Source organism: Phycisphaerales bacterium AB-hyl4, from assembly GCA_041821185.1.
Classification (GTDB): domain Bacteria; phylum Planctomycetota; class Phycisphaerae; order Phycisphaerales; family Phycisphaeraceae; genus Natronomicrosphaera; species Natronomicrosphaera hydrolytica.
Genome location: JBGUBD010000002.1, coordinates 170,562 through 285,904 on the forward strand (window position 1 = coordinate 170,562; position 115,343 = coordinate 285,904).

Sequence of the window (115,343 nt, forward strand, 5' to 3'; positions counted from 1 at the left end):
CCGGCTCGCTCATCCTGCAACCAGGCGCCCGCCTCCAACGCGGCGAGGCTCAACACCGGGTCCTCATCTTCATAATAATTTCGCAGCACGGGCAGGATCGTCCGCCCCAGCGAACGCCACGCCAACACAACACGTTCCTGTCGATCGGAGTCTTCGCGTAGCCGACGTGCCAGCCGCTCGGCCTGCTCAGTTTCGAAGTTGGGGCCGCGCTGGATGTACAGATGAGCGACCAGCTCCATCAACACATCCGGCCGGGTGGCGTAATCCCGCGGCACGTTTATGTGGATGACCATCGCCGTCTGCGGCACGGCCGTCTGCTGCCGCGAGCCGGGGCCGGCGGGGAATCGCTCGTTGATCCGGTCCGCGATCGCCCGGCTGCGGTTCCAGCTGGATTGGTTCAACACCAGCTCGATCTGCTGCGGCAGCGTCACTTTGCCGCCGGCGACCACCATGGCCTGGCGGAGAAACCGGCGTTGGTCGTCCTCGTCGCTTTCCTCGTCGAACGGGTTGATGTAGATCGGCCCGTTGGCTTCGGCGCGGGTTCGGCTGAAACCCACTGCCGGGTTCGTGCCGTCGAGACTCAGGTCGGTGGTCCACAGCGTGCCGCCGGCGAGACTGGTGGTCTGCGTCTGCGGCAGGGCGGAAACGAGCACGTCGAAACGCGCACCGCGCACCGCCCCGGCGGGGATGAAGCCCTGCACGGCAACAATGGCGGTGCTCGGGTCGGCCAGCAGTTGCTCGGGGCTCATGCGGGCGAAGGGCTGGAAGGCTTCGGGCATCTCGCGTCGGATGCGCGTCGAGCCAACGCCCATCTGCCGCAGGCGATTGAGCATCCGCTGGCGGAGGAAGGCGGGCACTTCCTGCGAGCCCGTGCCGTCGAGCCCGACGACCAGGCCGAAGCCGGAGACGAGCATGGGCTCGTAGTTTCGCAAATTGGCCATCGACCCCACGCTGCCACGGAGGTATTCCGGGCCGGTGTAGGTGGCGGTGGGCGGTGGGTTGTCAGGTCGGCTGACGGTACGCGGCTCGCAGCCGACGATGCCGAGCGTCAGCCCGGCCAGCGCGAGGCACAGCCCCACCAGGCTGGCGATCGACGGGCGGTGGCGATGGCGGGCGAGCAGGCGGTGTGCGTGTGCGGGCCTGTTCAGTGTATGAGCCATGCGGAATCCATGGATCGAGCAGGGGAGGGTGGGGGAAGGTCCGATATAGCCCGCCATTGTCGGCCGAGGGCGCGTCGAGGTCAAGTGCCCGCGGTGAGACCGCAGCAGGGGCTATTTCCACCCCCGATCAGTCCGCGAGCGTCAGCGGACGCGGATTCGGCAGCAGGCCCAGCGGGTTGGCCATCTCGGCCAGGCGGCGGACGGCGGCCAGCTCGCGCTCGCTCACGCTGTAACGCAGGATGTTCGCCAGATAATCGTAGGCCAGGTCGCTCGGCCACCCCCGGCCAGGCGCGTGCCGCCGGGCGATGGCGTCGATGTCCCGGGCATTGATCTGCCGCTGCCGATCGAGGTGGGCGGGCAACTCGCCCAGATCCGTGCCTTTGCGAGCCATCCACACAGCAAAGAGAAAAGGCAGGTCGGTCAACTCATGCCACGCCTCGCCGAGGTCAAGCTGGTAGGGGTATTCGATGGCGCGCGGTGAGTCGGTGACAACCTTGTCGCCGATCAGCAGCATCGCCTCGGGCGACTCGGCCAGCCGATGCCCCGCCACATGCTCGCGAGCGTGGTAGTCGATCAGCGTCGGCCGACGCCCGTGTATCGCGTGTAAGAGCACTTGCAGCAGCACGACGCTTGTGTGGCTGTCCGTGTCCGCGTGCACCACGTCGACCTGATCAATGGGCGTCTTGCTGAAAAGTCGAACCGTCAGTGTACGCCCTTCGCTGGCAATCCCGCCGACGGGCACGATCACCAACGGCTCTGCCGACCGGAAATAGTCCACCACCGGGCACAGCGCCAGGTCCACCTGTCCTGTCTCCAGATCGTGCAACAACCCGGCGGGCACATCAAACCGCACCTGCAACGTCGGGTCGCCGTCCAAACCCTCGATCAACGGCCGGGCGTTGAGATAGCTCACACACCCCAGTCGATGCACAACCGTCGAACCGTGGGAGGGTTTCTCGTTTCTGGTTTCTCGTTCCTCGTTGTTCATGATGTCACCGCAGCGTCAAAACCAGAAACCAGCGAACTAGGAACCGGCAGCGGCCGCCTCGGCATCATCGGCCCCCATTCCCACAATTGGTATTTTCGCCGCGTCTGCCGCCGCGATCACCGCTGGCTTGTCCGCCAGGATCACCTTCCCCGCCGACACCACGATGCATCGCCCGCCAGCCCGCTTGACGTTTTCAATCGTCTGCACGCCCAGCGTCGGCACGTCAAAGCGCAGGTCCTTCGTCGGCAGCGCACCCTTGGCCAGCACCCATCCGCCCGATCGACACAACTTGCCCGCGCGCTCAATCATCTCGTCCGTGCCTTCGAACGCTTCCACCGCGATCACGTCGCGCTCCTTCACCGCCAGCGACTGGCCGATGTCCAGCTCGTTCAGCCGCATCAAGATCGGCCAGGCGAAGCGGAGGTCCGCCCACTGCCCGCTCGTCGGTTGGCAACGCGTCAATACGCCTTCGCCTGCCATGTGCTCCGCGATGTATCGTGTCGTGTCGATCAGTTCGATCCCATTTCGGCCCAGCTCGTCTGCCAGCACGCCAAGTATCTTCTGGTCGCGCTTGTCGTGTCGCAGCACACGGTACCACAACCATGCTGCCCGCCAATCGGGAACCTGCCGCCACAGCCGCATCGGCTCGTACATGTGCGCCTTGCGGACGTAGCCGACCATGACCGCCTGTTTCACCCCCCATCGTCGCAACAGGCGAATCCACTTGCCCAGCCGGACGAGCCCGGCCTCGCTGAACGCGTCGCAATACGTTGGCAGGTCATCGTCAAACTGATCCGCCAGCCCGACGCACATCACCCGCCGACCGGCCGCGCGTATCCCCTCCGCCTCCAGCACGGGCAGTCGGCCGCCCCCTGCAATCAGACCAATCGGTTCCGCTTCGTTCGCCATGCGCCAATCATACCTTCCCGCTCCAACATAAGGGACCGTCGCCACAAGCCGAGGGGTGAGTGCAACGAAGCCCCGGATCACCGCCACCGACCATCGAACACCAGCAATCCTCCATTCCTATTTCACCATGCCCCGCGCTGTCCTATACTGCAACCGCCAGGGTTCTTCTGGTCACTCTTTAATCCGAGGAGGCGTTTCGCCATGCCCACCTACTCCACCCAAGCCATCCGCAATATCGCATTCGTCGGCCAGCACGGCAGCGGCAAGACCACGCTCGTCGAGGCCCTGCTCCACAAGGCCGGCGTCATCGGTGCCATGGGCTCAATCGAAAACCGCGACACCACCGCCGACTATATGGAAGAGGAAAAAGAGCACGGCCACAGCCTCGCCGATGCCATCGTTCACTGCGACTACAAAGACACTCACATCAATCTCATCGACACCCCCGGCGCCGCCGACTTCCTTGGCCAGACCATCACCGCCCTCGCCGCCATCGAAACCGCCGCCCTGGTTATCGACGCCTCGGCCGGCATCGACGCCGTCTCCCGGCGGATCATGCAGGAAGCCAAAGACCTCAACCTCTGCCGTATGATCATCGTCAACAAGATCGACAGCAACAGCGCCGACTTCGCCGCCATGCTCCAACGTCTGCAGGACGCCTTCGGCACCGAATGCCTGCCCGTCAACCTTCCCGCAGACGGCGGCAAGCGCGTCGTTGACTGCTTCTTCAATCCCGACGGCCAAAGCGACCTCGGCTCCGTAGCAGACGCCCATTCCGCGCTCATCGACCAGGTCGTCGAAGTCGACGAGGAACTCATGGCCCTCTACCTCGAACAGGGCGAAGAACTCCAGCCCGAACAGCTTCACGAGCCATTCGAGAAAGCCCTCCGCGAAGGCCACCTCGTCCCCGTCTGCTTCACCGCCGCCCGTCCGCACGATACGCCCGACAAGCCCGTAGGCATCAGTGAACTGCTCGACATCTTCGTCAAGCTTGCCCCCAACCCCACCGAGGGCAACCCCCGCCCGTTCGTGCGCGGCGACGACAACTCGAATCAGATCCATCCGCGGCCCGATGCCGACGCTCACGTGCTCGCCCATGTGTTTAACGTCCGCGTCGACCCGTTCGTCGGCAAGCTCTCGATGTTCCGCGTCCATCAGGGCACGATCACACGCGATACGCAGCTTTACATCGGCGACCCGCGCAACGGCGACAGCAAACGCCCGTTCAAGGTCGGCCACCTGTTCAAGCTTCAGGGCAAAGACCACGTCGAGGTCGAGCGAGCCGTGCCCGGCGATATCGTCGCTGTGGCGAAGGTGGAGGAAGTGCACCGCGACGCCGTGCTGCACGATCATCACGATGAAGACCGCATCCACCTCGCCCCCATGCCCCTGCCTGAGCCGATGCAGGGCCTCGCCATCACCCCCAAACGTCGCGGCGACGAACAGAAAATCGCCGATGCGCTTAGCAAACTCGTCGAGGAAGACCCCAGCTTCCGCGTCACCCGCGACCCCGCCACGAAGGAAACGGTCATCCAGGGTCTCGGCGACCTGCACCTGCGCGTCGTGCTCGAAAAGCTCAAGACCCGCTACAACGTCGAGGTCGACACCAAACCGCCCAAGATCGCCTACCGCGAAACCATCACCGCCAAAGCGGAGGGCCATCACCGCCACAAGAAGCAGACCGGCGGTGCGGGGCAGTTCGGCGAAGTGTTCCTCCGCGTCGAACCACTCGATCGTGGCGCGGGTTTTGAGTACTCCAACGACGTGTTCGGCGGAGCCATCCCCAACTCGTTCATCCCCGCCATCGAGAAGGGCGTCCGCCAGGCGATGGAAGAGGGCGCACTCGGCGGCTACCCGGTTCAGGACGTCAAAGTTAGCGTCTACGACGGCAAGCATCACCCCGTCGACTCGAAGGAGGTGGCTTTTGTTACCGCAGGCAAACGCGCCTTCATTGACGCGTTTAACAAGGCCAAACCCGTCCTGCTCGAACCGATGGTGAACCTGGAAGTTACCGTCCCGCAGAACGCGATGGGCGATATCACCGGCGACCTCTCCGGCCGACGCGGGCGCATCGTCGGCACAGACATCGAAGGCGATCAAGCCATGATCAAAGCCCTCGTCCCGATGGCCGAGATCACCACCTACCAGAGCCAGCTAAAGAGCATCACCGGCGGCCAGGGCAGCTACACCATGCAGTTCAGCCACTACGACCCCGTGCCCGGCAACGTGCAGCAGCAGATCGTCGCCCAGTACCAGCCGCGCGAGGAGGAGGACTGACGTCCCTGGGCGTTGCGGCGAGCACGTTGCCTGCAAGACTGCTGTGATCTGCCTAGAATCTCGCCCGATGGATCAGCCCCCGCCGCAAGCCGATGCAACGCCCTCACCGCCGCCGTCGCGTGATACGCCGCCGCGCCTGCGTGCAGGGCGGTCGTGGTCTGCGATCATCGTCTTCGCCGTTGTCGCGATGGCGATTCTCGTCGGCGATCTTGCGCTGAAGTATGTCTCGTTCCGCACCGTGGCCGGCGTGCCCGTGCAGCTTGATCCGGCTCACCCCGGTGCGGGCATCCCGCTGCACGATCCGGTCGAGGTCGTGCCTTACATCCTCAGCCTCCGCCTCACCGCCAACACCGGCGCGGTGTTCGGCTCGATGGCAGGCTGGCGATGGGTGTTCGTTGTCATCACCTTCATCGCCGTCGCTGTCATCTTCCGCGTGTTCTGGCGCAGCCGGGCTGACGCGTGGGTGTTTCACCTGGGTCTGGCGCTGATCCTCGGCGGTGCGCTGGGCAACCTCTACGATCGCCTGCGCTACTCGGCCGTGCGCGACATGCTCTGGCTGTTTCCTGAAACGCGCCTCTGGCCTTGGTTGTTCAACCTCGCCGACGCGGCGCTGATGGTCGGCGTCGGCCTGGTCATCCTCATGATGTGGCTGAACGAGATGCGTCCACGAAACGCCGAAGCAACTCCGCATTGAGCGCCGGGTGTTCCGGCCCGGCCCGCTCCGGATGCCACTGCACGCCCACGTAAAACGGCCGACCAAGGTCCGCGATCGCCTCGATCGTGCCGTCACGCGTCTGCGCAATGACCGACAACGAACCCGCCGCCGCCACCGCCTGCCGATGGCTCGACACGACATAGTTCACCCCATCGCCCCGGCCGGCCACGCACGCCCGTAGCGGATTCTGAGCCTCGCGCGCAAGACTCACTTCGTGCAGGTGATTGTCCTGATGCGCCTTCGCGTTCTCCGGCGAGAGCGTGTCCGGCAGGTACTGGTTCAACCGTCCACCCGCGTGCAACGCCATCAACTGCATCCCCAGGCAAACGCCCAGCACCGCCCGGTCCCGCCGACTGGCCGCCGCGTCGAGCATCGCCAGTTCAAACGCCTGCCTTGTCGGGTCGATCACGCGGGCCCGCGGGTCCGTCGTTTCGCCGAACGGCTCCATGGCCGGGTCGTCTCCGCCGGTCAGCAGCAACCCGTCGCAGGAAACGACGTATTCCCGTGCCATTGCCGGGTCGTGTGGCAGCAGCAACGGCAGCCCGCCGGCCCGCGTCACCGCCTTGCTGTAGGCGATCGCCGAGCAGTACTGCCCGCTGGCAGCGCTGCGCTGGATATTGTCCACCGTGATGCCGATTCTGGGTCGAGCCATCGCGGCATTGTAGGGTTCCTCGCCTGAACCAGAAACGAGATTCCAGCAACCTCCTCACACCTCTCCACACCTCGCCATCTGGCACACCGTCCCCATCCCCACTACAATTCCATCCTTACTCATGGTTCACCCGACCATACGCTGAACAGACGCTATGCCTTACGATCTGAAACCTATTGACGTGGACGTCGAAACGACGCCTTACCTCAAGCCGGAGCAGCAGCGCGGCGACCGCTGGACGCTCAACTTCGGCCCGCAGCACCCGTCGACCCACACCACGCTTCGGCTGGTGATGGAACTCGACGGCGAACGCGTCGCGCGCGTCGTGCCGCACATCGGCTACCTCCACTCCGGCTTCGAGAAACTCGGCGAGTCGCTCGACTACAACCAGTACGTCACCATCGTCAGCCGAATGGACTACATCTCCCCGATCGCCAACGACATCGCGTGGCACGGGGCGGTGGAGAAGCTCTTTGGCATCGACCTCACTCCGCGATGCAAGGTGGTTCGTACGATCCTCGCCGAGCTCGGCCGAATACAGAACCACCTGCTGTGCATCGGCGCCGCCGCCATCGACCTCGGCGCGATCACCAGTTTCCTCTACGGCTTCAACCAGCGCGAATTTATCTACGACATCATGGACTACGTGTCCGGCCAGCGCTTCCACCCCGACTACACCCGCGTTGGCGGCACGATGATGGATCTGCCCGACGAGGAAACGTTCAAGACGATGGTCAAGAACTTCCTCTACGAACAGCTACAACCCGCGGTTGACGATATTGCCGGCCTGCTGACCAAGAATCGCATCTTCCGCGACCGTACCGAAGACATCGGCACGATCACCCGCGAGGACGCCATCGCCTGGTCGCTCACCGGCCCGCTCGCCCGCGCCGCCGGCGTGAAACGCGACCTCCGCAAAGATGAGCCTTACCTCTGCTACGCCGACAACTGGGACGGCCAGGGGGCTGAAGCCGTCAAGTTCAAAGTACCCATCGCCACCACCGGCGACGTCTATGCCCGCTACCTCATCCGTCTCGAAGAGGTCAAGCAGTCGATCAGCATCATCGAACAGCTCATCGACAACATCCCCGGTGGCCCGATGAACGTCGACAGCGAAGGCAAGATGGTCAAGCCCACCAAGGACCAGGTCTACGGCTCGATCGAAGGGCTCATCCAGCACTTCGAACTGATCATGACCAATCGCGGCTGGGAAGCCCCCGTCGCCGAGGTCTACAGCGCACAGGAATCCGCCAATGGTGAGCTGGGCTACCACATCGTCTCCGACGGCGGCCCGCGAGCCTGGCGTGTCCACACCCGTCCGCCGAGCTTCATCCACTTCGGCGTCTTTTCACAGATGATGGAAGGCCATCTTCTCGCCGACGCCGTGGCGATTCTGGGCAGCCTGAACATCATCGCCGCCGAACTCGACCGTTAACACCTTCCAAGGCAGTGCACCTTAAAGTGCACTGCCTGCATGCGTTTTTTGATCCCCTTAGAGCGACCCGACAATGGCTTGGATTACCAAAAACTCAGCCGAAACGCAGATCGAGCGGCGCACGGAGCCCTGGCTCGACGATGAACTCAAGGCGATGCTTGAAAAGGAAGTGCTCCCGCGCTTCCCCGACAAGCGGGCCGCGTCGCTGCCGACGATGCACGCCATTCAGGACAAGCACGGCTACTTGCCTTACCAGGCGATCGAAGAGGCCGCAGCCTTCCTTGAGATCAAGGCGGCCGACCTGCTCGACACCGCCACGTTTTACGAAGAGTACTGGCTCAAGCCGCATGGCAAGTACGTCATCTGGGTATGTCAGAGCCTGAGTTGCGAGATCATGGGCGAGCCTTCGCTGACCGACCGCCTCAAGCGGAAGCTCGGCATTGACGTCGGCGAAACCACCGACGACGGGAAGTTCACCTTGATGAAGGTCGAATGCCTCGGCTCATGCGGCACCGCACCGTGCGCCCTGGTCAATCACAAACTGCACGAAAACATCACCCCGCACAACTTCGAGCAGGTGCTCGACTCGCTGGAGTAAGCGCAACCTAAAGCCCAGGCATGGCCATGCCTGGGCTTTGCAGCCAAGACTTATGACCTGGTTCACCCGCCTATGTCGACAGACTGGCCTGACGATCCACCACATCGTCAAACCTGTCAAAGACGACAATCGCAAGCGTGAGCTAAACCGCAAGGTTGAAGAAAAGAAGGTCAACGACAGCGTCACACTACGACGCACGACCATCGACGAGATTGAAATCCGCCAAGACGGCGAAAAAACCCGATAACCGTTCAGCGGCCGACCCGCAGGGTCGCCCCCGGATGACAAACCCGGAACGACGATATGCCCCTTAAAGAACCCGTCCTCACCAAGCGAATCCCCACGCCCCCGTTCGGCGACATGGCCGACCGCAAGCTCATCACGTATGACGAATACGTGAAGACCGGCGGCTACACGTCGCTGGAAAAAGCCGTCGGCATGGAGCCGAGCGAAGTCGTCGACATCGTCAAGGCCGCCGAACTGCGCGGCCGAGGCGGCGCGGGTTTCCCGGCCGGCATGAAGTGGTCGTTCCTCCCGCCGCTGGACGACGGCCAGCGCTTCCTCGCTATCAACGCTGACGAGTCCGAGCCCGCGACATTCAAAGACCGCTTGCTGATCGACTTCGATCCGCACATGACCATCGAAGGCATCGCGATCTGCATGTACGCATGCCAGCTCGACACGGCCTACTTCTACATCCGCGGTGAGTACCACCACCAGCGCGAAGTCTTCGAAAACGCCATCAAGGAAGCCTACGCCAACAACATCTTCGGCCCCAACTCGCGCATGGGCAAGGTCAACGGCCGAGCCCCCAACCTCTACCTCCACCGCGGGGCCGGTGCCTACATCTGCGGTGAAGAGACCGGCTTGCTCGAATCGCTGGAAGGCAAGCGCGGTTGGCCGCGCATCAAGCCGCCGTTCCCCGCCGTCGCCGGCGCGTTCGGTCGGCCGACGATCATCAACAACGTCGAAACCCTCGCGCTCGTGACGCCGATCATCGAACACGGCGCCGACTGGTTTAAGAGCATGGGCAAGGGGCGTCCCGAAGGCGCTCCGCCCCAAGTGCCCGCCAGCTTCGGCCCCAAGCTCTACGGCGTGTCGGGCCATGTCGAACGCCCCGGTGTCTATGAGGATCACCTCGGCATCAAGATGTCCGACCTTATCGAGGGCGTCTGCGGCGGCATGCGCGGCGGCAAGAAGTTCAAGGCCGCCATCCCCGGCGGCATCTCCATGGGCATCCTGTCGACCGACCAGTACGAAGCCGAGCTCGACTTCGACATCGGCAAGAAATACGCCTGCCTCGGCCTCGGCACGGCCGGCGTCATCGTCATGGACGAAGACACGGACATGGTCGCCGTCGCCCGCAACGTCGCCCGCTTCTTCGCCCACGAATCCTGCGGCCAGTGCACGCCTTGTCGCGAAGGCACGGGCTGGATGTACCAGATCCTCAAGCGCATCGAAGCCGGCGACGGCACGACCAAGGACCTGGACATGCTGCTGGAGTTGTCCGGATCGATGGGCTCGATGCCCGGCACGACCATCTGCGGTCTGGCCGACGGCGCGAACTGGGCGGTGCGCACCATCGTCAACAAGTTCTGGGACGAGTTCGAGGCCCGCGTGCGTAAAGAGAAGTACGTCAGCCTCGCGGTGATCGGGCAGTAAGGCAGCGTTCCTTCGGGGCGGCCGCTAAACGTTATGACGGTGAATCACACATTGCCTGCGGCCGTGGAGGCGATAGAACACGGCATCGACGTCGGCGTGCATATCGGTGCGCAGCTTTACGTCTCGCAGCGCGGCGAAATCATCGCCGACCTCGCGGTCGGTGAGGCCCGCGCAGGCGTGCCCATGACCCCCGAACATCTCGTGCTCTGGATGAGCTCCACGAAGCCCATCACCGCGATCGCCATCGCTCAGCAGATCGAACGCGGCAAGCTCGATCTCGACGCTCGCGTGGCCCGCTATATGCCCGACTTCGGCCAGCATGGCAAGGACCGCATCACCCTCCGCCATCTGCTCACGCACACCGCCGGCTTCCGACCGCCACGCTTCGACTTCCCTCAGGACGACTGGCAAACCATCATTGCCAAAATCTGCGCGACTCCCATCGAGCGAGATTGGGAACCCGGCGAAAAGGCCGGCTACCACACGCACACCAGCTGGTTCATCCTCGCTGAGCTTGTCCAGCAAGTCACCGGCGAACGATATTCCGACTACGTCCGCTCGCACATCTTCGAACCCATCGGCATGAACGATTCGCACATCGGCATGCCTGTCGAGCAGTATGACAACTACGGCGACCGCATTGCCATCATGATGAATACCGCCAAAGGCGAGCGCAAGCCCTTTATCGAACCTGCCGTGCACAAGGCGTGGGCCACCCAAGCCCGGCCCGGCGGCAACGGCTACGGCCCGACACGCGAACTCGCCCGTTTCTATGAAATGCTCCTCGCAGGCGGCGAATACAACGGCCAGCGTATCGTCAGTCACGACACGGTCCGCCTCTTCACCGCTCGCCATCGCGTGAGCCTCTACGACCACACCTTCCGCCACACCATGGACTGGGGCCTCGGCTTCATGGTCGACTCTAAACGCTATGGCCGCGATACCGTGCCCTACGGCTTCGGGGATCATGCCTCCCAACGCGCCTTCGGCCACAGCGGCAGTCAGTCATCCACCGCCTTCGTCGACCCTGCCCACAGCCTCGTCGTCGCCCTGGTCTGCAACGGCATGCCCGGCGAAGCAAAGCACCAACGCCGCATGCGCGACATCCTCGCCGCTGCCTACGAAGACCTGAATCTGGCATGAGCGGGTTTCGCGGCCGTCCCGCAGGGACGCTCTCAAGATGACCCCTGTGTCGCGTCGATGTACCATGGCAATCATGCGCAACCTTGCTGACGAAATACGGGTCGCCGAGCTGACCACCGCGCTCGCGGATCGCTTGAAGCAGCGCATCGCTGACGACCCGGATGCGCCCTGGGCCCTGGTGGGCATTCGCAGTCGCGGCGACGACCTTGCCCGGCGGCTGGCTGAGCGTTTGAACCTTGAGCAAGTCGGCACGCTGGACATCACGCTCTACCGCGACGATCTTTCGGAGGTCGGCCCGCAGCCGGTGGTGCGAACGACCGAAGTGCCCTTCGATATCGACGGGGTGAATATCATCCTCGTCGATGATGTGCTGATGACCGGCCGATCGGTTCGCGCTGCGTTGCAGTCGCTGATGGACCTCGGTCGGCCGCGCCGCGTCTGGCTGACTGTGCTGGTCGACCGTGGCGGGCGCGAGCTGCCCATCGCCGCCGACGAAGCCGGGCTGACGATTGACTCGCTCGGCCCGCGCGATCGGGTGAAGGTGCAGCTCAAGCCGACCGACGAAGCCGACGCGATCAACATCGTCGGCGACCGTGCCATCGACGAGGAGGGCCCGCGTTGAACCAGTCCGACGCCTACCCCTGGACGCATCGCCACCTGCTCGGCCTCGAAGCGCTCCCGCCCGAGGACATCCGCCACCTGCTCGCCACCGCCCGCGGCTTCGAGCAGGTCTCCACCCGCAGCGTCAAGAAAGTGCCCGCCCTGCGCGGCAAGGTTGTCGTCAATCTCTTCTTCGAAGACTCCACCCGCACGCGCGCCAGTTTCCACCTTGCCGCCAGCCGACTCAGCGCCGACGTGCTCGACTTCTCCGGCAAGGGATCAAGCACGAGCAAGGGCGAAACCCTCCGCGACACCGGCCGAACCATCGAAGCCATGGGCGTCGACGCCATCGTCGTCCGCCATCACCTCTCCGGCGCCGCCGCCCAGCTTGCCCGATCCGTCGACTGTTCTGTCATCAACGGCGGCGATGGCCAGCACGAACACCCCACGCAAGGCCTGCTCGATGCATACACCATCGCCAAACGATTCGACCGCCTCGACACGTTCGACCTCACTGGCCTGACGGTCGCCATCGTCGGCGACATCGCCCACTCTCGCGTCGCCCGCTCTAACGTGCATTGCCTGACCAAACTCGGTGCGGAAGTGATACTCGTCGGCCCGCCCACGCTGCTGCCGACGAGCTTCCGCGAAATGGGCTGCGAAATCAGCCACAGCCTCGACGACGTGCTGCCGCGGATCAACGTCGTCAACATGCTGCGCGTTCAGTTCGAACGCTTGAAGAGCCCGGCCTTCCCATCGGTGCGCGAATATGCCGCCACCTTCGGCCTGTCGCAGCGCCGCCTCGCCAAAGCCCGCGACGACATTCTCGTTATGCACCCGGGCCCGATGAATCGCGGTTTGGAGATCGAGTCCGCCGTCGCCGACGGCCCCAACTCCGCGATCCTGCAACAGGTCACCCACGGCCTCGCTGTGCGGATGGCGGTGCTGTTCCTTGTTACCGCTGTTTGAGAATTGCTGATTTCTGATTTCTAATTGCTGATTTGAAGATGCCTGTCGAGCGTCATCGCCCGGAGCTTTCCCAAATCCGATATTCGAAATCCCAAGTCCGAAATCCATCACCACCCTGCACACCCCGTTCCAATTTCGTATAACGGTCCAATGACCGATCAACCCACGAACGCACCTACCCCGACCGGCATGCTCCTTATCATCTCCGGGCCCTCTGGCGTTGGTAAGACTACGATCACCCGAGCCGTCGAACGCCAGCTCGACACCGTCTTCAGCGTCTCCAACACCACCCGCCCCAAGACCGCCGACGATGTGGATGGCGTTGACTACCATTTTGTGACCCGCGAGGAATTCGAACGCGAACGCGAGGCCGGCGAGCTGCTCGAATGGGCCGAGGTGTTCGGCAACTGCTACGGCACGCCGCGTAAGCCGGTGGAAGAAAACCTTGCCAAGGGGCGGGTCGTGCTGCTGGAGATTGATGTGCAGGGGGCCATTCAGGTGAAAGACAACCTGCCCGAAGCGTTTGCGATGTTCGTGCTGCCGCCGAGCGAGGAGGTACTGCTGAATCGGCTGCGTAGCCGAAAGCGGGAGGATGAATCGGCCATCCAGCGCCGCTTCGCCAAGGCCCGCCACGAAATTCGCACGGCCCGCGAGAGCGGTGCGTACGACACTTTCCTCGTAAACGATGATCTGGAAAAAGCCGTCGCCGAGGCGGTGCGGACCATTCGCGATGAGCTGGCCCGCCGGGCATCTTCCTGATTTCGTGATACCCTGTAGACATCATGAAACCCGCCATTTTCCTCGATCGCGACAACACGATCATCCACAATGATGGCGACCTCGGCGACCCGGATCAGGTCCGCCTCATCCAGGGCGCAAGCTCGGCCATCGCCTCGCTCTGCGGGCTCGGGTACCGCATCGTCGTCATCACCAACCAGGGCGGCGTTGCCCGCGGCAAATATGGCGAAGACGACGTCGCACGCGTGCACGACCGCCTGCATGACATGATCGTCCACGCCGCCAACGGGGCACGCATCGATGCGTTTTACTATTGCCCTTACCACCCCGAGGGCACGGTCCGCCGATATACGCAGGAACATCCCTGGCGAAAGCCGCAGCCCGGCATGCTCTTCCAGGCGGCGGAGGATCACAGCATCGACCTGTCGCGAAGTTGGACGATTGGCGATCAACTTCGCGATGTTGAAGCGGGCAAAGCCGCAGGCACGCGTACGATTCTGCTCAACGCCGACGGACGCGCACCTGGCGAAGACGTGCCTGACGCGCAGCAGCCCGACTTCGTCGTGCGCAATCTTGTCGAGGCGGTGCGGATTGTGGCGCAGAAGCGTCATCAGTCGGAGCTATCACAGGACACGGCCCGCCGGTCGGCGGAAGCGCCCGGCCGCGACAAATGGAACGCCGCAGCAGTGGCCCGCCTTCAGCAATCAAGCAAGCCCATCGCTCCGGAGAAGGCGGATGCTCCCAGCGACTCGGCCAACGACCACGCGGGCAAGGCGGAGGCCGACCCGCCCGCGCCGCCTGAGGACAAGGCCCGGCCGGTGCTTTTTGAAGACAAGCCGAAGGTTGCCACACCGCCAAGTCCGGCGCCTGCCGGTGATACGCAAGTGAAGCCGACCGCGCCCAAACCGGCCGGCCCCAGACGCGCTGCGCCGGAACCCGTCGAGCCGAAGCCCCCATCGCCGCCGCCCGCGCCAGCCCCGTCGCCGCCCACGTCGACTTCGCCTGCGACGGCGAAGCGTCACGTTGTTGAAGATGATGAACCCGCCAGTCTCGGTACGTCGAAGGTGCCCGCCGAGACGACCCTTCGGCAAATCCTTCACGAACTCCGCCACCAGCGCGGCGAGGGCCAAACCTTCTCCTACCCCATCGTGCTGGCGATCATCCTGCAGATGGTTGCTGGCGTATGTCTGCTCGGCGGACTGTGGATGGGTGCGGGCGACAACGACCTGTTCCAGCGCTGGATTGCAGCGGCCCTCATCTTCCAGGGCGCGACCATCGCCACGCTACTGTTTCCGCGATGATGCAAGAGCATCATGGCAGCCGGGCACGCTCGCAATACTGCATCGCTTTGATCCGGTCGCCTCGCGGAACACTCGGCAACGGTAAGGCATGGCTTGGAGGGAAATGAAAAGAGCCCGCGCAGGTCCATACCGTGCGCGGGCTAGCGTGGGTGGTTTGATTGTGAAAGGCTATGCCGCGCGTCGAGTCGTGCGTACGCTGTTGGCGGCGAATGTGCGGGCAGTCAGGTAGTCGCGCAAGCGGCGCTGGTCGATCATGCTGGTGAAGCGGTCGAACTGCATGCCCATCCGCACGGGCCCTTCGGTCGCGTCCGGTTCGTGAAGGCGCACCACTCGGCCGACGGCGCGGAACATGACCTGGCTCTGGCCTGGCAGCATTGCGCGGAACTCGATCTCAGTGCCAGGCTCGACGAGCTCGTCGAGCTCGAATCGCATTCCGCCCATGCTGATGTCGTATATGTGTCCGGTCCAGCGGTAGCGATCATCTCCCACGAGGCGTGCACGCATGAGTGTGTACATGGCGGGCACCTTCAGCCGCGGGTGAAGTCGCTGCTCGGCCATGCGAGGTGTACCGGCGGGGGGCAAAGTGATTGTTGCAGTCGTCATCATGCACTCCTTGTCGGGCCTCGCGATCCCTCTGATCCGCATGGCCAACACGGCAAACATCGACTCGATTGCCCAGTCGGTTTAGATGGAAGAGACGTAAAAATTCACCCAGTTCACATGGTCGGCTTATGCGGCATGACCGATAACGTCTGGAACCTCGTTGTCAGTCTCGTCAACACGCGTAACATTGCTGCTTGTGGGGCAACGTCACGCGAAAAAAACCGCAAACACAGGTTTCGCCTGAATCACACCGGCCCGAGGGTGATTTCGCTGCGAGTGATGGTGACGTGCATGGCTTGGGTGAGATCGAAGTGTCGCGTACCGCCCGTGCGGTCACGGATGGCGCGGACGATCGGGCTGAGCGTGCGTTTGCCCAGGCGGTCGCGTGGTACGCCGAGCTCGTTGAGCAGTCGGCGAAGCAGTGCGACAAGGACGACGCGCGGCATTAGCCTTGCTTCACCGCGGTCGAGCGTTGCCGAGATGCTGTTGCGATCGACACGCTCGTGGTGTCGGCTCACCTCGGCCTCGATCAGCCGATGCACGTCGCGTGCATGGTCAGCCAGCGACACCGCCATGGTCGATGCATTGCCGCGCATTTCTCGCAGCACGGGAAGCACATCCTGCCGTAGCCGGGCGCGCCATCGCGAGGTGTCCGCATTCGTGTGATCTTCCCGCCATGGTTGGCCGAGCTGCTTGAGAAAGTCGAGCGTGTTCTCGCGTGTGGCGGCCAGCATCGGACGGATCAGGGCGCAGCTTCGAGTTGGCGATGATGCTGGCGATTCAGCTAAATCATGAGTTGAACCTCGCAACTCGAAACGAACATTTCTTCGCCAGGCGATGCCGCGTAAGCCGACGACGCCTGCGCCGCGAAGCAGCCGCATAAGCAGCGTTTCGAGTTGATCGTCGCTATGGTGGGCGGTGGCGATGAGGTCGGTTTCAAACGCCTCGGCCATGGTGAGCAGGGCGGTGTACCGCTCGCGGCGGGCGCGGGCTTCGAGGTTTGTGGGTATCGCAGGTTGATTGGCGCCGAAGTTGGCAGAGCTTAGTTGCAGATCCGCGCGGAAGTAGGGCAGGTCGAGTGTGCCTGCAAGCGACTCAACGAAGACGGCATCTTCCTCGCTGGCCGGGTCGCGGAGGTGATGCTGGACGTGGCCCACGCCGAGTTGGAGGCCAAACCCGCGACGTTCGCTGAGCAGGGCGAGGGCGCGCAGGAGCGCGACGGAATCCGCCCCGCCGCTGACCGCGACGAGCACGCGGGCTGGCGGTCGAACGCGGCATCGCCGCCGCAGTGCACGGGCCACTGCCTGTACGAGTGGGTGGCCGATGAGGTTGGGGGGGTCGGCAGGCATTCGGGCGATCATATTCCGTCCCGCCCCCCGGTGCAGGAAGCGTTGGCGGCGGTTTATGGTTTTTCGTTTGTGGTTTCCGGTTGGCAGGGCAAACCCTGCCCTACAGTCAGATGCGATCGTCCTGCGGTTCATGCCATGCTCGCCAATGCGGTAAACTGGCGGCGCATGGGCGACTTCGCACATAACACGGCCGACCGGCACGCTGTCGCACTTATGCGGCGGGGGGGTGGTCGATGTTGATGACGATTTTGGCAGACAGCGCCCGACTGCTGGAGATCCTGCTGCCTGCGGCAGGGGTGACGCTGATCCTCGCGGGCGTGGTCATGTGGGGCCGAAAGCGTCGCCAGCAGGCGAAGCAGAGCAACCTCAGCCCGCGCGAGCAACTGCACCGCATGAAGGAAGAGCGAGCGGTCCGAGGCGACCTCGAGCAGATCATGGTCGAAATCGAGCAGCTCGCCAAGCGGATGGGCGCGCAGCTGGACGCGAAATCGATGCGGCTGGAGCGATTGCTCCGCGAGGCCGATGCGAAGATCGCCGAGTTGGAACGGCAGCCGGTCGGGCAGCCCGCACCGGGTGAGGCCGAGCCCGCCCCGCCGCCGGCGTCGCCCGGCGTGGTTGATGATGAGCCAACGGAGTCACCGGCGCAGGCACCGTTTGGCACGGTAAATGATGACCGCGAACTGACCGACTCTGTCTATCGTCTGTCCGACGCGGGGCTGACGCCGTTGGAGATCGCCCGCCAACTCAATGAGCACCAGGGCAAGATCGAACTCGTGCTGGCGTTGCGGCAATCGTAGGCGGGGTTGCGTCGGCGACTCGAAACTCGCGACGGAAAACGGTACAGTGACCCGCTCGATCGATTTCAAGCGGAGATGAACCGATGTTGCAAGGCGCTTTTACTGCGATGGTCACCCCTTTTCGCGACGGTGGGCTCGACGAGAGTCAACTGGCGAAGAATGTGGCGTTCCAGATCGAGCAGGGCATCGACGGCCTCGTGCCTGTTGGCACGACCGGCGAGTCGCCTACGCTCAGTCACGACGAACACCGCCGCGTGGTGGAAAGGACGGTTGAGGCCGCAGCCGGCAAGGTCAAGGTTGTGGCCGGCACGGGTTCGAACGCGACACAGGAAGCGCTTGAGCTGACCCGCCATGCGAAGCAGGCCGGCGTTGATGCGGCGCTGATGGTCAACCCGTACTACAACAAGCCGTCGCAGGAAGGGCTTTACCGTCATTTCATGACGGTTGCCGACCAGGTCGATCTGCCCATCGTGCTGTACAACATTCCCGGCCGAACGGCGATCCAACTTACCGCCGAAACGGTCGCCCGCCTCGCACGCCACGACAACATCGTTGCAATCAAGGAAGCGACCGGCTCGATGGATATGGCCTCGGAAATCGCCATGCGCTGCGAAGGTCAGCAGATGACCATTCTCTCCGGCGACGATTCGCTCACGCTGCCGCTGATGAGCATCGGCGCCAAGGGCGTCATCAGCGTCGTGAGCAACATCCTCCCGGCCAAGGTCAAGGCCATGGTCGACGCGGCCCTGAAGGGCAACTTCGTCGAAGCACGGCAGCAGCACGCGAAGCTGTTCCCCCTGTTCCGCGGCATGCTGTCGCTGGACGTCAACCCCGTGCCGATCAAGACCGCCATGCGATTGCTCAGCCAGGACACGGGCGAACTCCGCCTGCCGCTTTGCGAGATGAGCGACGACGCGTCCGCTGCACTGGAAAAAGTGCTCCGAGAGGCAGCGTTGCTGTAGTCGTCTGGTCGTGAAGTTTGTTGGAATCGAAAGTTATTGGCAGAAAAGTGTTCCGTCATGACAACTTCGCCGTGCATGAAGGCGAGCTTGTCCGCGCGGTGATAGTGATGTGGCCGAGCGCGAGATGATCATGGCTGCCCTCAGCGAAAACATCATCATGCGAGATTGTCGAGCATGTCATGTGCCTCGGCCACGGCGTGGTTCGCCAGCTTGCCGTCGCGCATGTTCAGTGCATCGGCGAACGGTTGTTCGGCGCGGAGCAACTTGTCGACGCCGTGCTTCGCCAGCCGCAAGATGTAAGGCTGTGTGGCGTGGCATAGCGCTTGCGTGCTCGTTCGTCCGACCGCGCCGGGCATGTTGGTGACGCAATAGTGCACGACGCCGTCGATGACATAGGTTGGCTCGCGATGCGTCGTCGGCCGAGTGGTTTCGACGCACCCGCCTTGGTCGACGCCGACGTCGACAATCACGGCTCCGTTTTTCATCTGCTTGAGCAGGTCACGGCGAATGAGCATCGGGGCGCGAGCGCCGGGGATGAGCACCGCGCCGATAACCAGGTCGGCCTGCACCGCGTGCTCGGCAATGGTGTGCGGGTCGGAGTAGGCCGTATACACGTTGGCCGGCATGACCTCGCTGAGATAGCGCAGTCGGTCGAGGTTGACGTCCATGATGGTGACATGAGCGCCAAGGCCGGCCGCGGCGCGCGCCGCGTTCGTGCCCACCACGCCGCCGCCGAGCACGACCACGTTGCCCGGCTCGACGCCCGGCACGCCGCCGAGCAGGATGCCGCGCCCCATCTGCGGCTTCTCCAGATATTTCGCGCCCTCCTGCACCGCCATGCGACCCGCCACCTCGCTCATCGGCGTCAGCAGCGGCAGTCGACCCTGCGCATCGGTGAGCGTTTCATAGGCCAACGCCGTGATGCCCGCTTCCAGGCATGCCTCGGTCAACGTCTTGCTCGCTGCGAAATGGAAGTACGTAAACACCACCTGCCCGCGGCGGAGCATGTTCGGCTCATCGCCGACCGGCTCTTTGACCTTCACGATCAACTCGCCTCGTTCGAGCACCTCGCCTGCTTCGTCGACAAGGCGAGCGCCAGCCGCTTCGTACGCATCGTCTTCATACCCGCTGCCCACGCCCGCGCCGCGCTGCACGAGCACTTCATGCCCCTGCTGAACGAGCAGTTCCACTCCGACGGGCAACATCGACACCCGATACTCGTCCGGCTTCGTCTCTTTCGGAATGCCGATGATCATGTTGCGCCCTCAAGCGGGGCCGAAGCATTGTGCAGCTTCGGGTGAGTTACTGGCCATCGCGCTGTTGCCGTCAAACGCCCGCCGTCGCCGGCTCGGCCGGCTGCTTCCGCCCCGGTCGCTGCTGTTTGATCCAGTCGCGGATCGCCTGCCGATCGTTTGCCCACCCGCCGCCGACACGACGTAACAAAAACGCCTGGTACAACGAATCGAGCGTATCCGCCAGCGAACGCACCAACTCCAGCCGAGCCTCCGTAATCTCGCGCGGGCTTTCCGCCTCCGCGATCTCAGGCAGCGCCGCCGAGCTGACCTGCCAGCGGTCGGCCTGCAACGACAGCTCCCACTGATGTTCGCCGTCGCTGATGATCAGTCCCGCTTTGCGCGGCCACTTGCCGGTCGCCAACGCTTCGTTCGCTTCACCGAGTCGTTGCGGCGCATGCCCGCGCAGGCTCTGCTTGCCGCGCACGTCCCAGGCGCAGTCCATGTCCAGCGTCTTGTCCATGGCCGCGAATACTTCGCCCGTGCGTCCGCCGGGAAACGTGACGCTCACCATGCCCTCGGCCGTCTCGCATTTCCACCAAAGCCAAAGCAGAAATTCGTTGCCAAGGAAGTCTTTGAGGTCGATTGCCTGCGCCCGCCAGGGGATGCTGGGGATGGTCACATCGCCGACGCCGTCCGCGTCTTCGTGGTCCGCGTGTGCCTCGGCGGGCGGGGGGGTGAACGGCGATGGATGCAAGTCTTCCCAGTCGCGAGATCGCCCTTCACTGCGCATCACATGGCCGGCCAACGTGCCGGAACTCATCACCTCCAGCTCAACCGCGAAGCTTCGCCGGAACAGCGAGGCAAGTTCTTCAACCACCGCATTGCCCGTTGCACCGGCGTACACGACATTCCGCTTCAGGTCCCAGAGCACGGGCACTTGCTTGGACCGCCGAAACTTGCCTGCCGCGAGGTCTTCCTGCACCTGGCGGGTGGACAGGTCTTTCGCGTCGCGTTTGTCCGCCTTGCTCGCGAAACCGGAGGGGTTGTCCGATGCGGCGGCCTGCTCGTTGATCTTGCGGTAGGCCTGCTTCACGTCGGCGGGCACTTTGTGCGTATCCATCCGCATGGCCAGCAGCAGCATCGGCTCCGCCGGGCTGCCGTAGCCGTTCTTCTCATAGGTGAACTGCGTGTCGAGCAGGTGTTCGCCGGTGATCCAGCCGACTTCGACCTCGTCGGGCGCGCCGATCTCCGTCTCCTGGAACTTGTGCTCCTTGAGAATCGAAAGGGCGGTTTCATCTACCGCAGGCGGGGCATCGCCTGTCACGTGGAAACGACAGAAACTCACACGGCCGGAGTGGAATGACATAGGCGGGCATCGGGTTTAGGGTTCGCGGGTCAGGGTGCCAGATCCGGGGGGCAGGTCCGGGGGCCAGAGTTGGCGATTGTACCGTCGCGGGGCAAGGCACGCGCCGTGTCGGTTGCAGGGGGCAGTGGGGGGTGTTGCAGGCCGTGGCGGTTGCGAACACGCTCCGCTGCGCTTCACGGCTAACCTTGCTAAACTTCCACCCATGCAACGGCTGATCGTCACCCTCGATGGCCCGGCAGGGTCGGGCAAGTCTACTGTCGCCCGCATGTTGGCCGACCGACTCGGCGTCGAATTTCTCGATACCGGGGCGATGTATCGCGGCCTGACCGCGAAGGCCCTGGACCGCGGCATCAACCCCGCGGAAGAGGGGTACGCAGTGGTGGGATTGGCGCGTAACTGCGACATACGCTTTGACTTCGGGCACAGCCCGCCGCGGCTTTTCATCGGCTCGCAGGACATGACCGAGCGGTTGCGCGATCAGCACGTTACGGCACACGTCAGCGATGTGGCCGCGCTGGCGGGCGTACGGCAGGTGCTCGTCGACGCCCAGCGGAAGGTGGGGGCGGAACACCCGCGGCTGGTGACGGAAGGGCGGGACCAGGGCTCGGTCGTGTTCCCGAACGCGGATGTGAAGTTTTACCTCGACGCGCGAGCGGCGGTGCGGGCTCAACGGCGGGCGGACCAAATTCGTGCTTCGGGACGGCATGCCGACCTTGAGGCGATTCGCGATGCGATCGTGGCCCGTGATCACAAGGATTCAACGCGAGCTGACGGACCGTTGATCTGTCCGGAAGATGCGCAGCGGATCGATACATCGGAGATGACGCTCGATGAGGTGGTCGATCTGCTGGAGCGACGCGTCCGCGAAGCGGTGGAGGCGACAGCATGATTCGTGGATTGCGTGCCCGTCAGCCGGGCTCACCACTATGGCGGATTTTTGCCTGGTACGCGATGATGTCGCTGTGCTATGTGTGGTTTTTCTGCTGCTATCGATTCCGCGCGTGGGGCGTTCGCAACATTCCCGCGACCGGGCCGGTGATGTTCGTCTCGAACCATCAGTCGTTTTACGACCCGATCCTTGTGGGGCTTGGGGCACACCGTCGGCAGTTTTATGCCTTGGCGCGAGCGAGCCTGTTTCGTAATCGCTTTTTCGCAGTGCTGATCCGCCTGCTCAATGCGATCCCCGTCGAGCAGGGGGCCGGCGACACGAAGGCGATGCGGCGGTGCATTGAGGTGCTCAAGCAAGGCCACGCGCTGCTGATCTTTCCCGAAGGCGCACGCACGCTCTCCGGCAAGACCGAGTCGTTTGAGACAGGGACGATGCTGCTGATCAAGCGGGCGAAGCCGACGATCGTGCCGGTCGCGTTGGATGGGGCGTACCACGTCTGGCCGCGGTCGCAGAAGCGGCCCCGCCTGTTCGGGCGGATGGGGGTCATGTACGGCGAGCCGATCCCCGCGGACGAACTGCTGGCAATGAAGCCTGAGGAGGCGCTGGCCCACCTCCAGCAGACGGTGGAGACCATGCGCCAAGACCTCGCTGGACGCATCGGCACTGCATCGACGGACGAGTAAATTCTCAAGCAGGCCATTGCCCCCAAGCTGAGCGATGCCCGCCCCAAGCCGAGCCCTGAGCGAGTCCGCGAGCGAAGGGCCGGATCATTCGGAATTTCAAATTGCTGATTTCTAATCGCTGATTGGATCGGCGTCGGGGCCACAATCAGCAATTAGCGATTAGAAATTAGCGATTCACCTGACCCGGGGCTTCGTCGCTGCGCTTCTCAGCCCTCGGCTTGACTCGATGTTTCTGTCTGCCCTGCCTCGTGCCGTGGGGCCGCAATATGCTACAATCACGCGTTTGGGATCCGATGCATTTGTCTTCTTGGAGAACGCATGAGCAAGGCTGCTGACGCGACTGCCGGGCCCGGTTCCGCTGTCACCGCTGCGGCGGATGGTGGGGCCGTCCTCAACAAGCTTGGCCTTGAGGCCGGCCACACAGCGATCGTGGGCCTGCAGTGGGGCGACGAGGGCAAAGGCAAGGTCGTCGACCTCATCGCCGGCGCTACAGCCGCTCAGGGCGGCGGTGGCTTTGATTGCGTCGTCCGCTACAACGGTGGCGCCAACGCCGGGCACAGCCTGCAGGTGGGCGATCAGCGTTACGCTCTGCACCTCGTGCCCTCAGGCATTCTCTACCCGGAAAAGATCAACGTGCTGGGCAACGGCGTGGTGATCGACCCGGCTCAGCTCGTCAAAGAGATTACCGAACTGAAGTCGCGCGGCATCGCTGTGGGTGAAAACCTCCGCATCAGCGACCGGGCGCACGTGGTCTTTGAGTACCACAAGGTGCAGGATGTGCTTTACGATCAGGCGGTTGCGAAAGCGTGGGGCTCGGATAAGCCTATCGGCACGACCGGCCGAGGCATCGGGCCCTGCTATGCGGACAAGGCGTTGCGCTCGACCGCGATCCGTGTGGCCGACATGCTCGACACGCCGCGGCTGCGTGACATGCTGCCGCGTATCGTCAGCGTGAAAAACGGCATGCTCAAATCGCTCGCAGACCTGTGTGGCCAATCGTTCGAGCCGCTTGACGCCGACGCGCTGCTCGCCACGGCGATAGAGCACGCCGAGGCGCTTCGCCCGCACGTTTGTGACACTGCCACGCTGTTGCACGATGCGATGAGCGGCGGCCGTCGGCTGCTGTTCGAAGGTGCGAATGCGACGTTGCTGGATATCGACCATGGGACCTACCCCTACGTCACGTCGAGCAACTGCTCGTCGTTGGGCGTGCACACCGGCACGGGCGTACCGGGGCATCGCGTGACCAACGTGGTGGGCATCGTCAAGGCGTATCAGACACGCGTCGGCGGCGGACCGATGCCGACGCAACTGGATGATGAAATCGGCGACCGCATCCGCGAGAAGGGCCGTGAATACGGCACGACCACCGGCAGGCCTCGTCGCTGCGGCTGGCTGGACCTGGTCGCACTGAAATACACCGCCGCGGTCAGCGGCGCGACCGGGATCGCGCTGATGCTGCTGGATGTTCTGGCAGGTCTTGAAGAATTGAAGGTGTGTGTCGGCTATCGTCACCAGGGCCGGGTGCTGAAGACGTTCCCGGCCGACGCGGACGTACTCGCTGCGGTGGAGCCGGTCTACGAAACGCTGCCGGGCTTCGCCGCCGAGATCGAGGATTGTCGCAGCTACAACGATCTGCCCGAAGAGGCGAAGGCCTACATCCGCCGTATCGAGCAGTTCATTGACGTGCCCGTGGTCATGGCCAGCGTCGGCCCGCGACGCGATCAAAGTGTGTTTCGATAAAGGCAGGGTTTCTGGTTTCTTGTTTCCGGTTCCTCGTTATGGCAAATGTTGCCTGGCACTAAACCAGAAACCAAAAACCAGAAACCAGAAACGCTTATGCCCTCCACAACCGCCAACCAGCAGGACGCGACCGGGACGCCTCAGCCCGGCGATACGCCGCGCCTGGAACTGCCGTCGGCCGAGTTGCCCCGGCACGTAGCGGTCATCATGGATGGCAACGGCCGATGGGCGCAGCAGCGCGGACAGGATCGAACGTTCGGCCATCGCAAAGGCGCTGAGGCCGTCCGCGCCGTCGTCACCGAATCCGCCAAGCTCGGCCTCGACGTGCTCACGCTCTACAGCTTCTCTACGGAGAACTGGACCCGCTCGCAGAGCGAAGTCGCGTTTCTCATGAATCTCTACGTCGAATACCTCGTTCGCGAACGCGAAACGCTCGCCGAGAACAACGTCCGCTTCATCCAGATCGGCCGACGCGAAGGCCTGCCCACCCCCGTGCTCCACGAGATGGACCAGGTCATCGAAGCCACCTCCAAGAACACCGGCCTAACCCTCGCGCTTGCGTTGAACTATGGCAGCCGGGCCGAGATCACCGACGCGGTTCGTGCGATTGCCCGCAAGGTTGCCGCCGGCGAACTGTCGCCCGACGCGATCGAAGACACGACCATCAGCAACCATCTCTACACCGCCGGCCTGCCCGATCCGGACCTGCTCATCCGTACCGCCGGCGAAATGCGACTGAGCAACTACCTGCTCTGGCAGATCAGCTACGCCGAGTTTTACGTCGCCGATGTATGCTGGCCTGACTTCCAGGTCGAGGCCTACCACAAAGCGCTTCGCGCCTATGCCAAGCGGCAACGCAAATTCGGCGCGGTGGTGTGACGACGCGGTGTGCCGTTGCCCGCCCTTTATTCCGGCCGCCCCCAACCCAACAGTCGGCCGATGTTGAAACGACTGGCAGGCTGCTCCGGCTTTGCCGATCGCGTCGCCTGCTCCTGCTTGATGCGTTGCAGGTCGTCTTGATGACGCGACAGGGCTTTCCGCAGGAACTGGCGCGACTCGCCCTGGTCTTCGAAGTCATGCTCCGTGAAGATCAGCACGGTGTAGCCCAGTCGGATGCGGTCTTCTTCCGCCAGGGTTTTGTAATGTGAAATGCGATGGCCGTTGACGAACACACCGTTACGGCTGGCCTTGTCTGCCACGACGTAGCCGTTCTCGTAGGGCATGAAGCGCACTTCAAGATGGTGCCGCGAAGTTTTGACATCCGGCAGCGTTGCCAGCAGTGACCGGTCGCGGCCGACCACCAGCGGCCGATCGATCGGCACGGGAAACCACCGCCCCTCGCAAGGGCCGTTCATCACCAGAATCGTCGCCACCGCGTTTCCCCCTTCACTGGACAAGCAAAACCAACCGACCACGCCCCGGTCGATGCGCGACGGTACTGTTCATATATTAACAGACGCCCCCAATGCCATCCGCGGAACTGGACGCGGGGGCTTCCCGATTTTGTCATCGTGCGATTGCTTTCACGGCTTCAGGCCCGCATGGCTATCCGCTGAACAGTACGGAGAAGTCCGCGAAGGAAACATAAATCAACAGAACGAGAACGACCAACACCGCTGCAGCGGGCACGCGGAATCGCCAGGGCGTCATCTCGACATCGCCCGTGGCAGTCTGCGCCCAAGGTGTGGGCAGCGGGCGCAGCCAGCCGATCAGCAGCATGATCAGCACCAGCAGCACGAACGCGCCGCCGAGGAAGTGAAACTCACCCATCGCCGCAACGCCCTGGTTGAACGGCGGCACGAAGTAGCCGACAGCGATGCCGCCGCAGCCGAGCAGCAGCGCGACCTTGGCTGCGAGTGGCGGCACGCGCGGCGCGAGGATGGCGACGACCACGACGGCGAAAATCGGGATGAAGTAAATGCCGTTCATCTGCTGAAGGTAGGTGAAAATACCCTCTTGCCCGATCAGCAGCGGCGCGATGATCATCGCGCCGATCGCGACGACCCAGCCGAACCGCTTGCTCACGCGGACCACCTGCTGGTCGCTTGCCTGTTTGTTGAGCACGGCTTTGTAAATGCCCGTGCCGAAGAGCGTCGTGGTGGCGTTGAGCGCGGAGTTGAAGGAACTGAGGATGGCCCCGGCCATGACGGCGGCGAAGAAGCCGGTCAGCGGTGCGGGCAGTACATCGAACACAAGCATGCCGTAGGCATGGTCGGGATGAATGTCGCGCTCGGCGTAAAGGTGAAAGGCGATGATGCCCGGCAGCACGAGATAGAGCGGGCCCAGCAGTTTGAACAAGCCGGTGAGCAGGACGCCCTTTTGCCCCTCCGCGAGGCTGGAAGCGCCGAAGGTTCGCTGGATGATCTGCTGATTGGTGCACCAGTAAAACAGATTCAGCAGCAGCACACCGGTGAAGAGGGTGAAGAAGGGGACTTCGGTTTCGGGGCCGCCAACGGAGTTGAATCGCTCGGGGTTGGTGTCCTGGAGGATGCGCCAGCCTTCGAAGACGCCGTCGCCGCCGCTGACTGCTTGAAGGCCGAAGTAGGTGATGAGGAATCCGCCGATGAGCAGGCCGATGCCGTTGAGCATGTCGGATACGGCAATGCTGTTGAGTCCGCCAAACAGGGCGTAGCAAGCGCCGATGATGCCGACGAACCAGACGGTGAGCCAGACGAGCAGCCTGGTGTTTTCAATGCCGGTCAGGGCGCTGAGGTCGAGCATGCCCATGAGGCCGGCGGCGCCGGTGTAGAGGATGATGGGCAGGAGGATGGCGGTGTACGCGCCGAGAAAGATGAGGTTGGCGATGATCTGCGTGCCGCCGTCGAACCGGAGGCCGAGGAACTGCGGCAGCGTGGCGATGCCGCTTTTGAGAAACCGCGGCAGGAAGAACAACGCCATGGCCACCAACGCGAGCACTGCCACGACTTCCCACGCCATGACGCTGAGCCCATAGCGAAACGCCGAGCCGTTGAGCCCGACCATCTGCTCGGTGGAGAGATTGGTCAGCAGCAGCGAGCCGGCGATGAAGGGGAAGGTCAGCGATCGGCCGGCGAGGAAGTAGCCGGTGGAGGTTTGATGGTCGGCCTTCCGCGTCGTCCACCAGGTGATCAGCCCCACGGCCCCGGTGAAGGCGAAAAACGAAAAGAGCGTGATTGCGTATGGCATGGTGCGCTCCCGTGACGTGAAGATGATATGCCGACCCGGACGCGAGGCACCTACAATTTAACATGGAAACGGGAATGGACTGCAAAGATTTGTCGAGATCAAGGTAAGGCGGAGTCACACCATACGGCGGCGTAACCGGCCGACGGGCAGAACTTGCCGTGAGGTGGAAGCCGACGATTCGATACGGCCGACGTGTTAACGCGTGTCGGCGCTGCGCGAGGTGGCGTCATTCTCACAGCAGGATGCAATGAGACAGCAGGTCGCCGGGGCGGATGTTGCGGCGGCGCTGCTGATTGATGGCTGTTGCGGTTGCGACTGTTGCAGGACGTAGGGCGACTCGGCCTCGCGTTCGTCTGCGGACTGGGCGGCGCCGGTGGGGCGGTCGTCGACTTCCACGGCCTGCTCGGTAGTGGGCGTGATGATTGTCGAGGCGTGGGCGAAGTCGACCAGTTGCATGCCGGCGACGCCGAGCACGACTGCGAGCACCGCGGCGACCCCCGAGGCAAGGCCGCGAGCCGGCGCTTTGGAGAATGTCACATGCGGCGAAGGCTTGCCGAAGAAGGCGGCGTTGGCGATGGCGAGGTAGTACGCGGCGGAGATGGCCGAGTTGATCACGAGGACAATGATCAGCCAGATGTAGCCGCCTGTGTAGGCCGCGCCGATGAGGTAGAGCTTGCCGAGGAAGCCGACCAGCGGCGGCAGGCCCAGCAGTGAGATAACGCTGAGCACGAGCACGCCGGCGAGGGCGGGCGAGCGTTGCCAGAGGCCGGCGATGTCGTCGTAGGTTTCGGCTTCGTCGCCGCGAGCGCGAAGGCAGCCGAGCACGCCGAAGCTGGCGATGGTCGCCAGGCCGTAAGCGACGAGATAGAACAGCAACGCGGCGATGCCGTTGTTCAGTGACGAACCGCCGACCACCGCCGGGCCGGCGAGCAGGCCGACGAGCATGTAGCCGGAGTGTGCGATTGAACTGTAGGCGAGCACGCGCTTAACGTTGGTCTGGAGCAGGGCGAGCACGTTGCCGACGGTCATGGTGATGGCGGCGAGGCCCCACAGCAGGCCGACGATCACCGGCGGCAGCGGGTCCCACCCGACGAGGCTGACGATGTAGATCAGTGCAATGAAGCCGGCTGTCTTGGGCACGAACGCGAGCAGGGTGGTGACGGCAGTCGTGGCGCCCTGGTACACGTCGGCGGCGTAAAAGTGCATCGGGAACGCGGCGATCTTGAAGCAGATGCCCAGGATCGACAGCACGAGGCCGGCGGTCAGCAGCGGGCTGAGCTGGCCTGCTGCGGCCTGCTCCTGCGCGATGGCGGCGATCTCGACGAAGTTGGTGAAGCCGGTTGCGCCGTAGATGAGCGTGAAGCCGTAGAGGAACACGGCCGCGGACATTGCGCCGAGGAAGAAGTACTTGACCGCCGACTCCTGCGCGGTGATGCGGTCGCGAGCGGTGGCGACCATGACGTAGGTGGGCAGGCTGGTGAGTTCGAGTGCGAGGAACAGCCAGACGAGGTCGTCCGCGCCGGCGGTGATCATGACGCCGACGATAGTCATGAGGAAGAAGGCGTAGAACTCGCCGCGCGTGCTGTTGCCGGGGTCGAAGGATTTGGCGGACTCGGCGAGGCGGTTCTGGCGGACCTGCTCCGGCACGCCGGCGGAGACCATCAGCAGCAACAGGCCGATGACGACGGCGGCGTACTTGATGTAAACGGTCATCGCGCCGAAGCCGAACTCGCTGTAGGGCACGCCGGTGATGGCGATCAGTATGCCGGCGACCACCAGCGACGCGGCTGCGACCCAGACGGTCGCTTGCCGTACCGCGGGGTTGCGGTGCAGGCCGGTGATCAGGCAAAGGCCTGCACCGACCAGCAGGGCGATCTCAGGCCAGAGCGAAGCGAATTTGGCGAGCATTTCTTCCATGGCGAAAATCGGTTTCTTGTTCCAGGTATCTCGTTTCTGGTTGGGCCTCGTTCAGGCTCGCTTCTGGTGATTTGCAACCAGAAACCAGAAACGAAAAACCAGAAACCTACTTTATTCAATCTCCAGGCGAAGCGTCATGCGGTCGCCTGTGGTGGTTTCTTCGATCAGTTCGTTGGCTTCGACGAGTTCGGTTTCGGTCAGTCGTTCGACCTCGGCCTTGGCGGCGGCGGTCATGTTGCCGACGCTCGGCTCGAGCGATTGCAGGATCGGGAACGGCAGGATGCCGAAGACCAGACAAGCCACCGCCAGCGGCGCGAGGGTTGCGATCTCGCGCGTGTTGAGGTCTTTCACCGGGGCGTGATGATCGTCGTGGTCATCGTGTGGCGGGATGCGCGTCGGGCCAAAGACGACCTTACCCATCATGTAGAGCAGGTAGATCGCGGCGAGGATCATGCCCGCACCGGCAGCGAAGGCGTAGGGGATGCCCAACACACCTGTGGGCGAGAGGAACGTGCCGGCGAGGGTGAGGAACTCGCTGACGAAGCCGTTCAAGCCCGGGAGGCCGACGCTGGCCATCACAAAGAAGCCCATGAAGGTCGCCCATACGGGCATGACGCGGGCGAGGCCGGACATCAGCGCCATCTCGCGTGTGTGGAAGCGTTCGTAGATCATGCCGACGCAGAGGAACAGCGCGCCGGTGGAGAGGCCGTGGTTGATCATGTACATCACCGCGCCGACCGCGCCGATGTCGTTGGCGTCGAGAGCGAACAGGCCCAGCACGCAAAAGCCAAGGTGACTCACCGACGAGTAGGCGATGAGCTTCTTGATGTCCTTCTGCACCCAGCAGACCAGGGCGGTGTAGAGGATGCCGATGACCGCGAGGACGCCGATGTAGGGAGCGAACACCACCACGGCTTCGGGGGTCATGGGCAGCGCGAAACGCAGCAGGGCGTAGGTGCCCAGCTTCAACAGCACGCCTGCCAGCACGACGGAGCCAGCGGTCGGGGCCTCGGTGTGCGCCAGCGGCAGCCAGGTGTGCACCGGCCAGAGCGGGACTTTCACGGCGAAGCCGGCGAGCATGGCACCGAGCACGAAGGCCTGCTGCGTGAAGTTCATGCCCTGCGCGGTTTCGTACAGGTCGGCAATGGCGAACGACCACGCGCCGGTCGCGTCGGCGTGCAGGAAGGCGACGTACAGCAGGCCGGCGAGCGTGAGCATCGAGCCGGTAAAGGTGTAGAGGAAGAACATCTTCGCCGCCGCGAGGCGCTGCCGCGAGCCGAACACGCCGATGAGGAAGTAGAGCGGGATGAGCGTGAATTCGAAGCAGATGTAGAAGAAGATGATGTCGGTGGCGAGGAACACGCCGGTCATGGCGGCCTGGAGCACGAGCAGCCAGAAGTAGAACTCGCGGGCGCGATGTTCGACGGCCGTGAGCGAGCCGAGGATCACGATCGGCATGAGGAATGTGGTCAGCAGCACCAGCCAGAGCGAGATCGTGTCGAGCCCGAAGCCGAACGTCAGGCCCCACTCGGGAATCCAGCGGATTTCGCTGGCCATCTGAATGCCGGCTTCGCTCCAGTCAAACTGAAACGCGACGACCAGCGAGAGCACGAACGTGACGACCGTGCTGACGAGTGTCCACGCCCAGGCGTTGCGGCGGTCGTCGAACCAGGGGTTCGGCACGAGCATGCCCAACGCCGTGATGAGCGGCACGAGCAGAAGCAGCGGGATGAGCCAGTTGGAGGTTTCCATGAGCGAATTTCTGATTGCGGAGTTCTAATGGCTGATTTTCGACCGTCTCTCGCCGCTTCGCGGGCCGCTTTACACCATCGCCCACAAGACGAGGGCGGTGATGATGGCGACGCCGGCGGCCATGCCCAGGCCGTAGCCTTGCAGTCGACCGTTTTGCGACGGCCGCAGGCCCAGGCCCAGCAGCCGTGGCACCCACGCCAAGCCGTACACGATGCCGTTGATCAGGAACTGGTCGAGGATGTAGAAGACCCAGCCCATCAGCCGCAGCGGGCGACGGATCAGGACGTCGTAAATCTCATCGACGTAGTACTTGTTGTTCAGCAGCGTCACGATGGGTCGTGTCGCGTCGGCGAGCTTCGCGACGGCGTCGCGGTTCTTCACGTGCAGGTACCACGCCAGGGCGATGGCGACGATGGCGATCGCACCGCTGATGAAGAACATCGCGATGTGCGGGTCCATGCCCAGCAGCGGTCGGCCGTGCGGGATGCTGGTGTGCGTGCGGGCGGTGGAGTCGTAGACCATGCTGCCGATCCAGCCGTAGCTGTGGCCGCCGAACGCACCGACATAGCCGAGCAGTCCGCCGAACAGCGAGCCGATGGCGAGAATGACCAGCGGGATGTTCATGGGCCACCACGGCATTTCGTGCGGCTCGTGGTGATGGCCGTGGGCATGATCGGCGCCATGCTCGTCGTGGTGAGCTTCGTGGCCGTGGTCTGCGTCGGCGTGGCTGTGATCAGGCGATTGCGGCTCGGGGGCGCCGTGATCGTCGTCGCCCATCTCCCACTTTTCAGGGCCCCAGAAGACGCGGAACCAGGCGCGGAAGCCGTAGCTGGCGGTGATGAAGGCCGTGACCAGCGCGAGGATGCCGAGCGTGAAGTACCACGCGCTGGCGCCCTCTTCGGCTCGACCCCAGTCGAGCGTGTAGGCGATGATCATGTCCTTGGAGAAGAAGCCGGTGGTCAGCGGGAAGCCGGCAAGCGCGAGGCAGGCCGCGAACATCAGCCAGCAGGTTACGGGCATTTTGTGCCGAAGGCCGGACATCTTGCGGATGTCGAGCTGGCCCGCCATGGCATGCATGACAGAGCCGGCGGTGAGGAACAGCAGGCCCTTGAAGAATGCATGGCTGATCAGGTGCCACATCCCCGCGGTGGGCGCAAGCACGCCCACGCCGAGGAACATGTAGCCCAGTTGTGAGACGGTGGAGTAGGCGAAGATCTTTTTAATGTCGTACTGACATAGGGCGATCGTCGCGGCGAAGATCGCGGTCAGGCCGCCGATGGTCGCGACGGTGGGCAGGGCGTAAGGGCTGAACTCGAACAGCGGCATCAGCCGGGCGACCATGTAGACGCCGGAGGTGACCATGGTGGCGGCGTGGATGAGGGCGGAGACGGGCGACGGGCCTTCCATCGCGTCCGGCAGCCAGACGTAGAACGGAATCTGCGCCGACTTGCCCAGAGCACCGAGCAGCAGCAGCAGGGGGGCTGCCATCACCCAGGTGGTGTTCTCCGGCAGGCTGGCGGACTCATAAGCGGCAAGGGCGCCTTCGGTGAGGCTGGAGACGTCGACCTGCCCGATGAGCGCCTGCGCCGCGGGGAGGATGTCGGCGTAGTGCACCGACCCGAAGGTCATGTACACGGTGAGGATGCCCATCGCGAAGCCGAGGTCGCCGATGCGGTTGACGATGAACGCCTTTTTCGCCGCCTCGACCGCCGCGGGCTTGTGGTAGTAGTAGCCGATCAGCAGGTAGCTGGCCAAGCCGACCATTTCCCAGCCGAGGTAGAGCATGATGAGGTTGGAGCCCATCACCATGCTGGTCATCGCAAAGATGAATAGCGCCACGGCCGCGAAGAAGCGGGCGTACCCGCGATCGCCCGCCATGTAGCCGGTGGCGTAGAGCGCCACCAGCGAGCCGATGCCCGTGACCACGAACAGCATGACCATGGTCAGCGTGTCCATGTAGTAGGCGAAGTCGGCGGTGAAGTCGCCTACATGGATCCATCGGAAGAACGTGACCGTTTCGCCGACGTCGAGCCCGCGCACCTGGCCATAGACCGAAATGGCCATGAGGAAGGGAATCGCGATCGACGCGACGCAGATGGCCCCGGCCGCCTTGCGCCACTGCGGCTTGATGCAGCAGATCATGCAAAGCACCGCACCGAGCAGCGGAATCCAGGGCAGAAATTTGATCAGGTCGAGGTCCATGGTTCGTCCGAATTTCTAATTTTTAATCGCTGATTGCTGATTGAAAGGCCATCGCGTCATGCAGTGACAATTCGCAATTAGAAATCAGCAATCAGCAATTCCCTCTAGCCTCGCATCAATGCCCACGCCTGCGCGTCCAGCGTGCGTCGGCGTCGGAACAGCAATACCACCAGGCCCAGCGCCAGCGCCGCCTCGGCCGCCGCGATGGTCAGCACGAAAATCACAAACGTCTGGCCGGTCACATTCACATGGAACCGACTGAACGCGACAAGCGACACGACAATGCCCTGAAACATCAACTCGGTACAGAGGAACATGATGATCAGGTTCCGCCGTGCGATAAAGCCGATCATTCCGAGCGAAAAAAGAATCGCTCCGAGCACCAGGAAGTGCGACAGCAGCAGGTTATCGATGGGTTCAGGCATCAGTTTGATTTCTAATTTTTAATTTCTGATTTCTAATCTGATGAACGGTACTGTTGCCGTGGCAAAATCAGCAATTAGAAATCAGCAATCAGCAATTCCCTCAGGTTCCCACTCGTCCCCCGCTCGCGCCGCGGGCTTCGGAGTCATGCGGGCCCGGTTCGTCGTGCGGGTGTGTCGTTGCGCCCGTTTCGTCCGGCACGGGCGGGGTCGGTTTCTCTTCTTCTTCAATGCGCGTCTTGGCGATCACCACCGCGCCGATCAGGGCGATCAGCAGGATGATGCCCGCGAGTTCGAGCCCCAGCGGGTGAGAGCGGAACAGGTCCAGGCCGACGCGTTCGGTGTTGGAAATGCCCTGCGTGCCGCCGAGTGCGACGGCGTATTCGGTTTCGGTACCCAGTTCGGGGTTCAGTTGTGCCTGGATACGCTCGGTCAACCGCATGCTCGGGCGATTGGTGAGCACCTCGGCCATGAGTTGCTCGTCTGACTCCATCCACGCGGCTTCATTGCTCGTGATGCCCGGGTCGGTCGTCACCTGCAACAGCACCGCTAGCAGCAAAAAGCCGGCGACAATCGCGCCGACTGGCTCGCGGGCGACGCGGTCATAGTCGGGCGAAACGTCCGGCTCGTTGGCGGGCGAATCTTCACCCACCGCCGGGGCGGATTGCGTTGCGAGCATGATCACGAACATGTAGGTGACCAGAATCGCGCCGCCGTAGATGATGATCATGGCAAAGGCCATGAACTCCGCCGCGAGGATGAGCAGCAGGCCCGCCGAGGAAAGCACGACCATCACGAACCACAATGCCGAGTAGACCGGCCGTGTGTGCGTGATGACGCGGACGGCCCCGACGATGGAGATCGCCGCGAACAGGTAGTAGTAGCCGAACGTCTCCCAGGGGATGCCAGCCAGTTCGCTCGGCAGGCTCGCCGCGAGGAACAGCCAGAGGCCGCCCAAGGCCGCCGCACCGATAACCGCCCCGACAAGGCCGAGGTTGAACCGCCGTTTGGGCATGATCAGCAGCAGCGCGACTGCGCCGAGGATCGAAGCCAGATAGATCGCAAGTGGCGTTTGCATGCCGCCTTGTGTCCAGTTTCAGCACACTGTAAATCTGCCAACGCTCGCGCGCCAGACCACGAAGCGAACAGGATAGGACCGTTGCGCAAGCTTTGCAACAAACGGCCCCATGCCGATGCAATCAGCGATGAGCGATCAGCAATTAGAAATTCCCACCGATCCGGCCCTTCGCTCGCCAACTCGCTCAGGGCTCGGCTGAAGGATGGGTCATTCCTCGCTCGCGGCTTCCAACTCGGCGAGCTTCGCCTCCAGCTTTTCGATACGCTTTCGCATCTTGCGGGAGTCGGCGACAAGGTCGGGCAGTCGTGTCATCGCCAAGATCTGCCGCTTCGCGTCGGCGAACGGCTGTGCGGGGGCACCGCCGAACTGCACCTTGTCGGGTACATCGCTGGCCACGCCGGATTTGGCTGCGATTTGTGTCTGATCGCCCACCTTCAAGTGGCCCGCCACGCCGACCTGCCCGCCCATCGCGACGTACGCTCCGGTCGTCACCGAGCCTGCCAACCCCACCTGGGCGACGAGCAGGTTGAACGGGCCCACCTTTGAGCCGTGGCCGATGGTGACGCCGTTGGAGAATTTGCTGCCCCGGCCGACAACGGTCGAGCCCATGGTGGCCCGGTCGACCGAGCAGTGGGCGCCCATCTCTACATCGTCCTCGATGACGACGTTGCCGGCGGGCGGAATTTTGTGATGCACCGGGGGTTGGCCCGGCTCGCCATGGGTCGCATAGCCGAAGCCGTCCTGTCCGATGGAGCAGCCGGCGTGGAGGGTGACGCGACTCCCCAGCCGACATGCATCGTACACCGTGACGCCGGGGTGCAAGGTGCATTGATCGCCCACCGTCGCCCCTCGTCCGACGTAGCTGTGCGGGTAGAGCACGCAGCCATCGCCGACGACCGCCCCCTCACTCACCACGGCGAAAGGCCCGATGTAGCAATCGCGGCCGATCGTGGCGGACGACGCGATCGACGCCTGCTCGGAGATGCCGGGCGCGGGCGGCGAGCGAAAGCCGACCAACTCGACCATCGCCTGGCGAAAGGCGAAGTACGGGTCGTCGGCGATTAGCAGCAGTCGATCGTCCGCCATCCGTACATCGTCGGCCGACACCACCACCGCCCCGGCCTGCGTCGTGCCGAGCAGCTTCGCGTACTTGCGATTCGCCAGAAAACTCACATCACTCGGCTGCGCCTGCTCAAGCGTGGCGCAGCCGGTCAGTTCGACATCACCGTTGCCCTGCACGGTCGCGCCGATGCGTCGGGCCAGATCGTTGGCAGTCATGCTCATAACTGCGACAGCATAGCAGCGCCGGCACTGTGATTTCGAATCATCGACATCACACGCCTGAGCGGCGTCGCGATGTGGGGACAAAAAAAAGCCCCCCCGAGCCAAACGGGCCTCGAGGGGGCGGGGGGCGTGTGGGCAACAAATCAGGTGTGGGCGCCCCCATGGTGTTCAAGTTGTGGCCGAGCCGATCAATCGATCGGGTTCACCACGATGTTGATCTGGTCGCGGATCACGCGGCCATCGCTTTGCAACTCGGCGGTGACCACAGCCGTGCCGGCCTGATCGCTGGTGAACCGAGCCATACGGCCCTCTTCGGTCGGTTCGATCTCGCCGACCGACGTGCTCCAGTCGATTTCCACGTCACGGCCGAGCAGGTTAGCCGTCTGCGCCATCACCGTGGTGGTTTCGCCGACGAGGATGTTCGTGTCGCTCGCCGAGAGACTTACGGTCGGTTCCTGAGCATCCATCGCAGTGGGGCCTTGCTCACACGCCCCAAGCATCGCGATCGCCGCCACCAGACTGAACATTCCACCAATACGCATTCGCTTACTTCTCATCATGATCCACTTTCCTTTCACAACCGCCCGGTATCGTTCACACGCACGCCCCGCCCGGGCAGCGGAGGCTACCGATCTCAGCACGAAAATGCAGCGAAAACCGCTTCATCGTCGCACTACATCGGCCAGAGGCACACGCCTCTTCAACAAGAGGTACGGGGGTGCTTCGACGAATGGATGATGTTTATTTGGGAATTATCGAACGCAACGCTTGCAACGAAATGACAGATCTCAACGCCATGGTCTGTGCGGGATCGCAACGACGGTGGCGGACAACAATCGACGCGACCACGCTTTGCGATTGACCAATATCGATGAAGGGACTACACGCTCACTGGCGCGACGTAGCTGCTGCGGACGCTTCCGCTCTCTGCCGTGCTGCTCTTAAGGTCGCACGGATGGGCGACATCGCCCAGATCGAAGTCGCGCTCGTACAACGCCGCGACTTCGCTGAGCACATCCTCGCCAAGCGGCGGCGCATCACACGCCGCTGCGAACGTCTGCACGTCTTCAAGGTTCAGCAGGTTCGGCTCAATGCTGACCATCGCCGGCTGTGCCGCGAGCCACTGGAAAGCGAACTGACGTAGCGTCAGCCCCAGCTTCGCCGCGATGGGTTTGAGAATGGTGTTTTTCCGCAGGCCGTACACCAGCCAGTTACGATCGCGAAACTTGCGATGATCGTGCGCCGGGAACTGGTGATTCTCACTTTTGAATTCTTCATCGAGCATGCCCGAGTTGGTTGGCACGCGTGCGATCACGCCGCCCGCGCCGCGCTTGGCCGCTACTTCGCAAAACTCCCTGCCGGGGTCTTGTTCATAGACGTTCATCACCGTCTGCACCGTCGCCGCGCCGCGCTGGAACGACTCGTAACCTTCTTCGCGCCAGCCGATCGCCGGGCCGAGTGCGACGCCCCATTCGCGGATCTTGCCTTCGCGCTTGATCGCTTCGAGGGTATCGAACAGTTCATCGGTGAACTGCGGGAGCTTGAGGTTATGTGCCTGGTAGAGATCAATGCAGTCGATACTCATTCGCTTAAGCGATTGTTCGAGCTCGAAGCGGATGGCTTTGGCGGAGAAGTCCTGCTTGCGTTCGCGGTGGCCGCCTTCTTCGCCTGGGTCCTTGTAGAAGTCGTAGCCGAACTTGCTGGCGATGATGAGGTTGTCACGGCCTGCGTGGTCGATGGTGGCTTTCATGAGCGCTTCGGCGCGGCCGTTGCCGTACGCCGGGGCGGTGTCGAAAAAGTTGACGCCCAGGTCGTATGCCTGGTTCTGAAGGCGGACGCCGTCCTCGTCGGTGAATTCGCCCCACCAGTTCGTGCCGAAGACGAAGTTGCCAAACGCCAGCAGGGAAACGGACAGGTCAGTGCCGGGGATGTTGCGGTATTGCATGGGTCAATCGTGGGGTGTTGGAGGTTCGGTTGAATCAACGGCATTTTAGCCGGTTCGCGGTAGTGGTGTGGCGAGGGGTGCGGGGTTTCTGGTTTGTGGTTTCTCGTTTCTGGTTTTGCATGACGGGCTCGCCACGCGTAATTCAGAGGTGAATAATCACAACCGGGAGACTACATGCCGATGATGCGGTCGATTTCTTCGATGGCAGTGTTGCCTTGGATGACCATCTGCATGCCGGCTTCGCGCAGGGGGGTATACATGCTCATTTCGACAGCCTTTTTCATTGCCGCCATGCCGCCGTTGTTGAGGATGACGTCGCGGATGTCGTCGTTGGCATTGAGCAGTTCGAACACGCCGTACCGACCGCTGTAGCCGGTGTTGAAGCATCGTTTACAGCCGGCGGGCTTATAGATCGTACCCACACCGTCGACGCGTCGGCCGAGGCGCATGCTCTGGCTGGGCGGCGGCGTGTAAGGCTGCTTGCATTCGGGGCAGAGCTGGCGGGCAAGGCGTTGCGCGAGGACGAGGTTCAGCGTGCTGGCGACGAGGTAAGGTTCGACGCCAAGGTCGAGCAGGCGGTAGACCGTGCCGATGGTGTCCTTGGCATGGACGGTTGAGAGCACGAGGTGGCCGGTGGTGGCGGCCTGCATGGCGGTGGTGGCGGTTTCCCTGTCGCGGATCTCGCCGAGCACGATGACGTCCGGGTCCTGGCGGAGCACGGATCGCAGCAGGGCGTGGAAGTCCTGCCCGCGCTGGGCGTCGACGGGGATCTGCGTCACGCCGGGGATTTCATACTCGATCGGATCTTCAATGGAAACGATGTTGCGCTGCTTGGCATCGATCTGACGCAGCACGGCGTAGAGTGTGGTCGTCTTGCCGCTGCCGGTGGGCCCGCAGACCAGCAGCATGCCGGTGTCCTGGCGGGAGAGGTCTCGAATCTGTCGGTACATACCTGGTGGCAGGCCGATGTCGTTGAGTAACTGCGGGGCGCTGACGGGGTCGAGCACGCGAACGACAAGCTTTTGGCCGTGCATCGCGGGCGTGTAGCTGACGCGGTAGTCGACCCGCCGATCGGGCGCCTTGCAGGAGAAGTGCCCCTCCTGCACACCGCTGCGATCGGAGATGTCGATATCGCTGAGGACTTTGACGAGGCTTTGCAGGCGTTTGCCTACGTCGGCGGGAATGCTGGCGGCCTCGACCATGCCGCCGTCGACGCGGAGGCGCATGAGCAGGCCCTTGGGTTTGGGCTCGAGATGCACGTCTGACGCACCCGTGCGAATGCACGCCAGCAGCAGCAGACGAAGCAGTTGGATGGTCTGGGCGGTGTTGGCATTCGTGCTGTCTGCTGCGTGGACAACCTCGCTTCGGCTGTTGATCAGCGAAAGGTCAGCCGCTTGGTAGGGAACGTTCTGCCCGACCGTCGTCAGTGTTTCAAGCGTTCCGCCGAAGTCGTTTCGGCCGATCATGACGGGCCCGACGTGGTCGTCTTCAGGCTGTCTGAGCAGGCTGTCGGTGGTTGCAGGCCTGGGGGCTTGTTTCGCGACGAAACTTTTCCCGCCGCGCTTTCCGCGACCGCGTGCCGCTGTGTCGCCGCCGAAGTGGTCGACACCGCCAGCGGGCTCGCTGTTGATGAAGTCGACATGATGACCCGCGATGACGCTGCCGCTTACGTCCTCGCCAGCGGTGATGCCTTCACCACTGGTGATCGCTTCGCCTTCATCGGCGGTTTCAAGTTCGCTTATGTCGACCCGGTCGTCATCGGCCGGTGCGGGTTTTGGCTGAGCCGCCTGTTGGTGTTCGACCTCGAGTCGCGTGGCCTCGTCCGGATCGACAAAGCGGACGCGCACCCGGGCCGACCCGACGTGAAAGGTGTGGCCGCTGCGCAGCCTGGCCTGACGAATGACCGTGCCATTCAGACGTGTGCCGTTGCTTGAACCGAGATCACGCACCATGACACCGTCTGAAGTCAACTCAACTTCGCAATGGAATCGGCTGACGCGATCATCTTTCACGCGGACGTGATTGGTGGGGTGTCGGCCGATGGTGATCTTCGGTTGCCCCTCGTGCAACGCGACGCGGCTTATATCACCTTCATGGTCGATTTCAAGATGCGCCATGGAATTGATCTACATTTAGTATGGCCGACATCACTCGGCCAACACAGCCTCGCGCGTCGATACTCGTCCCGGATGCGAACTGACGCCTCGATTCCCAATGGTGACGCCCCGCACATCGCTTAAATCCATTGTAACCCGTTGCGGACAAGGCGAACAGTGAAAGTTGTCCGGCATCAACGATCGAGACTTGATAGGCGGACCGTCAATGGCTCGTTCGTCGAGATGCCGACATCACCGTGCGTGACGCGTTTCAAGCGATTCGAGCGTCGGTCGAAAGCGTGCACCGCCGAGGTTTTCGTCGCGCAGACGCAGCTGTCGGACGCGGAGGGGAATTGCCTGCGTATCAACGCCGAGTCGGTGGTTGATCTGGAGCCGCCGCATCCAGGCGTTCCACCACAGCGGCTCCGGCGGCTCAAGCCCGCGGATCAGCCGATCGTAGATGCCCGCCGCGGTGCGCAGCGTGTCATTTCCACCTGCTGCGTAGAGCGCTTCAGCATATTCGTGCAGCAGCGGCGCATTCGAGCCAAACGTTTCAACACGCGGCGCGAGCAGCGTCACCGCTTTGCCCGGCCGATCGGCCAACCTCAACGCCTTCGCCTGCACCAGTTCGAACGGCAACATCTCGCGATCGCTGCGCTGCTGCTCCCGTGCCCAATTGAGCAGCAACTCGGCCAACGCGACCGAGGTCTCGGCCAGACTCGAAATCCGCTGCTCCAATGCACGCTGCTGGCTGCTGACATTCGTCGCGGCCAGCGCTTCGTTGGCCTGCTCGATTCGATTGTCGATCGTGTCGAGCACCTCGTCGATCACCGCTGCCGCCTGATCGCGATGGTCCGCCATCATCTGCCGGGCCACGTCGGACGCCTCGTCAAGCCGATCCGCCTCGGCCAGCGCGAGGATACGCCGTTCCATCGCGTCGCGCACCAGCACATCTTCGTCGGCAAATGTCTGCTCGAAGTCTTCCAGCACCGCGAGCGCCTCGTCGGCGTTGCCAGCGTCCAACGCCATGTCGGCCAGCACCAGCCTCGCCTCCGCCACGGCAAGCCAGGCTGAGCGTCGTCGGCCATCGTCGCCTGCCTGCTCCGCTTCGCGACCCGCCTCTTCAAGCAACTCGGTCGCCGTCTCGACCGCACGCTCACGCGCGGCATCGCGATCATCATCGCTTCGCTCGCGTACAGCTCGGCCGAGCGCCCGGGACCGCGCCGCCTGCGCTTCGAAGTAGGTCGCATGTGCATGAGGAACTTGCTCGAACATCGCCGCGGCGTCTTCGAATCGGCCACGGTTGTAGAGCATGGCATAGCCGAAGTAGACCCGCTCGTCGTCGGCGGCAGTGCTGCCGCCGAACGCATCGAACAGCACCTCGCCCGCTCGCTGGTAGGCATCGTCCGCGCCGGCCGGGCGGGGGTCGATACCGCGCACCGATCGCAGCAACGCCACCGCGTTGCCGATCGCTTCTTCCGACACCGACTGATCGGGCCAACGCTCCGCCACGTCGGTCATCCGCTCCGCGGCGGCCAGCAGGTTGCCCGCCCGCCGCGGGTCAAGCTGATACATCGCGACCGCTTCGTTGTACGTCGCCCGTGCGAGCGCCTGTCGCGGTGCGTCGTCGGCCATATCCGAGTCGTGCAGCGCTTGCGACGCCTCAATCGCCAACGCCAGCCGATCGCGGGCTTCGGCCAGTTGGTCGGCGTCCTCCGTCTGACGCGCTTCGATCGCGAGGTTTTGCCCCTCGCGCCGGGCCGCTTCCGCGATGCCCGACAGCACCACGGGCGAAAGCAGCCGTAGCCGACTGCGGTCGTCCGCGAATGTGTCAACCCATCGGCGGAACACGTACATCCGCAACCCCTCGGCCGCATCGCCAAGCGATGGGTCGTCGAACAGATCGAGGTAGGGGTCGTACGCCGCAGTACGCAATGCGTCGCGTTGATTGGCCGGGGCCTGCTCCGCTTCCGACGTGAGCACGCGATGCTGCATGTCCGCCACGAGCAGCCGATACAGGTGATTTCGTCGCGTGGCGGGGTGTTGCGTCAGACGTGCTGCAAGGTCCGCAGCCTCCGCGTAATCGCCAGCCAGCCGACTCGCCTCGGCCTGCCCCAGCGCTGCGATGAGATGCTCCGTCCGCTCGCCTTCGCCTTCCAGCGTCCGCTCGAACAGTTCATACGCAAGCTCGAACTCGCCTTGGCGCATCAGCGCCCGCGCCGTCAGCGAGCGAGCGTTGGTCTGTATGCCGGAAGCCCGGCCTTCGATGAAGCCTTCCAGCCGTTCGACGGCCTCGGCCAATAGCCGATCGCGTTCCGCCTCGGCGGACTGCTCACGCGCGGGCATGCGCGGGTTCTCGTCGCCCAGCCCGGTGTAGTAGGGATGATCGTCTGGCAGCAGCGCGACGAGGTAAGCCGCCTGTCCGAGGTAATATTGCGTTCGCGTTTGAAAGTAGTCGTCCATCATCCGCGACCACAGCCCGGTGTTGACCCGCCGCTGCTGGTGGTCGTCGTCGCGCGGCAGTTCGGTCTGATAGCGGAAAAAGGTCTGGTCCGCATCCGTGGCCGCCTCGAGCGCGATCGGCAGCAACTCATTTATCGCAGCGGTCTGCTCGGCAGTGGGCACGCCGAACTCGTAGAAAAACGTCGCGCCCCGGTACACCTGTTGCAATGCCTGATTCAGCAGCAGTTCAGTCAGGTCGGTCTGCCAGACGGGACGAAGCTCGTGATCGTAAAAGTCTTCGATCATCTGCTGCGTTGCGTCGACGAGGGTGTCGAAGTCTTCGCGTCGCTCGGCTTCGCTGCGATTCGCGTCATCGAAACGCATGCGATACTGCGCCACCTCAATCTGCCGACCGACGACCGGATCGTCCGGCGGCTCGATCTCGACCAGGTGCAGCAGCAACTCGCTCATGCCCTCACGCGTCATCGCGTCGATCAGCATCGACTCGTCAAAGTCGGCAAGTTGAGCGCGGACTTGCGGCGACGCAAACAGGCTGAGCCCGGTGAACATCGCGACAGCCAGGGCGTGCCATCGCAAACGAGTTGGTACAGACGACTGTTTCATTCGGGTTGAGCAAAGTTGACGTTGGTGTAGCGGGCTTTGATCGCGGCGTTGAACGCGTTGACCACGTGTTGCCAGCGGACATCGCCCTCCGGCCGAATGACGACCGGGTCATCGGGCGCGAAAAAGGCGTGCCGACCGCGAGCCGGGTCGAACTGTAGGGAGTCCAACTCGTTGGCAAGCTCCGTGAACGTGTCGACCCGGCCGATGCCGCCAAGCTGGATGATCACACCCACGTCGCCCGTCGAGCCTAGGCGGAGGTCCAGTGTCTCCGACGGCGGTTCGAGACTATCGGCCGCTTCGCCCGTGCCAGTGGGCAGTGTCGCGGTGAGCACGCCTTCGTCGACAACGAAGTTGGCGGTGACGACGAAGTAAATCAGCAGTTGGAAGACCACGTCGATCATCGCCGCGAGGTTTAACTGCATCCTCGGCGGCGCAAGTCCCCGCCGCTGCCGCGCGGACTTGTGATGCACCGTCGCGTCGGCGACACCCTCGCCGGGCATCGATGCGGAACGGGTTGTGGACATCTGCGACAAGTCGCTTACTCCGGCCTATGGTCTTCAATTCACTGCACAGGATCGAACGAGACAAGATTCACCCGATTGACCCCCGCAGCGGTGATCGCGTCCATCACGGGTTGAACCTCGCTGTAGTAAATCGCACGGTCGGCACGCAGCACGACCTCCACCTCCGGGTTGCGTTCCACGGCTCGCTCAAGCGAGGCGGTCACGCCGGCCAGGTCGTGCATCGCGTACGACTGGTTCGCCACCTGCACCATGCGAGCCGAGCCGCTGAACCGCAACGGGTCGGCAGCACGCGTCGCTCGCGTGAACGCCTGCGGCGCGACGTTGACGATGACTCGGCCCTCCTCGGGAATCACTTGCGCCTGCGAGTCATCCAGATCAGGCACGAACATCTCCACCGCCTGATGCGTGACGATGTTGCTGACGATCATGAAAAACACGATCAGCAGAAACACCACGTCGATGAGCGGCGTGATGTTCATCTCCGGCGCTGTTGGACCTCGTTTGAATACTTGCGATGGCATACGGCATTGCTCCGCGGACGATCGGGACGTTCAGGCCACGACGAACAGTCGCCTAAATGTCGGACGCGTCTTTCGAATCGCCAACTTCCGGCTTGGGCGTCGCTCGCTGGCGAGAGCCACCTGCAGACGATACGCCGGCGGCGGCACTCGAAACAGGCACGCTCGGTGCGGCGCCACGCTTCGCAGCGGGCTTGAACGGCGTGATGATCTGCTCGGCGACTACCATGCCCTCGCTGGTCAACGCATCAATGCGGTTGCGGATCGTGGCGTACGCCGCCAGCGCGGGGATGGCGACGACCAGGCCCCAGAAGGTGGTCACCAGTGCGGTGGAGATGCCCGCCGCAAGCTCGGCCGGCTCCGCGCCGCCGCCCGCTTCGACCAATTGTTGGAACGCCACGATCATGCCATACACCGTGCCGAACAGCCCGATCATCGGCGCGATGTTGCCCACGACGTTGAGGTACTCCACCGGGCGGAGGATGCGGGTGGTTTCCATATCGCCGGCTTCTTCGATTGCGCGTTCCATCGCGCCGTAGCCGTTGTTCGCTTCGCCCAGCGCGGAGCTGGCAAGTCGGCCGAGGTAGCTGTTGTCGGTCTGGGCGAAGTTGATGGCTTCGCGATACTTTTTGTCGGCGAGCATGCTTTCCAACTCGGCGCGGGTTTCCTGCGGGATGAGCCGCGATCGGCCGTACTGCATGAAGAGCATGATCGCGAAGCCCAGGCTGAACGCGGACATCAGCAGCAGCAGCCAGACGATGATCAGGCCGATCATGTCGCCGGAGAAGAAGAACATCTGGAGGTAAGTGACGGTGGTGGTGTCGGCGACGGCGGCGGGGCTCATCGTCAGCAGCAACACCAGTGCGAGTGCGAGTGTCCGTCCACGGGCCATGGTTGATGATCCTTCACTTGAGGGCGTCGGTTGCGGTCGTTCGTATCGGTTGAAGCCAGCTAAGCAAGCGGCGTCAAGGTAGTTCGTCGAGCAAAGTCATGAGACGTTCGTGGTAGTCGGGGTCCTGCTCCGGGTCGATGGCGGGGCGGACGCGGGTGAGCAGTCGGCGGGCGATGTCGTCGCGGCCGATGCGGGCATGTATGTAGCCGAGTTCCAGCTCGGCATAGCCGGCGAATCGGCTGCGGGGGAAATAGGTGAGCGCCCGCATGAAGCTGATGCCGGCGGTCTTGTAGTGGTCGGCGTCGTCCGTTTCACGGGCCAGGCCCAGGTGTGCCATGCCGTGCTGGTACAGCCGCAGCGCGAGTTGGCCCTCGGCTCGGCCGAACTGGGACTCCGCGACCTCTCTCGCCTCGTCAAACTCGCCGGCGCGGAGGTGTTGTGTGATCACATCGTCTTCCATACCGGCCGGCAGCAGGATCGCCGGGGCTTCGTCGGCGTGTGTGATGGCGGCGGGGGAGAGCAGCCACGCGATCGCCAGCACGCCGCAGATGACGTGAATGATGGTGGCCCCGTTTCGGTTCGTTGTCCGGATCGTGCATCGTGTCATGAGCGTATCCTGCCTGCGTTTTATCGCAGGCTCAGTTCCTCGGCGCTGACGAAACGGTGAATGCCCTGGCTGCGGTCGGCGATGAGTTGCATGGTGGCGGTGAAGCCGTGCAACGTCAGCGGGTCGGGGTAGACGAACTGGATGGTGTTGATAGCGGTGTTAGCGACGTTGGCACGCTCGATTTCCTGGAGCAGAGCGCTTTGGGAGATTTCGAATCGGCCCGCGCCGGTGATGTTGTCCGAGAGCAGATAGATCAGGTCGGGGCGATGGCGCATGGCTTCGCGGATGGCGTTGCTGGGGTTGCTGCGGCCGCCGGGGGTGACGTTGCGTGCGCCGCTGGGGTTGATCCAGTCGATGACGGCCTGCTTGTTGTCATTGGTCGCGCGGCGAAGGCCTGGCGGGGGCACTTCGACGACGCGATCGCCCTGGAAAAAGATGACGGTGAACTGCTGTTGTTCGCTGAGCTGACGGATGGATTGGATCAACTCGTTGATGATGTACGGAAACGTGTCGATCAGCGATCCGGAAGCGTCGATGCAGAAGACCAGTCGACGGGCGTTGCCTTCCACGCCGAACATTTCAGTCTGGAACTGGTCGGCACTGGTGGTTGTGGTTGCAAAGGGGCTGTCGTCGGCGGCGTCGAGGCCGACGAGTGTGTCGGCGGTGTCGACCGTGGCGTCAAGATTGGAAGCGTCGGCCTGGTCGTCGCGATCCGGGCGGGTGACCTCACGCTCGGTTCGCCGATCTTCAAGCCGATCATCGGCGTCAAGCTCCAGCGGTTCTGTGACCTGCTCACTGAACCGCATCACGGGAATGATGACCTCGTCCTCATCCGGGGCGACGATCGTGCTCCACGCGACGAAGGCCGCAATGAGAATCAGCCCTGCATGAAACAGCAGCGCGATGCCCCACGGAAGCATCACCATCATTACGTTGTTGAACTCCTCCCCGACAGCGACGTGCTCGTCCTGCGACGTCGATTCGGACGACGTCGGCGGGTGCGGAGGCTGCGGGTCGGCCAACGACATGGGCATCATTCAGGTCCGTCTCCAAATTTGCCCAACCGGGCCCGTGGTTGTAATGCCGTCGATGGGCTGCGCCCGGGGTTCGCCCTCGCTTACCGCGGCCGCTGCCCGTTGGACGCATGTTCTGGCACGGTAAGCATCTATTGAACATCAAGCAAGCCGTAATGTCCAGCGACAGACGCACAGGGCCGAATGACGCTGATTCGCAGCCGCTGGGTTTGCGTGTGAGCGGTCGTGCCATAATAATCGTTCAAACGTCGCCGTCTGATCGCTGACCGTTCGAGTCGGCGGGCGCGTGGCATGAGCCTGAGCTTTCCACCCTCTTGGAGCGAGCGAAACAGCATGGCCAGTACCAAAAAATTGCGAATTGCGTTTATCGGCGCCGGCGGCATTGCCGGTGCCCACCTGCGGGCGCTGGCGAAACTGGATGACGTCGAAGTCGTCGCGATGGCGGACGTGGCCGAGGCTGGCATGAAAAAGCATGCCGAGGAGTACGGGATCCCGTCCGACCGATGCTACACCGATTACCAGGAGATGCTGGACAAGGTCGAGCCGGACGCGGTAAGCGTCTGCACGCCCAACGGCCTGCATGCCCCCAACAGTATCGCGGCGCTCAAGGCCGGGGCCCATGTTTTCGTCGAGAAGCCAATGGCCATGAATGCGGAAGAGGCCCGACAGATGATCGACGTCGCCAAGTCGGTCGATCGCAAGCTGGTGATCGGCTTCCAGTACCGCTTCGCCGGTAAGACGCAGTTCCTCAAGCGGGCGGCGGACGATGGCTTGTTCGGCAAAATCATGTTCGGCCGTGTGCAGGCCTTGCGTCGGCGCGGCATCCCCAACTGGGGCGTCTTCGGCCGTAAGGATCTCCAGGGCGGCGGCCCGATGATCGACATCGGCGTGCACATGTTGGAGATGTGCCACTACACCATGGGCTCGCCCCGGCCGGTCGCGGCGGTGGGCATGACCGACACATACCTCGGCAACAAGCCGTCCGAGGTATCGAGCCGTTGGCCCGGCTGGGACCACAAGACCTACACGGTTGAAGACTTCGCTTGCGGGCACATCCGGTTCGAAAACGGCGAGGTGATTCACATTGAGTCGATGTTCGCCGGCCACATTGAGCAGGATGTCATGGACTTCCAGCTCATGGGGCATAAAGGCGGCGCTGTCTGGAGCGAATCGCGCGTGTTCACCGACCAGAACGGGCACATGGTTGACATCAAGCCGAATTATCTCGAAAGCAGCGACTTCCCTTATATGTTCGACCGCAAGATGCGCGACTTCGTCGACCACGTGCTTTACAACAAGCCGAGCATGGCCCCGGCGGAGCACGGCCTGCGCGTGCAGCAGATGCTCGACGGCATCTACCGCTCGGCTGAGCAGGGCGGTAAGGAAGTTGCCATTGAAGAACTCGCCACCGTCGAATAATGCTCGTCGGTCGAATTCATACGTTACTCACAAAAGCCCGTGCGATTTGCGCGGGCTTTTTTGCATGCTGCTGCTATGATAGAATCGCCAGTGTGGCCGGGCCTGCTTTGTTCTCCCCCGTCCTCACGGTCTGGATAATATGGATTTTCGAAAATACGAAACCGAAAACTTCTGCGACGAACTGTTTCTCGCCTCCGGCAAGCCGCGGCCCTGCGTTGAACCGCTGATTGAGCGAATTGAAGCCCTGCCCGAAGGGGACCTTCAGCGACGGCAACACGCTGCGGAGGCTCGCTTGCTGGATCTGGGCATTACCTTCACCGTCTACGGCAGCGGCGACGGTGCGGAACGCATTTTCCCCTTCGACATCATCCCCCGCATTATCGAGGGCAAGGACTGGCAGCTTATTGAAGCCGGCCTGCGTCAGCGCATCGAAGCGCTCAATCTCTTTATCCACGACGTCTACCACGATCAGAAAATTCTGCGTGACAAGGCCGTGCCGCCCGAGTTGATTCGTGATGCGGACACGTTCCGCAAGCCTTGCCTCGGGCTTGATCCGCCGCACGGGATCTGGTGTCACGTCACGGGTACGGACCTCGTCCGCGATGGCGATGGGCAATTTTTTGTGCTGGAAGACAATCTCCGCTGCCCGTCGGGGGTTTCCTACGTGCTGGAAAATCGCGAGGTGCTCAAGCACACCTTCCCGCATGTGTTCCGGACGATGCGTCCGCGCCCGGTGCACGACTATCCGCACCGTCTGCTGGAAACGTTGCAGTTTCTTTCGCCGCAGCAGCATGAGACGCCCAATGTCGTCGTGCTTACGCCTGGCGTCTTTAACTCGGCTTACTTCGAGCACGCGTTCCTTGCGCAGCAGATGGGCGTACAGCTTGTGGAAGGGCGCGACCTGATCGTCCGCGACGGCTACGTGGGGGTTCGCACGACGGATGGCTTCGAACGTGTCGACGTGATCTATCGTCGTATTGACGACGACTTCATCGATCCGCAGGTATTCAACCCCGACTCCATGCTCGGCGTGCCGGGGCTGATGGACGTTTACCGCAACGGCCGCGTCGCGATGGCCAACGCTCCGGGCACGGGCATCGCCGACGACAAGGCCGTCTACGCCTACGTGCCCCAGATCATCCGCTATTACCTCGACCAGGACCCGATCCTCCCCAACGTCGAAACCTTTATCTGCGGCGAGAAGGATCAGCGTCAGCACGTGCTCGACAACCTCGACAAGTTTGTCGTCAAGGCGGTGAACCAGTCCGGCGGCTATGGCATGCTCATGGGCCCGAGCTCCACCGCCGCCGAGCGCGAAAAGTTCGCCGACCTGATCAAGACTCGCCCACGCGACTACATCGCTCAGCCGACGCTGGCGCTCTCGCGAGCGCCGACCATCGTGGACGGCCACTTCGAAGGTAGGCACGTCGATCTCCGCCCGTTCATTCTGTACGGCAAGGAAATCTACGTCATGCCCGGCGGCCTGACGCGTGTCGCGCTTCGCAAAGGTTCGCTGGTCGTCAACTCGTCGCAAGGCGGCGGCAGCAAGGATACATGGGTGTTGTCAGAGTAGAGCAGGCATTTGCCCTGCCGTGTGACCACCCGATCGCAGGGCAAGCTTGCCCGTAGGCAATAAGACGTCGGAACCAATCATCATGCTCAGCCGAGTCGCTGAATCAATTTACTGGATGAGCCGTTACATCGAGCGAGCCGAGAACGTGGCCCGCGTGATCGACGTGAACCTGCACCTGATGCTCGACACGCCGTCGGAAGACGACGAGCAATGGATGCCGCTGGTGCACACGCTTGGCGACTCCGCCGCCTTCCGCGACCGCTACGACGAAGCGACGCAGGACAACGTCATTCAGTTTCTCACGTTTGACGAGGTCAACCCCAACTCGATCGTCTCCTGCTTGCGCAATGCTCGCGAGAACGCTCGCCAGGTGCGCGACGCCATCAGCTCTGAGATGTGGGAACAGGTCAATCGCTTTTACCTGATGGTCCGCGCCGCCGCTGCGAAGCATGACGCGCTCGACTCGCCCAACATCTTCTACAACGACGTGAAGATGGCCAGTCACCTGTTCGGCGGCATCACCGACGCGACCATGTCGCATAACGAGGGGTGGCACTTCGGCCAACTCGGTCGGCTCTTCGAACGGGCGGACAAGACGGCCCGCATCCTCGACGTGAAATACTTTATTGTGCTGCCTGGCGTGGAATACGTGGGCACGCCTTACGATGCGATCCAGTGGTCGGCGTTACTCAAGTCGGCCAGCGGATTTGAAATGTATCGCAAGAAGCATCGAGCCGTGCTGCCCGACACCGTGGCGGCGTTTCTGATTCTCGACCGCGAGTTTCCACGCTCGATGCAGTCCTGCCTTTACAAGGCGCAGTGGTCGCTGCACCAGATCACCGGTACGCCGATCAGCAGCTTTCGCAACCTCGCTGAGCAACGCATCGGCCGACTGCGGGCGGAGATGGACTACACCACGATGGACGAGATCATCGCCGAGGGCATGCACGAATACCTCGACCGCTTCCAGGGCAGGCTCAACGAAGTCGGCCATGCGGTGGGCGAGACATTCTTCGGCTATGCCCCGATGCCCGCCGCCGTCTGAGCTGAGCCATTCCGGTCATGCAGCTTGCTGCGCCACGGCCTCGACCCCTACTATGTCCCGATGACCACACCCAGCCACGCCAACTTGCGATCCCTGCCCGACGCTGCCGGCCACTTCGGCGCGTTCGGTGGTGTCTACGTGCCCGAAACACTCCACGCAGCGCTGGACCAGCTCGCTCGCGAATATGACAAAGCTCGCAAGGACGAAGCGTTCCGGAAGCAGTTCGACCTGCTGCTGCGCGATTACGTCGGCAGGCCCACGCCGCTCTACTTCGCCAAACGTCTTACCGATACGCTTGGCGGTGCGAAGATCTACCTCAAGCGCGAAGATCTTGCCCACACCGGCGCTCACAAGATCAACAATTCGCTCGGCCAGGCGCTGCTGACCGTCCGCATGGGCAAGTCGCGCATCATCGCCGAGACCGGTGCCGGCCAGCACGGTGTCGCCACCGCCACCGCCGCCGCCGTGTTCGGCCTGAACTGCGACGTCTTCATGGGCACGGAGGACATGCGCCGCCAACGTCCCAATGTCCTTCGCATGCAGCTGATGGGCGCCCGCGTCATCGGTGTTGACGGCGGCTCGCGCACGCTCAAGGACGCCACCAACGCCGCCATGCGCGACTGGATGGAAACCGCCGACACGACCCACTACATCATCGGCTCCGTCGTCGGCCCGCACCCGTTCCCCATGATCGTCCGCGACTACCAGGCCGTCATCGGCACGGAATGTCGCCAGCAATGCCTCGACCAGATCGGCCGACTGCCCGACACGGTCGTGGCTTGCGTCGGTGGCGGTTCCAATGCGGCGGGCATCTTCTACCCCTTCATCGACGACGAACAGGTTCAACTCGTCGGCGTCGAAGCCGGGGGTCGGGCTGCCACGCTCGGTGAACACGCAGCGCCGCTGAACTTCGGCCAGCCCGGCGTCCTGCACGGCTCACTCAGCTATGTCATGCAGGACGACGACGGCCAAACCGCGCCCGTTCACTCCATCTCCGCCGGCCTGGATTACCCCGGCGTCGGCCCCGAGCACGCCCATTGGCATGACGCCGGCCGTGTCACCTACACCGCCTGCACTGATGAACAGGCCCTGAAAGCGTTCACCGCGCTTACCGAAAAAGAAGGCATCATTCCCGCGCTCGAGTCGTCACACGCACTGGCGCACGCTTTGGACATGGCCTCGTCGATGCCCAAGGACAAGGTTGTGGTCATCAACCTCTCCGGCCGCGGCGACAAAGATCTCGACGAAGCCGTCCGCCTGTTGGGCCTGGACAAAAAAGACAAAGCCTGACCAGTACACCATCCGCGCCCGGTTAAAGCCCATGGATGGCACCCATGGATTCCGTGCTTGAGCTACAAAAAACCTACGCCCACGCCACCTCATCCACTGCCCCGATCTGATCGATGAGTGTGTCGGCGGCCGTGACGGCATAGGGCGTTTCGACAAATCGACGGGTAATGACCTCAAACGCTTGGCGCTGCGCCTCGCGTGCCGCTTCGTCACGCAACAGTGGCTGCAATGCCTTGATGACCGCATCGACATCGCCGAAGTGTGGGACAAGTTCGGTGACGATACGATCCATCTCCATCGACTCGCTGATGAGGTTGGGCAACGTAAACGTACGCGTCTGGATCAGCCAGCGCCCTGCGAGTTGCCACGACAAGCGGCTGGCGTTGAACATGACGACCATCGGCGTCCGCCTTGACACGGCGTGCAGCGTGGCGGTGCCGGAGACCACGAGCGCCGCGTCCGCCCAGTCCAGCGCCGCCGACGCCTGGCCGACCACCATCACCGCCTTGTGCGGCACGGCTCCGCCGGGCGTGAGTGAGCGGATCAGTTTCGCCCGCGAGGCGCTGCTGGCAGCGATGACGATGCGCATTTTCGGGTACGCCGGCCGCAGACGCTTGATCGCTTCGAGCATCGTGGGCCAGTTGGCCTGAACTTCCGACATTCGAGAGCCTGGCAATAGCGCGAGACGCGGTTCGCCGTCTTCCGGTAATTCGCCTTCAGCCGTCGACGCATCGTCGGCGTCGGGCGCGAATAATGGATGCCCCACAAAGCTCGCAGGCATGTTTCGGCTACCAAACCAGTCCGGCTCGAACGGCAGCATGCACATCACATGATCGCTGAGCCGACGCAGCTTGCCGATCCGCCACGGTGCCCATGCCCAGAGCTGTGGCGCAGCCAGATGCACGATGCGGGCTCGCGGCTGCGTTTTACGCACTGCCTTGCAGATGCCCCAGTTCGCGGCTGGCGAATCGGTAGGCACGAGGGCGGCGATCGGATGTTCAGCGAGCCATCGCCGAACGCGCCGAATGCGTTTGATGTGCTCCCACGCCTGCTTCGAAGCGCCGGCAAGCATGGCGGCGTGCTCCGTGGGGTCTTCCAGCAGTTCGGCCCCGGCCTCGGCCATCCGCTCGCCGCCGATGGCGAAGATGGGGCGATCCGGCTCGCGCAGCTTCAACTCCGCGATTAGCGGCGCCGCCAGCGCGTCGCCGCTGGGCTCCATGGCGCTGAAGAGAATGGGAAGCGGTGAGTTCATTGCCGACAGTGTACCGGCAACGCCGCCCGCTTCGCAGGCGGGCGGGAGGATTATGTTGTGACGTCGCGTTCGTGCAGGGCTGCGGGCCTCGCAGCAAGGGCAGGGGTGTGGCGGGGCCAGATTTGCTCGATCAGGCTTACGACATGCTCGCCTGCTTCGGGACTGATGGGGAAGGGGTGGTCTTCAATCAGGCATCGGATGTGCTCGTGAATGACCGATGTCATGTCGCCTGGCGGCTGGGTGCGCTTTGTGGCGAGGCGGGCTGCGTTGACCGCGGACTGCGCAAGGCTGCCGAGGCTGACGCGGGCGAGTTGGTTGGCGCGATCGAGAACACGCGGGCCCTGGCCGGGGCGTTGGAGGAGCAGGAGCATGTTCTGAACATCGACAATCAGCGTGGCTAGCGTGCCGTGCACGCGGAGTGTGAAGGTGTCGGGGCGAGCATTGAGAGAGATGGCGATGTGGGCGGTCGCGTGGCCGTCGCTGAGGGTGAGCCGAAGCTCGTCGCTTACGGCGGTGTCACTGGCGTGGCGGTCAGTACACCAGTGGTGGGCGTACAGCAATTTTGCGTCGGCACGGAGCAGGCCGAGTGTGGCGTAAAGCGCGTGCGGTGTGATGTCTTCCAGTAGGCCGCCGGGCAGGCTGCCCAGCCATGCTGCGCGTGTGGCAGGCTGGGCAGCCATACCACGCGGCGCGAAGGCTCGGTGTGTTTCAATATGCACCACATCGCCGATCGCGCCCGAGGCGACGAGTTGCCGGGTGGCCGCGAGGCGGGGGTCGAACCATAGATTGTGATTGACCGCCAGCGATCGGCGATGCTCTGTCGCGACCCGAGCCATCAACTGACATTCGCCTCGGGTCATCGCCATGGGTTTTTCACAGAACACGTCTGCGCCTCGCTGCAAAAGCTCGCAGGTGAGGCTGGCATGTGTCTGTGGCGGCGTGACAAGATGGACCAGGTCAGGCCGATCATGCTCGAAAAGTTCATCAAGTGAGTCGGTGGCGAGCGTTATGTTGAAAGTTTTCGCGAGAGTTGCTGCGCGGTCGGGCTGCTGGTCGACCAAGCCGACGAGCCGAACGTGGGGGTGAGCGTGAAGGGGGGCAAGATGATAGCGGGCGTTCAAGCCAGCGCCGACGACGGCGACACGCAGCGGCCGACCGTGTGGGCCGGGGGTGGTTTCAATCGCGTCAGCGAGCGCGACGTGCAACGTGTGCGGCGGCGTCCAGCCGGTGTCGCGGGTGAGTGTGTCGGTGGTGTAGTGCAGGCTTAAGGCACGTGTGCGGATTTTGTCACCTGATAGCTTGCCGCCGGGCAATGGCAGTCGGCTGGACAGGTCGCATAGTCGGGCGAGGGGGCCGGCGGGCAGGTAGGTCGTGCGTTGCCGTCGGCCGGTGAGTTGCTGATGAAGATTGAGGTAGGCTTGGCGTGAGCAGTCGTGCTCGTCGACGATGTTGTAGGTTTGGCCGATGGTGCTCGGGCTCGTAAGTGTGCGGAGCAGGGCGTCGGCGACGCTGTCAACGTGGACGAAGGGAAGGCGTTGATCGGGTGAGCCGTAGGCGAGTCGGCGGTTAAGGCGAGGCAGGGGTTTGCCAAGATGTTCGAAGAGCACGCGGCGCGGGCCGTAGACCAGTCCGGGGCGGAGGATGGTCAGATCGATGTGGCCGGCGTCGGCGGCGGTGCGGGCGCGATGCTCGGCTTCGAGTTTGGCGCGGGCGTATGGGCCGAGGTCGGGCGAAGGCTCGGCAAGGCGGGCATTGGGCGCGAGGGTGTGGCCGTCGGCGAGCGAGCGCGTGTCGTAGACAGCGACGCTGCTGACATGGATGAACCGGTACACGTTCGCCGTGCGACAGGCGTCGAGCAGGGCGGCGGTACCTTCGACGGTGGCCTGGAGTTGAGTGGGCCAATCGCCGACGGTTGCAGCGGCGAGATGGATGACCGCGTCGATGTTGTCGAGTATGTCTTCGAGCAGGTCGGGCTCAGTGAGGTCGACGACGTGCCACCGCACGTTGGCAGGCAGGTGTCGTTTGGCGCGGACGGGGTCGCGGACGAGCGCGTACGCCTGGTGATCCGCGTCGACGAGGCGTGCGGTTACGTGTCGGCCAATAAATCCTGTTGCACCAGTGACCAGCACACGCATTAGTTTTGTTCCTGTGTTGTGGTCGGTTCGGCCTGCCATGTGGGAGGGCATATCGCGTTGCGTGGCCGAACGCCGGTGATGCAAACGACCGCGCCGGGGAGCTGCACGATCAGTGTGAACAGGCCGATGAGTAGCGAGAGTGCGAGCGCCTGCTCGGGCGTGACGTACTGGAGGCCGAAAAAGTAGACGAAAGCGGCTTCGCGCACACCGAGGCCCGCGATGGAGATCGGCATCATCATGATGAACATGATGATGGGCACGTAGATGAGCAGCAGGCCAAGCGGGATGTGCAGTCCCAGCGCGAGGGCCGCGACGGGCGCGATGCCGACGCGTAGCAGTTGAAAGAGCACGGACAGGCCGCCGACGTATGCCAGCGTCATCGGTTGCCGGCGCATCTGCCGTACGGACGCGGCGAACCGTCGCAGCTCGCGTCGCAACTGCCCGCGGCGTCGGCCTGGCAGGAGCCATTGCAACCCCCGCCTCAATCGCGGGTGCAGCAGTATCAGTGAAAGGGCGAGCAGGCACGCCAGCGAAGCCCAGGCGGCGATCGGCACGGCGGCGGGCACGGGCTGCGGGGTGAGCGCGAGCGCGACCAGCACGATGCCCACCAACGCCAGGCTGCCGAGGATGCGGTCGACCAACACGGAAGAGGTGGCCGACGCGAGGTTGGCTGCGCGGGTCATGGCGGCGACGCGCACGGCTTCAACACCCACACCGCCCGGGAGGAACGTGCCGACGAAGCCGCCGAGCAATGTGGCGCGCAAGGTGGTTGCGAAAGAGACGGGCACGCGTTGCGTTCGCATCAGTAGATGCCACCGACATGCGCCGAGGCAGCGTTCAGCGATGAACATCGCCAACAGTACAGCCAGCAGATCGAAACGCGCGCCCGACGCGACAGCGAAAATGCCAGTCAAATCGACCTGGCTCAAGAGTATCGCGAGCAAACCCACACTGATGGCGAGGCGCAGCAGCAGGCTGAAGCCGACGCGTCGCGGCCGACTGGCCTCAGGAGCAGCGGGCGACGCTGACACGCTGACGGTTGGCGAGGGTTTGGTGGACGCAAGTGTCATCAGGGCTCAAGTTGTCGACTGATCATCTGCCAATAACGGTTGAACATGCCCTGAAGCATCGACGACGCAAACGCCACCCGGCGTGATTCGGCCAGCGCACCCGTACTGATCAGCGGTGATGCTTCCAGCAAATCGAGATCGCCGACCATACGCGTCGCCTGCACCTGCGCCCGTTGCCAGGTAATCGGCCCGGCATCACGAATCGCCCCACGTATCGCCCGCAGGTACATCATTGCTGTACCCTTGGACATACTCAACACAAGCAGGCAAAATTCAAAAACAATCAATGCCGGAGCAAGCAGCAATAGAGTTCGCGTTTCATAGATGGTGAACATCATGCGATAACGGTTGTAGAACTGCGCTTCCGCCCGATTCAAGCCGCGTGGACGTTCGACATGACTGCCCACCGCCTCAGGCACGTGCAACACGTCAAAGCCTGCAATTCGGCAACGCAGGCAAAGCTCGGCGTCTTCGCCCCAGCCGAAGTGGTAGTCTTCGTCATATCCGCCGAGCCAGAGGGCAACCTCGCGGTCGAACAGCACGTTACCGCCGGCTAGCGAGGGGAACGGCGTGCGAATGGGGCGTTGTTCGATTGACTGACCACGAGCATTGAAGCCGGAGATGCAAAGGTAGTGCAGGTTCGTGCCATCGCCATAGAGCCTGTTGGGATCGTTGGCGTAGACCAGCCGTGGTGCAGTGGCCGCGACGCCGGGTCGCAGACGCATTGCTTTCATCAGATTCGTCGGTGCATCGGGGCGCAGGCACACATCATGATCCAGCAGCAGGACGTAACGTGACCTTGCTTCACGCAGGGCGCGGTTACGCACGATGCTCGGCCGACCGGCGTTGGACGCCATGCGTACGACGCGCAGCGAAGGGTAGGCTTGTCGAGCCCACAAGTCGCTGCCATCGGTCGAGGCATCATCGACCAGCAGCAGTTCGAGCGGTCGGTAGGTGACCTTCTGCAGGGCATCAAGGGTTCGTTTGAGCACGTCGCTTCCGTTGTGATTGATCACCGCGATCGTCAGTGCTTCGCCTTCCATGGTGGACTCCCCTCCCCCCATGGCTGACTGTTGAAAATTGATTGGCGATTCATGTCATCATTTGAGATTCGTTGTTCAATGCTCCCGCGACCGCCCGGCGGCGGTATTGGCGCTATGCGTTGCTGAGTTCAACACGCGGTTGAAGTCTGCATGCCAGGTCAACACCGCCGCCGAACCGGCTGCGAGAATTTGTTGAATCGCTGACGTTGGCTATTACTCGATAGCACTGACGTTGATGTTCACCGAGTCGCGCAACACCTGGCCGTTGACGCGCATCTCCGCGGTGACCACGGCCGTGCCGGGGGCGTCGCTACGGAACTGGGCCACGCGACCGCTGCGGGCTGGCTCGACCTCGCCGAGCGTCGTGCCCCACTGAATGTCCACCTCGCGGCCGAGCAGATTTGCCGTCTGTGCGAACACCGTCGTGGATTCGCCCACCAAGATGTTGGTCGTGCTCGCGTCCAGTGAAAGTGACGGCTGCTGACGGTCCACTTCGGTGGGCCCCATTTCACAGCCGGCGGCCAAAACCAGCATCAACGTCGCGGCCATCGCCATCGAAAAGCTGTAGCACCTTCTCATGATCGACTCCTCTCGCAAGAGCACTTGGCTTGCCAGGCAAGTGCGCGTCCGCGTCACGTTTGCCTGGCGGGTTCGGTTCGGGCCCACTTGCCGCGTCCGTACGGCGAGGTCAACCCGATGCGTTCGCCAGACGAGGAAGCAAATGCTGTGCCCAAGTTCGGATTGCAAGGTTGTTTGTTGAATCCCGTAAAGCGATGGGCCTGCGGAGATCTGACGGTGATCAGTCGGAAGGGGGGTTGCGATTGCTGCGTCGCTCGTGTTTACGCTGGCCTTGCGATTTTTTTGCCTTCAGTCGGCGCTCAATCACGCCACGCGACGGCCGGGTCGCCCGGCGACGCCGGGGACGATGCAGCGATTCGATGAGCAAGTGACGCAGGCGGGAAAGGCACGCACGCCGATTGGCAAGCTGGCTACGGCTATCCGCGGCGGAAATAACGATCGCATCAGCGGTGAGTCTTGCGCCCGCCTTGGTTTTTAGCCGCTCGAATGCATCGGCGGGCATGGCAGCGGCCAGCGCCTCAAGTGGGACGCTGAGGGTGGCACGAGTGTTGAGTTTGTTGACGTTCTGACCCCCAGGTCCGCCACCGCGTGAGAAGGTGAATCGCAATGCCGAAACGGGCAGCGATACCCCCGGGGCTGCCAGCCAGTCGTTGCGTCCGTCGAACAGGTCCATGCCCGGCATTGTGCGGTCAGTTGGCCAGCGTGTCGAATGGGTGTCGGCGGGATTTTCGTGCAAAACCTGCCAAGGCGTTGTAAGCCGTGCCACGATTCGCCCGCGTTTTGTCAACTGGCGAGGCATCGTCGGCCGAGGCCCGCCATGGCCACGATCGCCGTGGTCCAGTAGCAGGCTTGCGCGATGACACCCTGGCCGAGCACGGGCTCGAGCACATCAAATACCATCGAGGTCGGGACGAGCCCGAACGCACACGTTGCATAGAGCGCGGTGGTCAGAGCGCCGCCGCTGGGTTTGGGGTTCATGATTGATTCTCCCCATTGTGGGTATATCTGGTTGCGTCGCCCTTCAGCTAAAGAAAAGAGTGCAATTCGCTTGCCAGTTGAGCTAGACTGAGTGGTGGAACCGCGATGAAAGCGGGTGAGTTCAAGATTCGGGAATGAGGCAGACTAGCGAAAGGATTGCCATGAGTGACGGAGCAGAAGGACGCGTCAGGACACCGCCACGCGAGCGTTTCGCCCCGGCGGAAGAGATGTTTGACCTTGCCGCCGTGGCGGAAAAACTACTCGCCGAGCCGGGCAGCGGCCGGCACGGCCATCGGCAAATGACACTGTTCCGCCACGGCCCGGCAACGCTGGCGCTGTTCTGTTTCGAGGAGGCGGACGCGCGGTTTCCCGATCATGTCGTCGACGGTGTGGTCATCATCCAGGTGCTCAAAGGTCGGCTCACCGTGCACACGGAACAGTCCGCCCACGAGATGCAGGCCGGCCAGGTGCTTCGCCTCGGGCCGAACGTTCGACATGATGTCGTCGCCGCCGAGCCGTCGCAGATGCTGTTGACCGTCTGCGTCGAAGGCCCCGGCTCGCATGCGGGTGGTGGTGAGAAGGCGTGAGGCGTGAGGCGTGAGGCTTGGGGGGTGAGGCTTGCGGCTTGAGTGGAACGCTTTTGTGCGGCTCTGGCTTCAAGTTGGCAAAAACAGGCAGAGCTTCGGTTCGCGGGCTAAGATTTCAGGTTATGCCGATCCGTCTTTGCTATTGGTCTGCGCTGCTGCTGTTGCTTCTGCTGGGCATGCACTGGTCGTCCGTGACTGCCTCGGCTCAGGCTGCGCCGAGGCCGCTGCTGACCGACGAGGCCGAGGTGTCGATCCTGACCATCTACCCCGGCCCGGCGTTGCATGCCCGCTTCGGCCACACCGCGATCCGCGTGGCGGACCCGCTGCAAGCGTTGGACATTGTCTATAACTACGGCACGTTCGACTTCGACAGTCCGATTTTCATCGCGACGTTCATCCGAGGCCAGCTGGATTATCACCTTTCGGTCGCGCCGATGGATGCGGCGTTGCATCATTATCAGTATGTCGAGCGTCGCGCGGTGGTGGAGCAGGCGTTGGACTTGACGCCAGGCGAGCGTGAGCGAGTGTTCGCCTATCTGCGTGAAAACGCGCGGGAAGAAAACCGTGAGTATCGATATCGGTTTCTGGATGACAATTGCTCGACACGTGTGCGTGATGTGTTCGAGGACGTGCTGGGCGATGCGCTTCGGTTCGATGCAGCCGAGCCGCCGCTCGTGACGTATCGCGACAAGCTTTCGCCGTACATGGCCGACGCACCACTGCTGTGGCTGGGGATGGACCTGGCGCTCGGTCGGCCGACGGATCGTTCGCTCGGGGTTCGGGAGGTGATGTTTCTGCCGTTGCCGTTGATGGAGGTGTTTGATGTCGCGACGGTGACGGTCGATGGCGAAACGCGACAGTTGGTGCGTGAAACGCGGATGCTGTACTGGTTTGATGAGGCGGACGAGTGGCCTTCGGGATTCGCGTGGCCCACGTGGTTGGCGTGGGGGGTGCTCGGGTTGGCGTTGGTGGTGACTTGGCGTGAAGCGCGGCAGCCGGGGGTGGCGGCAGTGCAGCGGCGTCGAGGTGCGGTGTTGGCAGACGCGCTGCTGCTGATGGTGGTGGGGGCCGGTGGCTTGGTGATGGCGGGACTGTGGGGGGCGACGGAACATGACGTGGCCGGGCCGAACTGGAACTTGTGGTGGGCCTGGCCGACGCACGTGGTGGCTGCGATGGCGCTCTTGCGTTGGCCGGGGGGTGGGCCGTGGCTGCGTCGCTACCTGATTCTCACCGCGGCGGGGGCGGGTGTGGCGGCGTTGACTTCGCCGTGGTGGCCTCAATCGATGCCGTGGGCGGTGTTGCCGGTGCTGCTGGTGCTGGTGCTGCGGGCGGGGTGGCTGGGATGGTCGATGACCGTTTCGCCGATCGGCGGCGAGACGGCTGATACCACTTTGCGGTCGACAAGTACTGCATAGGCGAATGAAATGTCACCTGTGGGCTGTGCTGCCCTGTGGTCTTCAAATCAATAGGCAGCCTAAATCTGAGCCGCCGTGCTACCGCAGCAGCAGCTGTCAGGTAGAAGCGCCAGTCATGCCCCGCGCATTCCAATATTTCTCGTCGGATAGTCGTCGCTGACCTTGTAGCCCTCAGTCTCCAAAACCCCAAGAATGAAGTCGGTCTTGCCGTTAAGGTACTCAAGGCGGCGCACACCGACCTCCGAGGCGAGTCGGCGCTTGAGTGCGGCGTAGCGATGAGCAAACTCAGGGTTTTAGCGAAGTGCATCGCGGAAGTTGACGCTGTTTTGGTAATGCCACGAACGCGGCTCAGCCAGCGAAAGGTGATGTCGACGAAGTCCGGCAACGGTTCTGGGGAAGTAGTGCCGGTCCGGCAACTCATCGTCCGGCCGGTACACGAAGCCAAGGCCCTCAAGGGCTGGCACGAGCGTCAGGCTCGCCGAAAGGTTCGGGACAGCGACAAGAATATCAATGATGGGTTTTGCATCGAGCCCTGGAACAGATGTGCTGCCGACGTGTTCGATGGACAGAATCCAAGAGGGGAGGGTGTCGAGTAGCTCCGTCCGGACTCTGTCGAATTCATCGGGCCACAAAGGATTGTAAGGGGCAATGCTTACCCCCGCGCCAACCTTCATGCCAACACAGTCCTGTGGACGCATCCGAGTCGGCCTCCTGTCAGGTGCTCTAACGCACGGATCAGCCCTCTGCCTCCCCACGGCTAGGGAATCACTTCATTCGGCTGTCCGGGCGAACGGTATTCGAAAACAACGGCAAAGGTTTTGATTGAATACTTGAGATGGGAAACTGGGGATCCAGGATTCGAACCTGGACTAGCTGATTCAGAGTCAGCCGTGCTACCGTTACACCAATCCCCAATCGTGTGGCCACGCCACCCGATCCGAGCAGCGGGGCCACAGCGCCGTGTTACTGGCCACGACAGCGTTTGATCCTACGGATTTGCCCCCATCAGGTCAAACGGTTCGGCGACCCGTTTAACCCACGTCGCCCGCGGCGTGCAGGGTGTCGATCACCGATTTACGGTCTTCCGCCCCGAATAAAGCCGACGCTGTCACCAGCACGTCTACCCCCGCTGCCACGGCCTGCTGCGAGGTCTTACCGTTCAGCCCGCCGTCCATCTCCAGACGTTGGTGCGGACCCAGCCGTTCGCGTAGCCAGCGGGCCTTCTCGAGTACGTCGGGGATGAACCTCTGCCCCGATCGGCCGGGGTTGACGCTCATCACCAGCACCAGATCCAGTTCCTCCAGCCACGGTTCGAGCGCGTCGGCAGGCGTCGCGGGGTTGATGACCATGCCTGCCTGCATGCCGAGCTTGTGAATTCGCTCGATCAACGCCTCGGCTTTGACGCCATCATGTCGGCGGTGCGGGCGGGCGACCTCGGCGTGAAACGCGAACAGGCTCGCGCCCGCTTCCGCGAACATCTCTACGAAGTGCGCCGGGTGCTCCACCATCAGGTGCACGTCGAGATAGGTGTGCGGGAAGTGCTTTCGTAAAGCGCGGCACATGTCAACGCCCATGGTGAGGTTCGGCACGAAGTGGCCGTCCATCACGTCCAGGTGCAGCAGGTCGGCGCCTTTGTCCAGCACGTCGCGGCATTCCTGTTCCATTCGGCCGAAGTCTGCGGAGAGGATAGACGCGGCTACGAGTGGATGCGGTGGCGGTTCGGTGAGGTTGAGCTTCTTCATGATGCCGACAAGTTTATCAAACTCGTCGAGTTCGACGGGGCGCGGAGCGCTACTGGAGCGTCTGACGCCACGTGCCGGGCACGGGGAGCATCTGGTGCTCAGCGTCGAGCGGATAGATGACGACGTCGTCGATGAGGAAGTCGGTGTGTTGGTGGGCGCGGATGTCGAGGTAGGCCGACTCGATCTCGCCGGTCCATGAGGGCGTGAGTACGGCCGTGTGCTGCGCCCAGTTGTTGGCGCCGGAACTGCTGAAGGTTTGCGTCGCGACGACGTTGCCGTTGACGATAAACCGCGCGTTGATGTGGCGGTCGCTGTTGAGCAGATGAACCGCCAACCGGATGCGATAGCTGCGGCCGCTTTCGAGCCAGTGAGAGACTTCCTGCCGAATGCTCGGCTGGCTGCCCCCGCCTGAGAAGTTCCGCACGCGCAGCGAGCCGGCACCGCGATAGGGCTCAGCGAGGGTGTATTCGAGCGTGTCGTTCGGAAGCCCGGCACGCCAGAAGCGTGTGCCCTCGGCCATGTCGGGATTGCGCGCCAGGTTCGTACCGGGCTGGTGATGCATCGGTTGCAGGGCGACACGCATACGGCGGACGGCGTCGCCGACGCGGCCTTCGGCTTCAAGATAAACATGCCCGTCGGCGGGGCTTTGCAGGTTCGAGCCTGTCGTGGCGAGCAGGCGGTATCGGCCTTCGCCGCGGCCCAGTTCGTGGGCGGGTGACCACTGGTCGTGCGTGTGGCTACCGCGCCAGCCGGCGTCGTTGTTGATTTGCAGCATGGCCAACTCCATCACGCCGTGGGCGATATAGCGGGCCTCGGTGGCGCGGTGGGTGGTTTCGCCGGCGCGATGGATTGCGCGGTTGGTGAGCATGGCCGAGATACCGATGAGCGTCACCAGCATCGACGTGCCGAGCACGGCCAGGTAGACCGCGCCGCGGCGATGCGGCCGACGACGCCAACGAATGCGACAACAGGGGAGCGAGCGGTTTTTCATGGGCCGATCGCCTCCGCATTGGCTGGCAGGCTTGGCATGCCGCGCGTACGCAATGTCACCAGTTCCGCCAGTTGAGCGTTGCCTCGCGAGACTGTCACGCGCACACGTCGTACGCCCGTGTCGCTGCCAGCGACGGTCTCGGGCTCGTCCGCATTCACATGATCGACTTCAACGGTACGCGACCAGCCGGGCCGATCGTCGAGCTCGGTTTCGCTGTCTTTGTCGAGCTGGCCGTATGGCTTGATCAGCAGTTGGCTCATCCGTTCCTGCGCGAGCATGAACGCCACGGCGTGGTCATGTGTGCGGGCCTGGTTCGCGCGGGCAGCGCCGAGCGTGTCGATCGCCGCGACGTAGACAAGCCCGACCAACAGCAAGGCGAAGATCACTTCAACAAGGCTGAAGCCTTTGGCGTCGCGTTTCGTGCGATGAACGGCGGGGTGGTGATGGTGATGGCGTTGTCTCATGAGCCACCTCCGACCGTGATGCGGACATGCTTGAACTCGGCATGGCTGGTTTGCCAACCGAGCAACTCGACGGCACGGCTTTCGTTGCTGGCGTCGACGCGGTGGTATTGATACGTGCCGCGATTAACGCCGTTGACGTCGATATTGATGCTGCGATGAGCCGGCAGCACAGCCAGTCGTACATCGAGAAAGCCCGGCGGCTGATCGGGCAGGCTCAGCAGGGTGACAGTGTTGGCGAACGCGTCGCGCGAGATCAGGTCGAGCGTCTGTCGGCCGTCGCTCTGCCGATGCACATACACCCCGACGGGACCCACGCGACCGTTGCGGCGGTCGGCGTACAGGCGCATCAACGCAGCGCCGCCGTCGGCGCTGGTATGGCGCAACTGAAGGCGAACGACGGTCGGCTCGGTGAAGTCATGATTCGGCCAGGTGCGCAGCGTCTGCTGCGCCTGCCACGTGCCGGCATTGGGGTCGAGGTTGTTGGTCGCGAAGCTGCTCGTGCCGACGGACCAGTCGGGTTCGCCGTCGGCGTTGACATCGAGCGCGGTGGGGTCGTGGCGGAAGTCGGCTTCCCAATAGGCGGTGAACACGCCGGGGCGGTTGGGCAGATGCACCGCGGTGTTGAATCGCGGGTGTTGTTCGCCGGTGGCTCGAACGCTGACGTGCACGCGAGTGAGGTGGTGGCGTGTCAGCGACTGGCTCGGGCCGACGGTGTAGGGGATGGCGTAGAGGGCGTGGATGAGGGCGCGATTGTTTTCGACGCTTTCCCAGGCATGCTGGCCGTTGGTGGTGCGCAGTCGGCCGCCGGTCGGTAAGGCGTTGATGTCGTATTCGACGAAGGCGGAAGTTCCGCCGGCGTTGGAAGAGCGGATGATGAGGTTGACCGGCTGGCCGGGCATGAGCATGGGCGCGTCTGAAAACGGTGCGTCGCGCCAGCTCAGCGAGGTTCCGAGCAGGCCGGCGGATTGCGTGTAATGAGCCAGCACGGTTTCGGACGGTCGATGATCAAGCTCGGGCACGACGAGGCGAACCCAATGGCTTGGTGGCAGCAGCAGTGGCCGCGACGCGACGTAGGCCGCGTAGGTTGGCTGCCAATAGAGCACGTTGTCGGGGTCGGCGGTGGGGATGTCGGGTCGAATGATCTGGCCGAGCCAACTGCTGCTGGTGATGCTGGATGTTTCGCGATCACTCGATGACGATGGCCGGGGATGGCTGGAAACGAGCGTCTGGATACCTTCGACCGCGTGGCCGGCGTGTGTTCGGGTGTAGCCTTGCTGTTCGTAGCTGAGCTCGAACGTGTCGATGCTCGGCAGCAGGTCGACGGGGTCATGATCATCAAGCTGCCATGTCAGCGGCTCGCCCGGCTCGCCGGACCAGGCGTAGCGCATGCGCTGCGGCGAGCCGTCGCCCGTGCGGTCGGCGACGGTGAAGGTGATCGCGTGCGGCGAACGCTCGCTGACGTAGAGTGCGTGTTGCAGGTCGGTGCTCAATTGCTCAAGCGCCCGGCCGACGTCGTGACTGGCCAGCGCCGGGCTGTCTGCGTTCGGCAGTGCCCGACTGGCGAGCACCATGGCCGAGCCTAACGCGAGCATCACCACCGCGCTGAGCGCGATGGCGACCGAGAGCTCCACCAGCGAGAAGCCGGCTGAGCGGTTGGCTCGCCCGCGGCTGCGGTTCGGGATGGTGCGTTGCGGATGGCTCATGGTTCGATATGCGCGGCCCCGGAGACAGGGTGGACGGTGATGGTGCGGAGGGTCGGGCCGTTGCGGAGGGTGATCGTGCCGCCGTGTGCGGGTTGGCCGTGGCCGTCGAAGCGAAGCTCGGGCGTGCCGTCGAAGTCGACTGCGACAAGCTCGGCATAGAAGGGGTTGCTGTTCAGCCGGGTGGTCGGGGTGGTGTCGTGCTCGCCGGGCGTGTCGGGCATGAACATGCGGTGGTGAGCGAGGTCGAACTGGATGCGATAGTCGCTGCTGGTCTGCCGCGCGATGGCCCGGCCGCGCATCAGCTCGGTGGTGACTTGCCGGGCGGCGGCGTCGGCTCGGTACCGGTTCAGGTTTGCGGTGTAGCGTGGCGCGGCGATGGAGGCGACGACGGCGATAATGGCCGTCACCATGATCAGCTCAATGAGCGTAAAGCCGGCATCCCGGCGGTTATGACAATACCTGTGCGGCATTTGCGCACCCCTCCCGATCGCTGTAAGTGCTGTATGTAGATATCGGTCAGGCCGAGTCGCGACTTCATGCCGGTTGTGATGGTGGCCTCCATCCGGCCCAAAGGCAGCAGTCGAACTCGCGTCGGCGGTGGGTGTTGGGTGTCGTGGTCGGCCACCGCCGCTTGCCATGGAGCGGTCGAGGGGTTACTTTTATGCCAGTTGGGGGGACGATGCGGATTGCACGGCCATTGCCGTGCACGCCGTGGCGGATATCAGCTTCAGGCAGCATCCAGCCTGGCATTTATTGGGAGTTAGCAGCATGTCGATTGCGAAACGTTGGAGGGGCAGTGTGGTTGCGCTCGCGATGACCGGGGCTACACTCGGCGGTGCGACATTCAGCGGACAGGAAGCGGAAGCCGCAACGTATTTCCAGACGGCGGAACCGGTTGAGACGCAGATGACCGGTGTTACGTCAAGGGGACGCGCCGTTCATATCACACCCAACGAAACCTTCACTGTTTTCTCGATAGACGTTTGGGCGCGATTGAACGATCATATAACGACGCATTTCGAGATATTCAGGCACCCGGAGGGCGCTCAAAGCAACACTTGGCCGGGTGAACTGGATGCGGCAACCTATCAAACTCATGCTCCAACATTTGATACCGAAAATGCAGGGTCATCTAATCCCGATCAGTATGATTGGATCAGCTTTGCGTTCAATTACACCTTTGAAGCAGGAATGGGCTACGTACTTTATTGGCATGCAGACGGTGCCACATTGCCGTCTGAAGCATTGCAGGAAACCAGCCAACTCGACCAAGGAAATGACCCGTTGGTGACGGTCGATTTTGGCATCTCGGGCGCTCCACCTGTCCCGGGCAGTTGGAATTTTTACACCCCTGTTTTTCGTTTGGCGATCCCAGAGCCTACGGTTGCATCGCTGATGGTGTTCGGAGGCATGGCGGCACTACTTCGTCGACGTCGTTGATTGCCAAGAAGGCAATCCTTTCGTTGTCCGAAAATCACAACAGCCCACGCATGAAAGATGCGTGGGCTGTTGTTCTATTGCCAGGATGATTTCGCCTGATTAGTAGTCGCGGTATAACTTGTTGCTGCTGTCTCTTTCACTTCCAAGTGTGTTGGCGTACAGGGTACCCGTATCTTCGTCGTAGACCCACCCTGCTCCGGCACTGCCAGGATCATCGGTAAACCCATTCTCTCCCTGATTGGCACCCACCGGCAGGGGCGGCACGGTTCGCAGGTAGGGGCCGAACGGGAAGTCGGCCAAGTCGCCGTCGTCCATCGCGACACCCGCTGCGTTTGTGCGGTCGGTCAGTTGCTCTTCAATGTTGGCCAGCGACGGGAACGTGCCGTTGTGCTCGGCCGCGTAAAGGTCGATGGCGTTACGCAGCACCGACAGGTTCGCGGTCAACGCCGAGTCCGCAGCGCCTGAAGCACCTCGGCTCATTCGTGGAATCGCGATCGCGCCGATGATGCCGATGATCACCACAACGATCACCAGTTCGATGAGACTGAAACCCGCCGGATGCTGACGCTTTCTCGTGTGCATGTGTTTCTCCCACATTTGTACCGGAAGGGCCTACTTAAAATCTGAACCCGGCTCCGATGTCCGGCTCCGGCGATTGTGATCGTCATTCAGGTCAGGCAACTTTACTTCCGCAGGGGAATTTCACGCCCCCAAAACCATTTCATCACATTACAAACGGATTTGCCGACGTGACATGGGCCTCAAACTGCTGCTGACGACCGATAACAGGTCTGGTGGATCACGATCGCCGCGCGAATAAAAAACGACGGCTCCGGGCGCTGCCCGAAGCCGTCGAAACACAAATCGAAGCCTGGCAAACGCACAGGCCGATTACGGGTCGAGTTTCAATTCCACCTGTCCGCCGGGGCCATGGAACGTCGCGCTGTGGCGTTGCACATCAATCAGCAGGAAGCCGTTGACACGTTGGCCGACCCGCAACGCCTGGCCGTTGACCACCACGACGCCTCGATCGCCCGGGGTCATCACAGCCATCAGCCGATGCTCCTGGCGAAACCGCCGAGCATCCGCATCACCCTTTGGCTCAACCTCACGCGCCGGCGTGATGTCGCTCATCCACGATTCACTCGGCGCGAAGGCATCCCGGCCAGGCTCGGCCGAGAGATCATGCTGCTGCGAGGCCTCACTCAAGCGTTGCGCGAGGCTCGCCTTCGGCTCGGCCCGTGCCTCGTCCAGCGCTTCGCGTGCCAGGTCAACCGCATCGCTCCGCATGGACTCAGCGCCAGCCCGCTCCACCGCTGCCGTAGCGCCCGCCGACGCGGCCTGTGGCCCGGTCGACGATGTGTCCAGCACCAGCCGGTCAACGCCCAGCGCCAACAGCCCCGTGCCAAGCACGGCCGCGAGAATTTTCTGTTGCTTGTTCATCTGCATGGCAAGCCCAAACAAACAATACATTGTCGACGCAGGCAACTCGGCAAACCACATTTTCCGTTCGCCGCGCGCAACTGTGCCGATTACACCGACCGCGATTATGGTGCCGGTCGTGCTTACGCCCGCGGCCCGGTGTCGTCCCGCGGGGCGGGGATATGCTTGCCTTGCGGATCAGTCGGCGGCGAGCCGGTACGCTCGGCAAGCGCACGCTGCAATGTCGCGCTCGTCGCGTGTTCCAACTGCTCCGCCGCGACGTGCAGGTGATCGCTGGGTGTGCCGGTGTAACGATCGAGGTAGGTTTCCCAAAGGCGATGCGTGCGTACGAGATCGCGGGCAAACGATCGGCCAGCGTCGGTCAGTGCATACCCCTCCGCCGTGCGCGTCACCCGGCCGCTGCGATGCAGCCGATGCCGGAGCAGCCGACGTCGCATCGGCCCCAGGTCAAGCGTCGCGCCAAGCTGGTCGGCTCGCACCACGGCAGGCTGTTGGCCCTGCTCTTCGAGGCGGTAGAGCATCGCGAGCATGTCTTCCTGCGCGATCCGCAAGCCGAGCCCCAGTTGCGTGATCGCCCGGCTAAGCAGGCCGTAACGCGGTCCGAACAACATCGCCAGCACGAACAACCCGCCCGCTGCGACAACCATCATGCCCGCAGTTCGCGTGTCTTCAAACCCGATCAGCGGCGGCAGGGTGATCGCACCAACATGCCCGAGCACACTGCTGAGCACCGCGACGATCGCGGCGATGCCGATCATCACCGACAGCCGATCGCTGAGCAGGTGGCCGATCGCGCCGGGCACGATGAGCATCGCGATCACGAGGATCGAGCCCACACTCTCAAACGCCGACACCACCGTCGCCGCGACAAGTCCCATCAACAGATAGTGCATCGCGCTGGCGTTGATGCCCAGCGTTGTGGCGAGTTGCGGATCGAACGCGCTGATCTTCATTTCTTTGTAAAGCAGCCCGAGGACGAGCACGTTGACCAGCAGCATGCCGCCGGTGACCAGCGCTGCCGTGGGAATGTTCGCACCGGCAATGGCCGCGGTGCGAAGCGGCGCAAGCTCGATCTCGCCATACAACACGCAGTCCGCGTCGAGGTCGACATGGTCCGCCGCCATGCGGATGAGGATCAGCCCCAGTGCGAACAACGCGGTGAACACCACGCCCAGCGCCGCCTGCGCTTCGACCTTGCCGAAGCGTTCCACCCATCCGCTGAGCAGGGCGGTCAACATGCCCACCGCCGCAGCACCGATAAACATCGGCCAACTCGCTCGCGACGCCGTGACGAGAAACGCAATCGCCAGGCCCGGCAGCACCGCGTGCGAAATCGCATCACCCATCAAACTCATCCGCCGCAATACGAGATAACACCCCGGCAACGCACAGGCCAGCGCCGCCAGTGCGCCGATGATCACGATCCAAGTGTCAAAGTGTGTCCAGCCCATGTTCGTCGTTTCGTGCGTGTCGTTGATTTAATGCGGGCTCGCCGGCACCGTCGCAGCGCCGGCCCGCGTTTGCAGCGTGCGTTCCAGTTGCTCGACCATCGCTTCGCCGATCACGTGCTCGATGCGGTCGGCGTCGCGGTCGACGTGGCTCGGCGCGATGTCGGCGTGCTCGATCAGGTATAGCTCCCACAGCCGATGATTGCGCACCACCTGCCGCGCCTGTCGCAAGCCGGCATCGGTCAGCCGCCAGCGGTCGTCGTGTGTCGGCGCCAGCCAACCTTGCCGTTGGCCTCGCTTGAGCAGCGTCGTCAGTTCGCGCGGGCTCCAACTGCGTTGCGGCAGCAGCGCCTCGGCTGTGAACGGCTCATCGCCTGCGGACTCAACATGCTCGAACGCCGCACGCAGCAGATGCTGCAACCCCGTTCGCCGCTTTGATCGGACATGCCGCATCGCCCGCACCACCACGCCTCGCCGCGTGCCCGCAAGCAGGCTCACCACAAACACCGCCGTCGCCACCAGCACGATGATCGGCCCCGTCGGCAGCCGCGGCACCAGCCCGCTGAGTGTCGCCCCCAGATAGCCGCTCACCATCCCGATCGCCCCGGCTGTCAGCGTCATTCGCAGCAGGTGGTCCGTCCAGAACCGCGCCGCGGCAGGGGGGATAATCAGCATCGCCACCACCAGTATCAGCCCCACTGCCTGCAACCCGATCACCGTCACCGCCACGATCAGGCTCATCATCAGCACATCAATCAAACCCACCGGCCAGCCCTGTGCCTTCGCATACTGCTCATCGAAACACACCAGCCCGAACTCTTTGAACAGCATCGCGCACGTCACCGCGACCACGCCCGCCATGATCAGCATCGTCAGCGCATCCGAGCCGACCATGGTCGCCGCCTTGCCGTAGATGAATCGACTGATGCCCGCCGCATGTGCTTCGCTCATCTCCTGCACGAGCCCGAGCATCGCCACGCCGATGCCGAAGTAGACGCTGAGAACCAGCCCCAACGCGACGTCATCTTTCAGCCGTGTATATCGCCGAATCGCCTGCACGCTGAGCATACCCAGCACGCCGAACACCGCAGCGCCGATCAGCAGCCCAGGCAGCGATCGCCCCGTCCCACCGAACACCACCATCAACAAGAACGCCCCCGCGATGCCCGGCAGCGTCGCATGGCTCACCGCATCCGACAGCAGCGCCCGCTTGCGCAACACCATGAACGTGCCCACCAACCCCGCTGCAAGCCCGAGCATGCTCACGCCAAGCACCACCACGCGCGTGTTGTAGTCGCGCAGGCTCAACGTGCGAATAAGATCGTCCCACAACTCAGGCATGACACTTCATCCACACAAAGGCAGTGCACCTTCAGGTGCACTGCCCGCCTTCATCGCCGCTCATCCTGCCGCGACAACGCCTCCGCCGCTTCACTGAGCAGCGTCAGCTTTCCGCCATACGTCTTATGCAGGTTCGCCTGCGTAAAAACCTCACGCGTCGGCCCCGCCGCGACGATGCGCATGTTCAACATCACCAACCAGTCGAAATAATCCGGCACACTTTGAAGATCATGGTGCACCACGATCAACGTCTTGCCCGCTTTCCGCAGGTCGCGCAAAATCCGGATCACCGCCTGCTCCGTCGCCGCGTCCACACCGGCGAATGGCTCGTCCATGAAATAAAGCTCTGCCTCCTGCACCAGCGCCCGCGCAAGAAACACGCGCTGCTGCTGACCGCCCGAAAGCTGGCTGATCTGCCGATGGGCAAACTCCGCCATGTCCACCCGCTCCAGCGCCGCCAGCGCCTGCCGCTTATGCTTTCGCCACACCGGCCGCAGCCAGCCGATCCGCCCGTATAGTCCCATTGCCACCACTTCCAGTGCGCTCACCGGAAAGTCCCAGTCCACACTCTCGCGCTGCGGCACATACCCCACGCGCTTGCGCTGCTTCGTGTAAGGCTCGCCGAACACCTGCACCTTCCCCGACGCCACCGGCACGAGCCCGAGCGCACCCTTAATCAACGTACTCTTGCCCGCACCGTTCGGCCCGACCACGCCCACCAGCCGACCGGCGGGTATTTCCAGATCAATGTCCCACAACACCGGCTTGCGGTGGTACGCCACCGTCAGATCGTGTACCGACAACGCCGACGCCGCAGCACCCGCCGCATCACCCGCCGAGTATTGGCCGCCGACCGCAGCAGGAGACTTGATGTCCGGTTCAACTCGCATCGTCTGTTAAGGCCTTTCGCCCAGCCGACCCTGCATCCCGCGTTCCGGCGCGTCGCCACCCAGGGCACGGGCGATGGTGGTGGCGTTGTGATCGATCATCCCGATATACGTACCCTCATATGTGCCCGCTCGGCCCATGGCATCGGAAAAAAGCTCCCCGCCCAGCCGAAGGTTATGCCGACGCGAGTGCGCTCCGCGAATCACCGCCTGCACCGGCCGATCCGTCACGCTCGACTCGGCGAACACCGCGGGCAACTCACGCTCCACCACGAAATCCACCAGCCGATTGATGTCGTGCATCCCCGCTTCCGACTCCGTCGAAATGCCATACACCCCGCGCACTTCGATATCATACGATCGGCCGAAGTAGTTGAACGCATCGTGGGCCGTCACCAGCACCCGATGTTCCTCCGGTATCGATGCGATCACCTCGCGCACATAGCTGTCCAACTCCGCCAGCTCCGCCAGATATCGCTCTGCGTTTTCGCGATACGTCTCCGCATGCTCCGGGGAGATCTCCGCCATCTGCTCCGTGAACTGCTCCACCACTGTCGACCACAGCCGAACGTCCATCCACACGTGCGGGTCCGCCTCGTCCGGGTCTTCGTCATCTTCCATCAGCAGCGCCGGGTCCAACCGCTCTGCGACCGCGATCACATGCTTGTCTGCCGACTGTAGCCGACCGAGCGTTTCGCCCATCTGCCCTTCGAGCAGCAGGCCGTTGTAAACCACCACATTCGCCCGATCCAGCCGCAGCACATCGCTCCGCGTCGGCCGATACAAGTGCGGGTCCACCCCTTCGTCCATCAGCCCCGTCACCTGCGCGTGCTCGCCGACGACGTTGCGGACCATGTCGGCGATCATGCCCGTCGTCGCGACAATGTTCAGCCGGCCGTCGTCCGCGTCGCCCGCCCGGCCGTCGCCACAGCCGACCAGCGACACCGTCATCATCATCATCAACAACACATGTAGCGAGACAATCCAGCGGCGGGGGAATTTAAGCATCAGGCCAGGTCTCCAGTTGCAAAGGTCACGGAGGCGGGCAGGGGATGCCGCCTTTGTTTTATAGATCGGCCGACCTATTTTGGCTAATCAAAGTTGCCTTTTCCTACAAACATACGTTGAATAATGGGCTTGTCAAGCGAGCCGCTTTCCCGCGTCGCGCACCACGATCAGTATTACCCGCCGACGGAGCACCCGCGAATGCCTAGCGTGACCGTGGAAAATTATCTCAAACAGGTCTACCTCGAACAGCAGCAGGTCGGAGATGATCTTGTCCCCATGGGCCGCCTCGCCGCCGCCATGGACGTCACCCCCGGCACCGCCACGTCGATGGTCAAGGCCCTCGCCGACGCGAAGCTCATCGACTACGCCCCGCGTGGCGGCGTCCGCCTGACACCCGAAGGCACGCGGCTCGCCCTCCAGGTGCTCCGCCGACACCGCCTCATTGAGCAGTTCCTCGTCGAAGTGCTCAAACTCGACTGGTCCGAAGTGCACGACGAAGCCGAGGAACTCGAACACGCCATCTCCGACAAAGTCCTCGCCAAGATCGACGAACTGCTCGGCCACCCCGACACCGACCCGCACGGTGACCCCATCCCGCCCGCCACCGGCACGCCCCGAGCCCGCACCCTCACCAGCCTGGTCGACGCCGACGAAGGCCGACCCCTTACCATCGCCCGCGTCGCCGACCAGGACGCCGCCTTCCTCCAGTTCGCCGACCGCCACGGCCTGACCCCCGGCGCTTCTGTCACCGTCACCGGCCGCGACCCCGCCGCCGACGCCGTCACCGTCCGACCCGTCGGCAAGCGCAACGTCACGCTCGGCCTCGCCGCCGCCGCCAAAATCCTCACCGAAGACTGACCTCGCCCACCACGCACTCGCCGTGTTCCCCAAATCAGCAATTAGCAATCAACGATTAAAGATTAAAAATCTCACCCCACAGCCGCGACTACAATGCCCCCAGACATGCCGCGAGAGTCGAAACTGCCCAACCACCCCCCCGAGCACCGCGAGTCTGAGGCCGACCGCCCAGACGATGCAGACCCGACCGTCACTGACCCGACGCTTGAAGGCACTCACGCTGCGCCCATACTCGACGAGGCGGTGCTCGAAGTCGAACGCCGTGTCGTCAAGTGGTGGCACCCCGTGCTCGCGCTGCTCGCGTTGCTGGCGATCTACTGGATCGCCCAGGCGCTCGATGTGCGAACGCTGCTCCAGGCGATGCGCATCTGGGCCGAGGAACTCGGCGCACAGGGGCCCGTGCTGTTCGTGGCTGTCTACGTCCTGCTCACCATGCTCGGCATCCCCGGCTCGTGGCTCACCCTCGCCGCCGGTGCTCTGTTTGGCTCGCTCGTGGGCGTGCTCGCCGTCATCGTCGCCTCTACCACATCCTGCGCCCTGTCCTTCCTCGTCGCAAGGCATTGGATGCGCGAACGCGTCGAAAAATGGGTCGGCCAGAACAAACGCTTCCAGAAACTCAACCGCCTCACCGAACGCCACGGCTCGGCCGTCGTCCTCGTTGTCCGACTACTCAACCTCCTGCCGTTCGCCGTCGTCAACTACGGCTTCGGCGTCACTCGCGTCCGCTTCCGCACCTACCTGCTCTGGTCGTTTCTCGGCAAGATCCCCGGCACGGTCATCATGGTCGTCGGCATCGACGCCATCATCGACGCTATCGTCCTCCGTCAGGTCCCGTGGGGCCTGGTCATCATCGTCATCGTCATGGCGAGCCTGCTCGCCCTGACCCTCCGTACCCTCCACCACCGCATCCAGGCCAGTGCCCCGCCCGAAGACTCATCCAATAACCCCCGCACCCGCTAGAGCCTGCGCTTTACAAACTTAGCGGGTGCCACACAGCCGCTACGTTTGGCTTGAGGATGCTCTAAGCGTCAGTTTCTACAAGTGATTACCGCATTGCTCGAAGCCGTCGGCTGCATGATCGAAAATGCGGACCATCTGTGCTCACGTCCCTGATCAGGCGACACCGCCACGCTTTGCTTCAAGCCGGACGTGCCAGGCCTTGAGCGGATTGCCAAGACGAGGGTGAGCAGATGGCGAAGTGAATGCGTTTTCAGTGCATGGACGCGAAGCACAGCCTGGAATGAACTAGTACAGATGGGTATTAGGCATTCCAACTAGGTGCGCCACTGAGGTTTGATCGCGAGGCGACATATGTTTTTACCTGATTTATCGGAAAATAATTGAAGTTCGGGGGAAAAGAAGTATACTGGAAATGTGTACTAGGTCAGATTTGATCGGAAGCAGCTAGAACATCACTTCATGCCTGCAATCGTTGCTGGCAAGGTTTGCAAGGTTGGTCGCATGTACTCAAGGAGCAATATGATGAGGAAGCGGATTGGCGTATTGGGTGTACTCGTCGGCGTGGGCATGGGGCTGAGCAGTCATGCGGGGGTGGCCGAGGCGGCCTTGTACGAAACAGGTTTCGAAGCTCCGGATTTCACACTGGGGCAAAACATCCATGGCATCGAGGGGTGGTCGAACACCGCAAACCACGCCACCGCCACGATTAGCGACGATGCGGCGGCATCGGGCAGTCAAGCGTTGAAAATCACCAGCACGGGCGGCGGCAGCACTGACCAGATCAACCACGATGTCGCGTCCCAGGCGGGCCAGGTTCTCGGCCAGATCAGTGTCGGCATGCGGCTGCGAATCGACACGCTCACCAGCAGTTTGGATGGGCGCGATATGACCCTCGTAATCAGGGGCATTGACGAAAGCACGAATACGGATGCTGATATGGTCACCATCAGCTTCAAGCGAAGCAATTCTGACACGGTTGCCAATCAGATCATTGTGAGAAATGGCTTCACGGACGTCAGCGTCGGAACATGGACGGCCGAGCAGTGGATGGACCTGGAAATCTCCCTCGACACCGAGGCCGACGTATTCAACCTGTCGATCAACGGCGATATGGCGTTCGGTTCAGAAGGGGCCGACTTTCGTTCGAATCGCTCTATGGCTGATCTCACAAACGTTCAATTCAGGCACACAGTGTGGCTGACATCGAGTTATTTTGTCGACGATTACATCGTCGTGCCGGAGCCCGCATCTCTTGCACTGCTGGTGCTCGGCGGAGCGTTGTGCCTGCGACGGAATCGGAAGCGGACGTTGCCGTCACAGCGTTAAGGTAGCGCATGCATGGCACGGTTGCACGAGTCGGGCGACTGGCGGATTGCCGCCTATTAGTCACGAAGGTTGTGAATGATGAAGCAGGTTTCAAAACCACTGGAGCATGGTCGCGGCGTTCCGAAGTATCTTCAATTGGCGGCCATACTCCGCCGGGATATTCTTGAAAACCGCTTGGCGCCCGGCGAGAAGCTCAAGTCCGTTCGGGAACTGGCCAACCTGCACGATTCGAACAAGGCGACGGTCAGCCAGACCATGCGCCACCTTGCAAGCGAAGGCCTGGTGGAACTGAAAGAGAAGAAGGGATGCTTCGTTCGAGAGCAGTCGCCGCGCTCGGCGGCGGTCGTGTTTGACCGCAATATTTATGACCCCAATCGCACTCCTTACACAAGCTTGCTGTTGCAGGAATTGGAAGAGCGATTTGAAGAGCAAGGCTGGATTTGTCGGCCGCTCCTCAACACCTCCCCCTGGGCGTGGGAAGAGTTTCGTGAAGCACTGAAAAATCGGCAGTTTGATGTCGTCGTCAGCGTGTCTTCGGAATTTGACGAGCAGATGTTGGCGATTATGCGTCAGGTCGACATTCCCGCGGTTGGCGTTTTCTGCCTTGACGGCTTTGACCACTTTGTTGACCTGGACTGGTTCGAACTCGGACGGCGCGCAGTTGACGCGCTCATGGCCGCTGGAGCCAGGCGGATCGGGCTGATCCACGGTCCGGAGCAGTTCGGCCGCGAAAAAGGTCCGAGTGCAGGGTATCAAGCCGGTCTTGCGGCGCAGGGTATCGCGTTTGACCCGGCCCTTGTGCGTTGCGTTTCGTTTCAGCAAAGCGCGGGGCGCGAAGCGGTTGCCTCTCTGCTGGATCAGGCAGCCGAACTCGACGGCCTGATCGTGGCGGACGAATTGCTGATGCAGGGCGTCGCGCATGAATTGGTTTCGCGGCCCGTTCGGGTTCCGGACGAACTGGTCGTGGCCAGCCAAGTGTCGGTCCGAAAGGACGATCCGTTCATCGTGCCCGTGATACAACTGCATCACAATGTCACCCAGCAGGCGTTGCGCCTGGTGGAGTTGGCGGTTGCGCTGAATGCCCGCAAACACACTGCGAACTCGATGATTCGCATTCCACCCACCATCTATGACTTCGGCCTTCACCTTCACGCTGGCAGGCAGGTTGCCGAAGGTGGGCGTGTCAACATTCGCTGAGCCGTGGACCCTGTCTTTGGACTCGTTTCATACAGCTTGGAGAGCTATCAAGTGTTCTGCATTAATACATCGACCTTTGATTCCATCCCGCACCGCGGGACGCTGTCGACGGCTGGCGCCATGCTTCGTGGTATTGTCGTCGCGTTAGGTCTACTTCCCATGTGGTGCGTAGTCTCGTCTGCTCGCGGCGAGGTGGTGCTGGCCGATGCGGGGGCGACGGAGTATGTGATTGTTATTGGCGCGAATGCCAGCAAAGCGGAGCAGTTCGCAGCAGAAGAACTGTCGTTGTTTCTTCATCAAATGACGGATGCGGACTTCAAAGTTGTTACCGACGAACATGCATCCGGACGCTACGAGTTCGTGGTCGGCCAGACGAATCGCCTGGATATTGATGAAACCCCCGATAACCTCAAGCCGACAGGTACGGAAGGATTCGCCATCATCGTCGACGACGATCGTGTGGCGATTCTCGGCAACACCGGGCGTGCCACGCTCTATGGCGTTTACGACTTTCTCGAACACGAACTCGGCTGCCGCTTTATCGCCAGCGACATGACGCATGTGCCCAGTAAGCCCACCCTGCGAGTTGGTGTCCAGTCGCGTGTGTTCAGCCCCAAGCTGGAATACCGGAATCTTCACCAGGGCACGACGCAGTGGAGCGTACGTAATCGACTCAACGCCGTCTGGGGCACCGTGCCGAATGAGGCCATCATCGGCGGCGCGAGGTTCATCGGCCCGAGCTTCGTTCACACTTTCGGCGAGCTTGTGCCCGAGGCCGAGTACTTCGAGGCCCATCCCGAGTACTATGCGCTTTGGGAGGGAAAACGTGTTCCTGCCGCGATTGGCGGCAAGACAGGCGGCCTGTGCCTGACTCATCCTGACGTCCTGCGAATCACGATCGCTTCCGTTCGTGACTGGATTGCCGACTATCGCCGCAGGGCCAGCGCACACCCCGATACGCTCCTGCTTGTCTCGGTGTCGGCCAACGACGACCATCACCTGGTCTGCCAGTGCACCGGGTGTCAGGCCGTGAACAAGGAAGAGGACGCACCGTCCGGCACGCTTATTCGATTTGTCAACGAAGTCGCCGAGCAGATCGGAGCCGACGAGCCGATGGTGCGAATCGAAACGTTGGCGTATGGCTTTTCAGAAACGCCACCTGCCAAGACCAAGCCCCACGACAATGTCATCATTCGTTTCGCTCCGATCAGTGCCGACTTTGCCCGGCCGTTCAACGACACAGCCAGCGAACGAAATCGGCAGGTTCACCATAACCTCCAGCAATGGTCGAAACTGACCGACAACATTTATATTTGGGACTACCGAACAAACTTCCACGCCTATCTCAAGCCGTTCCCCGACCTCCGTGTGTTGGAAGAAAACATGCGATATCTGATCGATGCCGGCTTGCGAGGGTACTACGCTCAGACGGCTCAGACCGAATCCGCCACGTTCAGCAGACTTCGCCGCTATGTGCTCGCCAAACAAGCGTGGCGTCCTGACACGAACGTGCAACAGGCGATCAACGAGTTCTGTCAGCTTTACTATGGCCCGGCAGCGCCCTACGTTCTCCAATACATTGACATGGTCCATGACTATTTCGCATCACTTGATATTCCGCTTCGCTGGCGTGATGGCTCTTCTCCCGATGGCGCGGACTATGACTACAGCTTCCTCGCTGAGGTGGACGACGTTCTCGAAAAAGCGGAGGCGGCGGCGGAAACAGAGGCCCAGACGCGGCGTGTGACGGAGGAACGCCTCACGGTCTGGTACATGCTCGTTCGCAAGGCACTGGCCGGCGACGTGGAAGGGGATTCGCATCATTCGCTTCCATTGACCTGGCAATTCCGAACGGACCCCGAGGATGAAGGGCTTTCGGAGCAGTGGCAGGCACAGAGCGACTTTGAGTCGTGGGGGCCGATTCGCGTCGATGAGTCGTGGACGAATCAAGGCCATGCGTACCACGGGGTCGCTTGGTATAGCCTGATGCACAGCGTGGACGATGCGGATGCGGGGCGATTCGATGCGATTCGTTTCGGTGCCATCGACGGCGATGAACACCAGATTTTTATCAACGGCGAGTTGGTCGACGAACGCGTGGCCGACGCCGCGCTGACCTGGAATGAACCATTTCAGGTGAACCTTGACGAGCCATTGGCTGGTGGCGAGCACACGATCGTTGTGCGCGTCAAAAAGGCAAGCAGAGCCGCGGGCATATGGCGTCCGGTGACGCTGGTGGACCAAAGCCAGGGTCTGCCCGGGCGCATCCACACCGCCGGCTCTCGGTTCATCGAAGTCAGCGAAGCGATGGAGGTCAGTCACCTGAGCGAGTTTTACGGACGGCATGGCGAGCAGGTTGAACACTTCAACCGCCGAATCAAGGTCCTGTTGATGCAGGATGGTGCCAGCAGGGAGGACGACAATCCGAACCGTATCGCGCGGCAGCCGGCCGCACTGCTGGAAAACGAGCATCGGATGTTTACCGTTGAGTTTGATGAATCAGCTTTGAACGGCGCGTGTGTTTCGCAGCCGACGGATCGCTCCTGGACGATCAACCAGTCGATTCGCTGGAATGCGTTGGGCGAACTGATGAGTGACTTGAGGCCGCAGGAGGACCGCCCGGTAACACTGCGCGTGCGTGTTCGAACCGAAGGGCTTCGTACCGATACCGGGGGGTTCCGCTTCGGCATCGCCCGGCGGCTGGGGAAGGACCATGGTTGGAGGGCTACGGCTTGGAAAGTGGTTCGCGTGCCCGCGGCGGAAACGTCCGACAAGACTTGGCAATGGTACGAAATGACGGTGCCCGACGACACCGACTGGTCTGACGCATTGTACTACGCGTTTGTCTGGCCGGAGCAGAACTCCGGCGAAGGTGGACGTGTGCTGGTGGATACTTTTGAACTCGTCTACTCAGAATGAACAAGCGTTCACGTTATTATGAAGCTCCTCATCAAAGGCGTTGTGACATGTTCCGATCTGAAACTAGCGCGTCCGGCTTTACGTTGATCGAATTGCTGGTGGTAATATCTATCATTGCGATACTCATCGCACTGCTCTTGCCAGCGCTGCAAATGGCCAGAGAAAGCGCACGTGCTGTCGAATGTCGATCCAACCTGCGACAGGGCATCACGGGGCTGCATGTCTATACGGAAGATTTCGATGGCTATGCCCCCGTCATGACCACCAGCGGCTCCGTTCGGTGGGACTGGGTGGTAGCGCTTGAGCCGTATCTCAACGGCCGATTTGGTCACAACCACATGCGTTGTCCATCGGCCGAAGGTGTGGAGAATCTGGTGAACTTGAACTCTGCTGAATGGTGGACCTATTCGGCGCACGCTGGCTACAACAAGCAGTTTCAGACGCCGTTCATGAACAGTTTGAATCAAGCGGTGCGAATTTTCGACATTACCCCTGGTTTTGTGTTTGCTGATGGAACCTACTTTGCTGAATATCGATCACCGCGCGTTTATCCCTTTGATGGGGCACTTTCGGTGATGAGCCGTGTGCCCACGTCCTGGCGTCATGCTGGCAATGCTCATTTCGCCATGAGCGACGGATCCGTGCGCGATGCCACGCGCGAGGAGTTGTTCGAGGATGCGAATGGCGTCCTGTGGCGGCGTTACTGAAATACGATCGAACGTCTCTGCCACAGCCGCCACCTCGTCGGCAAGGCCTACGGCTCCGGCTGCGCCTACGCCTCCGGCTCATGCCGAGGTACCATGACTATGGAGCGTCAAAGCTCGCATCTGAGGTGGACCAGGTGTGGGGGCAGGACCACCCGTCGCGTCGATCAAGCCTATCGGCTATCGGCAGGAGCGGTGCTTGCGCGGACGATCAGTTCGGGGGGCAGCTTTCGCGAGTTTTGTAGCTTTTTGACGAGTCTGGGATCGTCGCAGTTCGAACGCACGGTAAAGTTCGGCAAGCCAACCTACATCGACAAGCCGTTCGCGACATCGAAGGCGGACGGCGAGGAGATGGTGTCGCTGTCGGTCGGCGAGTTGTTGTTCAAGCCATGTGGTTTGCTCGCCGACGATGGGCGTGGTGTGGTCGGTGTCCAAATCAGCAAGGATCCTGATGCATTGATTCGCTAAGCAGTCGTGCTGTTCTGCACGTTGTTATCTTTCACGAACTGCACCAGTTCCCCAAGATGGGCAAATGCCAGGGCGGTTACGGTATCCGCTGCGCCGTAGTAGATCGCAAGTCGGCCCGTTCCTTTGTCATGTAACGCAGCACATGGGAATACCACGTTCGGCACGTCGCCCACACATTCATACGACTGCTGCGGTGAGAGCAGGTAGGGCTCTGCCCTGGCAATCACCTTCCAGGGCTGGTCCAGATCCAGCAGGGCCGCACCGAGGCTGTACACAAAGCCGTTACAGCTTGTCAGAACACCGTGATAGATCAACAGCCAACCATCATCTGTTTCAATAGGAATTGGCCCGGCGCCAATCTTCGTGCCTTGCCAGGTCAGCGGGACGGGTGACATGACGTGACGGTGCCTGCCCCAGAATGTCATGTCGGGGCTTTCGGAATAGTAAATGTCGCCGAAGGGCGTATGGCCGCCGTCGGAAGGTCGGCTGAGCATCGCGTAGTGACCTTGGATTTTCCGTGGGAAGAGCACGCCGTTGCGGTTGAACGGGAGGAACGCATTTTCCAGTTGTGTGAACGTCTGGAAATTCTGCGTCCAGCCGACGCCGATGGTTGGCTGTCCTTTCAGGCCGTTACACCAGGTGACGTAGTAGCGGTCATCAAAATAGACAACGCGCGGGTCGTAGCCATACTCGAATGGATAGGGCAGATCGTCTGAACCGTTAAACGCAATGGGGTCGGGATTGAGGGTCCAGTGGATGGCGTCATCGCTGTAGCCTGCGTGAAGGCGCATCGCCCTGCGGCGGTCATCGACTCGAAAGACGCCTGCGTAGCGACCGCCGAAGGGCACAACCGCGCTGTTGAAGATACTGTTGGAACGAGGCACCGCGTCTCGTGTAATGATGGGGTTGCCGGTATACCGCCACACCACCTCGTCAACGTCGGCTGGCCGGTTCTCCCATGGAAATACTACTTGCTGCTGAAGATTTACGTTCGCACGATCACTTATCTCAGACCCGTAACTCATTCGTTAGCTTCCGTATGGGCTGCCGTCTACTTGTATTGCGGCGAGGTATTGAGCGACATTTCGTTGGCAGTTTGTTATTGGCTGACCGTTGGTTGAATGTGCCAGAAGTGGCCGACCTGCTCTATGTTGCGCCCGTCAATTGTCGTTGGTTGTTCGCCCACAACGATGTGAGCGTCGGGGTACCCTTCGATTTGCCGATCGACCTGCACGGCCTCTTTCACAACGATGATTCGCGTGCCGCCCAGAGCATAAAGATGATGCACGGTTGGGGTGACGGCTTCAACGGCCCAGGCTGTTGTGGGTTGGTGTGCGATGCGCCAGGCGGTCGCCAGAGGTTCTGTGGCTGGCCAATGTGCTCGAAGTCGCCACACATTCGCGGCCGGGAGCGATGCGTATTGCTGAGAACCGTCGATGGGTTGTTCCGACAGGGACCAGTCGTACGGCAATTCGCCGAACAGTGATTCCCATTCGATGCTTGCCAGCGCCGGTTCCCGGTCATTCTTCGCCCTGATGACCAATGGCTGCAACGTGATCGGCGTAGCGTTCGGCTGAGCCGGTGCACTCACTGCCCGCACCACTTCGCTTGGTGCGATCAATGTCGTCATCATCATGTGAGTTGGTGCGTCGGCCAGTCGCTTTGAACGACATATTACGTCCGCGACAAACAGTGTTGCCTCGCCGATGTCAATGGGCTGGCTCAGGCGTGAGCCGACATAATTTTCGAAGCCTGTCGCCCAGTCTTCAAGATTGTCCATACCCTCTGCCAGCAGCGCACCGCTGTAGTGAATGTTGTCAGAGGGGATGGTCAATTCGCGGGGCGCCTGGCGGTTTCGTAGATAGTACGCGCCAAGGGGCGTCTTGGCGTTGTAGTTCGCATTCGCTCCTGCGGCATCGTCTCTTGCCCTTGACCGCTCGTTCCACCAGAAGCTGATGTACCGATTGGAGGTGCGTTGAACAAACATGCCAGCGATGTCGAAGTGTCGGCTGCCGAGCGGGAGGTTCTGATCATCGGCTACAAACTCGGGCAGGGCTTCGGGGCCATGGGCGTGGAGGTAGTCGGCTCGTTGTTTTGCCGGCCCCCACAGTGCTTCGTTGCCGTACGGCCGCATGGGCCGCACATCACCTTCATGCAGGCGATTCTTCGGATGTGCCGTCATCGTGTTCAGTTGACCATTGTCGTACAGCCACAGGAACGCCTCCTGCATCTGTTCCCATCGGTCTCGATCCTCTCCCTTGAGTTCCCATGCCGTACCTTTAGTCAGGGCATGCCAGTCGAATGACAGATTGAGCAGCCAGCGGTAGTACCCGGTATCAAACTGGTTGCCTTGCGTGTAGCTGTAGTCCTGCTGGAGCCCGCCGTACGGGCTTGGATCCATCGCCAGTGCGAAGCTCATGGCGTCGTACGCCAGATCGCCTCCCGTGTCTTCCTGGAAATACCGGGCCATGCGAAACAGTTGCACGGCAAATGTCACCATGTTCGGCCCGATGTCGTCCTTGAATCGGAGGCGGTGCTGTGTACCGGTGACCACGGCCTGATACTGTCGGTGAACACCGGCCAGCCAGAAGCTCACGCGATCGTCGTCCGAGTGCGACCGCACAACTTCGATCGCTTCCGCGACGCCGACGATGTCCCAGAAGAAAGGCGCTTCAACCCAGCCGCCGACGCGGATGTCGCCGAACTGTCCCCACGGGGCGACCGTCGCTGCGAGATAATCCAGGCCGGCCATGATGGCGGGAAGATCCTTGTCATCGCCCGTCTGACGAAATCGGCGAGCGAGTTGGATCACATGGTTTCGGGTATGCAGGGGCATCGCCTCGATGAGGCCGTTTCGGTCGCCGCCTGTGTCAGCCACCGCGCCATGGAACGGACTGTCGGGATCAAGGATCTGCTCCCCCTCACGGCCACTCGAACCCCCTGCCCGATTGGCCACGACCGTGGCATCCGTATTCAGCAACTGCCGGACCGACTCATGCGAATCATGCCCGAAGGATTCCCACCACGGCCGAGCGAGCGCCTCATCAAATCGCACACGCCACCGCCAATCGTATGATGCCAGTTGATCATCTTGCGCTCGTCCGTTCGGATTTCGCCGAATCGCGTACAAGTCGATGAAGTGGCCTGAGAATCCCGATCGGCGTACGTAGCGAAGCTCCGCCAGTTGTTCACTGGCGATCTGAAGCGTCAGCGTGCCACGTCCGCTTGAAGGGCGAAGCTCAACGGTGACCATGCCTTCAACGTCAACGACAGGCAAGACGACAATGTCGTCGAACGTCGCAAGCTCACCTGTCGCTTTCGCGACGGGCGCGAGTTCGCCGGTGTGCGATCCGACACGCCATTGCCCACCGGCCCAGAAGTCGACGGGCAATCGAAAGACGAGGCCTACTGCTTCGACATCAGCCGAGCTTTCACGGTTGAACTGGAATGTATCTCTCACCTTCACCGCATCGGGCAGTTGCTCCACCGCGAGGCGATGTCGCCCGGCCGATCCCGTCACTTCAACGGCGACCTGGCTGTCATCCACAACAAAGGGGCCCGAGAACCGGTGACGCCCCATGCCGTAGCTGGAGGTAAACCATTTCGCATCGGCAGCAAGCGGGCTGACAACCAGCATTGCATCGAGGCGGTTGTAATCGCCTTGCGAATAGAAGAGCAATCCGTCGCCGTGGTGGTAGAACTTCAGGCGTGCATCAAACGGCTGAACGCGCACGGCCGGGTTATGCACGAGTGTCGGCCGCGGGAGATCGAGGCTTGTGGTGCTGGTCCACAGTCGGCTGTTAAAAACAATCTGACGAATGCTCATGTTGTTTGACGTACTGAGTTGCGTGGCAGTGATCCGCACCCCGGTCGCCGTCGCCGGGGCTTCCAGTTCGTGGGCGGCCACGTCCTCCGGCAACTGCTTCATATTCGCCACCGTGGTCCAACGGCCGTCGGGCTTTTGCAGTTCAATGCGGTAGGCACGCGGGCGATGGTGCGATTGGGTGTGAAACCCGATCGTGATGGACTCGATCTGCCGAGCTTCTGCAAATGCCACCTCAATCGCATTGTTGTCGCCAGTACCGACGTACGTTGTCCGCCAGTCGCCATCGACCGCCAAAGATGGGTTGGCGTCTTGCCACCAACCTGTCGCGGTCGCTTCCATCTGTTGTGTGTTGGACGCGGCTGCGGTGCCGCATCCAATCATCATTGCAATCATCACGGCCATCGCACCGACATATCGCCAGACCTGCGTCAGTACCATACGAGTGCCTCCCGGTCGCCCCAGGGCGGGGGTGTGACCGAATACCAGTCCTGTTTTTCGACGTGGCCGTCGAAGCTGAGAAAGTTGGCTTTACCCTGCCGATAGTGGCTTGGCACCCTTGGGTGTCGATAGTCCACAAAGTCTGAGTTCCAGCGTAGGCCGTTGCTCGTTCGGCCCTGGTGGTGATCCAATCTTCCATCGAACACCGTGATGAGTTTGCTCGGCTGAGGAAAATCATTGGGGTCGAACATGTGTTCTGTATTGGGGATGTCCGGCAAAGGGTTGCGCAGCCAGTAGTTCATGGTGTAAGTCATTCGACCATCGTGCACGCTGGGGCACGCGAACACGCCTCGCCATACGGTGTAGTCGTTTGGGTCATACTCCTGAACACTCATGTATGGCTGTACCAGATCGAGCTTGTTCCATGCATTGCTCCGGTTCGGCAACGAACTACGGTTAGGAGGCAGGTGCTCGCGATGGTCGTCGATGTACATGCGCAGGTACAGGCCAATTTGCCTCAAGTTGGACATGCACCCCACATCTCTCGCAACCTCTCTGGCCTGGCTCAATGCGGGCAGGAGAATTGCGATCAGCAAAGCAATGATCGATATGACGACTAGCAATTCGATGAGCGTGAATGCGTGACGATGGCGCATGCTGGTACTCCCTGAAACAGCGGGTGTTCGATTCCCCGGAAGCGGATGTTGCCGGCGAGTCTTGACCTCATCGCCTTCGCCGGAGAAGCAGGGTCATTCCCATCGCGGCCAGCGTGAATGCCGCCGCAGGTTCGGGGATCACCAGACTGACATCGTCTACATAGAACGAGGTCACGGCGGGCACACTGCCTCCCATGCGAACTCTGCCGATGCTCGTCCCAGCCGCCACGGGCGTTCCTGCCGCCACATCATTTGCAACCGACTCGCCATTGACGGACAGGCTCCAGGTGTTATTGTCCAGATCAGCGGTCAGTTCAACCTGGTTCCACGCATTGGCCACATATTCAACCGTGCTGCTGTTCTGCCAGGCGGAGGGCGATGTGTAAGCGACGATGCCGTCATCACGCAACAAAATAATTGCGTAGGCGCTAGCGCCGTCCGCACTGCCCAGTGTAATTTCGATGGTCTGATCTGTGGCAGTGGGGCGGATGTAAGCCTGAAAAACCAAGGGGCCGGACACCTGCTCCGTAAAGGCGTTGGTGTAAAAACCGCGGGCCTGCGTCCCTGATGCATCGTCAATCCGCAATGCCCGATCGCCGCTGTACACGGGCGAGTCGACGATCGCGCCTTGATCGGGAAAACCTTGGGTCTGGACCCAGTTGCCAAAGCTTGCCCCCACCGACCCAACCGATTCGCTTTCGAATCCGTCATAGAAGATGGTCGAGGCGGAGGCTGTCGAAACGAGTCCGGCTACCACGATGATGCTGGAAAGGACGTGTTGAAATCGCATGGTTTTCTCCTTCGATGAAAAGATGGGCTTGTTCCCTGCTGACGCTGCTTCCGGTACCTAAACCGAAGCTGCATTACTTGGCGAAACGACGCTATGATCACAAAGCACAGGTTCGATCTCCCGCCCGACAGACTTGCCTGGCGTGGGCATTGCGTTTCCTTCGATCAGTTCGATCAGATATTTACCGGCCTCGGCGCCCAGGCCGAGCAAGTTGTAATCCACCGATGCAAAAGGCACGTGGTGATGTTCAAAGCGGTTGCCGACACCCACCATCACCAGTTGATTGGCTTCCTCGACCCGCCCCGCATTCAATAATCCGTGATAGAGCTGAACGAGATAGCTATCGCCGTGGGCGAAAATGCCTTGCGGGAGCCTGGGCCATTGGAGGAGGCTTTCCAGTTCGTGTTCACTGAGGGTCGGGCCGCCGGTGAAGAACACGCGTTCTGAGGGAAGTTCGATTCCCGCCTTGGCCAGCCCCGTCTGAAAGCCGTGCAGCCGCTCTCGGCCGACGTCGTAGTTATCGATGATCGCCATGCAGTCTGAGATGCCAATTTTCCGGAGGTGCTCAGCTGCCATTTCACCAACGTGGAAATCGTTGAACGCGACATAAGGCAACGAGGCGTAGTGTCGTCCGCCAAGCACGACCGAGACGCCTCGCTCGACAAGCTTGCGATACAACGGCTCACTGCCCAATTGGGTCATGGCGAAAATGCCGTCCACGCGATCCGGATCGATCTCCTCCAGCATTTCCCGCTCTCGGAGCGGATCGCTGCCGAATGGCGGAACCATTTCGAGTCGAAAGCCAGCCCCCGCCAGGGCGGCGGAAAGCCCGGAAGCGACGACGCCGGTCCAGCTTTCAACGTAATCGCCGGTGAGCATGACGACCACGCCGGTTCGGCGACTCTTGCGGGCGACAAAGGTCCCCCGGCCGACATGCCGGTCAAGCATCCCCTTCTCCGCCAGCTTCTGGTAGGCCTTGGCCACGGTGAGGGGGGAGACGTGCAGATCACGCGCCAGTGCTTTGTCTGAAGGCATGCGTTGGCCGACAGCCAGGCGATCCGCCCGAATCCCGGCTTCGATCGCCTCGCTCAACTGCAGGTAGAGCGGTCGGTTCGTATCTCGCACATTGGGCGGCATCTCTACGATTGACATACGCAATAGTCTAATAATCTCGATTGGCATATGTCAATCCCTTTCCTTGAAGAATGACTCTTGTTATTCTTGATATGACCGGGCACCCCTTGGAGATGCATGTATGAGCCGTATTCTCGCGTACGTTGGCCCCATTCGGACGGGCGTCGTCGGCCTCGGCCGGGCGGGCTGGAATATCCATGTCAGGCTGCTGCGCGACGACGCACGATTCCGGATCATCGCTGCGAGCGATCCTGAGGCAGGTCGCAGGGAGCAGGCGTGCCAGGAACTTGGCTGCGAGACATTCGCCACTGCCGAACAGATGATCGAGCGGATGGGGCTGGATCTGGTTGTGGTCGCCTCGCCTTCGGTGTACCACAGGCCGCATGCGTTGATGGCGCTGAAAGCGGGCGCTCATGTTGTCGTGGAAAAGCCGTTGGCCGGCTCGGCGGATGAAGTCGACGAGATGATCGCCGCGGCGCATGCTGCCAACCGCCAGTTGATGCCGTTTCAGTCACGCCGACTGAGCCCGATCCATCAACAACTGCAAAAGGTGATCCAGAGCGGCAAGCTTGGTCGACTGCTTCATATCGCCTACCGTCGATACAACTACATCCGCCGAAACGACTGGCAGTGCGTGCTTGCCAATGGCGGCGGCCTGCTGCGTAATCACGGCTCGCACATCCTTGATCAGATCCTTGATCTCGTTCAGAGCCCTGTTAATCGTGTCATGTGCCAGCTTGAACGCATCAGCTCGGCAGGCGATGCCGAAGATCATGTCGTGGTGCTGATGCAGACCTCGTCCGGCGTAACGGTGCACGTAGAGATTTCAGACGGCACCGCAGCCAGCGAGACCGGTCCGGAATGGATGTTCGTCGGTGAACAGGGCACGTTAACGGCAACCGACAACGAGGGCACGATTCGTCATATGAATCCAGGCGAGATCCCTTCGCGCCAGCTTCAGGATGGACTTGCGGCCCAAGGTCGGCGTTACGGTACATCCGAAAAGCTGCCTTGGAATGAGCAGCAGTTTTCCGTGGAAGGCAAACCCGACATCTGCTTCTACGATCAGGTACACGACACGATTACACGGGGGCGGCCGTTTATTTTTCCACCCGAGCAGGTGCGGACGGTGATCGCGGTGCTTGATGATTGCCGACGCCAAAATCCGCGGTTTTCCGGGCTACGGCCTTTCGTACCCCAACCGGTTTCCGACGCCACTCCAGGCACCGGCGGATCGTTGATCGCCTCGCCGGCTTCGGCATCATCGAAGCAGTTCCGTAAAGTTCGCGTCAATAGCTCCTGAAGCCGAAAAATGGTCATTACCACTTTTTAAGGCTTCCTGAGCCGCACTGCCCGACGCAGGCAGGTGCGCTAATTCAAGCGTTCGGCGGGGTTTGTTGCAATGCACCTGGGAGGGCTCGAACCTCCAACCTCAAGCTTCGGAGGCTTGCACTCTATCCAATTGAGCTACAGGTGCGGCGTCGCGATTGGTCGACTGGTCAATCATTATAGCAACAAGCGATTGTCAAGCGGGCGGTGGTCAGCGGTCGGGGCCGGGCGTGTCTTCGGGGGCGCGGGTTCGGATGGTGGCGGTGTAGAGGTAGGCGGCGATGTCGCGGGCTTCCTGTTCGGTGACGCCGAGGTTGGGCATGGCAGTGCCTGGGCGGATGTCGCGCGGGGCCTGGAGCCAGTGGGCGAGGTTGTCGGGTGTGTTGGGCAGATGGCCTGCGATGTAGATCTGGTTGCGGAGGTCGGCAAGCTGGGGGCCGACGCGTCCGTCGGCGGTGCGGATGCCGGGGATGGTGTGGCAGGCGCCGCAGCCGTGGGCGATGATGGCGTCGCGGCCGCGCTGGGGATCGGTGTCGGGCAACTGCCAGACGGGGTCGATGGGAAGGCGGTGCGGGCCGCGAAGGAAGTAGTCGCCCATGACGGCGATGAACATCAGCAGGCCGAGGGCGAGCAGGGCGGCGGTGAAGTTGTTCAGTAAATGCCAGGGCATGGGGAGAATAAGTTTCTAGTTTCCAGTTTCTAGTTTCTGGTTTGGAATGGGGGCGACGGCGGGTAGGGGGTGTTGAAGTTGGCGCATCCAGAAGTAGAACATCAGCGCGGCGGCGGCGGCGTAAAGGGTGCAGGCGGGCATCCACATCACCAGGCCGGCGAGCTGCTGGTCTTCCAACGCGGTGAGGTTCCAGGCGGCGGTGGTGGTTTCGTAATGCGGATACCAGACGCGCGGCGACAGCGCGAGGAACACGCCCAGCGCGCTGGAGTGCAGCGAGCTGGTGAACAGGTATAGCACGCCGAGGCCGAGGTTGAGACGGAGTCGGCTGAGCGGGTCGAGCAGGACGCGCCAGAACAGGCATGAGGCGATGAAGAAGGCGAGGTGCTGCGCATCGTGGACGAGCTCGTTGCGCAGCGCGGCTTCGTAGAGGGTGGGGATGTGCCAGATCCAGAGCGTGAATGCGTAGAGCGCCCAGGTGAGCAGCGGCTGCCAGAGCAGGTAGGGGCCTGGCATGCGGAACATCGCGCCGAGTCGAACGCGGCCGACGGTTGTGAAGGCGAAGAGCATGACGCGGGTGGGCGCTGCGATGACGAACAGCGGCGCGGCGATCATCATGATGATCATGTGCTGAATCATGTGGACCCAGGACAACTCGATCGCGAGCACGTCGACCGGCGAGATCAGGGCGACGACGAGCGAGAGGATGGCGAAGGCGAAGGCGGTGGCTTGCAGGCGTGAGACGCCGTGGCCGGTGCCGGCGCGTCGCCACATGTTGATGAGGCCGACGGTGTAGAGGGTGCTCAACAGCAGGAGGACGGGGATGATGACGGGGTCGATGTTCCACGCGGTCCACCAATGGCCGTCGTGTGGTTCGTCGCCGACGACGTGGGCGAGTGTGGGCATGAGCATGGCGTGGTGTGGCATCAGCATGCTCCCAGGTAGAAGAAGATCGGGACGGATTGGAAGACGATAACGAAGGCGAACAGCAGGTTGCTGATGCGGCCGAAGCGTGCGAGGAATCGCAGGTTGGCTTGTGGGGCGTGGCCCGTGTCGGTGAGGACGCGGTGCAGGCGGTGGGCGGCGAAGATGGACGCGACGGCGACGGCGAACGTGAGACCGCTGACCAGCAATATGCCCCATGCGACGCCGGTGAGTTGGAAGAGCATGGGGTGGCGGAGCGCGGTGAGGCAGCCGAACTCTGCAATGAGGTAGGCCAGCAGCAGATGGCTTAGCCATGCGAGCGCACCGCCGAGGATGGCGAAGGCGGTGAGCAGCGACCCCGGCGTGGTGCGGGTGGTGGTGTGCGGGATGTTGGGCGGGGCGGTCATGGTTGTCTTGCTTTCACCTTTCACATCCGATCAGAGCACCCAGGGGGAGACGTAGAGCACGGCGAACACGACAGCGGCGGCGACGACGGTGAAGTGCCACAACATGGCGGTGATCTGCATTTGCAGCTGCGTGTGGCCGTGGTGTTGCGGGTCGTGATGCAGGCGGGCGATCATGGCGATGTTGAGCACGATGGCGGTGGCGAGTGTGATGGCGAGGGCGTAGTGGGTGACGTGGAAGATCGAGCCGTATGCATTGGTCTGCGGGAGGAAGGGGACGCTGTAGATTTCGTAGGCCTGCCACGCGAGGAAGAGCGTGCCCGGCAGGGCGGCGACGATGAGGCCGTAGAACGTCGGCCGCCACTCACCGCGGGCGAGCTGTCGCGACGCCCACGCGACCGGCACGCTGCTGCAGGCGAGCACGATCAGAGCGATTGCCGGGATCAGCACGCCCGGCCGGGGCAAGTCATGCTGCGGCCACGCGTCGGAGAACAGCCACAAGTAGTAGTAGGCATACACCAGCACGGCGAACACCATGCCGAGCACGGCGAGCAGCCCGACGACGCCCCACCATGCCGGGCTCGCGCTGCCCGATGGGAACACGGTCATCCCCGCGTCGGGCCCGACGTCATCATCGCGCACGCGCGCCAGCCGACGTTCGCCGGGCCAGAGCCACGAGCCGACCATGAGCAGCGAATAGGCGAGCCCCAGCGGCAGCACGAGGTAATACTGGTACAACGTCGCGACCATCGCCACGAGCAGGCCCAGCGATGCCAGCAGGGGTTTGTACGTCAGGCCGGGGAGCCATTGGATCGCCTGCGGGCGGGCGTGGAGCGCGTCGGTGATGAGGGTGGCCCGCCATGTCGTCGGGCGAGCGTGCAGGGCATCGGCGGCGCGATGGGATGCTTGCAGGGCGGGGGTGTCCGGCTGCGGGTCGGGTGCGGTGCCACCGCGCCGTTGGCCACCCCAGAGCGGGTGTCGGCCGTGCACGATGGCGGGGCGCTCGAAGGCGTATACCGGCGGCGGCGAGGGGAGGGACCACTCGAGCGTGTCGCTGCCCCAGGGGTTGTCGGCCGCCTTGTCGCCCCAGCGGAGGCTTAGTGCGAAGTTGATGAGGAACACGAGCGTGCCGGCGGCGAAAACGAACGCACCGGCGCTGACGAAGAGGTTTTGCCCTTCCGGGTCGATGAGTTCGGGGTAGGTATAGACGCGTCGGGGCAGGCCGAAGAAGCCGAGGATGTGCATGGGGAAGAAGGTGGCGTTGAAGCCGACGAACGAGAGCCAGAAGCTAAGTGCGCCAAGGCGTTCGCCGAGCATTCGGCCAGTGATTTTCGGCAGCCAGAAGTGCAAGCCGGCGAAGACGGGGAAGACGACGCCGCCGATGAGCACGTAGTGGAAATGTGCGACGAGGAAGTACGTGTCGTGCACCTGCCAGTCGAAGGGGACGACGGCGATCATGACGCCTGTGAATCCGCCGAGGACGAAGAGGAAGAGGAAGCCGAGCAGATAGAGGACGGGCGTGGTGAGGCGGGGTCGCGTGCCCCAGAGTGTGGCGATCCAGGCGAAGACCTGGACGCCGCTGGCGGTGGCGATCATGAGGCTGGCGGCGGCGAAGAAGTGCATGGCCAGTTCGGGCAGGCCGGTGGTGTACATGTGGTGAACCCAGAGGCCGAAGCTCATGAAGCCCGTGACGAGGATGGCGACGGTGATGAGCGTGTAGCCGACGAGTCGACCGGCGGCGGCGGCGGCGACCATGGAGATGATGCCGGTGGCCGGGAGGAACATGATGTAGACCTCGGGGTGGCCGAAGAACCAGAACAGGTGTTGCCAGAGCAGGGTGTGGCCGCCGAGGGAAGGGTTGAAAAAGTGCGTGCCGAAGGCGCGGTCGAGTTCGAGGAGGACGGTGGCCATGAGGAGCGTGGTGAAGGCGAAGATGATCATCAGGCCGACGATGAGCATGGCCCAGGCGAACAGGGGCATGCGGGCGAGGGTCATGCCGGGCGCGCGACATTTGAGAATGGTGACGACGATTTCGATGGCGGTGGCGATGCCGGCGATTTCGACCATGGCCAGGCCCAGCAGCCAGTAGTCCTGTCGGATGCCGGCGTACTCGGGGCCGGAGAGCGGGGTGTAGGCGAACCAGCCGGCGTCGGGGACGTGGCCGGTGACGAAGCTGGCGTAGAAAATGATGCCGCCGAAGAGGTAGACCCAGTAGCTGAACGCGGTGAGGCGGGGGAAGACCATGTCGCGTGAGCCGACCATGAGCGGCAGGAGATAGATCGCCAGGCCTTCGAGAAACGGCACGGCGAAGAGGTACATCATCGTCGAGCCGTGCATGGTGAAAAGCTGGTTGTACACCTGCGGGCCGAGGAAGTCGTTGTCAGGCACGGCCAGTTGAATGCGCATGAGCAGCGCGAGCACGCCGCCGAGCAGGAAGAAGATGAACGCGGTGAGCATGAACCGCTTGCCCAACGGCTGGTTGTTCACCTCTGCCAGCGCACGGGGAAAGCTGCGGGGCGAGGCCCACGTGCGCTGAAAGGCGGCAAAGTTGTCAGCGTGATCGAGCATGGTGATCCAGCGTCGGGTTTGCCGCGAAGCGTCGCGGCTAACGTGTTTACTCCAGACTCAACAGATACGTGGTGATTTCGTGCAACTCATCGGCGTCGAGATACGATCGCGGCATGTGGTTGCCCGGCTTGAGCGACTGCGGGTTGGCGATCCAGCCGGCAAGATTGGCGTAGTTGTTGGGCCACTGGCCCGCGCCAATGCTTGGTCGACTGCCCATGTGCGTCAGGTCCGGCCCGGCGCGGCCGTGCGCTTCCGTGCCGCTGATGGCGTGGCAGGTGTTGCAGCCGGCTTCCATGAACGCCCGCTGGCCTGATCGATGCACGTCGGTCGTCGGCTCGCGCGCCGGCTGAGCGCGGCGGGCGAGCCATTGATCGAACTCATCACGCTCCAATGCCACGACGTGAAACGACATCCGCGCATGCTGCTCGCCGCAGTACTCGGCGCACTGCCCGCGGTACGTGCCCGGTCGGCCCGCCTGAATCCAGAACGTGTTCACATGGTCGGGCAACATGTCCATCTTGCCATGCAGTTGCGGCACCCAGAAGCTGTGCACCACGTCGGCCGAACTGAGCTTCAGATGCACCGGCTCGCCGGCGGGGATGTGCAGTTCGTTGGCGGTGATGATGCCGTGGTCGGGGTAGCGCACTTCCCACCACCAGAGGTGGCCGATGACTTCGATCGTCACCGCCGAGTCGGGCTGGCGAAGCGAGACCGTCACCGTCAGCGAATACACCAGCAACACGACGAGCACGATCGACGGCAAGGCGATGCCGGACACGATGATGAAGCGATCGCCCACGGGTTCGTCGGCGTCGCCTTCGCCGGGCTCGATGCGCGGGCGAAACACCGCCCACGCCGCGACGCCCATGACGATGATGAACACGGCCCCGAGCAGGTAGAACATGAACCACCACAGGCCGGCGATGATCTGTGCGGGCTCGCCTTCGGGATGTAACGCCGACTGCTGCCGCTCTTCGGCACAGCCTGGCAGCAACAACAACAGCGAGAGCAAGAGCAGCGGCAACAACGTCAACGAGATGAGGACCGATGTCGCGTGTGGGATCGTGTTTGCGAGTCGCTTTGGCAACGGGATGTCTCACCTGTCGTTTATCGTCGTGGGAATGTCCGTGCGTTCATCAGATAGTCGATGATCTGTTCGAGTTCTTCGTCATCAAGTCGGCCTTCATAGGAGGGCATCGCGACGTCTTCGGCCGGGTTGAGGATCCAGTTGGCGAATTCGGCGCGCGAGTAGGTTCGGCCGATGCGTGCCAGGTCGGGGCCGATGCGTGGCCCGTCGCCGGCGACGGCGTGGCAACTGTTGCAGCCGTACTGCCCGAAGAGCTGTCGCCCACGCTCTGCGTCGGCGGGAAGCGTGACGCCCATGGGCACGGCCGGCGGCTCGGGCTGCGGCCAACCCGTCCAAGGCGAATACACACGCAACGCACTCAACCACACCAGCGCAATCACGCTGAACACCACAACGCACGCCATCACCGGCCGCCGCTTGATGCCCCGGTACGGACTGCGATCCACAAACGGCAACGCCACCAACGCCGCCAGCAGCAGCAACGGAAATACCACCACGAACGTCGGCGCCAACCAGCCCGGCAGCAGTGCAATCAGCGCGCTGTACCACCAGAACCACCACTCCTCCACCGGAAACGACCGCAGCTCACGGTTCGCTTCCGGGTACAGCGATGGCGGGCCGACGAACACGGCAAGCCCGAGCACGATCAGGAACACCACCGTCGCGAACAGTCCCGAGCGAAACGTTGTGCCGGGATGAAACTGTTCGCCTTCGCGTTCGTCGTGTTTTTCCGCGTCGTAGAGCTTGCGCTGATGTTCGGCGGACGTGACCGGCTCGCGCCGCTCGGCGTTGGTGGTCACGCCGTGGTGGATGACCAGGAACAGATGCCCGGCCACGAGCGTGAACAGGTAAAGCGGTGTCCAGAACACGTGCACCGCGTATAGCCGTGTGAGGGTTCGCGGCCCGACCTCCGGCCCGCCCTGAATGAACACGACCAGCGACTCGCCGATGAGCGGGACGTTGGCGACCATGTGCATCGGGACCATGATGGAATGGATGGCGCGCTCGTCCCAGCGCAGCGTATAGCCGGTGAACGCCATGACCAGCACGCCGACGAACAGGCCGACGCCGAGCAGCCAGGTGCCTTCGCGCGGCGACTTGTAGCCGCCTAACAGCAGTTGTCGGAACAGGTGAAAGAAGAGCATCACCACCATCAGCCCGGCGGACCAGTAGTGGAGGCTGCGGATGAATCGGCCGAGCAGTTGCTGTTCGGTGATGTAGCGGACGGACTGGTAAGCGCTGTCGACCGAGGGGTTGTAGGTAAGCATGAGCACCGCGCCGGTGGCGACCTGCACGCCGAGCAGCAGGGTGAGTGTTGCGCCATCGCCGTAGTACCACCGGCCCTTGGGCGTGCGGCGGTCGAGCACGTTGCGCTTCACCACATCAAACCCGAAGCGATGCGACAGCCAGTTTCCCCACTGCTTGAACATGGCCCCTCTCATGTCGCCCGGCCGCTCGCTATGTCATCGGCGGCAGCGAGGCGAGGTTGATCTCCAGCACGCCGTTGCGGACGCGGTTGTCGTAGCGATACAGCGGCCGACTCGGCGGACCGGCCATCACCTGCCCATCTTTGGCGAAGATGCCGCCATGGCAGGGGCAGAAGAACACCTCGCTGCCCTGGTCGAACGTGATCGGGCAGCTCAGGTCGGTGCAGTTGCGCGAGTAGACGACGGTCTGCTGCGCATCGACCCGCCAGACGTACACCCCCTTGCGACGAAGCGCCTCGGCCCAGTCATCGCGCGATACGTTGACCACTGCCTGCCTGACCTTGCCGACGGGAAAGCGGTCGAGTTGGCCCAGCGGCTCCCAGCGGGGCCGGGGGCGGTAGCGGATGGCAGGGGCGGCGCTGCTGATGATGGCGGGCAGGGTGACGATGCCGCCGACGGTCAGGCCCATGCCGTAGACAAGGGTTCGCAGTAGCGTTCGCCGTTCCATGCCCTCTCCCAACGCGGGACGCTGTAACCTCGTTCGCAGTCGCGTTGATGCTAGGCTGCTGAAGCGGGCGGGTCCAGAAGAAAGGTGTGGCGCTTCGTCGGCAAGATGGCGCAGCGGGCGGACGTTACCTTGGTGTGAAGCGAGGTCGGCCGGGCTGTGGCGAAATGATGCTTCTGCGTGCCCAGGTTCGCCACACCTTTTTGCTCCGCCTCGTCTACAATCACAATGCCAGACAGGAAAGGTATATCGCCATGACAAACGATGATCCGAAAGAGCAGCCGACACCGTCGGAGCCTTCGCAGAAGCCCACGCACCGTGAGCCCGTGCAACCCGAGTCCACGGAGCCGACGACACCCCCGCATCGCCGACGGCGACGATGGGGCTGGTGGGTCGGCGGCGGGGCTGGTGTGGTGGTGTTGCTGCTGCTGGCGGTGGTGCTGGCGTTGCCGACGCTGCTGAGCACGGGGCCGATGCAGCGGTGGCTGACCGGGTATGTGAATACGACGATCGCGGGTTCGATCAACATCGATCGGCTGCGGTTGGCGTGGTTCGGCGGACAGTCGGCGTTTGGCGTGACGCTGGCGGACGCGCAGGGCGATCTTGTCGCGTCGATCCGCCGGGTGGAAGCGTCGGAGCTGCGATTGGCGGCGGTGCTGCTGGGCTCGTCGCGATATGGGCTGATCAATGTCGATGCGGAGGCGATTCATCTGCGGCAGGCCGCGGGCGAGCCGACCAACTTGCAGTTGGCGTTGCAGTCGACCCGGCCGGACCCTGCGCCGCCGGCGGATGATGAGCCGATGCAACTCGACCGCGACCTGGCGGTGCAGCTTGATTTCACCGCCGACCGTGTGACGTACGAAGCGCCGGACGTTGAGCGTGTGGAGCTGACGGACCTGGACGTGGGCATTGAGATCCCCGACCTGAATCGCATTGCCGGGCGGATACATAGCAATCTGGTGCACGGCGATCGGCCGGGGCGGATTGACGTGAACTTCAACCTCAATGATGCGTTCACCGCTGCGGGCGAGCCGCAGATGGGTCAAGCGAATGTGCAGGCGCAGGGCGAGTTGGCCAGCTTCCCGTTGAACATGGCGGACCGGTTGATGGGCCAGGAAGGTCGGCTGGCTGCGCTGCTGGGCGACGAGCTTGACGCGACCTTTGCCGCCACGGGGCCGGTGCGGTCGATGACGGTCAATCTGCAAGCCAGCAGCGCGAACCTGTCGGCCAACATGGAGTTGGTGGGCGACGACGAGGCGATTCGCGCGGCGGAGGGATCGCAGTTGCAGTTGCAGGTGACGCCCACGGCGTTCGCGGCGTGGATGGCGGAGCCTGCCCCGGGCGAAGCGCCGCCGATGACGCTGGTGCAGCCGTTCACGGTGGATGTGCAGCTTGCGGAGCTGGTGCTGCCGCGTGACGAGGCGGCGGGCATCGACCTGGTGCGGGCGGCGTTGAACCTGCAGGCGACGACGGAAGACATCGTGCTCGACATGCCCGACATGGACCGCATCACGCTCGGCGAGCCGCGCGTCACCGTGCAGTCGGCCCGACTGGGCGATGAGGTCACGGCCAACCTGCAAAGCCAGGCGACGTACGGCGAGGTGAGCGAAGCGGTTTCGGCGAGCCTTGCGATCCGGCAACTGTTCGCCGAGGACGAACCAATGCTTGCGACGCTGGAGGCGACCGCGTTGCCGATGGCGCTGGCGGATGCGGTGGCCGACCTCGACGGCGCACTGGCGCTGACCATCGGCGAGACGCTGAGCACGACGGTGAATCTGACCCAGACGCAGACCGGTGACCTGACCTTTGATGGGCGTGTCGACGCGCCCCGGCTGGCCGGGCCGTTTGAAGGCGGCTACGCGGCGGATGGGTTGATCACGTTGCGTACGCCCGAGCCGATGGTGTTGCAGTTGAGCCCGCAGGCGTTCGCGCGGTGGGCGGCGGGTGAAGATGGCCTGACGCTTGCGTTGGAAGAGGACGCGGAAGTGACGTTGAACGTCGAGCAGTTGGCTGTGGCGATGCTGACGGATGACTTGCAGGCCCCGGCCGAGGCGGATGCGGACGATGAGGCGGCGGAGCCGACGATGCGGCTGGACCCGGAGCGGACGCGCGTCGCGTTGCAGCTGTCGAGCCCGGTGTTGCGTTTGCGCGACCTGGCGACGGACGAGCGGTTCGGCATTGAACAGGGACGCGTGAACGTGCGCGGCGATGATCTTCGGCAACTGCTGGAGTTTGACATTGAAGCGATGATTTACGAGTTGACTGAAGAACTCGGGCGGCCGCAGCAGGAGCCGCAGCCGCAACAGCAGAACAATGAGAATGCGAACGAGGCGGCGGCCGGGGACGGGCGAATCAGCTCGCGGACGCGCGTGGGTCGGTTGTTGAGCGATGATGGCGAAGTGCAGCCGAGCGCGTCGCGGATTGAAAGCAACACGACTTTGACGCGCGTGCCGTCGTCGGTGCTCGATGCGCTGGGGGGGCAGGGGGGGAGCCTTGCTGCGGTGCTCGGGGCGCGGACCTCGGCGGACGCTCGCGTGGACTACGACGGCGCGGCGGGCGGTACGCTTGACATCGACCTTGAGTCGGACAACGCGACGGCGAACGTGCCCGGCCGACTGACGCCGGAGCTTGCGCTGGAGTTGCGTGAAGACGCGGTGGCGTCGTTGCGGGTGACGCCGGAGATGAGCCAGGCACTGCTTTCGACGATCAACCCGTTTTTGCAGGCCATATCGGGCGAACGGCCCGCGGAGTTGGTGTTGCGCGAAGAAGGCTTCCACATGCCGTTGGAAGACTTTGACATGGAGCGTGTGCGGATGAACGCGAGCCTGGGCCTTGGTGAGTTGCGATTGCAACAGGGGGGGGTAGCGCAGGCGTTGTTTGGTGCGTTGAGTGCGGTCGGGGGAAGATTTGATCCGGGGCAGGAGTATAGCGCACGGTTTTCGCCGATGACGTTCGGGCTCGATCAAGGCGCGATGTCGTATGACGATCTTCGGATGACGGTGTCGGGCGTGACGGTCGGCTTTCGGGGTCGGGTGCATTACGACACGCAGCAGTTCAACCTTGTGACATCTGTGCCGGCCGCCTCGTTGGGACGGATCGCCAGCGGGCTTGAGCGAGCGGTGGGGCCGAACTACCAGTTGGAAGTGCCGTTGACGGGCACGTTCGACGAGCCGCGGCTGGACAGCGGGGCGATGACGCGCGAGCTGGCGCAGTTGGCGATGCGGGCGGGCCTGCGTGAGGCGGTGGGTGATCGTGACAACGGGCTCGGTGGGCTGCTGGATGGTGTGCTCGGCGGTCGTCGGCAGCGCGACAATAATGAGCAGCCGCCTGCGGAGCGCGAAGAGCCGACGGAAGAAGCGGAAGAGGAGGCGGAGGAGGAGCGTCGCGAACCGGCGCGCGATCTGCTTGATGTATTTCGTCGGCGGTGAGGCGATGCGGCGTATGCGCTTGCTTATGTCTCTGTTCATGCACCGAGCGCGAGTCGGCGGGTGATGGGATGCGCAAGGGCGGGGCGCTGGTCGAGCAAAGCGACGGCCAGCCGCATGAGTGCGGGGCGGCGCAGCAGGGTGGCGATCAGTCGACAACGACGATGGCGGGCGGCGAACAGTTGGCGGTGATGCTTCGTCCAGCGGTGAGCCATGGCGGGCTTGGCGATGGCGTTGAGGGCCAGTGGTGTGGCCGCCTCGGCACTGCACAGGGCCCAGCCGATGCCTTCGCCGGTGAACGGCTCGACGTAGCCGGTCGCGTCGCCGATGAGCAGCAGGCCGTCGTCGGCGACCCGGCGACGATGCCTCGTCAGCCACGGCGTGCCGCGCCACGACGCATCGTTTAACCCATCAATGGCGGGCAGGCCGGCATCGTGCAGCAGGCGGGCCGCCGTCGCAGCGGGGCCGCAGAGTTGCTGCATCGCGCGGGCGTCGACCGCAGCGGCGATATCCAACTGGCCGCCTTCGACTTCGACCACGCCGACGTATCCCGCTCGGCCGACCGCCATGTGAATCACGCCCGGCTCGTAGCCGCTGCCGACGCCGGGCAGCACCGCACCAAAGCCGACGCGGGCGCGTCGCGCGACGTGCCAGTCAAAGCCCGGCCGATCGGCGAGACACGTGCCCGCAATGCCGTCGGCCACCATCAACACACGAGCGTGCACCTGTCGCGACGCGCCGCCATTGTTGCCATCGCCGCGATGACGTAGCATCACCCGATTGTCGTGACTCACCACGGCGTTGGTGTCATCATGAAAAGTAACGCCCGCCGCGACGGCCGTCTGTACCAGCGCGTGATCGAACCGTCGGCGCGACACGGCGAAGCCACCGGCCAGCGGCACGTTCGCCGACCGTCCGGCGGTGGCGAGTCGAAGGGCGTGCAGCGGCTGTGCATCGCAGCTGCGGTGCACAGTCGCGAGGCCCGCGCGTTCGAGCACGCCGATCGCTTCGCCGCCAAGACATCCGCCGCAGGTTTTCGCGCGGGGGAAGCGGGCCTTGTCGACCAACAACACCGCCGCGCCGTGCTGGGCACAGCGATAGGCCGACATCGCCCCGGCCGGGCCTGCGCCGATGATGGCGATGTCGTAGCGTTCGGTCATGGCGTTGCACCTTGTTGCGTTAACCGCTCGGCCGTACCCACTCCATGAGCATACGGCCGACGAATCGCTCGCGGATGGTCACGTCATTGAGCCCGGCTCGCGCGGCGAGCGAGCGCATCTCGTCCACGGTAAACGCCCCCTGCACCGATCGCGGGCCGTCAACGTGCACCACCGGCGAGCGTGTGACCAGACGCGTCGTCAGCCACGCGCCGATCCAGATCGTTCGGCTGCGCATCAGGTCATCGACAATGACCAGCCGACTCTGCCGAGCCATCGACCGCAACACATGCTCAACCGCCGGCTGATCGAGGTGATGTAGAAACAGCGAGCAGATCATCGCGTCGTAGTCGCCGGGCAGGGAGTCGTTCAGGACATCGCAGTGGAAGTACCGCATCTCGTCGAAACCAGCGGCGTTGGCGCATTGTTGCGCGTGGCCGATGGCGGTGTGGCTGATGTCGCAGCCGTGCAGTGTGACGGGCAGCTTTGCGCGTTGCAGTCGGCGTTGGATGTCGAGGGTCACGTCGCCGCCGCCGCACGCGACATCGAGCACGCGCCACGGCCGAGTGTCGTTGCCGATGTGTAGCCTGAGCGCGCGGGCGAGGGTGGAGGCAGTGGCGGAGAGGCGATTCAGCCGAGCGAGGCCGCGCAGCGCGTGGCGGAGTAGTGGCGGTTCGAGGGCAGGGTCATCCATCCATTCGGGTACGCGTCTGCGTACGCTTAAATCAGGGAGACGACAATGTTCGGCGAGTCCTGGCATGATTGGAACAGTATACGCAACTGCCCGGTTATGCCCGGGGCAGGCCCGACCTGAAGAGGGGAAGATTTTGAAGCAGCAGACGTATGTGTATCGCAGTCGATTCGAAGCCCCAGCCGACCGCGTGTTCGCCTGGCACACCCGGCCGGGCGCGTTTGAACGGCTCACGCCGCCGTGGGAGCGGGTGCAACTGGTCGACCGCCAAGGCACGATCCACGATGGCGACCGTACGCACCTTCGCGTGCAGACGGCTGGCGTGTGGCGGGACTGGATCGCGGAGCATCGCGACTATGTGGAAAGCAAGCAGTTTCGCGATGTGCAGGTGGAAGGCCCGATGCGTCGATGGGAGCACACGCATCTTGTTGAGCCCGTGAGCGACGGCGCGTGTATGCTGGAAGACCGGATCACTTATGAACTGCCGATGGGGCAGCTCGGCCGACTGCTCGCGGGCCGCTTCACGCATGACAAACTCGAGCGTATGTTTCGCTATCGCCACGCTATTCTCGCGCAGGATCTCGCCATGCAAAACCGTTACGCGACCGCCTCGCCGCAGACCATCGCCATCGCCGGTTCAAGTGGGCTCATCGGCTCCGAGCTGGTACCACTGCTGAGCACCGCCGGGCACAAGGTGATCCGCCTAGTACGGCGGGAGCCGAAGGCGGACAATGAAGTTCGCTGGTCGCCGGACGAGGGACATCTGGACCTTGCGGGGTTGGCCGGCGTCGATGCGGTGGTGAACCTGGCGGGCGAGTCGATCGTGGGGCGATGGACCGAGGCGAAGAAGCAGCGTATCCGCGACAGTCGAGAGAAGAGCACGCGCCTGCTCGCTGAAACGATCAGCAAGCTCGACCCGCAGCCGAGCGTACTGGTCAATGCCTCGGCGATCGGATTCTACGGCGACCGCGGCGACGAGATGCTCGACGAAACCAGCTCGCCTGGCGAAGGTTTTCTCTCCGAGGCGTGCCAGGCGTGGGAGGCGTCGGCACGGGAGGCGGTGGACGCGGGCATCCGGACGGTGTTCGCCCGCTTCGGCCTGGTACTTTCGCCCAAAGGCGGGGCGCTCGCGAACATGTTGCCGATCTTCCGTAGCGGGCTCGCGGGACAGCTCGGCGACGGGCAGCAGTGGTGGAGCTGGGTGGCGATGGATGATGTGATCGGCGCGGTTTTCCATGCACTGTTTGATGAATCGTCCGACGCGCCGGCGGGGCCGATGAATGTGGTTTCGCCGAACGCGGTGACGAATCGCACATTTACCAAGACGCTGGGCAAGGTCATCCGTCGTCCGACGATCATCCCCGCGCCGCGCTTCGCGTTGCACCTGGCGTTCGGCGACATGGCGGACGATGCGATGTTCGCCAGCGCCCGCGTACAGCCGGCGGTGCTCGAGCGGACGGGGTACGAGTTTGCACAGCCGGAGCTGGAAGCGGCGCTGCGTCATCTGCTTGGACGGTGAGCGTTTATTGGTGAGCGTTTATTCAGGAAGGCCACTCATGCTTCGCGCGACCGTCGGGCTGATCTGCTGGATTGCGCTGTCACTGCTGGCCGGCGTGGTGGGCGGCGTGGCGACGGGGCGCGAGGCGGGGGCGTTTTATCGTGAGCTTGAGTTGCCGCCGTTCGCGCCGCCGGGGTGGGTGTTCGGACCGGTGTGGACGCTGCTGTACCTGCTGATGGGTGTCGCGGTGTGGCTGGTCTGGAAGCCGAGCGGCTTTGCGAAGGCGCGGTTGCCGCTGTCGCTGTTCGGCGTTCAGCTTGTGTTGAACGCGCTGTGGTCGTGGATCTTTTTCGCATGGTGGCAGCCGGGCTGGGCGCTGGTAGAAATTGTCGTGTTGTGGCTGGCGATTGTGGCGACGACGATCGCGTTCTGGCGCGTTCGGCCGACGTCAGGGGCGTTGCTGCTGCCGTACCTGGCATGGGTAAGTTTCGCTGTAGTGCTCAACGCGGCGATCTGGTGGCTGAACGCTTGAGGCGATCGGTCGGCGGTTTGAGATTCGTAAAGAAGAAAAAGCGACATTGGCCTGCGCGGCGGACTACGATTCGGTTGAAGCCGCGGCAGGCGGCTGTCGTTGACGAATTGATTTTGTGAACCTGGAAAGGAAGCCTACACCATGCATGCAACAGCGAACCAGAAGCCTCGCGTTCTCGTGACCGGTGCGACCGGCCAACAGGGCGGCGCGGTGACACGCCACTTGCTCAAGCGCAACTTTGAGGTCCGTGCGCTGACACGTGATCCAAACAAGGCGGCGGCGCGGTCGCTCACCGAGCAGGGCGTGGATGTCGTACAGGGGGATCTGAACGATCGCGCGTCGGTCGATAACGCAATCAACGGCGTTCAAGGCGTCTTCTCGGTGCAGAGTTTCTGGGAGGTCGGCTTCGATGGCGAAGTGATGCAGGGCAAGCAGCTTGCCGACGCCGCGAAGGAAGCAAACGTGGAACACTTCGTCTACAGCTCGGTCGGCAGCGCACAACATGATACGGGCATCCCCCACTTTGACAGCAAGTGGCAGATCGAACAACACATTCGCGAGATTGGTTTGCCCTGCACCATCCTTCGCCCCGTGTTCTTCATGGACAACTGGCAGATGCCGATGCTGCGCGACATGATCTTCGGCGGCCAACTCCTGCAACCGTTGAGCCCCGACACATCGTTGCAGCAGATCGCGGTGGACGACATCGGCGCGTTTGCCGCGATGGCGTTTGACGATCGCGATGCCTGGCTCGGCCGAGAGGTCGACCTGGCCGGCGACGAGCTGACGATGAACGATCTGGTCGCCACGTTCAGCCGCGTGATCGGCCGACCGGTGACGTATCAGCAAGTGCCCTGGGACGCGTTCGAGCAGCAGATGGGACCGGAATATACAGTCATGTACCGCTGGTTTGAACAGGTGGGCTATTCCGCCGACATCTCCGCGCTGCGACAGACGCATTCAGGGTTGAAGACGCTGGAGCGATTTCTGTCCGAGAACAACTGGCAGCGCGCCGCAGCATGATCTCGTACCGAATGACATGCGGCGACGTTGAAACTGAGAAGCCCACGGTTTGAAACCGTGGGCTTCTGTCATGTGGCAATTACTACTTGTATTCATCACCGCTTGTATTCATCATCAAATTCGTCGGGCACTTCGTCGTCTTCCTCTTCTTCTTCGTATTCAAATTCCTCTTCGGCGTCAGCGTCGACTTCTTCCGCGGCCTCGTCGGACTCTTCGTACAGCGTGCCTTCGGCGTCGGCTTCGGCGGCGTCGGCCTCGGCCTGGGCCTTCATCGCTTCCCACTCCTCGAGTGTGATGGTCACCTCGCGAGCCTGGCTGCCCTTGTGATCACCGAGGATGCCTGCCGCCGCCATCGCTTCGATCAGCCGCGACGCCCGGCCGTAGCCGATGGTCAGGCGACGTTGCAGCAGTGAAACGCTGCCACGCTTCGATTCGAGCACCACGAGCACCGCTTTCTCGAACAGCGGATCTTTCAGCGCTTCCTCGTCCACGCTGGCGTCGTCGCCCGAGCGGATCTGCACGAGCTGCGGCTCGAAGTGCTGGTTCGCGATTTCCTTGAGGAACTTGACTGCCTTGCGAATTTCCGCATCGTCCACCAGCGTACCTTGAGCGCGGATGAGCTTGCTGGTGCGCGGCGAGAGGAAGAGCATGTCGCCGTGGCCGAGCAGCAGTTCGCCGCCTTTCTGGTCGAGCACGATGCGCGAGTCCATGCCGCTGGCGACCTTCATCGCGATACGGCAAGGCAGGTTCGACTTGATCAGGCCCGTAACGACGTTCGCCTGCGGCCGCTGCGTGGCGAGGATCAGGTGAATGCCCACCGCACGCGCCTTCTGCGCGATACGCACGATGAAGCTCTCCACCTCCTTGTTGGTCATCATCAAGTCGGCGAGTTCGTCGATGACGAAGACCATGTAAGGCAGCTTCTTGGGGATGCGCGCCTCTTCCTCTTCGGTGGCGGGCTCCATGCGCTCCTTGAGCTCTTCCCATTCGAGGCCGTTGTAGCTGCCGATGTCGCGCACGCCCGCCTCGGCGAGCAGCTCGTACCGCTCGTCCATCTTCGTCACGGCCCATTCAAGAATTTGCGCGGCCTTGGCCATCTCCGTGACCACCGGACACATCAGGTGGGGGATGTCTTTGAACTGGCTCATCTCGACCATCTTCGGGTCGACGAGCACGAGCTTCAGCTCGTCCGGCCGACGGGTGTAGATGAAGCTCATGATGATCGAGTTCATACACACCGACTTACCCGAGCCGGTCGTGCCCGCGATGAGCATGTGCGGCGACGCGGCGAGGTCGCTGATCAGCGGATTGCCGCTCGCGTCCTTGCCGAGGAACATCGGCAGCTTCATCTTGTCGGCCGCGTCGGGCATGGCGGCCATCAGTTCTTTCAGTCGTACCTTTTCCTTCTTGAGGTTGGGCACTTCGATGCCGATCGTGTCCTTGCCCGCCATGTTGGGCACGATGCGGATGTTCTGCGCCTTCATCGCGCGGGCGAGGTCGGAGTCGATCGCGGAGATCTGGCTCACCTTCGTGCCCGGCGCGAGGCGGACTTCAAAGAGCGTGATGACCGGGCCGGAGTCAATGCCGACGACTTCGCCGTCGATCTTGTATTCCTTGAGCGCGGATTCAAGGTCCATCGCCTGTTCGCGGACGATGGCTTCCATCTCAGCGGAGAAGCCGGTCTCCGGCTCGACGAGCAGATCCATGCCGGGAAACTGATAGCCGGTGAGGTCGGGCTCGCGCATCTCCTGCGCGTTTTTCGTACTGGTGCGTGGCGCGAAGTTGATGGGCAGCCGCTTCATCTTTTCACGCAACGCGTCGGGATCGAACTGCGACTTCTCGGCGAGGTAGGCGGCCGGCGCGTCCGCGGCGTCGTCTTCCTCTTCTTCCTCATACTCCTCGTCATCGTCCGCGTCGTCGGCGTCTTCTTCCTCGTACTCGTATTCCTCGTCGTCTTCTTCCTCGTCCTCTTCGCTGACCTGGTGTTCGTTGGGGTCGAACGATTCGGTGCCGCCGAGGCCGCCCGCGTCTTCGTCGATCCAGGTTTCGTCGTCTTCTTCCATGCGCCGGCGTTTGCGGCCGGGCCGACGTCGCGTGGCGGTGTCTGCATCATCGCTGCTGCTGCGCCACGGCAGGGAAAGGTTTGATAGCCAACCGCCGACCGCCGAGCCCGCGCCGCTCACCGCGGTGCTCATCGCCGGCTTGGGCAGATCGACCTCGCGGGCCTTGAGCAACATACGACCGACCGCGCGCGGCAATGCGAGCACCCACTCGTCCGCCGCCATCAACGCGCCGATCCACCACGCCACGGCGAGGATGAGAATTGTGCCCGCCAGCGCGAAGCGGGCGACCAGCACATCATTCATGAGCATGGCGACCAGGCCGCCGGCGGTTTCGGGGTTGGCGAGATGGTTGGCGAAGAGGGTGGGCAGGCCTTCGCCGATCAGGGCGCTGGTGGCCAGGACCATGACGGCCACGCCCAAGGCGCGGACAGGCACGTGCGTGACCTCTCGGCCGATGGCCGTGACAAACAGGAACGCCGCCAGCGCCGCCATGCCCACCCACACCCCGGGGCCGAGCATGGTGTAGATGTGGTAGGAGGTCAGTGCGCCGACGTTGCCGACCCAGTTCTGGATCTGCTCATTTGGGACGCCGTAGGCGTGCGTGGGCGGGTCGAGCGGATCGTGACTGTAGAGGGCGATGCCCAGCAACAGCCACAGGCCGGCGAGGATGGCCCAGCCGATCGCACGGTAGGTCTGCCAGTGGTCCTGCTTCTGTTTTTCCGCCTTGGTTTTTCTGGCCATCGTTGGGCGTCCCTGTTCCCGTCCGCGAGGTCGATATCGGCGCAAACGCATCGCGCCCACAGTCTATTTTCCATCGGTCAGCGCGGGGGAATAACGACAGAATCCGCCTCGGCGGTGAACGGTGATCTGCGATCGCAAGCCAGTAAAAAGGCCCGCGGACGAGGTCCGCGGGCCTGAGGAGGTTCATCGTGGGTTTTGCTGATCAACCGGCGATCATTTGGCGGTGCCGGCAAGACTGGCGACATCGCTGGCTTGAGCGCCGCTGGCTTTCGGCGGCAGGGGGAGCAGGTCGTCGAGGCGCACCGGCTGGCCGGTGGCGATGGAGCGGTTGCCCGCCACGCCGACGAGGATCGACGCCGCGCCGTCGATGTGCGTGGCGTCGCGTTTCAGTGGATCTGGCGGGAGGTCGGGCAGGAAGATGCGTTCGAGGATCTTCGCATCGCCGCCGCCGTGCCCGCCCTTGGCTGGGGGAATCTCGATCGACTCGGGGGGCTGGAACATTTTCTGGAGGCGCATGTACTTTTCGCCGGCGTACTGCTCGTCGGCGAGCTCGTCGTCGGACTGGCCGCGGATGACGTGGCCCTGGCCGCGGGAGAAGTACTCAAGCGTGCCCTTCGTGCCGTTGACGGTGATGCGTTCACCTTCCCATGGGCAGTAGGCATACATCGAGTAGTTGAGGACGACGCCGTTGCGATAGCGGACGAGCACGGCGTGCGTGTCGTAAATATCGACCGGGGGGGCGTCGCCGAAGACGTTTCGGTCGCGGATGTAGCCGGAGTCTTTTTCCGCGTCGAAGTAGAGGCCTTTGGATCGCTCGTCGGCGGTCAGGTCCAACGCGAATGGGTCCTGTTCCTTGGTGACGTTGCCGGTGTAGCGTTGGTAGCTGTATTTTTCGCCGCGAGCTTCGGCATTTTCCTTGCCGTAGAACTTGAGGTCGCCCATGGCGAAGACGGTGTCGGCGTAGTCATCGATCAGGAAGTTGACCAGGTCGAAGTGGTGGGTGGACTTGTGGACGAGCAGGCCGCCGGACTTGTCCATCTCGCGATGCCATCGGCGGAAGTAGTCGGCACCGTGGCTGGTGTCGAGGTACCACTGGAAGTCGACATGGGTGGGCGTGCCGATCGCGCCGCTGGCGATGATTTCGCGCATCTTGGAGATGGCGGTCTGGTAGCGGTAGTTGAAGGTGACGCGCAGGTTCTGGCCGGTGCGTTCGATGGCGTCGAAGATGGCTTTAGCCTTGACCTCGTCGGTGGTCATGGGCTTTTCGCTGACGACGTCGCAGCCCAGTTCCATGGCGCGGATGATGTAATTGTGGTGCAGCGAGTCGACGGTGGTGACGATGACCACGTCGGGCTTCAACTCGGCGATCATTTTGTCGAAGTCGTCGGCGTGATAGGTCGGCAGGTTTTCGCCGCCGAGTTCGCCGGTGATGTGGCGGTTCCAGAAATCCATGCGCGTCTGGCTGATGTCGCACAGCCCGACAAGGTCCGCATGCTCGCTGAAGGGCGCTTGATAGATGGCGTCAATAAACATCCGGCAACGCCCACCAGTTCCCACCACAACGTACCGCTTATGTGACGACATAAAACCGATCTCCAATTTCAGGAACGACGATTAAAACGGCATTGTAGCAGCAAAACCGAGGTGGCGGGCGTTATAACCGCTCTCATTGCTTGACAATTCCGCTTATTTTTTGAGGATGTCACTGGCATGCTCCACTACCTGAATGTCGGCGAGCGGCAGTACGGGGATCGGCCTGTCAATCTCTATCAACGGGGTTACTGGGAGTTCCAGGCTGTCGTCCAAGGTGCTTGCGGGCCAATAATTCCCGGTGAACCCCCTGTTTTTCGCCATCGTCGGCTATGGGTTTTCGGGCCGGAACACCGCCACGGCTGGGGGGCGGCGCCGGGGACCACCGCTCGGATTGTAGTTGCCCATTTCGATCATGTGCCGGATTTGGTCCGCGACTGGGTTCGGCCGGGGGGCGTGCGGTCGGTCGGCCTGACGCCTGCTCAGACCACGCGGTTGGAGACGCTGATGACCGCCTTGCGCGACGATTTTCATCGTCCCACTCGGCTCAGCGCGATGCGCAACGAGCATGCGCTGCTTGAACTGTCGATGCTGGCGATGAAGCAGGTCGCCGGCAGGACGACCGCCAGTCAGGCGGACCACGCCCGGCGGAAGGTGTCGCAGGCGATGGCGTGGTACGCGGAGCACCTTCCCGAGCGGCCGGGCGTGGCGGATGTCGCGGCGGCGGTGCATGTCTCACCGAGCCACCTGCGCCGACTGTTCGCGCAGGTGGGGCGGGGTTCACCGCTTGCCGCGATGCATCGTGTGCAGGTCGACCGGGCTTGCGAGTTGATGAGCAACGCGGGCCTGTCGCTGACCGGTATCGCCCCGCGCTGCGGCTATGCCAGCCTCAGCAGCTTTTCACGGGCGTTTTCCGCCCAGCGTGGCGTGAGCCCCACCGCCTGGCGGTCGCGCGTCAGGCGATAACGTCAACTGCCCGGTCAGAACGCGAACACCACCGGTTTGCGACGCGGCGCGTGGCCCACTACTATCGCTTGCCTACCCGCACGACCGATTCGAGCCCGCTTTGCGTGGCCGACCATCACAACCGATCTCCCTATTTAGGACTCAGGAGCTACAGAACATGTCGCAAGCTGGACTGATCGCGCCCCACGGCGGAACCCTCGTCAACCGCACCACCGATGACCCCGCGGGCCTCAAGGCCAAAGCGCAGGGGCTGCCCACCGTCGCGTTAAGCGCCGCAGACCTTTCCACCGTCTACCGCATGGCCGACGGCACGCTCAGCCCGCTGACCGGCCCGATGAATCAGGACGTCTACGAGCGCGTGCTGGATACGCACACGATCGAACACAACGGCAAGAAGCTTGCCTGGAGCATTCCGCTGGCCTTTCCCGTCACGGGCGAGCAGGCGGGGTCGCTGAAGGCAGGCCAGACCGTCGCATTGACCGACCCGTCGGGCGAAGTGGTCGCGCTGCTCGACGTGCAGAGTGTTTTCGAATGGGACAAGCCACGCTACATCAAGAGTGTCTACGGCACGGACCGCACGGACCATCCCGGCGCGGACATGGTGCTGAAGAACGACGCGGACAAGAGCCACCTGATCGGCGGTGAGTTGACTGCGCTGCCGCAGCCGAAGAACCCGCACTTTGGTCAGTATGTCAAGACGCCCAACGAGGTGCGCGAGATTCTCGCCGGCAAGGGCTGGGACGCCGCGGTCGCATTCCAGACGCGCAACCCGCTGCACCGGGCGCACGAGTACGCGTTGCTCTACGGCTTGGAAGAGCTGCTCCGCCAGGGCAAGAACGCCGGCGCGGTGCTCAACCCGCTCGTGGGTGAAACCAAGGGCGACGACGTTTCCGCAGAGATCCGCATGCAGACGTACGAAACACTGATCGCTTCGGGTGAGTTCGGCGAAGGCGACAAGGACGCGGACCTGTGGGCGAAGGTCGGCGGCTCGATCCTCGACCGCGTGCTGCTGTTGGGCCTGGACATCAAGATGTTCTACGGCGGGCCGAGCGAAGCGGTTATGCACGCGATCTATCGTCAGAACATGGGCTATACGCACCTGATCATCGGCCGTAAGCACGCGGACGCCCCGTTCCACGACGGCGACGCGATCTGGGGCGACTTCGATGCGCAGGAAATCTTTGAGAACCTGCCCGGCGAGCTGTCGATTCAGCCGGTGAAGGTCGGCTTCGCGGCATACTACGAGTCGATGGGCCGGGTCGACCTGATGGAAAATCACAAGGATGAGAAGCCGGTGTTCATCTCCGGCAAGCAGGTGCGTGCAACGCTTCAGAAGGGCGAAAAAGTGGACGAGCGCATTATGCGTCCGAGCACGAGCGAGATTCTCGCCGCCGCGATGAAGCAGACCGCCGACGCGTGAGCGGACTCGACGAAACCCCATGGGCAGTTCAGCTTAAGCTGTCCTGCCCGTTTTGATCCCGACTAAACGCCGCGCACCCCAAGGAGCGCCACCATGGCAAGCACCCCCGACGATCGCCGATACAGCAAGTCTCACGAATGGCATAAGCCGGAGGGCGACCTGGTCGCCATCGGCATCAGCCAGTTCGCCGTCGATGAGCTGGCGGACATCACGTACCTGGAAATCACCGCCACCGAGGGCGAGGTCGGCCAAGGCGAAAGCTTCGGCGAAATCGAGTCGGTCAAGGCCACCAGCGAGCTCTACGCGGGCATCGCCGGCGAGGTGGTTGAGGTGAACCAGGCGGTGCTCGACGATCCGTCGATCATCAACGAGGACCCGTACGATAAGGGCTGGATGATCAAGCTCCGCCCCAGCGATCCGGCAGACCTGGAAAAGCTGATGTCGGCGGCGGACTACGAGAAGGCCGCCAGCGAGTAAGGTGATCGTTTGACTTGAAATGACCTTGAAGCCCACGGCGTCACGCCGTGGGCTTCTTGCGTTCAAGGCGTGCGACGATCTGCCGGGCGGTGTCGCGCACGAGCGTGTGTTCGTCTGCGTCGTGCGCCAGTTCGTGTATGCGCTGGCGCAGCGGTGGGTCGTCATTTTGCATCAGCGCATTGCCCGCAGCGATGAGTGCGTTGCGTTTGACCATCTCCAGCTTCATGCGTTTCAAAGCCGAGCCTTGGAAGACGCGTTGGCGGTCGTCGGCGGTCCAGTTGAGCACGTCGAGCAGGTTGAGGCCGAGCGTGAGTTCGGCGCGCGGGGTGTAGCGCGGGTGGATCGGCAGGGCGATGTCGGATTTTACATTTCGAATTTCAGGGGCGGGCGGCGGCCTGGTTTCGATCGGCTGGTTGTAGGGGCAGACCTGCTGGCAGACGTCGCAGCCAGCGAGCCAGTCGTTCATTGACGCGTGCAGTGATGTGTCGATGAGGCTGCGGTGTTCGAGTGTGAGATAGCTGATGCATCGCGTCGCGTCGAGGGTGCGGTGGCCCTGATGGTGAGCGGGGTCTGCGATGCATTGCGTGGGGCAGGCGTCGATGCAGCGGGTGCACGTGCCGCAGTGGTCGGTGGGGGGCAGGGTGTGGCCGGGATAATCCTCCTCGGCGGCGTCGGCCAGGTCGAGCGTGGTGACGATCGCGCCGAGCAGCAGGTACGAGCCGAGGCGCGGGTGCAGGGTAAGTGTGTGCTTGCCGATCCAGCCCAGGCCGGCCCGGGCGGCGTGCTCGCGTTCGAGCAGCGGGGCCGTGTCGACCGTGGCGCGGAACACGGCGGCAGGGTGACGTTCGCGCAACGCGTCGGCCAGGCGATGCAGCCGCTGCTTGATGGTTTTGTGATAGTCGTCGCCCCAAGCGTAACGGGCGACGCGGCCGACGGGCGGCTGGGGTTGCTGCGTGTCTGTTGGCGAGTCGTACACGCCGGGCGGATACACGTCGGCGACGACAATGACGCTGCGGGCGCCGGTCAGCAGCTCGCGCGGGTCGAGGCGGAGATCGAGGTTGGTCGCGAGGTAGTGCATCTCGCCATGCTTGTCATCGGCGAGCCATTGACGGACAAAGTCGGCGTGATCGCTCGCGGCGGCGGGCGCGATGCCGCATAGTGCGAAGCCCAACTCGTCGGCAAGCTCGCGCACCCGGCGCGCGGCCTCGTTGCGCTGCGGATTGGAGGCGGGCGTGGTCACGATCATTACTATCCGGAGCAGTATTTGCTGAGCATGGGTTGAACCGCTGCCCATGTCTTCAACCGTCGATCATTTGGCGGCGCTGGCAGGCTCGGTGAGCACGCCGTCGCTGAGGCCGAGGCCGAGCATGGCGGGGCGGTCGTAGCTGGTGTCGAGCGTCTGGGCCTGGCCGGTGTCGGCGGCGGTGAGGAAGCCCTGCATGGCGGCGAGCACGGCGAAGGCAATCTCGCCCGAGGCGCGGTGCGGTCGACGGTCGCGAATGGC

The 115,343-nt window shown here is 62.9% G+C and carries 101 protein-coding genes and 2 tRNA genes (2 of these 103 cut by a window edge); 39 read left to right on the plus strand and 64 right to left on the minus strand.

Annotation, left to right across the window (positions count from 1 at the left end; translation table 11 throughout):
• The 3 genes from ACERK3_03230 to ACERK3_03240 all read right to left on the minus strand — a co-directional run.
• Positions 1-1,160: the 5' portion of a flagellar basal body P-ring protein FlgI gene (locus ACERK3_03230; GenBank protein ID MFA9477303.1), read on the minus strand. Its footprint begins 907 nt before the window's first position; 1,160 of the gene's 2,067 nt are visible here — the first part of the coding sequence; its start codon is at positions 1,158-1,160; its stop codon lies beyond the left edge, outside the window.
• A 127-nt stretch (positions 1,161-1,287) separates the two neighbouring features.
• A complete protein-coding gene (locus ACERK3_03235) occupies positions 1,288-2,073 on the minus strand; it encodes a menaquinone biosynthetic enzyme MqnA/MqnD family protein (GenBank protein ID MFA9477304.1) in 786 nt (261 codons plus the stop codon).
• 111 nt (positions 2,074-2,184) lie between these two features.
• A complete protein-coding gene (locus tag ACERK3_03240) occupies positions 2,185-3,057 on the minus strand; it encodes an LpxI family protein (protein MFA9477305.1) in 873 nt (290 codons plus the stop codon).
• Positions 3,058-3,258: 201 nt separating this feature from the next.
• On the opposite strand from ACERK3_03240, the gene fusA reads away from it, so the two are divergent.
• Positions 3,259-5,334, plus strand: coding sequence for an elongation factor G (gene fusA / locus ACERK3_03245; protein MFA9477306.1), 2,076 nt, complete (start codon positions 3,259-3,261; stop codon positions 5,332-5,334).
• Positions 5,335-5,401: 67 nt separating this feature from the next.
• Positions 5,402-6,028 carry a signal peptidase II gene (locus ACERK3_03250; GenBank protein MFA9477307.1) on the plus strand — a complete coding sequence of 209 codons (627 nt, stop codon included), beginning with the start codon at positions 5,402-5,404 and terminating at the stop codon, positions 6,026-6,028.
• On the opposite strand, the gene ACERK3_03255 is transcribed toward ACERK3_03250, so the two are convergent.
• Entirely contained in the window at positions 5,973-6,701 is a 729-nt protein-coding gene (locus tag ACERK3_03255) for a gamma-glutamyl-gamma-aminobutyrate hydrolase family protein (GenBank protein ID MFA9477308.1), read from the minus strand. The two genes, ACERK3_03250 and ACERK3_03255, sit on opposite strands and share 56 nt — an antisense overlap.
• 154 nt (positions 6,702-6,855) lie before the next feature.
• Between ACERK3_03255 and ACERK3_03260 the strand changes: the two genes are divergently transcribed.
• The 9 genes from ACERK3_03260 (at position 6,856) to ACERK3_03300 (ending at position 15,147) form a co-directional block, all read left to right on the plus strand.
• Entirely contained in the window at positions 6,856-8,136 is a 1,281-nt protein-coding gene (locus ACERK3_03260) for an NADH-quinone oxidoreductase subunit D (protein ID MFA9477309.1), read from the plus strand.
• A 73-nt stretch (positions 8,137-8,209) separates the two neighbouring features.
• Complete coding sequence (gene nuoE / locus ACERK3_03265; GenBank protein ID MFA9477310.1) at positions 8,210-8,734, plus strand: NADH-quinone oxidoreductase subunit NuoE; 525 nt, start codon at positions 8,210-8,212, stop codon at positions 8,732-8,734.
• A gap of 52 nt (positions 8,735-8,786) precedes the next feature.
• Positions 8,787-8,981 carry a hypothetical protein gene (locus ACERK3_03270; protein ID MFA9477311.1) on the plus strand — a complete coding sequence of 65 codons (195 nt, stop codon included), beginning with the start codon at positions 8,787-8,789 and terminating at the stop codon, positions 8,979-8,981.
• A gap of 56 nt (positions 8,982-9,037) precedes the next feature.
• On the plus strand, positions 9,038-10,396 hold the full coding sequence (gene nuoF / locus ACERK3_03275; GenBank protein ID MFA9477312.1) for an NADH-quinone oxidoreductase subunit NuoF: 1,359 nt from the start codon (positions 9,038-9,040) through the stop codon (positions 10,394-10,396).
• A 33-nt stretch (positions 10,397-10,429) separates the two neighbouring features.
• Positions 10,430-11,539 carry a serine hydrolase domain-containing protein gene (locus ACERK3_03280; protein MFA9477313.1) on the plus strand — a complete coding sequence of 370 codons (1,110 nt, stop codon included), beginning with the start codon at positions 10,430-10,432 and terminating at the stop codon, positions 11,537-11,539.
• A gap of 64 nt (positions 11,540-11,603) precedes the next feature.
• Positions 11,604-12,161 carry a bifunctional pyr operon transcriptional regulator/uracil phosphoribosyltransferase PyrR gene (pyrR, locus tag ACERK3_03285; GenBank protein MFA9477314.1) on the plus strand — a complete coding sequence of 186 codons (558 nt, stop codon included), beginning with the start codon at positions 11,604-11,606 and terminating at the stop codon, positions 12,159-12,161.
• Complete coding sequence (locus ACERK3_03290; protein MFA9477315.1) at positions 12,158-13,108, plus strand: aspartate carbamoyltransferase catalytic subunit; 951 nt, start codon at positions 12,158-12,160, stop codon at positions 13,106-13,108. Before pyrR ends, ACERK3_03290 begins: the two co-directional genes overlap by 4 nt.
• Positions 13,109-13,258: 150 nt before the next feature.
• Positions 13,259-13,867 carry a guanylate kinase gene (gene gmk / locus ACERK3_03295; protein ID MFA9477316.1) on the plus strand — a complete coding sequence of 203 codons (609 nt, stop codon included), beginning with the start codon at positions 13,259-13,261 and terminating at the stop codon, positions 13,865-13,867.
• A 23-nt stretch (positions 13,868-13,890) separates the two neighbouring features.
• Entirely contained in the window at positions 13,891-15,147 is a 1,257-nt protein-coding gene (locus ACERK3_03300) for an HAD-IIIA family hydrolase (GenBank protein ID MFA9477317.1), read from the plus strand.
• Positions 15,148-15,315: 168 nt separating this feature from the next.
• On the opposite strand, the gene ACERK3_03305 is transcribed toward ACERK3_03300, so the two are convergent.
• The gene (locus ACERK3_03305; GenBank protein MFA9477318.1) at positions 15,316-15,750 is read right to left on the minus strand and encodes a PilZ domain-containing protein; all 435 of its coding nucleotides are present in this window, start codon (positions 15,748-15,750) and stop codon (positions 15,316-15,318) included.
• 245 nt (positions 15,751-15,995) lie between these two features.
• Positions 15,996-17,099 carry a tRNA lysidine(34) synthetase TilS gene (gene tilS / locus ACERK3_03310; GenBank protein MFA9477319.1) on the minus strand — a complete coding sequence of 368 codons (1,104 nt, stop codon included), beginning with the start codon at positions 17,097-17,099 and terminating at the stop codon, positions 15,996-15,998.
• 233 nt (positions 17,100-17,332) lie between these two features.
• Between tilS and ACERK3_03315 the strand changes: the two genes are divergently transcribed.
• Both ACERK3_03315 and dapA read left to right on the plus strand, forming a co-directional pair.
• Positions 17,333-17,896: a hypothetical protein gene (locus ACERK3_03315; protein MFA9477320.1), complete on the plus strand. Its 564-nt coding sequence runs from the start codon at positions 17,333-17,335 to the stop codon at positions 17,894-17,896.
• 83 nt (positions 17,897-17,979) lie between these two features.
• The gene (dapA, locus tag ACERK3_03320; protein ID MFA9477321.1) at positions 17,980-18,858 is read left to right on the plus strand and encodes a 4-hydroxy-tetrahydrodipicolinate synthase; all 879 of its coding nucleotides are present in this window, start codon (positions 17,980-17,982) and stop codon (positions 18,856-18,858) included.
• 155 nt (positions 18,859-19,013) lie between these two features.
• Here the strand turns inward: dapA and ald are convergent, their stop codons facing one another.
• Together ald and ACERK3_03330 are read right to left on the minus strand one after the other, a co-directional pair.
• Positions 19,014-20,114 (minus strand): alanine dehydrogenase, encoded by a 1,101-nt coding sequence (gene ald, locus ACERK3_03325; GenBank protein MFA9477322.1) that lies wholly within the window; start codon positions 20,112-20,114, stop codon positions 19,014-19,016.
• 70 nt (positions 20,115-20,184) lie between these two features.
• Positions 20,185-21,459 (minus strand): hypothetical protein, encoded by a 1,275-nt coding sequence (locus ACERK3_03330; GenBank protein ID MFA9477323.1) that lies wholly within the window; start codon positions 21,457-21,459, stop codon positions 20,185-20,187.
• Positions 21,460-21,661: 202 nt separating this feature from the next.
• Between ACERK3_03330 and cmk the strand changes: the two genes are divergently transcribed.
• The 4 genes from cmk (at position 21,662) to ACERK3_03350 (ending at position 25,653) form a co-directional block, all read left to right on the plus strand.
• Positions 21,662-22,348, plus strand: coding sequence for a (d)CMP kinase (cmk, locus tag ACERK3_03335; GenBank protein ID MFA9477324.1), 687 nt, complete (start codon positions 21,662-21,664; stop codon positions 22,346-22,348).
• Positions 22,345-23,031: a lysophospholipid acyltransferase family protein gene (locus ACERK3_03340; GenBank protein MFA9477325.1), complete on the plus strand. Its 687-nt coding sequence runs from the start codon at positions 22,345-22,347 to the stop codon at positions 23,029-23,031. Before cmk ends, ACERK3_03340 begins: the two co-directional genes overlap by 4 nt.
• A gap of 318 nt (positions 23,032-23,349) precedes the next feature.
• Positions 23,350-24,774 (plus strand): adenylosuccinate synthase, encoded by a 1,425-nt coding sequence (locus tag ACERK3_03345; protein ID MFA9477326.1) that lies wholly within the window; start codon positions 23,350-23,352, stop codon positions 24,772-24,774.
• A gap of 96 nt (positions 24,775-24,870) precedes the next feature.
• Positions 24,871-25,653 (plus strand): isoprenyl transferase, encoded by a 783-nt coding sequence (locus tag ACERK3_03350; GenBank protein ID MFA9477327.1) that lies wholly within the window; start codon positions 24,871-24,873, stop codon positions 25,651-25,653.
• Between the two features lie 26 nt (positions 25,654-25,679).
• Here the strand turns inward: ACERK3_03350 and ACERK3_03355 are convergent, their stop codons facing one another.
• The 17 genes from ACERK3_03355 to ACERK3_03435 form a co-directional block, all read right to left on the minus strand.
• The gene (locus tag ACERK3_03355; GenBank protein ID MFA9477328.1) at positions 25,680-26,147 is read right to left on the minus strand and encodes an FHA domain-containing protein; all 468 of its coding nucleotides are present in this window, start codon (positions 26,145-26,147) and stop codon (positions 25,680-25,682) included.
• Between the two features lie 172 nt (positions 26,148-26,319).
• A complete protein-coding gene (locus ACERK3_03360; protein ID MFA9477329.1) occupies positions 26,320-27,939 on the minus strand; it encodes a solute:sodium symporter family transporter in 1,620 nt (539 codons plus the stop codon).
• A 195-nt stretch (positions 27,940-28,134) separates the two neighbouring features.
• Positions 28,135-29,856, minus strand: a complete 1,722-nt coding sequence (locus ACERK3_03365) for an NADH-quinone oxidoreductase subunit N (protein MFA9477330.1) — start codon at positions 29,854-29,856, stop codon at positions 28,135-28,137.
• A gap of 111 nt (positions 29,857-29,967) precedes the next feature.
• Complete coding sequence (locus ACERK3_03370; protein ID MFA9477331.1) at positions 29,968-31,608, minus strand: NuoM family protein; 1,641 nt, start codon at positions 31,606-31,608, stop codon at positions 29,968-29,970.
• 69 nt (positions 31,609-31,677) lie between these two features.
• Positions 31,678-33,810 (minus strand): NADH-quinone oxidoreductase subunit L, encoded by a 2,133-nt coding sequence (nuoL, locus tag ACERK3_03375; protein ID MFA9477332.1) that lies wholly within the window; start codon positions 33,808-33,810, stop codon positions 31,678-31,680.
• Positions 33,811-33,914: 104 nt separating this feature from the next.
• Positions 33,915-34,235, minus strand: coding sequence for an NADH-quinone oxidoreductase subunit NuoK (nuoK, locus tag ACERK3_03380; protein MFA9477333.1), 321 nt, complete (start codon positions 34,233-34,235; stop codon positions 33,915-33,917).
• Positions 34,236-34,335: 100 nt separating this feature from the next.
• Positions 34,336-35,310, minus strand: coding sequence for an NADH-quinone oxidoreductase subunit J (locus tag ACERK3_03385; GenBank protein ID MFA9477334.1), 975 nt, complete (start codon positions 35,308-35,310; stop codon positions 34,336-34,338).
• Positions 35,311-35,517: 207 nt separating this feature from the next.
• A complete protein-coding gene (gene lpxD, locus ACERK3_03390) occupies positions 35,518-36,594 on the minus strand; it encodes a UDP-3-O-(3-hydroxymyristoyl)glucosamine N-acyltransferase (GenBank protein MFA9477335.1) in 1,077 nt (358 codons plus the stop codon).
• 188 nt (positions 36,595-36,782) lie between these two features.
• The gene (locus ACERK3_03395) at positions 36,783-37,154 is read right to left on the minus strand and encodes a hypothetical protein (GenBank protein MFA9477336.1); all 372 of its coding nucleotides are present in this window, start codon (positions 37,152-37,154) and stop codon (positions 36,783-36,785) included.
• Positions 37,155-37,474: 320 nt separating this feature from the next.
• A complete protein-coding gene (locus ACERK3_03400) occupies positions 37,475-38,539 on the minus strand; it encodes an aldo/keto reductase (protein MFA9477337.1) in 1,065 nt (354 codons plus the stop codon).
• 170 nt (positions 38,540-38,709) lie between these two features.
• The gene (locus ACERK3_03405; GenBank protein ID MFA9477338.1) at positions 38,710-40,656 is read right to left on the minus strand and encodes an ATPase, T2SS/T4P/T4SS family; all 1,947 of its coding nucleotides are present in this window, start codon (positions 40,654-40,656) and stop codon (positions 38,710-38,712) included.
• 231 nt (positions 40,657-40,887) lie between these two features.
• The gene (locus ACERK3_03410; GenBank protein ID MFA9477339.1) at positions 40,888-43,674 is read right to left on the minus strand and encodes a hypothetical protein; all 2,787 of its coding nucleotides are present in this window, start codon (positions 43,672-43,674) and stop codon (positions 40,888-40,890) included.
• Between the two features lie 23 nt (positions 43,675-43,697).
• Complete coding sequence (locus ACERK3_03415; GenBank protein MFA9477340.1) at positions 43,698-44,225, minus strand: ExbD/TolR family protein; 528 nt, start codon at positions 44,223-44,225, stop codon at positions 43,698-43,700.
• Between the two features lie 38 nt (positions 44,226-44,263).
• On the minus strand, positions 44,264-44,746 hold the full coding sequence (locus tag ACERK3_03420; protein ID MFA9477341.1) for an ExbD/TolR family protein: 483 nt from the start codon (positions 44,744-44,746) through the stop codon (positions 44,264-44,266).
• A gap of 52 nt (positions 44,747-44,798) precedes the next feature.
• On the minus strand, positions 44,799-45,635 hold the full coding sequence (locus tag ACERK3_03425) for a MotA/TolQ/ExbB proton channel family protein (GenBank protein ID MFA9477342.1): 837 nt from the start codon (positions 45,633-45,635) through the stop codon (positions 44,799-44,801).
• A 73-nt stretch (positions 45,636-45,708) separates the two neighbouring features.
• Complete coding sequence (locus ACERK3_03430) at positions 45,709-46,242, minus strand: tol-pal system YbgF family protein (GenBank protein ID MFA9477343.1); 534 nt, start codon at positions 46,240-46,242, stop codon at positions 45,709-45,711.
• Between the two features lie 20 nt (positions 46,243-46,262).
• Positions 46,263-47,279, minus strand: coding sequence for a hypothetical protein (locus ACERK3_03435; protein ID MFA9477344.1), 1,017 nt, complete (start codon positions 47,277-47,279; stop codon positions 46,263-46,265).
• Positions 47,280-47,609: 330 nt separating this feature from the next.
• Between ACERK3_03435 and ACERK3_03440 the strand changes: the two genes are divergently transcribed.
• The 4 genes from ACERK3_03440 to trpB all read left to right on the plus strand — a co-directional run bounded on the left by ACERK3_03440 (position 47,610) and on the right by trpB (position 52,603).
• Positions 47,610-48,695, plus strand: coding sequence for a Gfo/Idh/MocA family protein (locus tag ACERK3_03440; GenBank protein ID MFA9477345.1), 1,086 nt, complete (start codon positions 47,610-47,612; stop codon positions 48,693-48,695).
• A gap of 139 nt (positions 48,696-48,834) precedes the next feature.
• Positions 48,835-50,268, plus strand: coding sequence for a circularly permuted type 2 ATP-grasp protein (locus ACERK3_03445; protein ID MFA9477346.1), 1,434 nt, complete (start codon positions 48,835-48,837; stop codon positions 50,266-50,268).
• An 82-nt stretch (positions 50,269-50,350) separates the two neighbouring features.
• On the plus strand, positions 50,351-51,313 hold the full coding sequence (locus tag ACERK3_03450) for an alpha-E domain-containing protein (protein ID MFA9477347.1): 963 nt from the start codon (positions 50,351-50,353) through the stop codon (positions 51,311-51,313).
• Between the two features lie 60 nt (positions 51,314-51,373).
• Entirely contained in the window at positions 51,374-52,603 is a 1,230-nt protein-coding gene (gene trpB, locus ACERK3_03455; GenBank protein ID MFA9477348.1) for a tryptophan synthase subunit beta, read from the plus strand.
• 73 nt (positions 52,604-52,676) lie between these two features.
• Here the strand turns inward: trpB and ACERK3_03460 are convergent, their stop codons facing one another.
• The 7 genes from ACERK3_03460 to ACERK3_03490 all read right to left on the minus strand — a co-directional run bounded on the left by ACERK3_03460 (position 52,677) and on the right by ACERK3_03490 (position 59,660).
• The gene (locus ACERK3_03460; GenBank protein ID MFA9477349.1) at positions 52,677-53,855 is read right to left on the minus strand and encodes a lipid-A-disaccharide synthase; all 1,179 of its coding nucleotides are present in this window, start codon (positions 53,853-53,855) and stop codon (positions 52,677-52,679) included.
• A 50-nt stretch (positions 53,856-53,905) separates the two neighbouring features.
• Positions 53,906-55,990, minus strand: a complete 2,085-nt coding sequence (locus tag ACERK3_03465) for an NAD-dependent epimerase/dehydratase family protein (GenBank protein ID MFA9477350.1) — start codon at positions 55,988-55,990, stop codon at positions 53,906-53,908.
• Complete coding sequence (locus ACERK3_03470) at positions 55,990-57,060, minus strand: lysylphosphatidylglycerol synthase transmembrane domain-containing protein (GenBank protein MFA9477351.1); 1,071 nt, start codon at positions 57,058-57,060, stop codon at positions 55,990-55,992. Before ACERK3_03470 ends, ACERK3_03465 begins: the two co-directional genes overlap by 1 nt.
• Positions 57,060-58,103 (minus strand): glycosyltransferase family 2 protein, encoded by a 1,044-nt coding sequence (locus ACERK3_03475; protein MFA9477352.1) that lies wholly within the window; start codon positions 58,101-58,103, stop codon positions 57,060-57,062. The genes ACERK3_03470 and ACERK3_03475 overlap by 1 nt, the downstream gene beginning before the upstream one ends.
• A gap of 213 nt (positions 58,104-58,316) precedes the next feature.
• Entirely contained in the window at positions 58,317-58,682 is a 366-nt protein-coding gene (locus ACERK3_03480) for a hypothetical protein (GenBank protein MFA9477353.1), read from the minus strand.
• Positions 58,683-58,902: 220 nt separating this feature from the next.
• Positions 58,903-59,355 carry an alternative ribosome rescue aminoacyl-tRNA hydrolase ArfB gene (arfB, locus tag ACERK3_03485; protein ID MFA9477354.1) on the minus strand — a complete coding sequence of 151 codons (453 nt, stop codon included), beginning with the start codon at positions 59,353-59,355 and terminating at the stop codon, positions 58,903-58,905.
• A 110-nt stretch (positions 59,356-59,465) separates the two neighbouring features.
• The gene (locus ACERK3_03490) at positions 59,466-59,660 is read right to left on the minus strand and encodes a hypothetical protein (GenBank protein MFA9477355.1); all 195 of its coding nucleotides are present in this window, start codon (positions 59,658-59,660) and stop codon (positions 59,466-59,468) included.
• 161 nt (positions 59,661-59,821) lie between these two features.
• On the opposite strand from ACERK3_03490, the gene ACERK3_03495 reads away from it, so the two are divergent.
• Both ACERK3_03495 and ACERK3_03500 read left to right on the plus strand, forming a co-directional pair.
• Entirely contained in the window at positions 59,822-60,247 is a 426-nt protein-coding gene (locus ACERK3_03495; protein ID MFA9477356.1) for an AraC family ligand binding domain-containing protein, read from the plus strand.
• Positions 60,248-60,369: 122 nt separating this feature from the next.
• On the plus strand, positions 60,370-61,662 hold the full coding sequence (locus tag ACERK3_03500; GenBank protein ID MFA9477357.1) for a DUF4105 domain-containing protein: 1,293 nt from the start codon (positions 60,370-60,372) through the stop codon (positions 61,660-61,662).
• A gap of 293 nt (positions 61,663-61,955) precedes the next feature.
• On the opposite strand, the gene ACERK3_03505 is transcribed toward ACERK3_03500, so the two are convergent.
• The 7 genes from ACERK3_03505 to ACERK3_03535 all read right to left on the minus strand — a co-directional run bounded on the left by ACERK3_03505 (position 61,956) and on the right by ACERK3_03535 (position 67,200).
• Entirely contained in the window at positions 61,956-62,336 is a 381-nt protein-coding gene (locus ACERK3_03505) for a GrpB family protein (protein MFA9477358.1), read from the minus strand.
• Positions 62,337-62,505: 169 nt separating this feature from the next.
• Positions 62,506-62,576, minus strand: a tRNA-Gln gene (locus ACERK3_03510).
• Between the two features lie 117 nt (positions 62,577-62,693).
• The gene (rpe, locus tag ACERK3_03515; protein MFA9477359.1) at positions 62,694-63,404 is read right to left on the minus strand and encodes a ribulose-phosphate 3-epimerase; all 711 of its coding nucleotides are present in this window, start codon (positions 63,402-63,404) and stop codon (positions 62,694-62,696) included.
• 49 nt (positions 63,405-63,453) lie between these two features.
• Positions 63,454-64,395 (minus strand): hypothetical protein, encoded by a 942-nt coding sequence (locus ACERK3_03520; GenBank protein ID MFA9477360.1) that lies wholly within the window; start codon positions 64,393-64,395, stop codon positions 63,454-63,456.
• On the minus strand, positions 64,392-64,859 hold the full coding sequence (locus tag ACERK3_03525) for a prepilin-type N-terminal cleavage/methylation domain-containing protein (protein MFA9477361.1): 468 nt from the start codon (positions 64,857-64,859) through the stop codon (positions 64,392-64,394). The genes ACERK3_03520 and ACERK3_03525 overlap by 4 nt, the downstream gene beginning before the upstream one ends.
• Positions 64,856-66,562, minus strand: a complete 1,707-nt coding sequence (locus ACERK3_03530; protein ID MFA9477362.1) for a type II secretion system protein J — start codon at positions 66,560-66,562, stop codon at positions 64,856-64,858. The genes ACERK3_03525 and ACERK3_03530 overlap by 4 nt, the downstream gene beginning before the upstream one ends.
• Positions 66,559-67,200 (minus strand): GspH/FimT family pseudopilin, encoded by a 642-nt coding sequence (locus ACERK3_03535; protein MFA9477363.1) that lies wholly within the window; start codon positions 67,198-67,200, stop codon positions 66,559-66,561. Before ACERK3_03535 ends, ACERK3_03530 begins: the two co-directional genes overlap by 4 nt.
• Positions 67,201-67,330: 130 nt before the next feature.
• On the opposite strand from ACERK3_03535, the gene ACERK3_03540 reads away from it, so the two are divergent.
• Positions 67,331-68,002, plus strand: a complete 672-nt coding sequence (locus ACERK3_03540) for a PEP-CTERM sorting domain-containing protein (GenBank protein ID MFA9477364.1) — start codon at positions 67,331-67,333, stop codon at positions 68,000-68,002.
• 99 nt (positions 68,003-68,101) lie between these two features.
• On the opposite strand, the gene ACERK3_03545 is transcribed toward ACERK3_03540, so the two are convergent.
• The 6 genes from ACERK3_03545 to ACERK3_03570 all read right to left on the minus strand — a co-directional run bounded on the left by ACERK3_03545 (position 68,102) and on the right by ACERK3_03570 (position 74,129).
• Complete coding sequence (locus ACERK3_03545) at positions 68,102-68,584, minus strand: type II secretion system protein (protein MFA9477365.1); 483 nt, start codon at positions 68,582-68,584, stop codon at positions 68,102-68,104.
• A 309-nt stretch (positions 68,585-68,893) separates the two neighbouring features.
• A complete protein-coding gene (locus ACERK3_03550) occupies positions 68,894-69,451 on the minus strand; it encodes a hypothetical protein (GenBank protein MFA9477366.1) in 558 nt (185 codons plus the stop codon).
• Positions 69,452-69,567: 116 nt separating this feature from the next.
• Complete coding sequence (locus ACERK3_03555; GenBank protein MFA9477367.1) at positions 69,568-70,896, minus strand: metal ABC transporter permease; 1,329 nt, start codon at positions 70,894-70,896, stop codon at positions 69,568-69,570.
• 27 nt (positions 70,897-70,923) lie between these two features.
• Positions 70,924-72,234, minus strand: a complete 1,311-nt coding sequence (locus ACERK3_03560) for an iron chelate uptake ABC transporter family permease subunit (GenBank protein ID MFA9477368.1) — start codon at positions 72,232-72,234, stop codon at positions 70,924-70,926.
• 50 nt (positions 72,235-72,284) lie between these two features.
• Entirely contained in the window at positions 72,285-73,124 is an 840-nt protein-coding gene (locus tag ACERK3_03565) for a metal ABC transporter ATP-binding protein (GenBank protein ID MFA9477369.1), read from the minus strand.
• A 6-nt stretch (positions 73,125-73,130) separates the two neighbouring features.
• Entirely contained in the window at positions 73,131-74,129 is a 999-nt protein-coding gene (locus tag ACERK3_03570; protein MFA9477370.1) for a metal ABC transporter solute-binding protein, Zn/Mn family, read from the minus strand.
• Positions 74,130-74,327: 198 nt separating this feature from the next.
• On the opposite strand from ACERK3_03570, the gene ACERK3_03575 reads away from it, so the two are divergent.
• The 7 genes from ACERK3_03575 (at position 74,328) to ACERK3_03605 (ending at position 82,561) form a co-directional block, all read left to right on the plus strand.
• Complete coding sequence (locus ACERK3_03575; protein ID MFA9477371.1) at positions 74,328-74,987, plus strand: metal-dependent transcriptional regulator; 660 nt, start codon at positions 74,328-74,330, stop codon at positions 74,985-74,987.
• A gap of 105 nt (positions 74,988-75,092) precedes the next feature.
• Positions 75,093-75,947, plus strand: a complete 855-nt coding sequence (locus tag ACERK3_03580; protein ID MFA9477372.1) for a TVP38/TMEM64 family protein — start codon at positions 75,093-75,095, stop codon at positions 75,945-75,947.
• Positions 75,948-76,406: 459 nt separating this feature from the next.
• Positions 76,407-77,273, plus strand: a complete 867-nt coding sequence (locus tag ACERK3_03585) for a PEP-CTERM sorting domain-containing protein (GenBank protein ID MFA9477373.1) — start codon at positions 76,407-76,409, stop codon at positions 77,271-77,273.
• A gap of 75 nt (positions 77,274-77,348) precedes the next feature.
• Positions 77,349-78,470 carry a GntR family transcriptional regulator gene (locus ACERK3_03590; GenBank protein MFA9477374.1) on the plus strand — a complete coding sequence of 374 codons (1,122 nt, stop codon included), beginning with the start codon at positions 77,349-77,351 and terminating at the stop codon, positions 78,468-78,470.
• Between the two features lie 159 nt (positions 78,471-78,629).
• Positions 78,630-81,389 carry a DUF4838 domain-containing protein gene (locus tag ACERK3_03595; GenBank protein ID MFA9477375.1) on the plus strand — a complete coding sequence of 920 codons (2,760 nt, stop codon included), beginning with the start codon at positions 78,630-78,632 and terminating at the stop codon, positions 81,387-81,389.
• Positions 81,390-81,436: 47 nt separating this feature from the next.
• On the plus strand, positions 81,437-82,096 hold the full coding sequence (locus tag ACERK3_03600) for a type II secretion system protein (protein ID MFA9477376.1): 660 nt from the start codon (positions 81,437-81,439) through the stop codon (positions 82,094-82,096).
• A gap of 93 nt (positions 82,097-82,189) precedes the next feature.
• Positions 82,190-82,561 carry a hypothetical protein gene (locus tag ACERK3_03605; GenBank protein ID MFA9477377.1) on the plus strand — a complete coding sequence of 124 codons (372 nt, stop codon included), beginning with the start codon at positions 82,190-82,192 and terminating at the stop codon, positions 82,559-82,561.
• Here the strand turns inward: ACERK3_03605 and ACERK3_03610 are convergent.
• The 5 genes from ACERK3_03610 to ACERK3_03630 form a co-directional block, all read right to left on the minus strand.
• Entirely contained in the window at positions 82,558-83,586 is a 1,029-nt protein-coding gene (locus ACERK3_03610; GenBank protein MFA9477378.1) for a glycoside hydrolase family 130 protein, read from the minus strand. The genes ACERK3_03605 and ACERK3_03610 overlap by 4 nt on opposite strands.
• Positions 83,587-83,660: 74 nt before the next feature.
• Positions 83,661-86,825, minus strand: coding sequence for a discoidin domain-containing protein (locus ACERK3_03615; protein ID MFA9477379.1), 3,165 nt, complete (start codon positions 86,823-86,825; stop codon positions 83,661-83,663).
• The gene (locus ACERK3_03620) at positions 86,816-87,481 is read right to left on the minus strand and encodes a type II secretion system protein (protein MFA9477380.1); all 666 of its coding nucleotides are present in this window, start codon (positions 87,479-87,481) and stop codon (positions 86,816-86,818) included. The genes ACERK3_03615 and ACERK3_03620 overlap by 10 nt, the downstream gene beginning before the upstream one ends.
• A 67-nt stretch (positions 87,482-87,548) precedes the next feature.
• Positions 87,549-88,271 carry a hypothetical protein gene (locus ACERK3_03625; protein ID MFA9477381.1) on the minus strand — a complete coding sequence of 241 codons (723 nt, stop codon included), beginning with the start codon at positions 88,269-88,271 and terminating at the stop codon, positions 87,549-87,551.
• 57 nt (positions 88,272-88,328) lie between these two features.
• Positions 88,329-89,363: a GntR family transcriptional regulator gene (locus tag ACERK3_03630; protein MFA9477382.1), complete on the minus strand. Its 1,035-nt coding sequence runs from the start codon at positions 89,361-89,363 to the stop codon at positions 88,329-88,331.
• 163 nt (positions 89,364-89,526) lie between these two features.
• On the opposite strand from ACERK3_03630, the gene ACERK3_03635 reads away from it, so the two are divergent.
• Entirely contained in the window at positions 89,527-90,708 is a 1,182-nt protein-coding gene (locus tag ACERK3_03635) for a Gfo/Idh/MocA family protein (GenBank protein MFA9477383.1), read from the plus strand.
• A gap of 100 nt (positions 90,709-90,808) precedes the next feature.
• Here the strand turns inward: ACERK3_03635 and ACERK3_03640 are convergent.
• The 8 genes from ACERK3_03640 to ACERK3_03675 all read right to left on the minus strand — a co-directional run bounded on the left by ACERK3_03640 (position 90,809) and on the right by ACERK3_03675 (position 98,319).
• Positions 90,809-90,882 (minus strand) — tRNA-Arg (locus ACERK3_03640).
• A 63-nt stretch (positions 90,883-90,945) separates the two neighbouring features.
• Positions 90,946-91,404: a cytochrome c family protein gene (locus ACERK3_03645; protein ID MFA9477384.1), complete on the minus strand. Its 459-nt coding sequence runs from the start codon at positions 91,402-91,404 to the stop codon at positions 90,946-90,948.
• 15 nt (positions 91,405-91,419) lie between these two features.
• The gene (locus tag ACERK3_03650; GenBank protein MFA9477385.1) at positions 91,420-92,328 is read right to left on the minus strand and encodes a cytochrome c oxidase assembly protein; all 909 of its coding nucleotides are present in this window, start codon (positions 92,326-92,328) and stop codon (positions 91,420-91,422) included.
• Positions 92,328-92,732, minus strand: coding sequence for a hypothetical protein (locus ACERK3_03655; protein ID MFA9477386.1), 405 nt, complete (start codon positions 92,730-92,732; stop codon positions 92,328-92,330). Before ACERK3_03655 ends, ACERK3_03650 begins: the two co-directional genes overlap by 1 nt.
• Before the next feature lie 30 nt (positions 92,733-92,762).
• A complete protein-coding gene (ctaD, locus tag ACERK3_03660) occupies positions 92,763-95,297 on the minus strand; it encodes a cytochrome c oxidase subunit I (protein MFA9477387.1) in 2,535 nt (844 codons plus the stop codon).
• Positions 95,298-95,343: 46 nt separating this feature from the next.
• Positions 95,344-96,384, minus strand: coding sequence for a cytochrome c oxidase subunit II (gene coxB / locus ACERK3_03665; GenBank protein ID MFA9477388.1), 1,041 nt, complete (start codon positions 96,382-96,384; stop codon positions 95,344-95,346).
• A 20-nt stretch (positions 96,385-96,404) separates the two neighbouring features.
• Positions 96,405-97,814 (minus strand): cytochrome b N-terminal domain-containing protein, encoded by a 1,410-nt coding sequence (locus ACERK3_03670; protein ID MFA9477389.1) that lies wholly within the window; start codon positions 97,812-97,814, stop codon positions 96,405-96,407.
• A gap of 28 nt (positions 97,815-97,842) precedes the next feature.
• The gene (locus ACERK3_03675) at positions 97,843-98,319 is read right to left on the minus strand and encodes a ubiquinol-cytochrome c reductase iron-sulfur subunit (GenBank protein ID MFA9477390.1); all 477 of its coding nucleotides are present in this window, start codon (positions 98,317-98,319) and stop codon (positions 97,843-97,845) included.
• Between the two features lie 251 nt (positions 98,320-98,570).
• Between ACERK3_03675 and ACERK3_03680 the strand changes: the two genes are divergently transcribed.
• Positions 98,571-101,744 carry a hypothetical protein gene (locus tag ACERK3_03680; protein MFA9477391.1) on the plus strand — a complete coding sequence of 1,058 codons (3,174 nt, stop codon included), beginning with the start codon at positions 98,571-98,573 and terminating at the stop codon, positions 101,742-101,744.
• Between the two features lie 35 nt (positions 101,745-101,779).
• Here the strand turns inward: ACERK3_03680 and ACERK3_03685 are convergent, their stop codons facing one another.
• Both ACERK3_03685 and ACERK3_03690 read right to left on the minus strand, forming a co-directional pair.
• A complete protein-coding gene (locus tag ACERK3_03685) occupies positions 101,780-102,901 on the minus strand; it encodes an NAD(P)/FAD-dependent oxidoreductase (GenBank protein ID MFA9477392.1) in 1,122 nt (373 codons plus the stop codon).
• A gap of 19 nt (positions 102,902-102,920) precedes the next feature.
• Positions 102,921-103,592: a methyltransferase domain-containing protein gene (locus ACERK3_03690; protein ID MFA9477393.1), complete on the minus strand. Its 672-nt coding sequence runs from the start codon at positions 103,590-103,592 to the stop codon at positions 102,921-102,923.
• Positions 103,593-103,656: 64 nt separating this feature from the next.
• On the opposite strand from ACERK3_03690, the gene ACERK3_03695 reads away from it, so the two are divergent.
• The 3 genes from ACERK3_03695 to ACERK3_03705 all read left to right on the plus strand — a co-directional run bounded on the left by ACERK3_03695 (position 103,657) and on the right by ACERK3_03705 (position 106,642).
• On the plus strand, positions 103,657-105,108 hold the full coding sequence (locus ACERK3_03695; GenBank protein MFA9477394.1) for a TIGR01777 family oxidoreductase: 1,452 nt from the start codon (positions 103,657-103,659) through the stop codon (positions 105,106-105,108).
• A 37-nt stretch (positions 105,109-105,145) separates the two neighbouring features.
• On the plus strand, positions 105,146-105,619 hold the full coding sequence (locus tag ACERK3_03700; protein MFA9477395.1) for a TspO/MBR family protein: 474 nt from the start codon (positions 105,146-105,148) through the stop codon (positions 105,617-105,619).
• Positions 105,620-105,760: 141 nt separating this feature from the next.
• Positions 105,761-106,642 (plus strand): NmrA/HSCARG family protein, encoded by an 882-nt coding sequence (locus tag ACERK3_03705; GenBank protein MFA9477396.1) that lies wholly within the window; start codon positions 105,761-105,763, stop codon positions 106,640-106,642.
• A 95-nt stretch (positions 106,643-106,737) separates the two neighbouring features.
• On the opposite strand, the gene ACERK3_03710 is transcribed toward ACERK3_03705, so the two are convergent.
• On the minus strand, positions 106,738-109,446 hold the full coding sequence (locus ACERK3_03710) for a DNA translocase FtsK 4TM domain-containing protein (GenBank protein ID MFA9477397.1): 2,709 nt from the start codon (positions 109,444-109,446) through the stop codon (positions 106,738-106,740).
• Between the two features lie 213 nt (positions 109,447-109,659).
• On the minus strand, positions 109,660-111,030 hold the full coding sequence (locus ACERK3_03715; GenBank protein ID MFA9477398.1) for a Gfo/Idh/MocA family protein: 1,371 nt from the start codon (positions 111,028-111,030) through the stop codon (positions 109,660-109,662).
• 372 nt (positions 111,031-111,402) lie between these two features.
• Here ACERK3_03715 and ACERK3_03720 point away from each other — a divergent pair, with 372 nt between their 5' ends.
• The 3 genes from ACERK3_03720 (at position 111,403) to gcvH (ending at position 113,839) form a co-directional block, all read left to right on the plus strand.
• Positions 111,403-111,942, plus strand: coding sequence for a helix-turn-helix transcriptional regulator (locus ACERK3_03720; protein ID MFA9477399.1), 540 nt, complete (start codon positions 111,403-111,405; stop codon positions 111,940-111,942).
• A gap of 157 nt (positions 111,943-112,099) precedes the next feature.
• Positions 112,100-113,362, plus strand: a complete 1,263-nt coding sequence (locus tag ACERK3_03725) for a sulfate adenylyltransferase (protein MFA9477400.1) — start codon at positions 112,100-112,102, stop codon at positions 113,360-113,362.
• Positions 113,363-113,455: 93 nt separating this feature from the next.
• On the plus strand, positions 113,456-113,839 hold the full coding sequence (gene gcvH / locus ACERK3_03730; GenBank protein ID MFA9477401.1) for a glycine cleavage system protein GcvH: 384 nt from the start codon (positions 113,456-113,458) through the stop codon (positions 113,837-113,839).
• 40 nt (positions 113,840-113,879) lie between these two features.
• Here the strand turns inward: gcvH and queG are convergent, their stop codons facing one another.
• Together queG and ACERK3_03740 are read right to left on the minus strand one after the other, a co-directional pair.
• Positions 113,880-115,079: a tRNA epoxyqueuosine(34) reductase QueG gene (queG, locus tag ACERK3_03735; protein ID MFA9477402.1), complete on the minus strand. Its 1,200-nt coding sequence runs from the start codon at positions 115,077-115,079 to the stop codon at positions 113,880-113,882.
• A gap of 69 nt (positions 115,080-115,148) precedes the next feature.
• Positions 115,149-115,343: the final stretch of a Gfo/Idh/MocA family protein gene (locus ACERK3_03740; protein ID MFA9477403.1), read on the minus strand. 933 nt of this gene lie beyond the right edge of the window; the window shows 195 of its 1,128 coding nt (coding positions 934-1,128); its start codon lies off the right edge, out of view; its stop codon occupies positions 115,149-115,151.

Excerpts from the sequence above, each read along its gene's own strand:
- ACERK3_03240 (MFA9477305.1), bottom strand. The coding sequence starts at position 3,057 with ATGGCGAACGAAGCGGAACCGATTGGTCTGATTGCAGGGGGCGGCCGA.
- fusA (MFA9477306.1), top strand. The coding sequence starts at position 3,259 with ATGCCCACCTACTCCACCCAAGCCATCCGCAATATCGCATTCGTCGGC.
- ACERK3_03250 (MFA9477307.1), top strand. The coding sequence starts at position 5,402 with ATGGATCAGCCCCCGCCGCAAGCCGATGCAACGCCCTCACCGCCGCCG.
- ACERK3_03255 (MFA9477308.1), bottom strand. The coding sequence starts at position 6,701 with ATGGCTCGACCCAGAATCGGCATCACGGTGGACAATATCCAGCGCAGC.
- ACERK3_03260 (MFA9477309.1), top strand. The coding sequence starts at position 6,856 with ATGCCTTACGATCTGAAACCTATTGACGTGGACGTCGAAACGACGCCT.
- nuoE (MFA9477310.1), top strand. The coding sequence starts at position 8,210 with ATGGCTTGGATTACCAAAAACTCAGCCGAAACGCAGATCGAGCGGCGC.
- ACERK3_03270 (MFA9477311.1), top strand. The coding sequence starts at position 8,787 with ATGACCTGGTTCACCCGCCTATGTCGACAGACTGGCCTGACGATCCAC.
- nuoF (MFA9477312.1), top strand. The coding sequence starts at position 9,038 with ATGCCCCTTAAAGAACCCGTCCTCACCAAGCGAATCCCCACGCCCCCG.
- ACERK3_03280 (MFA9477313.1), top strand. The coding sequence starts at position 10,430 with ATGACGGTGAATCACACATTGCCTGCGGCCGTGGAGGCGATAGAACAC.
- pyrR (MFA9477314.1), top strand. The coding sequence starts at position 11,604 with ATGGCAATCATGCGCAACCTTGCTGACGAAATACGGGTCGCCGAGCTG.
- gmk (MFA9477316.1), top strand. The coding sequence starts at position 13,259 with ATGACCGATCAACCCACGAACGCACCTACCCCGACCGGCATGCTCCTT.
- ACERK3_03300 (MFA9477317.1), top strand. The coding sequence starts at position 13,891 with ATGAAACCCGCCATTTTCCTCGATCGCGACAACACGATCATCCACAAT.
- ACERK3_03305 (MFA9477318.1), bottom strand. The coding sequence starts at position 15,750 with ATGACGACTGCAACAATCACTTTGCCCCCCGCCGGTACACCTCGCATG.
- tilS (MFA9477319.1), bottom strand. The coding sequence starts at position 17,099 with ATGCCTGCCGACCCCCCCAACCTCATCGGCCACCCACTCGTACAGGCA.
- ACERK3_03315 (MFA9477320.1), top strand. The coding sequence starts at position 17,333 with ATGTTGATGACGATTTTGGCAGACAGCGCCCGACTGCTGGAGATCCTG.
- dapA (MFA9477321.1), top strand. The coding sequence starts at position 17,980 with ATGTTGCAAGGCGCTTTTACTGCGATGGTCACCCCTTTTCGCGACGGT.
- ald (MFA9477322.1), bottom strand. The coding sequence starts at position 20,114 with ATGATCATCGGCATTCCGAAAGAGACGAAGCCGGACGAGTATCGGGTG.
- ACERK3_03330 (MFA9477323.1), bottom strand. The coding sequence starts at position 21,459 with ATGTCATTCCACTCCGGCCGTGTGAGTTTCTGTCGTTTCCACGTGACA.
- cmk (MFA9477324.1), top strand. The coding sequence starts at position 21,662 with ATGCAACGGCTGATCGTCACCCTCGATGGCCCGGCAGGGTCGGGCAAG.
- ACERK3_03340 (MFA9477325.1), top strand. The coding sequence starts at position 22,345 with ATGATTCGTGGATTGCGTGCCCGTCAGCCGGGCTCACCACTATGGCGG.
- ACERK3_03345 (MFA9477326.1), top strand. The coding sequence starts at position 23,350 with ATGAGCAAGGCTGCTGACGCGACTGCCGGGCCCGGTTCCGCTGTCACC.
- ACERK3_03350 (MFA9477327.1), top strand. The coding sequence starts at position 24,871 with ATGCCCTCCACAACCGCCAACCAGCAGGACGCGACCGGGACGCCTCAG.
- ACERK3_03360 (MFA9477329.1), bottom strand. The coding sequence starts at position 27,939 with ATGCCATACGCAATCACGCTCTTTTCGTTTTTCGCCTTCACCGGGGCC.
- ACERK3_03365 (MFA9477330.1), bottom strand. The coding sequence starts at position 29,856 with ATGGAAGAAATGCTCGCCAAATTCGCTTCGCTCTGGCCTGAGATCGCC.
- ACERK3_03370 (MFA9477331.1), bottom strand. The coding sequence starts at position 31,608 with ATGGAAACCTCCAACTGGCTCATCCCGCTGCTTCTGCTCGTGCCGCTC.
- nuoL (MFA9477332.1), bottom strand. The coding sequence starts at position 33,810 with ATGGACCTCGACCTGATCAAATTTCTGCCCTGGATTCCGCTGCTCGGT.
- nuoK (MFA9477333.1), bottom strand. The coding sequence starts at position 34,235 with ATGCCTGAACCCATCGATAACCTGCTGCTGTCGCACTTCCTGGTGCTC.
- ACERK3_03385 (MFA9477334.1), bottom strand. The coding sequence starts at position 35,310 with ATGCAAACGCCACTTGCGATCTATCTGGCTTCGATCCTCGGCGCAGTC.
- lpxD (MFA9477335.1), bottom strand. The coding sequence starts at position 36,594 with ATGAGCATGACTGCCAACGATCTGGCCCGACGCATCGGCGCGACCGTG.
- ACERK3_03395 (MFA9477336.1), bottom strand. The coding sequence starts at position 37,154 with ATGATGAGAAGTAAGCGAATGCGTATTGGTGGAATGTTCAGTCTGGTG.
- ACERK3_03400 (MFA9477337.1), bottom strand. The coding sequence starts at position 38,539 with ATGCAATACCGCAACATCCCCGGCACTGACCTGTCCGTTTCCCTGCTG.
- ACERK3_03405 (MFA9477338.1), bottom strand. The coding sequence starts at position 40,656 with ATGGCGCATCTTGAAATCGACCATGAAGGTGATATAAGCCGCGTCGCG.
- ACERK3_03415 (MFA9477340.1), bottom strand. The coding sequence starts at position 44,225 with ATGTCCACAACCCGTTCCGCATCGATGCCCGGCGAGGGTGTCGCCGAC.
- ACERK3_03420 (MFA9477341.1), bottom strand. The coding sequence starts at position 44,746 with ATGCCATCGCAAGTATTCAAACGAGGTCCAACAGCGCCGGAGATGAAC.
- ACERK3_03425 (MFA9477342.1), bottom strand. The coding sequence starts at position 45,635 with ATGGCCCGTGGACGGACACTCGCACTCGCACTGGTGTTGCTGCTGACG.
- ACERK3_03430 (MFA9477343.1), bottom strand. The coding sequence starts at position 46,242 with ATGACACGATGCACGATCCGGACAACGAACCGAAACGGGGCCACCATC.
- ACERK3_03435 (MFA9477344.1), bottom strand. The coding sequence starts at position 47,279 with ATGATGCCCATGTCGTTGGCCGACCCGCAGCCTCCGCACCCGCCGACG.
- ACERK3_03440 (MFA9477345.1), top strand. The coding sequence starts at position 47,610 with ATGGCCAGTACCAAAAAATTGCGAATTGCGTTTATCGGCGCCGGCGGC.
- ACERK3_03445 (MFA9477346.1), top strand. The coding sequence starts at position 48,835 with ATGGATTTTCGAAAATACGAAACCGAAAACTTCTGCGACGAACTGTTT.
- ACERK3_03450 (MFA9477347.1), top strand. The coding sequence starts at position 50,351 with ATGCTCAGCCGAGTCGCTGAATCAATTTACTGGATGAGCCGTTACATC.
- trpB (MFA9477348.1), top strand. The coding sequence starts at position 51,374 with ATGACCACACCCAGCCACGCCAACTTGCGATCCCTGCCCGACGCTGCC.
- ACERK3_03460 (MFA9477349.1), bottom strand. The coding sequence starts at position 53,855 with ATGAACTCACCGCTTCCCATTCTCTTCAGCGCCATGGAGCCCAGCGGC.
- ACERK3_03465 (MFA9477350.1), bottom strand. The coding sequence starts at position 55,990 with ATGCGTGTGCTGGTCACTGGTGCAACAGGATTTATTGGCCGACACGTA.
- ACERK3_03470 (MFA9477351.1), bottom strand. The coding sequence starts at position 57,060 with ATGACACTTGCGTCCACCAAACCCTCGCCAACCGTCAGCGTGTCAGCG.
- ACERK3_03475 (MFA9477352.1), bottom strand. The coding sequence starts at position 58,103 with ATGGAAGGCGAAGCACTGACGATCGCGGTGATCAATCACAACGGAAGC.
- ACERK3_03480 (MFA9477353.1), bottom strand. The coding sequence starts at position 58,682 with ATGAGAAGGTGCTACAGCTTTTCGATGGCGATGGCCGCGACGTTGATG.
- arfB (MFA9477354.1), bottom strand. The coding sequence starts at position 59,355 with ATGGACCTGTTCGACGGACGCAACGACTGGCTGGCAGCCCCGGGGGTA.
- ACERK3_03490 (MFA9477355.1), bottom strand. The coding sequence starts at position 59,660 with ATGAACCCCAAACCCAGCGGCGGCGCTCTGACCACCGCGCTCTATGCA.
- ACERK3_03495 (MFA9477356.1), top strand. The coding sequence starts at position 59,822 with ATGAGTGACGGAGCAGAAGGACGCGTCAGGACACCGCCACGCGAGCGT.
- ACERK3_03500 (MFA9477357.1), top strand. The coding sequence starts at position 60,370 with ATGCCGATCCGTCTTTGCTATTGGTCTGCGCTGCTGCTGTTGCTTCTG.
- ACERK3_03505 (MFA9477358.1), bottom strand. The coding sequence starts at position 62,336 with ATGAAGGTTGGCGCGGGGGTAAGCATTGCCCCTTACAATCCTTTGTGG.
- rpe (MFA9477359.1), bottom strand. The coding sequence starts at position 63,404 with ATGAAGAAGCTCAACCTCACCGAACCGCCACCGCATCCACTCGTAGCC.
- ACERK3_03520 (MFA9477360.1), bottom strand. The coding sequence starts at position 64,395 with ATGAAAAACCGCTCGCTCCCCTGTTGTCGCATTCGTTGGCGTCGTCGG.
- ACERK3_03525 (MFA9477361.1), bottom strand. The coding sequence starts at position 64,859 with ATGAGACAACGCCATCACCATCACCACCCCGCCGTTCATCGCACGAAA.
- ACERK3_03530 (MFA9477362.1), bottom strand. The coding sequence starts at position 66,562 with ATGAGCCATCCGCAACGCACCATCCCGAACCGCAGCCGCGGGCGAGCC.
- ACERK3_03535 (MFA9477363.1), bottom strand. The coding sequence starts at position 67,200 with ATGGCAAGCGGCGGTGGCCGACCACGACACCCAACACCCACCGCCGAC.
- ACERK3_03540 (MFA9477364.1), top strand. The coding sequence starts at position 67,331 with ATGTCGATTGCGAAACGTTGGAGGGGCAGTGTGGTTGCGCTCGCGATG.
- ACERK3_03545 (MFA9477365.1), bottom strand. The coding sequence starts at position 68,584 with ATGCACACGAGAAAGCGTCAGCATCCGGCGGGTTTCAGTCTCATCGAA.
- ACERK3_03550 (MFA9477366.1), bottom strand. The coding sequence starts at position 69,451 with ATGCAGATGAACAAGCAACAGAAAATTCTCGCGGCCGTGCTTGGCACG.
- ACERK3_03555 (MFA9477367.1), bottom strand. The coding sequence starts at position 70,896 with ATGGGCTGGACACACTTTGACACTTGGATCGTGATCATCGGCGCACTG.
- ACERK3_03560 (MFA9477368.1), bottom strand. The coding sequence starts at position 72,234 with ATGCCTGAGTTGTGGGACGATCTTATTCGCACGTTGAGCCTGCGCGAC.
- ACERK3_03565 (MFA9477369.1), bottom strand. The coding sequence starts at position 73,124 with ATGCGAGTTGAACCGGACATCAAGTCTCCTGCTGCGGTCGGCGGCCAA.
- ACERK3_03570 (MFA9477370.1), bottom strand. The coding sequence starts at position 74,129 with ATGCTTAAATTCCCCCGCCGCTGGATTGTCTCGCTACATGTGTTGTTG.
- ACERK3_03575 (MFA9477371.1), top strand. The coding sequence starts at position 74,328 with ATGCCTAGCGTGACCGTGGAAAATTATCTCAAACAGGTCTACCTCGAA.
- ACERK3_03580 (MFA9477372.1), top strand. The coding sequence starts at position 75,093 with ATGCCGCGAGAGTCGAAACTGCCCAACCACCCCCCCGAGCACCGCGAG.
- ACERK3_03585 (MFA9477373.1), top strand. The coding sequence starts at position 76,407 with ATGCCTGCAATCGTTGCTGGCAAGGTTTGCAAGGTTGGTCGCATGTAC.
- ACERK3_03590 (MFA9477374.1), top strand. The coding sequence starts at position 77,349 with ATGATGAAGCAGGTTTCAAAACCACTGGAGCATGGTCGCGGCGTTCCG.
- ACERK3_03595 (MFA9477375.1), top strand. The coding sequence starts at position 78,630 with ATGTGGTGCGTAGTCTCGTCTGCTCGCGGCGAGGTGGTGCTGGCCGAT.
- ACERK3_03600 (MFA9477376.1), top strand. The coding sequence starts at position 81,437 with ATGTTCCGATCTGAAACTAGCGCGTCCGGCTTTACGTTGATCGAATTG.
- ACERK3_03605 (MFA9477377.1), top strand. The coding sequence starts at position 82,190 with ATGACTATGGAGCGTCAAAGCTCGCATCTGAGGTGGACCAGGTGTGGG.
- ACERK3_03610 (MFA9477378.1), bottom strand. The coding sequence starts at position 83,586 with ATGAGTTACGGGTCTGAGATAAGTGATCGTGCGAACGTAAATCTTCAG.
- ACERK3_03615 (MFA9477379.1), bottom strand. The coding sequence starts at position 86,825 with ATGGTACTGACGCAGGTCTGGCGATATGTCGGTGCGATGGCCGTGATG.
- ACERK3_03620 (MFA9477380.1), bottom strand. The coding sequence starts at position 87,481 with ATGCGCCATCGTCACGCATTCACGCTCATCGAATTGCTAGTCGTCATA.
- ACERK3_03625 (MFA9477381.1), bottom strand. The coding sequence starts at position 88,271 with ATGCGATTTCAACACGTCCTTTCCAGCATCATCGTGGTAGCCGGACTC.
- ACERK3_03635 (MFA9477383.1), top strand. The coding sequence starts at position 89,527 with ATGAGCCGTATTCTCGCGTACGTTGGCCCCATTCGGACGGGCGTCGTC.
- ACERK3_03645 (MFA9477384.1), bottom strand. The coding sequence starts at position 91,404 with ATGCCCTGGCATTTACTGAACAACTTCACCGCCGCCCTGCTCGCCCTC.
- ACERK3_03650 (MFA9477385.1), bottom strand. The coding sequence starts at position 92,328 with ATGCCACACCACGCCATGCTCATGCCCACACTCGCCCACGTCGTCGGC.
- ACERK3_03655 (MFA9477386.1), bottom strand. The coding sequence starts at position 92,732 with ATGACCGCCCCGCCCAACATCCCGCACACCACCACCCGCACCACGCCG.
- ctaD (MFA9477387.1), bottom strand. The coding sequence starts at position 95,297 with ATGCTCGATCACGCTGACAACTTTGCCGCCTTTCAGCGCACGTGGGCC.
- ACERK3_03670 (MFA9477389.1), bottom strand. The coding sequence starts at position 97,814 with ATGTTCAAGCAGTGGGGAAACTGGCTGTCGCATCGCTTCGGGTTTGAT.
- ACERK3_03675 (MFA9477390.1), bottom strand. The coding sequence starts at position 98,319 with ATGGAACGGCGAACGCTACTGCGAACCCTTGTCTACGGCATGGGCCTG.
- ACERK3_03680 (MFA9477391.1), top strand. The coding sequence starts at position 98,571 with ATGACAAACGATGATCCGAAAGAGCAGCCGACACCGTCGGAGCCTTCG.
- ACERK3_03685 (MFA9477392.1), bottom strand. The coding sequence starts at position 102,901 with ATGACCGAACGCTACGACATCGCCATCATCGGCGCAGGCCCGGCCGGG.
- ACERK3_03690 (MFA9477393.1), bottom strand. The coding sequence starts at position 103,592 with ATGGATGACCCTGCCCTCGAACCGCCACTACTCCGCCACGCGCTGCGC.
- ACERK3_03695 (MFA9477394.1), top strand. The coding sequence starts at position 103,657 with ATGATTGGAACAGTATACGCAACTGCCCGGTTATGCCCGGGGCAGGCC.
- ACERK3_03700 (MFA9477395.1), top strand. The coding sequence starts at position 105,146 with ATGCTTCGCGCGACCGTCGGGCTGATCTGCTGGATTGCGCTGTCACTG.
- ACERK3_03705 (MFA9477396.1), top strand. The coding sequence starts at position 105,761 with ATGCATGCAACAGCGAACCAGAAGCCTCGCGTTCTCGTGACCGGTGCG.
- ACERK3_03710 (MFA9477397.1), bottom strand. The coding sequence starts at position 109,446 with ATGGCCAGAAAAACCAAGGCGGAAAAACAGAAGCAGGACCACTGGCAG.
- ACERK3_03715 (MFA9477398.1), bottom strand. The coding sequence starts at position 111,030 with ATGTCGTCACATAAGCGGTACGTTGTGGTGGGAACTGGTGGGCGTTGC.
- ACERK3_03725 (MFA9477400.1), top strand. The coding sequence starts at position 112,100 with ATGTCGCAAGCTGGACTGATCGCGCCCCACGGCGGAACCCTCGTCAAC.
- gcvH (MFA9477401.1), top strand. The coding sequence starts at position 113,456 with ATGGCAAGCACCCCCGACGATCGCCGATACAGCAAGTCTCACGAATGG.